This is a genomic window from Aeoliella sp. (genome assembly GCF_965227375.1).
Lineage (GTDB): Bacteria > Planctomycetota > Planctomycetia > Pirellulales > Lacipirellulaceae > Aeoliella.
On the sequence record NZ_CBDDFX010000002.1, the window covers coordinates 3,798,969 to 3,914,311 of the forward strand.

The following is a 115,343-nucleotide window of genomic DNA, read 5'->3' on the forward strand; positions in this document are numbered from 1 at the left end:
CCGCGCGCCAAAGCTGGCTTCAGCAGATTCGCCGCATCGCCGGAACCCTCGGCCGCTCCCGCGCCGACTACTGTATGCAACTCGTCGATGAACATGATCACGCTGCCGGCCGCGTCTTCCACTTCGCGGAGCACCGCCTTCAAGCGTTCTTCAAACTCACCACGGTACTTCGCGCCGGCCACCAGCGCGCCCATGTCGAGCGCCACGACGCGGCGGCCCTTCAAGCTCTCCGGTACGTCGCCCTGCACGATGCGCAGCGCGAGCCCTTCGGCGATGGCCGTCTTGCCGACGCCGGGATCGCCGATCAGCACCGGATTGTTCTTGCGACGCCGCGAAAGCACCTGAATCACGCGGCGGATCTCGTTGTCGCGGCCGATCACCGGATCGAGCTTGCCCGCTTGCGCCCGATCCACCAGGTCGATGCCGTATTTCTCCAGCGCCTGAAACTTGCCTTCGGGCTCCTGATCGGTCACGCGGGCCGAACCGCGAACCTGCTGCAGCGCGGCCATCAAATCCTTCTCGGCCACCGCACACAGTTCGAGCGTGTCCTTGGCCTTCGAGGGAGTTTTGGCCAGCGCCAACAACAAATGCTCGGTCGAGACGTACTCGTCGCGCATCGTCTCCGCTTCGCCGGCCGCCGCTTCCAGCACCTGACTCAAGTTCGCACCGATGCCCGGCGGCGAACCGCCCGAACTCTTCGGCAGTCGGCCAAGCTCCGAGTCGACCATCGACTGGATCTGCCCGACGTTGGCGTTCATCTTCGCCAACACAGGGCGCACGATGCCCTCGGTCTCGGCCAACAGCGACGAGAGCAGATGCAACGGCTCGATCTGCGGATTGCCAGCATCCGCTGCAAGCTCCTGCGCACGCTGCACCGCTTCTTGAGCCTTGAGGGTCAGTTTGTCGAATCGAAAAGCCATGTTGGTTGTTTAGTAAGTGAGTAGGTTAGTAAGTGAGTAAGTGAGCAGCGTGGGGTGGCGGTGGTCGAGTTGAGCTCGCCCACAGTGGTAACAACTGGGGGCTCGCTTCACTCGACCCCAGCCACCCGCCGCGAGCCCACAGCCACCCTTTAATCTTGAATGGGATCAGGACTTACTCCTTCAAATGTCATCTTCACAGTTTGGATCATTCCGTCGTCGTTGAACTCGAGTTTGTCTACACACGTAACGCGATGGTCGCGATCTTTGTTCGGTATCGGGCGGCGATGGTACACGATGTACCAGTTGCCGCTGGTTGGTGACCGTAGCACCGAGTGGTGTCCGGCGCCGGTCGCGATGTTTTTATCCGACTCGAGCACCGTGGCCACGCGCTTGAAAGGACCCGTCGGCGAGTCGCTCATCGCGTAAGCCACATGGTAGGTGCCATTTGTCCAACCACCTTGCGACCACATGAAATAGTACCGGCCGTCGCGCTTGAACATCACCGGTCCTTCCACGTACCCGCGGGGCGTGATTTCGTGGAACAGTTGTCCGTCGTCAAAAGGTTCAAAGCCCGTGAAGTCGTCGTTCAGTCGGCCGACATTGCAGTGGCCCCAGCCACCGTAGTACAGGTACCATGCGCCGTCGTCGTCCTGGAACACACACTGATCGATCGGTTGGGCGTCGTGGTGGAACTCGGCGATCAGCGGTTTGCCCAACAGGTCCTTGAAAGGACCTTCGGGCCGATCGGCCACCGCCACGCCGATGCCGCCGGTGTGGTTGTTGGGGTTATCTTTGTCGTACAGCGGTCCGCCCGGCCGCTGCAGATCATTGGCGGCGAAGAACAAGTAGTACTTGCCGTCGCGCTCCACACAGCACGGCGCCCACATCGCCCGGCGTGCCCAGGTAATGTCGTCGGCCGTGAGGATCCGCTTGTGCTTCGTCCAGTTCACCAGGTCCGGCGAGCTGAACGCGTCGAAGTAGACCTGCTCGTCGTATTTCGCGCTCGTCGTGGGGTAAATCCAGTAACGATCGCCAAACACGGCCACCTCCGGATCGGCATACCAACCCGGATCGATGGGATTCTTGGCCACGGCCGTTCCGAACGTGGCCACGAGCGACAGCGCTACGCAAGTTGTGATTCGTCGAAGCATGAATAGTTTTGAAAGCTTGAGGTCTCGATTTGAGATAGCCGACGAGCTACGCCTCGTCGGAATTTGCCCTTTATTCGTTTTGTCCCAGCGGAGTTTTGCCCCAACTGGTTTTGTCCCCTGAGTTTTGCCCCGCGGGGTTTTGTCCCCACATACGATCCATTGGCCCAAAACCCCCTGCGTGCTGCTCCCTCTCAATCGCATTTCTCACTGTTTTTAAAGGGTCTTCTCGCAATTCAGGGGATCCAATCCCCCAGGGTTTCGCCCACCGGTTTCCCGCATGGCCCAAAACCCCATCCGTTGGGGCAAAACCCCTTTTGGTCATTTGGGGTGCCTGTGGTCGAGCTCCGCGAGGTGCACAGCAACACCCCCCGTGCGGCGTTTCACTCTCCAGCACCCCGCATTTTATCAAACGGGTGTAAGATTCCAATCACGAGGATTCGCCACTCACTCCCCGTCGTTCTCCTCACTCTCCACCTGCTCATCCTCGGCCGCGACGTGATACTCGACCGAAGGCCGAGTCAGCCGATCCAGCTCCCACGCGGCTGCCTTCACGCCACCGCTCTTCGGTTGGTTGTTCCGATAGTAAATGTACCCCCGCACCTCGAGCCACAACGCCAGCCGATGCAGCAGGTACAGCCCCACGACAATCGCGACGGCTCGAATGCCGACGTACCATGCAAGTTGCTGGGGGGTCATGGGGATTGTTGAACATTCGGCAAGGATTCAGGATTTGAAGCCCTGTTAAGAGATTCCTCCTTCCAGGGCGTTTCATATGTATACCCCAACTCCTTGGCCCTTTGACGATGTTGATTCGCCAAGTCTTCGTCTCCTAGCGCAGAGCAAATCAGTGCGAATAGAAAATACTGAGGGCCTTGAAATCCAGGCTTGGATTCCAACTTTTCCGCCGCTTTGAACGCACGCTGGTAGCATTCCTCAGCTGCCGGCTTTCCTTCTTTCCTGAGTAAGAGTGCCGTGTGATAAAGCACCGCTGGATGGTCCTTTTTGAGTCTAAGGGCCTTCGCAAGTTCGATCTTCGCCTCGGATTCCCTTCCGCTCTTTAGGTACGCTTCAGCAAGCGGCGATAGCACCAGCACAGACTCCAAATCCTCCTCCGCTTTTCGCAGATTTTGAATTGCATCGTCGTACTCTGTTAAATGGAGTTCGCACTCTGCTAGAGCAATCAAATACAAGGCTCGACCATTTCGGAGTTCTTGAGTATCACTTCCTGAATCTTCATACTCGGAAAGGATTTTCTTCAATAGCGGGATAGCTTCTTGGTACCGTTGGGTGCGAACGTAGTTGTGCGATAACACTGGAATGACATATGGATCCTCTGGGCTCTTCTTAAACGACTCTTCGAGTACCTCGTTGGCCTTGAGCGTTTCCTTGGTGCGAATAAGTGCCTCAGCATAAAAGGGCGCTATCGTGGTGTGGTGCTTTGATTGCTTCCATGCTCGCTCCAAGAGTGCAACTGCTTCGTCATGATTTCCTTTGACGGAATGACATATCCCGCTTCCGAGGGCCACTACGGCGTTACCCTCGTAAACTTCTGCTGCAACATCGAGGTCAGATGCATGGTCCGTTGCAATAGAGTGCAGCTTTTTCCTGTCTCCATCGCGAGATGCCTCGATTAACTCGCCGGCGAGTTCCATCGCAGCCTGCTCTTCAAGTGCGGCGAGGCAGACTAGAGGCCAAGCCCAAGAAAATGCGAGCACGACCGGAATGATCCAATTGCAGTTACTCATGTAGCCCCCTCCAAGATTGATCCAAATTCGAATTCGAAATGATAGCTACCCAACCTGAGCAGCTACATTCTATCGAAGCGATAATTAAAGTTAGCAACATCTATTTCGGATTTAGCTTACAATGCGTATGACTCTCTACTCACAAACAATGCCACTGCCGAACGAAGTCGACAGTGGCACTTTGGACTTACTCACGGACCGCGTGGCGGTCCGGCTAATCAGAAGCTAATAGCTGATAGCTCTTAGTCCTCTTTCACCTCAAACTCGGCGTCCACCACGTCGTCGTCACCGCCTTGGCCGGCAGTGGCGCCGACTGTTTGGTCGTCGACGTTCGATCCGTCGGCGGCGGCCTGCTTGTACAGCGACTCGCTCATCGCGTGGCTGGCCGCTTCCAACTCGGCGATGGCCGACTTGATCTTCTCCGGATCGTCCTCCTTGGCCGCCTCGCGAACCTTGGTCACGGCCGCTTCGATCGGCGCCTTGTCCGCGTCGGAGATCTTGTCGCCCTGATCCTTGAGCGTCTTCTCCACCTGGTAGGCCAAGCTGTCGGCGCGGTTCCGCTGTTCCACCAGCTCGCGCTTCTTCTTGTCCTCCTCGGCGTGAGCCGCGGCGTCCTCTTGCATCTTCTTGATCTCGTCTTCCGAAAGACCCGAAGACTGCTCGATCTTCACCGTTTGCTCGGTGCCGGTGCCCAGGTCCTTGGCCGCCACGTTCAAAATGCCGTTGGCGTCCAGGTCGAATTTCACCTCGATCTGCGGCACCCCCCGCGGCGCGGGCGGAATGCCTTCGAGGTTAAACTCGCCGAGCAGTCGGTTGTCGGCACACATCTCGCGTTCGCCTTGGAACACGCGGACGGTCACCGCGGTCTGGTTGTCGTCGGCGGTGCTGAACACCTGCTTGCGTTCGACCGGAATGGTGGTGTTCTTCTCCACTAGCTTGGTCATCACACCGCCCAGGGTCTCAATGCCGAGCGACAGCGGAGTGACGTCCAACAGCAGAATGTCCTGCACGTCGCCCGCCAGCACACCACCTTGGATGGCAGCGCCCACGGCCACGACTTCGTCGGGATTCACGCCCTTGTGCGGATCCTTGCCGAAGATCTTCTTCACCAGTTCCTGCACCTTGGGGATACGCGTCGAACCACCCACGAGCACGACTTCGTCGATCTTCGAGGGGTCGAGCTTCGCGTCTTCCAGGGCCTGCAACACGGGACCACGCACACGCTCCACCAACCCGTCGACCAGCTCTTCGAACTTGGCGCGGGTGATGTTCATCTGCAAGTGCTTCGGACCGCTGGAATCGGCCGTGATGAACGGCAGGTTGATGTCGGTCGACTGCGCGGAGCTGAGTTCCTTCTTGGCCTTTTCGCAAGCTTCCTGCAGACGCTGCAGGGCCATCTGGTCCTTGCGGAGGTCGATGCCCTGATCCTTCTGGAACTCGCCGGCCACGTAGTTGATCAACTCTTCGTCGAAGTCGTCGCCACCCAGGTGGGTGTCGCCGTTGGTGCTGATGACGCGGAACACGCCATCGGCCACTTCGAGGATCGACACGTCGAACGTACCGCCACCGAGGTCGAACACGCAGATGGTCTCTTGCGTTTTCTTATCGAGACCATAAGCGAGCGACGCGGCGGTCGGCTCGTTGATGATACGCGCGACTTCCAACCCGGCGATCTGCCCGGCGTCTTTGGTGGCCTGACGCTGCGCGTCGTTAAAGTAAGCCGGCACGGTGATCACGGCCTTGTTCACCTTGTGACCAAGGTACGCCTCGGCCGACTCCTTGAGCTTCACCAACACCTTGGCGGAGATCTCGGGCGGAGTGAACTCCTTGTCGCCCACTTTCACTTTCACGTAGTCGTCGCTGCCGCCGATTACCTCGTACGGCACCATCTTCTCTTCGCTCGCCACTTCGCTGTGACGCCGGCCCATGAACCGCTTAATGGAGTACACGGTCTTAGCAGGGTTGGTGACCGCCTGACGGCGCGCGGGCTCGCCGACCAGGACTTCGCCCTTGTCGGTGAACGCCACAACGCTCGGCGTCAGCCGGTTGCCTTCGGGGTTGGGAATGACCTTGGCCTCTTTGCCTTCCATCACGGAAACCACCGAGTTGGTAGTGCCCAGGTCGATGCCAATGATTTTTTCGCCAGTTGCCATGAGAATCCTCTCTCTCTCGCGATGGACTCGCGGGTGTCAAATGCCGCCGAACGCGCCGGCGACCTGAATTTCGGATTGCGGAATATGTGGAATTGGGTTTTGTAAAATCGTATTCGCTCGGCCCGTACGGACCGGTACGCCGAAGGAAGAAAGCAAAGGGTGTGCCGGTCCCCCTGGCAAAAGCGGCGATTTGCTGTAAGATGCTTGAAAACAACAACTTACGGCACGCGAAAACCAGCATTTCGAAGCCCTGCAACCGCCCGAGGGCTGCCAAATTGACTGCCACCCCCGCGCCAGCACCCGCCGGCCCCACCAAACTGGCAGTCAACTTGGCAGTCGGCCGAAAGCAACTTGGCCGCCGATAAGGACTTAGAATTGCGTGGCAACCGCTCGCGGCTTAGCCCGCATGCCCGCAAAAAGACTCCCATGGCAAAGAAGAAAAAGACAACTCGAAGCACCGGACCCAAGCGGGAGATCGACAGCGTGGATCGCGAGATCCTCCAGTTGCTGGAGCGCCGCGCCGAGTTGGCTGCCGACTCGAAGCAGGTGATCGACGACGCGGCGACCAAGGCCGCCAAGCGCAATCGCGGGCCGCTGGCCGCGGAGGCCGTGTCCGCGGTGTTTCGCGAGATTGTCGCCGCGTGTCGCACGCTCACCACCAGCGAGCGCATCGCCTATCTCGGGCCCGAGCACACCTTCAGCCACATTGCGGCCATCGAGCACTTCGGCGCGGCGGCCGATTTGGTTCCCGTGGCCACCATCGCAGCGGTGTTCGAGGAAGTGGAGCAAGGCACCGCGGCGTTTGGCATCGTGCCGATGGAGAACTCCACCGATGGCCGCGTGACCGATACGCTCGAGTGCTTCGCCAAGGCGAACGTGAGCATTTGCGGCGAGCTGCCGCTGGTGATTCACCACTGCTTGTTAGGCAGTGGTACCAGGGCGCAGGTGCAGCGCGTCGAGAGCAAGCCGCAGGCGCTGTCGCAGTGCCGCAACTGGTTGGCCAGGCATTTGCCAAACGCCGAGTGTCACCCCATGGCCAGCACGGCCGAAGCTGCCCAGACTGCCGCGGCCGATCCCACCGTGGCCGCCATCGCCAGCGCCCAGGCGGCGGCCCAGTATGGCCTTTCGGTGCTGGTGGCGAACATTGAAGACAACAAGGACAACGTTACCCGCTTTGCCGTGATCGGCCGCGAGATGGCCGCCAAGACCGGCAACGACAAGACCGCCCTGATGCTCGAAATCAGCCACGAGCCCGGCGCGCTGGCCGACGCCATGGCCGTGTTCAAGCGCAACCGCCTGAACATGACCTGGATCGAGAGCTTCCCCGTAGCGGGCAGCCGCGGGCGGTATCTGTTCTTCATCGAGTTCGTCGGTCACTCGACCGAAGCCCGGGCCAAGAAGGCCATCGCGGCACTGGAGAAGAAGGCCCAGCAGTTGGTGGTGCTTGGGTCCTATGCGCATCGGGAGCCGATCGGCTAGGATTTGGGGGACATTTCGTAGCTGGATTCGCAAGAATTCAGACTCCTCCCAGGCCCGAATTCTTGCGAATCCGGCTACCGTCCCCAGCCCCCCGCTCCCAGCCCTATGATCATTATCCTGAAACACGGCGCGACCGACGAGCAAATCGACCACGTGGTCGAGCGGATCGAGGCGATGGGCCTCAAGCCCCACTTGAGCAAAGGCACCTATCGCACTGTGATCGGGGTGATTGGCGACGAGGAGAAGATCCAAACCGCCCCGCTGACCGCCATCCCAGGCGTGGAAGACGCCATGCCGGTGATGCCGGCCTACAAGCTGGCCAGTCGCGAGGCGCACCCGCAGCCTTCGGTAGTCGAAATCGGATCGGGCAAAGCAACAACCAAAATCGGCGGCGGCCACTTCGGCATGATCGCCGGGCCGTGTGCGATCGAGAGCGCCGAGCGGCTCGACGAGATCGCCGGCGAGATCAAAGCGGCCGGCGCCAACGTGCTGCGCGGCGGGGCATACAAGCCGCGGACCAGTCCTTACTCGTTCCAAGGGCTCGGCGAGGAGGGCCTGAAGATCCTGCGCGAGGTCGGCGACAAGCACGGCATGCCGGTCGTCACCGAAGCGATCGACCCCCGCCATGTAGAGCTGATCGCCGAGTACACCGACATGATTCAGCTCGGCGCGCGGAACATGCAGAACTTCGTTCTCTTGACTGAGGTCGGCATGACCAAGAAGCCGGTGCTCTTGAAGCGCGGCATGGCGGCCACGATCAAGGACCTGCTGATGAGCGCCGAGTACGTGATCGCCAACGGCACCACCGAAGTGGTGCTGTGCGAGCGCGGCGTAAAGGGCTTCGACAACTCGTGCCGGAACATGCTCGACATCGCCGCGGTGCCGCAAGTGCAGTTGATGTCGCACCTGCCGATCATCGTCGACCCCAGCCACGCAACCGGCCGCCCCGAGCTGATCCCCGCCTGCGCCTTGGCTGCTGCGGCCTGCGGCGCTGACGGAGTGCACATCGAGGTGCACAACTGCCCCGAAGATGCCATGAGCGATGGCCCCCAAGCCCTGTTGCCGGCACAATACAAAGAGGTCGCCGCGCAGATTAGGAAGGTGGCGGAGGCGGTGGGAAAGACGTTTTAGGGAATGACCAATGACGAATTAACAATGACCAGATCTAGCCGAGCATGTTGGTCATTGGTCATTCTCAATTGGTCGTTGGAATAACGATTCAACATTCAAACTGACACAGTATTAACATACCGAGGACCCAAACCATGCGTCGGACACTTATCGCTGGTAACTGGAAGATGAACACCGATCACGCTGCGGCCGTGGAGTTGGCCGAGGGCGTGGCGAAGGGCTCGGGCGACGTCGAGAACGCCGACCTGCTGGTCTGCCCGCCGTCGATTTACCTGGAGTCGGTCGGCAAGGCGCTCGACGGGTCGCCGGTCGCGTTGGGCGCTCAGAACATGTACGCCCAGCCGAACGGGGCGTTCACCGGCGAGATCAGCGCCGCGATGCTGACCGACATTGGTGCGGAGTACGTCATCCTGGGCCACAGCGAGCGACGGAATATCATGGGCGAGACCGACGCCATGGTGAACGAGAAGACTCTGGCCGCCCTGGAAGCTGGAATTGTGCCAATTGTCTGCGTGGGCGAGTTGCTTGAGCAGCGGGTGGCTGGCAAGACGGGCGAAGTGATCGCCGAGCAGTTTTCTGGCTCGCTGGCGGGGCTTTCGGCCGATCAGGTGGCCAAAATCGTGATCGCCTACGAGCCGGTGTGGGCCATTGGCACTGGAAAAGTGGCCACTCCCGAGCAGGCCGAGGAGGTGCATGCTGACCTTCGCAGATTGCTCACCGAAAGCTACAATGGCGAGATTGCCGACAAAGTCCGCATCCTGTACGGCGGTAGCGTCAAGCCGAGCAATGCCGCCGAGCTGATGGCGAATCCCAATGTGGATGGCGCCCTGGTGGGCGGAGCCAGCCTGAAGGCCGACGACTTCCTGGGCATCGCCAAGGCGGTTTGACACAGCACGTGATGCCTTAACCCAGACGAGATCGATGGAAATCCTATTTAAAATTCTGTTGTTCGTGATTGCCCTGTTCATGATCCTGCTGATCCTGGTTCAGCGGGGTCGTGGCGGCGGACTCGCCGGCGCGCTCGGCGGGCCCGGCGGCTCCAGCGCGTTTGGCGCCAAGGCAGGCGACGCGTTCACCAAGATCACCGCCTACACCGCCCTGCTGTGGATGTTCGTTTGCATCTGCGCAACGCTCTACTTCGCCAACGGGCGAGGCGGCGCTTCGGCCAGCAAGATGAGCGGACTGGACGACAAACGCTCGGCCACTGCTACCGACGAAGGGGGAGCAGGCGGCGCCGCGGAAGAGTCGGACACTGCAGGCGAGTCGGGTGACGCCGGCTCTGGCGAGTCTTCGGAAGCAGAGTAACCTCTTCGCTCCATCATCACGGAGGGTTACGTGCTCCTCAGCATGACTGGCTTCGGCGAAGCCCATAACCGGTTCGACTCGCTGTCGGTCGCAGTCGAACTGCGGACCATCAACAGCCGCCACTACAAACTGAGCCTCCGCACCAGCGAAGGCTACGGCGCGCTCGAACCACAGATCGACGCCCTGGTTCGCAAACGCGTGCGCCGCGGCACCGTGCAACTCAATCTGCACGTTCACCGCGATAGCAAACCGGACGACTACCGCATCAATGCCGAGGCGCTCAAGGCTTTTTACGAACAAGCCAAGGCTGTCGCGGTGAGCTGCGGCAGCGGCGAGCACCTCAACCTGGGGCACTTCCTGATGCTGCCCGGCGTGATCGACGACCGCCGCGCGCCGGAGCAGGACTCACAAGAGAGCTGGCCGCAGATCGAACCAACCTTGCGCGAAGCCCTCGCCGCGCTCACCAAGATGCGCGAAGCAGAAGGTCGGGCGCTGGCGACCGACTTGCTCGAGAACTGCAACGTGATCGATCAGCAGGTGGCGGCCATCGAGCACCGCGCGCCAAACGTGTCGGTCGGCTATCGCGAGCGACTCACCGAGCGCGTGAACCGCGCCCTGTCTGAGCTGAACGTCACGGTCGAGCCGGCGGATCTCTTGCGGGAAATGAGCCTGTTCGTCGACAAGAGCGACATCAGCGAAGAGTTGGTGCGGCTCAAGAGCCACCTCGCCCAGTTTGCCGAAACGGTGGACTCGAAGGAAAGCTCGGGCCGCAAGCTGGAGTTCATCTCACAAGAGATGGGCCGCGAAATCAATACCATCGGCTCGAAAGCCAACGACTGCGAGATCAGCCAGTACGTGGTGGATATGAAAGCCGCACTGGAACGCATCCGCGAACAAGTTCAGAACGTCGAATGACCAATGACGAATGGACAATGACCAAACCCCTCATTGGTCATTGCCAATTCGTCATTGGTCATTTTCGCTAAGCTTCCCCTGCCAAGGTCACTTTCCCCAACATGCCGACCGCGACCGACCAAGCAGGCCGCCTTGTCATCATTTCCGGCCCTTCGGGAGTCGGGAAGTCGACGATTGTGTCCGGCTTGATCGAGCGGCTGGCGCCGAAGATTCGGCTGAGCGTCTCGGCCACCACGCGGGACCCGCGGCCCGGGGAGGTCGACGGCCAGCAGTACCATTTCCTCTCGCCGCAGGATTTCGCGGCTCGCCGCGAGGCGGGGGATTTTCTGGAATGCATGGAGGTTTTCGGCCGCGGGCACTGGTACGGAACCCTTTTTGACGAGGTCAGGCCTAGCCTGGCTGCCGGGCAATGGGTTATTCTGGAAATCGACGTGGACGGTGCGCGCAAAGCCCGCGAGCAATTCCCCCAGGCGGTGACCATCTTTCTAACGGTCGGCGGCAACTCTGTTGAAGAGAGGGACCAGGAACTCGAGCGACGGCTCCGCTCCCGCAAGACCGACAGCGAAGAGGCCATCCTCCGCCGACTGGAAGTCGCCCGCCGCGAAATGGCCCAGGCACATACGTACAAGTACCAGGTGGTGAACGACCAGATCGAACCCACCATCCAGCAAATAGCCAACATCCTCACGCAAGAGGGACTCGAAGTATGATCGACGCGCTGAAAGAAGAAGAAATCGTCAACAAGGTGGGCGGCCGGTTCAAGCTCTCCACGCTGATCCAAAAGCGGCTGGTCGCCATCAACGGCGGCGCCCGCCCGCTGGTGGACGTGGAGACCGACGAGAAGATGGAAATCGTCGTGCAGGAAATCCTGCAAGACAAGATCTTCCTCGACTCCTCCGGCGAAGTCCGCCAGGTGGTCGGCGAGCCCAGCCCTATGGACGACGGCCCCGAAGTCGACCTGTCGGCACTCTAAGCGGTCGCGTTTGGCAGCCTTCTTTGGATTGCGCAATGACCAATGACGAATTAACAATGACCAACCCGCCCTTTGGTCATTGGTGATTCGTCATTGGTCATTTTCCGTTCCCAGTTGGCCCTTAGCAGAACTCACCCAGCTTTATGCCTTCCGAAATCCTCATCGGCGTCTCCGGCGGTGTGGCTGCCTACAAGACGGCCGCGCTGGTGAGCCAGCTCGTGCAGTCGGGCCACGGGGTGAGCGTGGTGATGACCGCCGCGGCCGAAGAGTTCGTCGGCCCGGCCACGTTCCGCGCGCTGACTGGCCGGGCAGTCGCAACACACTCCTTCCCGCCCAACAGCCACCCCCTGGGCCCCCACATCGAACTGGCCCGCCAGGCCGATCTCTTGTGCATCGCCCCGGCCACGGCCAACATCCTGGCCAAAGCGGCCCAAGGCATCGCCGACGACTTGCTCTCGACGCTGCTCCTGTCGTTCGAAGGCCCCGTGCTCATGGCGCCCGCGATGAACTGCGAAATGTGGTCGAAGCCGGCGGTCGAGCGGAACGTCGCGCAGCTTAAGGAAGACGGCGTGCATCTTGTAGGCCCCGACGAAGGCTGGCTCAGCTGCCGCGAGAAAGGCGCCGGGCGGATGAGCGAACCGGATGCGATTGCGGCGGAGATTGAGAAGCTGCTTGGTGGCTAGCGTTTTGAATTCGACGCGGATCTTCGCGTATCTAGGCAGCATTGGCGCGGATTGAACTAGAGGAACGAGCCCAGGCAAGTGAAGCGCAGGTTCAGCCGCGGAGCGGCGCCAGCGCATAGCCTGGGGCGCGAGCCCCAGGAGCACGTTAGCAGAAAACACTAGCCACGGAGTGGCGACAGTGCCCCTACCCCAATGCTCACTGCATCGTCAAACTCGAGGGCCGACGCGGTACAACTAACTTCACCTGACATGCCTTGGACTCCTACCACACTCTCAGAACTGCAGCGGATTGTCCGCCAAGAGCTACAGGAATGCAGTACAGAGGAACGTCAAGCCTATGTTGCAATAGAAACGGAGTTTGAGAAAGTCCCGATTGTACGATGCGAGAAGCTCGAATCAGTGTTCAGGGTCGCAAAGTATGCTGAGTGGCTCTTGGTTTTTGAAGACATCGAACAGGGATTTGAATGGTGCAAGCCTGACTCAGACGGTGTGATTCGCGAGTACAGCTGCGGGCAAGGTGGGCTTCAAGCGGCCCTGCAAGACTATGTCGAGCGCACGCAAGACTAAGGAAGTGCTGCTATGCTCCCAAACCAAGTCGCTGTCGCCGCTCCGCGGCTAGCGGTGGTGTTTAAACTCAGCCTTGGGGCTCGCGCCCCAGGCTATGCGCGATCGCCACTCCGTGGCTGTTCCATAGCTGCAAATGCCTGAAACACCTACACTATCTTCCGCTCCAACCCGCTAGATTCCGCGTTCCCACCCTACTCTGCCGTCTCCGCGACTCTGCGTGACATAAACCATGGCCAAAATCCTCATCACCTCCGGCCCCACTCGTCAGTACATCGATCCGGTGCGGTACCTCACCAACGCGTCGAGTGGACGTATGGGGGCGGCGCTCGCCGCGGCGGCGCTAGAGTTAGGGCATGAAGTAGTGATCGTCTCCGGGCCGGTGGAGGTGGAGTATCCGGAAGGTGCCACGGTGGTGCCGATCACTTCGACCGAGGAGTTGATGGAGGTCGCCCGGGAGCAGTTTGCCAGTTGCGATGGGCTCATCGGTGCGGCGGCGCCGTGTGACTATCGGCCGAAGCGGGTGGAGGATCACAAAATCCATAAGACCGGTGAACCTCTACTGCTGGAGCTTGTCGAAACAGACGATGTGGTGGCCACCCTGGGTGCCGAGAAAGACCTCGATCCTGAGGACAAGCGGCGGTGGGTGGTCGGATTTGCCCTGGAGACCGAGGACCATCGCCTGAGGGCGCTCGCGAAGCTGGAACGAAAGCACTGCGATCTGATGGTCTCCAACGGAGTGGAAGCAATGAACGCTCGGGAAAACACGGTCGAGATCCTTTGCCCCGAGGGCGATGTGCTGGCACAGTTCTCTGGCAGCAAAACCGATGTGGCTCGCGGTGTTCTCCGTCTGGTGGACGAGCGCTTGGTCCGCCGCAATCGCTAAACGAGGCGTCTTACCCCGTAGCGATTGCCCTTTTTTCCCGCTAAAATCAGCGGGTTGCTGCCCACTTCGTTCTCCCCTTCGTGCGTACCATGTCCAACCGTGTCGCCATCCTCGGAGCCTCCGGCTATACCGGTCTGGAACTCATTCGGCTGTTGCTCCGGCATCCTGAGGTCGTGCTCACCGCGCTGGGCACGCGGCAGGAGGAGAACCCTCACGTCGCCGAAGTCCATCCGCAGCTCACCGGGCAGTTGGACCTGCGGCTCGAACCGCTCACACCCAAACAACTGGCCCAGCGGGCCGATACGGTGTTCTGCTGCCTGCCGCACGCGGCCAGCGCCGAGGCGGTGGCGCAACTGCGCGAGCTTGATCTCGACGTGATCGACCTGAGCGCCGACTATCGGCTGCGAGACAAAGACGTTTACGAGCAGTGGTATGGCGTCACTCACCCCGACGCCGACCGATTGCCCGACGCGGTGTACGGCCTGCCGGAACTGTACCGCGCCCAAATCAAAGCGGCGCACCTGGTGGCCAATCCCGGTTGTTACCCGACGTCGGCCATCCTGGCCCTCTACCCGCTGCTGAAGGCTGGGCTCATTTCGCCCGCAGGCATTAACATCGACAGCAAGAGTGGTGTCTCCGGCGGCGGCCGCACGCCGAAGCCGGTGTTCCACTATCCCGAGTGCAACGAAAGCCTCATGGCGTACGGCGTCGGCACGCATCGCCACATGCCGGAGATCGATCAGTTCCTCACCGAGGCCGCCGGCGAGCCAGTCGAGGTGCTGTTCACGCCGCACCTGGTGCCGATGGACCGCGGCATTTTGAGCACCTGCTACGCAACGCCCATTGGCGACGCGACGACTGAAACGCTGATGGCCGCGCTGCGCGAAGCGTACGCCGACGAACCGTTCGTCGACGTGGTCGACGCCCCGCCCACCACGAAGCACGTCGCCTACACCAACCGCTGCCACGTGACCGCACGCGTGGTTCGCGGTCGGGCGCTAGTGATCAGCGCGATCGACAACCTGATCAAAGGCGCTAGCGGCGCGGCAGTGCAGAACTTCAACTTGATGAACGGATTCAAGGAAACCACGGCGCTCGTTTAGGAATCGACTCCCTCTCTCCTACCATTTCGCGACAACAACCTCCCAAACCCATGACACCACACTTTCCCGCCGGATTTTCAGGCAGCGCGGTACACGCGGGTATCAAGCAAACCGCAGGCAAGGAGGACGTTGCGCTCGTGCTGTCCGACCGCCCCGCGGTGGGCGTGGGGGTCTACACGCAGAACCTGGTGTGCGCCGCGCCGGTGACGTTCGATCGATTCATCACGCCCAGCGAGAACGTGCGCGCGGTGGTGATCAACTCGGGCGTGGCCAACGCCTGCACCGGCGATAGAGGGGACGAAGACTGCCAGAAGATGGCGCAGTTGGTGGCTGAAGCGTGCGACCTCGACGACAACCAGACGCTGGTGCTGTCGACCGGCGTGATCGGCGTGCACCTGCCGATGGAGAAGATCGCCAGCGGCATTCAGCAAGTCTCCAAGTCGCTCTCCTCGGACGACGAAGCCCTGGAGCGAACCGCCCGGGGCATGATGACCACCGACACGGTCACCAAAATTCGCGGTCGGCAGTTCGAGCTGGACGGAGTGAAGCTGACCGTCACGGGACTGGCCAAGGGCGCGGCGATGATTGGCCCCAATATGGCGACCATGCTGTCGGTGGTGATGACCGACGCCAACGTCACCCCGCGCGACGCCCATCAGGCGCTGCAGGACGCGGTGAGCGAAACGTTCAACTGCATCAGCGTCGACGGGCACACCAGCACCAACGACACGGTGCTGCTCTTGGCGAACGGCGCCGCCGGCGGACCCGTGCTCGCAGGTCGCCAACTCGACGCGTTTCGGGCGACGCTGTACGAAGTGTGCGAGGACCTTGCGCAATCGATCCCCGCCGATGGCGAAGGCGCCACGCACCTGGTAACGGTCGAAGTACACGGATGCCGCACCCGGGCCGAAGCGGTGAAGATCGGCAAGACGATCGCCGACAGCCCGCTGGTGAAAACGGCCATCCACGGTGCCGATCCCAACTGGGGTCGGGTGGTTTCGGCTGCGGGCTACGCGGGAGTTCCGTTCAATCCGCATCACGTGAGTTTGCACATCAACGGCTTGTTGGTTTACGAACGCGGCGCGCCGGTCGACTTCGACGAAGCGGCCGTGTCGAAGAGCATGGCCGAAGAGCGAGAGACCAGCTTGCTGCTTATCCTGGACGAAGGCTCGGCCGCGGCGCGATTCTGGACGACCGACCTCACGGCAGAGTACGTCCGCCTGAACGCCGACTACACCACTTAACCGGACATCGATGACAGCATTGGCGCGGATTCGCCAGGCCCTATTCGCCCTGGCCGTGGTCTTCCTAGTCGCGGTCACAGGCCATCGCTTGCTGACCGGTAGCAGTTGGCTCTCCAGCATTCACTACTTCGTGGTCACCGTGTCGGGCGTGGGCTATACCGAGCAAAGCGACTCGCCGCCCGAACTGAAACTCTTTTCGATCTTTGTTATCCTGATTGGCATGTTCGTGGTCGGTTACACGATCACCATGCTGTTGCAGTCGATGATCGAAGGCCAAGTCTACCGCGCGCTAGGAATCCGTCGCATGACTCAAGAAATCGAACAGCTCTCCGGTCACACCGTCATTTGTGGACTGGGCCGCATGGGTCAAACGTTGGCCGAAGAGTTTTCTAATCGCAACGTACCGTTCGTGGTGATCGACCAGGACTCCGACACCGCACTGACCGCCCGCGCCGATGGCATGCTGATCATTACCGGAGATGCCCTGGAAGAGGACTCGCTGATCGCCGCCGGCATCGAACGGGCGAAGGTATTCGTGGCGGCCCTGCATTCGGATGCCGACAACGTGTTTCTCACGCTCACCGCGCGGAATCTCAACCCCAAGCTGCGAATCATTTCCCGCGGCGAGCTACCCGCTACGGAGAAGAAACTCCGCCAGGCCGGGGCCGACGAGGTGGTGCTGCCGGCCGTGATCGGCGCGCGGCGGATGGCGGCCATGGTCACCCGGCCGCACGCGGCGGAGCTGATGGACCTGATGGTGAGCGACAAGTCGCTACGAGCCGATTTGGAGGAGTTCCACATCCCGCCAGAGAGTTTGCTGGTGGGTCAATCGATCCGCGAGGTGGCCCTGCAAACCCGGCACCACGTGCTGCTGCTCGGCCTCCGCCGCCAGGATGGCGATATGCTGTTTGCCCCCGCCGCCGACACCAAATTTACCCCGGGCGACACGCTGATCGTGATGGGGAAACAGGGCGATTTACGACTATTTCGCCAAGCCCACGGGCTTTGACGCCAGCAGTGCCGCCAGGGGCGATCCATCTTGCCAGCATCTGCGTAGTTCCCTAAAGAGACCCCCGCACGCCCCCCTGCAGTGCTGGTAAATGTGTGTATCTGCGCGATTAGGACACTCGCATCGACATTGGATTTGCCTTAAGTTGAGTCTTCCTGCCGACTCGGTGCATAGCGTAGTTGTAAACTGGAGCATACCTTTTCGCATGCCGGCCACTTCGGACAGGGTCGGAACATCTCTTCTGAGGAGGCCCGGGATGGAACGTTGTAGGATTGCTTGGTTGGTATCGTTTGCGCTGATTGTAGCGGTCGCTCTTGGTAGTTCGATCGCCGGCGCCGAAGAGACCAAGCCCAAGAAGGACAAGAGCGACGAACCGGCCGAGAAACTGGCTTCGTTCGCCGCCCCGCTCGCCAAGCCCAAGCAGCGCCATACCGATCACCCTCTCTACCCTGCCCTGGTGCTCGCTGAAGAGGCACTAGAGTCGATTGACAAGAACATCGACGACTACACCTGCAAGATCGTTCGCCGCGAACGCGTCGCCGGCAAGCTGGGCAAGTACGAGTTCATCAACGCCAAAGTCCGCCACGAGCAAGGCGAGGGCGAAGAGAAGATTCCATTCAGCGTCTACCTTCGTTTCGACAAACCCGCCGCCGTGGAAGGTCGCGAGGCCCTCTACATTAGCGGCACGCACGGCGACCGTGTGCTGGTGCGCCGCGGTGGGCAACGGATGGCCTACATGAGTACCTACTTGAAGCCGGACAGTCGACTTGCGATGCGGGAGAATCGCTATCCCATTACCGATCTGGGTTTCAAGCGCCTGGTCCAGCAGCTGGTTGGGGTGATTGAAAACGACATGCAACACGACGAGTGCAAAGTGACCTTCTTCAAGGGAGCAAAGGTCGACGAGCGGACCTGCACTCGCATCGAAGTGATTCATCCTGTCGAGCGCGATCACTTCACGTTCCACAAGGCGATGGTGTTCGTCGACGACAAGGACAAGATCCCCGTGGGCTACGCCTCGTTCTTCTGGCCTCGTGAGGAGGGTGGCAAACCTCTCCTGCTGGAAGAATACATTTACACCGACGTGAAACTGAACGTCGGCCTCTCCGACGACGATTTTGATCGCGAGAACCCGGAGTACCTGTTCAGCCAGGATCCGGAAGAGTCGGACGAAGAGTAAATTCAAGATTCGACGGGTGCCTGGGCACGAGTGCAACGAGCCCCCAGCCACCTACGGCGTCAATCCAGCGCAAGTTTCACCTGCTGCTCAAACAGCTCGCGCTGCGGGTCGTTCGTCTCTCGCATCCAGTGCCACAATCGTTTCGACATCGCGCTGGCCCGTGGTGAGTATTGGTCGTTCGGCTCGGCGATCAGGTTCACCAGGCAGTCGGGGTCGCTCTGCAGGTCGTACAGTTCTTCCGTGGTGCGGTAGAGGAAGTGCTTCACACGCTCGGCCACGGCCGGATCGTTCTCGGCCGCGGCGACCATCGCTCGCATGGTGCGGCCGCTTTGCGACTCGTTGCGGAATCGCGTCTCGCCATCGGCCCACCCGTTCCAGACGTACAGGTACCGCTCGTCCTGCACCGCCCGCATGGGATAGTTGTTCTTGCCCGCGGTAGTGTTGATCATCGTGAACACGCAATTCCGCTCCGGTTGCTGCTCGCCCCGCAACAGCGCGGCGATCGAACGGCCATCGCTGTCCGGCAGGTTCTCAAGGCCTGCCGCCTCCAAGAGAGTAGGGGCGAGGTCGACTCCACTGACAAAGTGCGTCTTGTCGCGACTGCCCGGCGTGGTCACGCCCGGCCAGCGAACGATCCACGGCGTGTGGTTCGATTGGTAGTAGCAGTTGGTCTTGGCAAAAGGCAGCGGCATGCCGTGATCGCTCATGAACAGCACGACCGTTTTGTCAGCTTGGCCCTCTTCGTCCAACTGCCGGAGGATCGCACCTACGATGTCGTCTGCGCGATGCACCGAGGTGTAGTATTCGGCAATCTCGCGCCGCACCAGAGGCAAGTCGGGCAGGAAACCCGGCACAGTGACTTCCTTGGGCTTGATGGTCCGTGTGACTGCGGGGCGGGGGCGGGACTTCTCCTGCCGGCTGCCAGCGAACGGGCGATGCGGATCGTGCAGATTGGCCATGATGAACCACGGCTTCTCCGCCTGCTGGGCCTCAGAGATGGCTTTGCCAACGGCCTCCACGTAGTGCGACTCGCTACGCCCGCGGCCCAGTTCGCCCTGGTCGATGATGAAATCGAATGCAGCAGCCCGCGTGGGAATCACGTGCTTTGCCTTGCCGATCAAGGCGTTGCAGTAACCCGCCTCGCGCAAGGCTTCGGGCAGGGTGGGTACGTCGGCATGGATCGGATCGAACCCCAGTGCGCCATTGCGATGCGGATACCGCCCCGTCATCCACACCGCCCGCGTGGGCTGGCAGATGGCGATGTTTACGAACCCGTGGTCGAAGGCCATGCCCTCGCTCGCCAATTGATCGATGTTCGGCGTGATGCCTTCCAACTTACAGCCAAACACACCGACCGAGTCGCAGTTCATGTCGTCCACGGTGATCAGCAAAAGATTCATCCGCTCCGCGGCAAGGCTCACGGGCGAAGTGAATAGCAGCGCTAAGCATAGCAGGGCGCCAAGGGGCTTCATCGTTTCATCTCCCAGTTGCGTTACTTGTCCAACCATCCCTCATCGCGATACCACTCGATCGTCTGCAGGTATCGCTCCGGCAGCGGCGCTCCGGGGGCAAAGTTCGTTTGGCTCACTAGTTTGGCAGGTGAGGCCACCCAGCCACTGGCGGTGCCTTCGCGCATTTTATCCCAATTCAGCGGCGACGGTTTGCCGCGCACCCGACCGCCGAGTTCGCCAAAGGTCGCCCCGATCGACAAGGCCCACTTGCGGACCTTCAGAATGCGAATGTGGCGGCCCAACGCTTCGCCGATCATGTGCCCCATCTCGGTGTACGACGACGGCGTCGGATCCGCCGCGTAGTAGACTCCCGTCGCCCGCGGGTCGGTGGGGTCGAGCCGCTTGCCGTACCGCGCGGTCAGTAGCAGCGCCTCGGCCAGATCGTCGGCATGCACCAACGACAGCGGTAACCCCGGCCGATGCACCACGTGGATGCCAGTCTTCATCAGGCTCCGCACTAGCACCAACCCCGCGCGGTCGCCCGGCCCGAACACAACCGGCGGACGTACGATGGTGGTCGGCACCTCGGCCGCCCACTCCCGCGCGGCCAACTCGCCCGCCAGCTTGCTGCGACCGTAGTTGGAGATCGGCTCGGGCGTATCCCGTTCGGTCAAAGCCCGCTCCGCCGGCGATGGACCGGCAGCGGCCAGCGAACTGACGACGATCAGCACGGGAGGATTTGACTCGGCGGCGCAGGCGGCCGCCAGATTCGCGCAGCCCGCTTCGTTCACCTGGGCGAACTCATCGTAGCTGGCGGCGAACGTCTTGCCGGCCAAATGGAAGACGAAGTCCATGCCAGCGATAGCCGCGGGCAGCGTTTCAGGCGTGGTCACGTCGCCCGAAGCTAGCTCGACGCCCAGGGCTTCGAGCCGCGACGTATCGGCCGTTGGACGCACCAGGCAGCGAACTTCGCCGCCCGCTGCTTGCAACACTTGCACCAGCCGGGGACCGATAAAGCCCGTGGCGCCGGTGACGAGACATCGAGGCATGGCAACTGGCGCTGGAGCTGGCGTTTCGCAAATCGCGCAGGGCGTCTACACTTCGCCCCATGTCCGAAGTACGCATCATACCCGTTTCCACGCGCCGTGAGCAGCGCGAGTTTGTCAATCTTCCCTGGAGTCTCTACAGGGGGGACAAAAACTGGATTCCCCCGCTCCGCCACGAGCAGCGGGGCCTATTAGGCTACCGCCGCCACCCGTTCTACGAAGCGGCCGAAGCCCAAACGTTCCTCGCCCAGCGAAATGGAGAGACCTGTGGACGGATTGCGGCCATCGTGAACCACGCCCACAACAAGTGGCACAAGGACCAACTAGGGTTTTTTGGGTTCTTCGAGTCGGTGGACGACGCGGAGGTATCGACACCGCTGTTCGAAGCGGCCGGCCAATGGCTCGCCGACCGAGGCATGACCGCCGTGCGGGGGCCAGCCAACCCGTCGATCAACTACGAGTGGAGCCTGCTGGTCGAAGGGTTCGACGAGCCGCCGATGTTCATGATGACCTACAATCGGCCGTACTACGGTCAGTTGATCGAGGCAGCCGGCTTACAGAAGGTGCAGGACCTGTATGCCTACTGGGGACACACCGATATGCTCTCGTCGATGGACGACAAGCATCGCGTCATCGACGAAGGCATCCGAGAGCGTTTTGGTGTGAAACTGCGGCCAATGAATCGGAAGCGGTTTCGCCAAGAAGTCGAAATGTTCCTCGATATCTACAACCAAGCGCTCTCAGCCACCTGGGGCTTTGTGCCGCTGTCGGAAGCCGAAGTATCGGCCACCGCCGGGCAGCTTCGCCACATGATTGTCCCCGAACTCACCTTGGTCGCAGAAGTTGAAGGGAAGCCCATCGGCGTGATCTTCGGCCTGCTGGACTACAACGGGCGGATTCGCGAAATCGACGGGCGGCTACTGCCGTTTGGTTTTTTGAAGCTGCTCACTCGGCGAAAGGAGATCACTCGCATGCGCGTGATCAGCGCCAACGTGCTGCCCGAATACCAGAACTGGGGCGTTGGCATCACGCTCGCTCGGGGACTGATCGAGCCGGTGCTGAACCACGGCGTGCAGGAAGCCGAGTTCTCCTGGGTGCTGGAGTCGAACAACCTCTCGCGCAAGACCCTGGAGAAGGGCGGCGCCAAGCGATACAAGACCTACCGCCTGTACGAGCGTGCGTTGGGATAACGTCGCCAGACGTTACCGACCACCGACTACCTCCACGGCCACCGGCTTGCAGAAGTGCTCGGGATACTCGATCACCATATTCACCAGCGTTTCGGGCAGGTTGCGAGTGAAGTTAGTCGAGGAGACCGATTGCAGGATGAGCCGCCGGTTGGCTTCGCGTGTGTAATCGCGGAACTCGCCCACCACGTTCCCTTCGTGCTCGGCGTCGATGTCCAGCACCTTCGCGGGGCTCGCCGGATCGAACTTGCACTCCGCCAGGTCGATGGTGCGATCCTCCGGCTGCCCCGGCGTGCGGAAGAACATCTTCTTGGCTTCCAGGTCGTACACGATCTGCCACCGCGTTGAACGGTGCTGAACGCGTCGAATGGTGTCGAAGGCCGCGAGGTGTGGCTCGCGGGTGTCGTCCTGTGCCTTCTTGGCCGCCGCGGCCAGTCGGGCGTACCGATGGATCGACTTGTGATTCTCGGGAATCTCCTGGTCGCCGCCGAATCCCTCAAACGCCGCGATATGCTCCTGGCTGTAGGCAGCCGTGCTGTTGGTGATCTGGCGGTACTTCAGCGTGTCGCCGTGATGCACGACCATCTTGCCTTCGATGAATTCGATCACCGCACAGTCGCCGCTGGCGTCGCTTACAAAGAAATGCACCTTCACGCCAACGATCGAGTTGATGCGAATCGCATTGTCGCTCTCGATCACTTCCTTCACCGTTGCAGCCGTGTCGAGCTGGTACTGCACCCACTGGGCGGAACTAAGCGAAGGGCGCTCGTCCACGGCCGGGTATTCGGTTTCGTTCAGCCACAAGACCGCAATCGCCAAGCCTGCCTGGTTGATGCCGTCGACGGGCAACTCGCGCCCGTACTGGTTCACGGTGACGCTGCCAAACTTGCTGGTCCACTCGGCCGGATTATCGAACGCCAGCGCTCGCTTGGCCATGCCGGGCTGATTGATCAATAGCAGCGCGTTGCCGATGTGCCAGTCGTAGCAGCGCGCCATCACCGGGCGATCGCCCAGTTCCATCAGCACCGCCGAACACGCTTTCGCCTCGGGCGCGACAGCACAACCGAGCAGCACAGCGGACAGAACGACAACAGTTCGATGCATCAGAGACGCTCCTGGCAAACCATCAGGGACAGATCGGTCGATTAACTATTGGCAATTCGGGCTCCGAAAGCAACGGTATTTGGTGCCGCCGGCCGCTCAATCGAGCGATTTCGGACTTTGTTGCTGCAAAACTGCCCCCGACTCTCTGGATGGGCGGCCTAGATGTACCACATCGGCTCGCAGCCTCCGCTGGCATATTCCAGCAGATTCGCCAGAGATATTCCGTCGAGCCGCTCCTGCTGCACCGCCTCCGCCTCGCGGCAAGCGCTGTACAGCGCGCCGCGGAGGCCGCCCGACTCAATTTCTTCGGTCGCGTCGTTGCCCTCGAGCACGGCAATCACTTCGCCCAAGCTGATCTCGTCCGGCGCCCGGGCCAACTGGTACCCGCCCGCTGCGCCCCGAGTGCTGGAAACCAATCCAGCCCGCTTGAGCTCCAGCAAGATCTGCACCAGGAACCGCGACGGAATGCCATGCTCTGCTGCCACCCGACGAATCTGCACCGGCTCGCCCAACGGATACTGCTCCGCCAGGTGCAAGATGGCCAGACAGCCGTATTCAATCTTGGCAGGAAGTTTCACTGGTGGTGAGTAAGTGGAGTAGGTGAATAGGTGAGTAGGGGAAGAAGCAAGTGAGCAACAGTACATACTCACTTACTAACCTACTCACCAGCCAAACCGCGACGCGCTGCAATCGGTGAAGCGCAAACATCCAAGGCGTCTAAATGCCACTACCCTGCTGCTCGACCGAGTGCAGGCCGCATTCGGTTTTGGCGGTGCCGCTCCAGCGCCCAGCGCGTTCGTCGGTTTCGCCGTCCGTCACCGCACGGGTGCAGGGCCAGCAGCCGATGCTGGGGTAGCCTTGGTCGTGCATCGGGTTGTACGGAACATCTTCCTTGACGATGCGCGTCCACACATCCTTCTTGGTCGAATTCGCCAGCGGGCTGATCTTCACCAGGTTGAACTTCTTGTCCCAACCGACGATGGCCGCTTGCGCCCGATCGGCGCTCTGGTCGCGACGAATGCCGCTCATCCAGGCCGACCTACCGGCCAGCCCGCGATGCAGCAGCTTGATCTTGCGATCGAAGCAGCACTGGTTGGGATTCGTGTTGTACAGCGGCCCGCCGTGCTGTGCTTCGTACTCGGGAACGGTCAGTTCGGGCTGCAGCATGTCGACTTCCAGGCCGTACTTCTCAGCAATGCGATCACGCAGATCGAGCGTCGCCTGGAACTGATAGCCCGTGTCGAGGTTGAACACGTAGGTCTTGGGCGCCACCTGGGCGAGGATCGAGAGAATCAAACATCCCTCGGGCCCAAACGCGGTGGCCATGGTCAGCCCGTTGCCAAACCGCTCCGCGCCCCAGGCGACAATCTCCTCGGGCGTGGCGGATTCCAGCCGCGCGCTTGCCTCGGCCAGCTCGGCCAGCAGTTCCGGGGAGGGCTCAACAGCAGGTGGCGAGGTGGTGGGCATAACGACGGAAGGTTGGCTCGAAACGGCGGTCATGTTGGGACCTCGGAGCAAAAAGTGCCGCAAAAAGCAGCCACGGAGGAATGTTATGTAAGTTTACAAACAAAGTCAAGTATCTATTGCTGGATATCGGCTTCCACCGGGCCGATACTGCAACTTGTAGCGGTTGTTCTCCGAATTACCGATGTTCCCGCTGGAGCCCATCATGCCCCATCCCGCCATTTGGACCCTCTTGCGACGTCATCTTGGGATGAAGAATCTTGCCGATTATGGGCAGTCACGGCAGAAGTTGCTGGGGCTGGCCGACCTGCCCATTCACACGGTGCTGGACATCGGAGCCAATCGCGGCCGCCACACCAGAATGTACCGCCGCAAGTTTCCGAACGCCAAGATCTGCGCCATTGAACCCGTACCCCATCTAGCCACGGGCATTCGCAAATGGGCTGAAAACCAGCAGGGCAAGGTCGAAGTGCTCAACTTAGCACTGGCGAACAGAACGGGCGAAACCGAGTTCTTCATCAATCGGCGTGCTAGCATCTGGTCGACACTCAGTGTCCCCGATGGGGAGAATGAGGCGGACTACGAGCGGATCCAAGTCAAAGTCGACACCCTTGACGCCCTATCTGAGAGACTCGATCTGCGGGAGGAAATCGTCATCAAAATTGATACCGAAGGAGCCGATCTCGAAGTGCTTCAGGGCGGAACCGCCACGCTTGCGCGCTCGGCAGCAGTCATCATCGAAGCGGTGTTTTACCCTACTCGCTATGGTGACGACGCTCCAGTGTTTGAGGAAATCGTCCAAGCAATGAGCGAGTACGGCTTTGCCTACCGAGGCAATGTACGATGCTGTTGGAGCGAGGGCGTGTGCAACGCGGCAGACGCCTTGTTCGTTAGACGCGACGTCGCTTGTCGCATGGCGGCTTAGTGCGTGCCGCGCGGGCGCGTAGCGTCTGTGGCGGCGAACTTCCTGCGGATCTTGCTCAAATACACGCTACATCTATCTGTAGTGCGATCTAGGCCGCAGCTTGCTAACTGCCGGCGAGCTGTGTGCGTTTCTGGGCGATCAAGTCGAGCAGCGCCTTCTGCGGCGCGGCAAACTTGGCGATGCCTTCGGACATGAGGGTGTCTTCCAGATGCTGCATTTCGACCTTCTGGTCGATGTCCTGTAGCACTTCGGCTGGCGGCAACTGATCCACGGTGCGACTGAACTGCAGCCCGCTCTCCTGCACCGCATCGTTGGTAGCCGGCGGATTGGTCTGGATGTCGCTACCGGCCAGAGCTTCCACGTACTTCCATGCGGGGTCCTCCGGTTTCTTGCTACCAGTGCTGGCAAACACCATCTCCTGGTCCAGCGGCAAGTCCTTGCCCGACCAGAAGGATTGGTTGTCAGTCCACATCCGCTTGGCGTTGACGATTCCCACTTGGCCCTGCGCAGCGGCGGTGAGTGTGGGCACGTGCTTCTCGGTGTACACATCCACGCGCGAGATAAAGATGCTGTAGACGCTCTTGAAGTGCTCCAGCGAATGGCGATGCTGAGCACCGCGCCAGATGGCGTCGCGAGCCTGCTGGTACTGCTGCTGAGAAAAGATAAGCGTCACATTCAGCGGCACGCCCGCGTTTGCCAAAGGTTCCAGCGACTCCAGTCCTGCTGGCGTTGCTGGCACTTTGATCATGCGATTGCGGTGCTCGCTGCTCCAACGCTTGCCCAGCTCGACGTACTGCTCCACTCGCTCGACGTGCGGCAGGTCGGCTTCCGGGTCTTCGAGCAATGGATCGAGTTCAAAACTCACATATCCATCGTTGCCGTTGGTGGCCTGCCAAACGGGGGCGAACACCCGTTCGGCGTCCGACACAATTTGGTCGGTCAACGCCCAGGCGACCTCGGCATCGGTGGCTTCACCATTAGCCATGAGCGTCGCCAGGTGCTGGTCGAATCGGCCAGTTTTCACCAGATCGGAAATGATGATGGGATTCGATGTGGCGCCGGTTGCTCCCAGTGCGCGGTTCTTCTCGACCAAGTCGGGATCCACCGAATCGAGCCACAGTTTGGTGCCGCATTGGATAAGCGATTCGAGGGGTGAGGACATCTTTGAACTCCTGGGTTGGGCAGTGTATTTCGAGTGGCTTGCGTTGGCGATGACGGCAAAATGCGCAAACGGGGCAATCGCTGCGCATTGTACGGCTGGTATCGTTTCGACGGATTCTAACAGTAATTCCTGTATTGAGGGCGACAATCGGACGATGAACCACCACAGGTGGACACACCGCGCGTCCCCAGGGGGGTGACGATCGCCCCACACAGCGAACCGGTTGGCTCGAAACTGAGCCAGCAAGTTCGCCAATCGGCGATCGATTGCCTATTTGAATTAGGGCACGGGACGACAGGAGAATCAATCCGTGACCAGGCATATCTACGCAGCTAATTGTTTTTGTTGGGCTATTGCCGCGCTCGTGGCAACTGGGGTGGCGTCCGCGCAGGACTTGACCATGCCGCCAATATCGCCGCCGGCCGAATCGGTCGAGGGGATGGAGGTATTACCGCCCGGCGCCGGTGAACCCGCACCAACGAGTGTACGGGATGAGATCGCTGGCGATCCCACCGCGATAACCATGGGCGAGTACGGCGACTACCATGCGCTCGACCAGGCCAATTGCGACGTCTGGGCCCACCGCCCGGCGCTCACCAGCAGCACTGGTACGTGGCTACGGCGCGGTTGGTGGTACACCGAAATCGAAGCGGTCGTGCTGAACCGCATGTGGAAACGCGACGACATGACGCTGGGGCAAGACAGCGCGTCTAACCGCAAGCTCATCCTCGCTCGCACCGATCCCGGAGCCTCCGGTTCCGTGCGATTCACGCTGGGCCGGTTCCTGTTCCGCGACATCAAGAATCGCGATCATACCATGGAGTTCACGGCCTTTGGCGGTGGCGAGTCGACACAAGACGACACCTTGACCAGCGCCAGCGACGGGCAGACGTTGTTCGTGCCGACCGGCATTTCCGACTTCAACCCAGCGTTCGACGGCGCCCAGACGATGAATGTCGACTACGACAGCCGTTTTAACAGCTTTGAAGTCAACTATCGCGTGAAAGAACGCTTGAGTCGCGATCGGATGCTGCTCACCCCCGGTGGTGAATGGGTCCGCACGGCCAACGAAGGAGTCACCAAGCAGTATTTGGTTGGGTTCCGATACTTCGATCTTGTCGACACCCTCGACTGGAACGCCACGAACATCTCCACCTTCGCGAACGAAGATGGCAATTATCACGTGGAAGCGGACAACGACATGTTCGGCCTGCAAATCGGCGGCAGCATGCTGTTCGAGCACGATCGCTGGAATATCGAGATCATGGGCAAAGGCGGCCCCTATATCACCGACGTGAAGTCCGAATCACGGCTCACCATCACCAACGATGCGGACAGCAGCTTTACGGTGAACAACCGCGACACGACGCTGAGCTACATCGGCGAGTTGCAGATCATCGGACGCTATCACTTGCGGCCCAACATCTCGCTGAAGGCGGGTTGGCAGATGATGTACGTCAGTGCGGTGGCTCTGGCGCCCGATCAACTGAATTTTTCGCCGGATGACGGTCGTTTTCCCTACACAGGCGACCCATTTTACAATGGTGGCATTTTCGGCATGGAATGTTACTGGTAGGCTGGTGCATTAAGTTTCCAGCCACCAGCCTCCTGAGCCCCTGTCCGCCGGCATGGACCGCCCCACCTTCCTTGATCGCCAGCCGTTTGGCATCCCCAACTACCTGGCGATTGCCTTGGTGGCGGTCTTGTTCATGGCGCTCATTCCACGGGGCGCCCGCAAGTCGCTCGAGACGAACACCAACAAGGTGGAGGACTGGCTGCCGGCCAGCTACACCGAGTCGGTCGACCTGGTGTGGTTCCGTCAGCAGTTTGGCAACGAGGCCTTCATCGTCCTCAGTTGGGACGGCTGCACCCTCGGCGACACCGAGAAACTCAGCCTGCTGGAGCATAAGCTGCTGACCGAGCCGCTCACGCCGGAAATGGCCAAGGCGGTGCACGTCTCCAGCCACAGCGATCGCCGCATCTGTGCGCGAGTGATCACTGGACCCGGCATGATCGAACAACTGTCGAGCCCGCCAGCCAGCCTCGATCGCCCGCAAGCCATCGAGCGACTTACCGGCGCTTTCTTGGGACCTCCGACGGTCGAAGGCGACGACTCCACGCGCACTACCTGTCTGCTCGCTTACCTCAGCCCGCACGCCACGCACAATAATCGGACGATGCGGATGGCCATCGAACGGGTGGTCGAGGTCGCCACCACCGACTGTGGCATCGATGCCGACACGCTCCACATGGGCGGCCCGCCAGTCGACAACGTCTCGATCGATATCGAGGGCGAGCGCACGCTCGCCAAACTGGCCGGCCTGTCGGGCCTGGTGGGATTGGTGTTGGCTTACGCCTGCTTCCGCAGCCTACGCTTGACCGGCATGGTGCTGTTCGTGGCCGTGGTATCGGCGGGAGCCAGCTTGGCGGTAGTTTTCTACTTTGGCGCCTTCGAGGTGCTCGTCTGGGGCGCACCGACGCCAAGACTAGGGAAGCTCGACGCCATTTTGATGTCCATGCCTGCGGTCGTGTACGTGCTCGGTCTGTCGGGCGCGATCCACCTGGTAAACTACTACCGCGACGCCGTGCAGGCGGGCGGGCGCCGTGGTGCTGTCGAACGCGCCGTTCGCATGGCGTTGTTACCGTGCGGTTTGGCTTCGTTCACCACAGCCATTGGCTTGGCTTCGCTAGCCAGCAGCGACATCCTGCCGATCGAAAAGTTCGGCGTGTTCTCAGCCATCGGCGTGCTGGTAGCGCTCGGCCTGTTGTTCTCGCTGTTGCCAGTCGCCTTGCATCGCTTTGCTCCGCCGGTCACCGCTACTAAGGGGCGCGAAACATCCACCTCGCTGCCCGGTTGGGCGCGCAGTATCGCTGAGGCCATTTGCCGACACCATGGCTGGGTAGCCACCGGGGCGTGTTTGTTGATGGTGCTATTCGCGCTCGGCCTGCCCCGCATGAAGTCGTCGGTCAAGCTTATCAAACTGCTCGACTCCCAATCCGACTTGGTGCAGGACTACGCCTGGCTGGAACAACATTTGGGCAACCTAGTTCCCATGGAAGTGGTGATCGCCGTGCCCGAAGAAATGCGGCGTGGCGTGAACGACCACCCCGAGGCCGACGGTGAGCATTACGCAATGTCCACCGTCGAGCGGCTGCGTCTCATCCGTCGCATCGGCCAGCATATCGAAGCCCTGCCCGCGGTGAGCCGTACGCTGAACGCCGCGACCTTTTCCCCCGGAGAACTCGACTCCCGCTCGTCGTCGAACCGCCGAACGCACGACTACGTCGTTAGCGAAGCCATCGACGAGAACCGCGACACGCTGCACGAGTTCCTCACTTGGGAGAAGCTCGATCCCCCCGACCTGGACTCGCAACGCGAACTATGGCGAGCCTCCGCCCGCGTGGCCGCCCTCGACGACATCGACTACGGCGAATTCGTACGCGATCTTCGTAATACCGTCGAGCCGGTGCTCGACGCCTACCGCGCGCGGAGCAAACTGGTCGAGCAACTCGGCCAACAGGAAAAACAGTTGGTAGGCGCGCGTGTCGTGCTCGTGGTGCCTAAGGAGTTCACCGCCGAGGACGTGTTACTGGCGGAACTGCTACGCGAGGCGGGCATCGAGACGGTCGCCAACGGCCGGCGCGGAAAACTGCACGAAGTGGCAGCCGAGTCGCTCGTCGACATCAGCGACAAGGCCCGGCAGCAACTCACCGGCATGGACGCGATCATCACCCGCGACCCGGCCATCGCCGATCAGCTTGCCCAACTGGATCTACCAGCCATCGACCTTTCCGCCGACAAGGTTGCCGACGAGGACGGCCTGGTCGCGATCTACACCGGCGTTATGCCGTTGGTTTACAAGACACAGCGACAACTGCTGGTGAGCCTGCAGGAAAGCCTGGTGATGGCTTCGGTGTTGATTTCCATCGTGCTGATGGTGCTGTTGCGCAGCATTGGCGGCGGACTGGCGGCCATGATCCCGAATCTGTTTCCGCTGGTCGTCGTGTTTGGCGGCCTCGGCTGGTTTGGCATCCCCGTCGATATTGGCATCATGATGACCGCCAGCGTCGCGCTGGGTGTTGCAGTCGACGACACGATTCACTTCGTCAGTTGGTTCCGCCGCGGTTTGAGTGTCGGCATGTCTCGATACGATGCGGCCGTCGAATCCTATGAGCGGTGCGCTAAGGCGATGGTCCAAACGACACTAGTCGCCGGACTGGGCTTGGCGGTGTTCGCCGTGAGTACGTTCACGCCCACCAAGCAATTCGGCTATTTGATGATGACCATCCTCGCCGCCGCGTTGGTAGGCGACCTGATCCTGCTGCCAGCGCTGCTGGTTGGCCCGGTTGGCCGACTGTTCCGCGCTACGCGCCGCGTATCGGACGACCTGTCCGAACTGATGCCAGAAACGCCCGACGACGATGGCGAGCCCGCAACACCCACGACTGCTCCCATCATCGCCGCCACTGCGCCCAACGCGCCGACACCCAAGCAACCCGCGGAGCCCAAACCGGAGCAACCTTCCGCGCCTCAAGTCTCGGCGATGACCGTCGAACAGCCAACCGAGCTCACCACCCCGCCGGCCACCATTCCGCAGCAGGACGGTTCGGCGAACCATCGGGCGCACCACGAAGAGCCCGTCGCTGGCCCCCACGGCGAACTGTCGCCCACCAACGCGGCATTGCACGAACGCCTCCGCCGCCTCCGCCGCGATCAATCGGCCAGCTAGCGTACTCTGGTAAAGCAGGAGAAACACGCACCGACACGCCTTCCACCGCCGCCAGGGCCACTGGCATCCGCCCGCTGTCGTGCTATATTAAAGGGCTCGGCAGCCACCCGCGTGGCCACCGACCCCCACCGAGGGCGCGTAGCTCAGTTGGTTAGAGCGCTTGCTTGACATGCAAGAGGTCACAGATTCGAGTTCTGTCGTGCCCACTTCTGTTAACCCCTTTGGCAGACGCGATTTAGCGTAACCGGCTCTTCGGGCCGTGCAGCCTGTAGTCATCCTCGTTTTGGTTGTAATCGTACAACCGAAGAAAGGAACCAGGCATGCCGCGCAAGCCCCGAGTGCCCTCTTACTGCCACCACAAGCCCAGCGATCGCGCCATCGTCAAGGTGAAGGGCAAGATCATCTATCTGGGCAAGTACGGATCCGACGAGAGCCGAGACGCCTACGCTCGCATCGTGGCGGACCTGCTGGCCGGTCGCCCGATCACGTCACCCGCATCGACTGGGAGCGGCCATTCACGGGCGCCATCGTTCGCGGTCGCGGACCTGGCGAAGCTCTACTTGGAACACGCGAAGGGCTACTATCGAAAAGACGGTAAGCCGACCAGCGAGATTCACACAGTCCGCCGCGCCCTCGAGTTTCTGACCACCCACCATGCCGAGCTGCAGGCCGTATCGTTCAGCATTGGCGACCTGAAGGTGGTTCGACAGTCGATCGTCGACTCGGGCGTCAGCCGTGGGGTGGCCAACAAGTACACGAATCGCATCGTCCGAGCGTTCAAGTGGGCGGCCACCGAAGAGCATGTTCCATCCTCGGTTGCCGCCTCCCTCGCTGTGCTACCTGGACTGAAGGCAGGGCGAACCGACGCCAAAGAAACCGAGCCAGTCGGACCAGTCGACGTGCGCGTGGTCGATGCTACGCTTCCCCATCTGCCCGAGGTCGTAGCGGATATGGTCCGGCTGCAGTTGCTCACAGGAATGCGGCCGGGGGAAGTTTGTCGCATTCGTCCCGCTGACGTCGACCGCCAAGCCAACGTTTGGGAGTACCGCCCGCAGTCGCACAAGACAGAGCACCACGGAAAACGGCGTGTTGTGGTGCTCGGCCCCAAGGCCCAAGCGATCCTCACACCCTACCTGTTTCGCGACGCGGAGGAACACTGCTTTCGACCGAAGCGGCATATTGCGGTGCCACGGAAATTCAAGCGTTACCGGACCGACTCGTACCGGCGAGCGATCGTGAGGGCCTGCGAGAAAGCGGAGGTCCCGGCGTGGTCGCCAAATCAGCTACGCCACACCGCCGGTACCGAGATCCGCAAACAGTACGGCCTGGAAGTCGCGCAAGTGATTCTCGGGCACAGTAAGGCGAACGTCACAGAAATCTACGCAGAACGGGACATTCGAAAGGGGCGTGAAGTTGCCACGCTGATTGGGTAAGATTCACACACTCAACAGATCAACCAGTCAGGTAGCTCCTGACGTCGACCCGCCGGACCGCGTGTACTATCCTCGCGCGGCCGGCGGGGCGGGTTGAGGAAAGGATAGATCATGCTGTCGGCCCCATACTTTTCCCGTGCTAGGCGCGCTGCTTTGGCAGCGATCGACGCTCTCAGCGAACTTCATTGGGCTCTGACCATTCAAGACGAAGTGGCAAGGCAGAGCGCGGTGATCAATCTGCAGTCCGCGATTACGGACCATCGCATTAAAACTGAGACGTTGATAACGGACGAAGTGCTAGAAGAAATCGAAGTTGCCATCGTCGGGAAGTTGCCGGAGTTGAGCATCGAGTTCGAGCCGCGAATTTTCTCCGATCCTTTCCGCATGGAATTGCCAATGACGACAGCACACCAAGCCGTGCTCTGGGCGGTCGTAGGGGCGGATCAGGTAGTCGGTATGGAGATCAATCCGGAACGGCATCGCAGCGGATTGGAGCGTTTGGCCTGGAAAGAGTTACGTCGGGCCTTTGAAAAAACGATCTGCCATATCGCGACCAAACTGGGGAGCCGCATTCGCACAGAAGCTGGGCTGGCAATTCAGCGCGCTGAAGTGGCACGCGACAATCAGGGGACCGAAGCCGTATTGCTCGGACTACCGCTGGCTCCGCAAGTCGAGGGGAACGAAGTGGTGTTCGACGGAACGAGGTACTCGGGGCTATCTCCCAGCCAAGTCGACATTCATCGCGTGCTTGCCGCTGGCGCTGGTGAGTGGGTGCCTATGAAGATCGAGGACCGGCCGATTTACCGCGCTGCAGCGCTAATCGACGGAATGCCTGCCCCTCTCCGTGAAGTCATCGAGCAAGAACCACCGCAGGGGCGACGCCGCTACAATCCCAAATTGGTGCGATTCGACAGCGCACAGCAGTAGTGCGAATGCGCTCTATCGCCGACACTCCGAGCCTCTGCGCTCGATATTTCTAGCGCACAATGCTGGGCGCATTTTGCTCTATAGTCGTGCGCTCGCTGCCAGACGTAGAACATTGCCTCCAGGTGCTAATCGTTGCGGCATGGCGTCGCACGAAACACTTTACTGCAAGGAGGAACCCTATGTCCGTCGCCGCTGTTTCGCATCGAGAACTCCCAGAGCTGGATATCACAGCAACCGACGAGCCGCTACGTCCAGTCGGTGCCATCGCCGAACAGGTGACCGGTTCGAGGCCACACCCAACCACAGTTAGCCGCTGGTGTGGAGGCCGTGGAGCTAGTGGAATCAAACTACCCAGCATCTTGCATGGAGGACGTCGCATGTCGAAGCGGTCGATCTTTTCGGTGCCCGCTCCTGGAAGAAAACTACCGATTCGCCTCAGCATTCCGCCGTTCGCGTTCATCGCTTACAGCTTGCAGCCAGGCACGGCCCAAACGAAGAAACCCTGGCCGATTACGTCGCCACGCTCGACCAGGGTTCGCAGAGGAAATGCAGGATGCATTGTACCAAACCCAAGAGCCGTGAAAAGGCATTGATTTTGATCCGTCACGAGCAGTCCGGGCGGCCCTACATCGAAGTGTACGGCGAGTCGACCCTCGATTGCCGCATCGTGACGGTACCGCATGTCGATACCACGCGCGGCGAGATCGTCGCCGAAGAGCTCGTGGAGCACTCGCTCCCCGTCATCTACCGTGACCTGCTCTGGCCCGGCAAGCTGCGGGCCCAGGGCGTGGTAGCGTTGCAGCGTCCAAGCGACGTGGTGGACCGATACCACCGGCTGCAAATTCTCCGCGCCCTCGACGCACTGGAGCGACGGCTGACGACTCCACGGAGACGGAGGCCCAGACGTGCAAGGTAACGGCCACCCACGCATCGCCGACACAACAGAGTACGTACCGCCACCGATTCGCAAGCACACGCTGCGCGAATTGCGGGAGCGTTTCCCGGAGCTGCAACCGCCGGTGATCGAAGGGCTGTTGCGAGAAGGCGAGACCTGCAACGTCATTGCCGCGCCCAAGGTAGGCAAGTCGTGGTTGGTCTACTACGTTTCGCTGTCCGTCATCATGGGTTGGAGTCTCTTTAGTCGGTTCTGCACCAGCCAAGGGAAGGTGCTGATTATCGACAACGAACTGCACCCGGAGACGCTCGCCAGTCGCGTGCCTGTAGTCGCGGAGGCGATGGGGGTTGATCCGTTCGGTGGGAATGACGGCTACCTGGACGAGCTGGAGCTGTGGCCGCTGCGGGGCGACCTACGAAGCCTTAACGAGTTGATGTACGAGTTCGAGACGATCGAGCGCGGCGACTTCAAGCTGATCATCTTCGACGCCAAGTACAGATTCGCCACTGAGGGGCAAAGCGAGAATGACAACGCGTCCGAAGCGCGGTTCTACAACCAGGTGGACCGCATCGCCGATCAGACCGGCGCGGCCATCATGCTTGTGCACCATTCGTCGAAAGGCAATCAGGCCGGCAAGAGCGTTACTGACGTCGGTGCTGGTGCTGGCGCCCAGTCCCGGGCCGCTGATTGCCACCTGGTTTTGCGCGAGCACGAAGAACCAGGCCACATCGTCCTGGACGCTGTGGTGAGATCTTTCGCACCGCCAAGCCCACTGGTACTTCGATGGGAGTGGCCGCTGTGGAATCCTGTCGATGGGATGGATCCTGAGAAGTTGGCGGGTAGCAAATCCAAACAGCAGGAGGAACTTGACCAACGCGACCACCAGGGCAAGCTCGACATCCTCACGGTTCTGCGGCGTGGGCCGCAGTCCGCGAGAAAGATTCGCAGCGAAGTCGGCATGGGGCCAGATCGTCTTGGCCGACTGCTTTTTCAACTAGTCGAAGAGGGTCACATCATCGAGTCCACCACCACGAAGAACGGCAAAGAATGCACCGTCTACACCATCCAAGAATAGGGGTTGGTCTGTTGCGGCAGACCACCCTGCAGACCATTAGCCCAAGGGTGGTCTGGACGGCCCTACTACGTACGGGCCGTCCAGACCACCCAGGACCAGCGAGGGAGGTTGGTCGGTTGAGCGACTGACAGACCATCCTCTCCCACCAAATTCTAGGCCACTGCGATGAGTCATGGACGAACAAGAGCCCGACACAATCGCCCCATCGGCCAAACCACTGATGCCGGCCGTGCTGCAGCGCGTCGCGGCCATGAAGTCAAGCGGCGCGGAGGTGCTGCTGCTCGATCACTTCCCCAAGTCGCAGGTGGTGAAGCTACTCGCCGGCGGGGCCGCAGAGAAGGCCGAAGCCCGACGAGTGCAGCAAGAGCAGGAGCGTCGACGCATCGAACGGTGGCGGCGAGAGCGGGAGGCCAGTCCACCATCGACCGCCTGAGGCGTCGCCTGCCACGTTGCTCGGCAGCGGGGGTCTCAACTATCGAGACTCCACGAGCCAACGGGAGACGCTGGCAGGCGGGCCCAGGATCGACGCCAGAGGGGCACCCCCCCACCCCCCCCCCCGGGGGTTTGGGGTCCTTTGGGCGGGGGCCGGTCACAGTGGGCTTCGCCCGCAATCGCCGTAGATTTATCCACGTTTTACTGCCAAAGCAAGTAACTCACTTTGCGCGGAGAAAACCCATTATGTCCCGAGAACCAGAGAAAAAAGCGCCCAACACGCCGCCAAAAACAGCGCCCAGCCGCGCGATTCAAGAGATTCTGCGTAAACAGCGAGCCGGCGCGGACCTTACCGTCCGCGAGCGCCGGGCGATCGAGCGATTTGAGCGTCAGCAGCAAGCGATTTACGGCCCGTTTTACGCGCGGAACTACCCGAAAGTGGAGCTGGTCGAGCGACTCGACACTCATCGGCGAGTTCTGATCGACCAAAGCAAGCGATTTGGTCTGGGCTACCATTCGTCGCGCAAAACCGTCGACCTGCTCGCGATGCTCGCGGCATGGCACCGCTGGGCTACTCGTCATTGGAAGGCGCTTGTCCAGGTGTTCGACAGTCGTGATGCCGACAACCAGTCGGACGAGAACGATACGCTTGAATTCTGGCAGCGTGAACTTACCAAAGAGAAGGCCCTCAAAGAACGCGACGGCCGGCTCGACCGAACCGGCGAAAGCGTGTCACGCGAAAGCGTTCACGCGATGCTGCAAGAATTCTACGTGGAACCCTATCTCAGTCGGCTCGACCAGTTGGCAAAGCGAGAGGAGCCAATCAGTCCCGAGGAAATCGCCAGTTGGCATCGTCAGGACCTGGCAGCGTTTCAGCAAGCCATGCAGGCGCTGGTCGATGATCCCAGCGAGAGGCGAGAGCGACTCGGACGGTCGACCACCGTCGCTTCCGACGATGGAGGTCGATGCGGCTAAACCAATCAGGTAGCACACGCTACAGAGAAAACGTGATCCTTCGCGACGTGAGTCGTGCACTTCGCGAGCAAACCAAAACGCTGGTGATATCGCTTCCTCATGCAGTCGAAGACAAGCAACATCCGATGCCTTTCCAAGATCTATTTTTCTGGTTAACAGAGCCGCATCTAGTTCCTGCGGAATGGTCGCGGTGCTGGCCACAATCGGCACGAAATCATCCTGTCCGGTTGCGGAATCTTCAGGGGTCGGGACAAACTGAGTGCCTAGCGGAAACTGCCATTGAACCATCGAACCATAGCGGCCTATCAGCTCGCCGCGTACATATCGCGAGAGGAACTCAATTAGTCGCTTATTGCGATCATGATAGAAGCTCCCCGCCACGACTTCCGAGTCAAACGCGGCGAGTCGGAAGAACTCATCACGCAAAAACTCTTCCCCCCGCCCGGATCGGCTATAGTCCTCGAACGTGTCGTAGTCACGAATCACCAACTGTGAAAGCGATCGCGCCGAAGTAGAACAGTTTCCAGGAGAAGGGCAACTCGAAACTCAGCGGTATGGGGTCACCACCGAAAGCCACCTCGACCGGACTCTTGATTGCCGAAAGGAACTTAGCCGCGATTGGCACCAGGATGATCCAAACGAAAGCCAGCTTGGCCCATGCGCCGAGGCCCAGGCTCTTGAGCCAGGACCATCGGAAGCTTGCTTGAGCCGCCGGGATTCGCAGCATGGGATGCAGTCCACGTTCCATCACCCCAGTCTAGCCGACGAAACTTGCCCGCACCATCGTCGCCACGAGCGTGGCTCGAGTACTCCCTCGCCCGTCACGTCGATGGTGGCCACGAGGCGGACACGACACTGGTGGCGGTCGCGGCCGCAGCTCCTCACGGCGCGACTGACGGTGCCGGATCCCAACCAGGCTACACCGGCGCGGTTACCGATGCCGCCGGCGGGGCGGACGTCGAGCCCGTTACCGATGGCGTGGGGCGATCGACAACCTGCACCGATGGGCAATAGCGCAGACGTCTGCGCTATTGGTTCGACGGTCGGCAGGTTCGCCTGCAGGACCGGCGCCCATGGCGGGGCGGGAGCCTATTTCGGTATTTCGAGGAACACGTGGACATCGTGCGAGATCATCTCGTCTTGCTCGCTGATGTTGATTTCGTGCCTAACTCCGGTGACTCTTCGCCATTCGTCTGGACCGTTTTTGTTGTGGATACGGACGTGCTCCCCGGCATGCATCGCAAACGTTGCAGCATCCAGACTCATCTGGGTGAAGTGCGCGGAATCGTTGCCATCGTCGAAGAAAAGTACTCTTAGCTTGGGCATGGGTAACGCTCCGAATGTGGAAGAGTTGATTCGACCAATCTCGGATTTTACCTCGCTGGCCTGCGACCACGCTAGCACCGGCGCGGGCGAAAGAAATCGGGTTGCAAACCGGGCGGTCGCGGGTAAGATCATAAGCGTCAAACCCGCCTTGGTCGCTCTGAACGACCAAGGCAAAAGAGGAAATCTGAAATGTCGAAACTTAATCTGAAATCAGAGCGCGGCCGCGCTCAGGTTTGGGGTATCCGTAAGGACCCCGGGCGGTATCAGATTCCGCCTGACAAAGCCTGTGCGCGGTCGCGCTTTTCTTTTGCCCTCGCCATGGTCACCCGGCATCTGAGGGCAGGAAAGGGAAAAGCCAGGTATGGCTACCGTCACGAAACTCCCGCGACGAAGTGGAACCCCCATCAAGTTCGAAACCACCGAGGAGCTGCTGAAGTGGAGCGACAACGTCGAACCACTCAGCGCCGACCAGTCCGACCGCTGGGCCGTCACTGAAACGGAAGGGGGTGAAGCTTGAGTACGACGATTCCCGAGCAAGAGCGCAAGATGCACCGCGTCCGCTACGGCGACCTCGAAGCGGTGATGAAGCGATCGAAGTACGACCACGAATGCGGCGACTTGTCTGCCGCGATCGGTGGCTACATCGAGGCGTTGGGCCAATGGCTCCGCCTGAAGTACGTCGAACGGGTTGGTATCTCGCCCTGCAGCGTGGTGAAGGACCCGATGGTTCTGGTCGACCGGCTACGCGCGGTCGACTTTCTGGAGCCCTACGAGAGTCGCTTGATTCGGGCGGCGCTCATGGTTGTGGGCGATCCGTCGTGGAGAGCGGCCGACGTCCTCCGCGCGTTGGTAACCACGTTGCTGCTCGACCGCATTAACATCGACGATCCCAACGTTGCAGAGTTGGTCCGGCGAGAGAAGCACGTGAAGCCGCTGTGCATCCACTGCGGCCAGCGACAGAACAAGTTGCCCTGCCGCCAGTGCGAACGCGACCGCAAGCGTGGTGTAGCTCACCGGGTCGCTGCGAATGGAGGTGCAACATGCTAACCCGATCCGAAGTTCAACGCATCGAGGAGCTGATCGCGGGCGGCGGTAGCATCCGGAAGGTTGCCCGCCAGGTTCGCGTGAGTCGCTCCAGTGTGCAGGCGATACGCCTCGGGCGACATCCATTGCAATTACGGCCGGAGGAGCCTGAAAAAGTTCCGGCGATTTCGCCGGAACCTATTCGCGAGGTGGAGCGGACGTCGAAAGTCGCACGCTCGCCCGCCACTTCCCGGCGATGCAAACCGAAGCCGAAGCCGTTCCGCCCCATGCGATTGCCCCCCAATTGTGATCGAGGGAACGAAACCCGCGGGGCAGCCTTTCTACGTGGGCACAGCCGGCGGAACCGGGGCGTATCTGCCGAGCCTGGAGGAAATCGCCGAGCATTGCGCCCGGTGTTGAGTCAGTTGTAACGCCTCCGCGGCGGCTGCTGGCGGGGCGGTTAGTTATTCACATCCCATCCCCGCAACCGCAGAACGATTCGATCGTCCGCCGCTTTTTTTGAAAGGTTGAACATGCCGCATCCCAAGAAACTCCAGGCCACGGCCCATCACGAATCGGGCCACGCCGTGGCGGCTTACCTGCAGGAACTCAAGTTTCGAAAGGTGACAATCGAGCCAGAGAAAGATTCCCTTGGCCACCTACTGCACCGCGCATTCGACAAGAGGTTCCGACCGGACCTATCTCTGACGGATGCTGTGTGTGCATCCATCGAACGGCGCGTGGTGAATTGCTTTGCCGGTCCGATTGCGGAGAAGAAATTCACCGGCCGATGGAATCTCCCCGGTGCTCGTTCTGACACTGAGAGCGCCCACAACCTGGCTGCCCTCGTTCACGCCCACCCCAAGGTGCTCAAAGCGTATGACCTTGAGACTCGGCAGCAGCCGAACTACGCGCCCACAAGTGGTCGTGATCTTGTCGCCTGGTTGCATTTGGTTCTACCTTTCAGGTTGGGCGATGGGGTCTATCGTTTCGCTTTCAAGCTGGCTGACAGTGGAGGAAGCCCCCAGGCTTTCTCGATGACCTCGATTGCCTCCACGCGGCTTAGTGTCGTGCGCTGCAGCAGCGCCTCCGCGACGGCCGTGATGGCGACCCAGTTCCGCTCCAGCTCCACCATCTGCACGGCGACTTCGTGGAGGTAAGCCAGGTATTCGGCTCTGGCAGTGCCCACGAAGAACCGCCCCAGTTTGTGTGGTCCAATCTCGAAGCCGAGCGACTTGTCCAGGCCAGATACCCCGAGGCCATCTTCGATGGAGAGCCACCGTTTCTACAGTGGCTTGCCTGGCGGGAAGAGGGAGGCGAGCTGGTGGAAGCTGAGCCCTTCGCAACAGTCTGTATTTCATTCTACCAAGACGAGGTTCACATGCTGAGAGTAACCATGCCACGAGTCGATGACGTATTCGGATCGAATGAACTGTTGAAGGCCACCGACCTGCCCCACGGTCGTAGTATCCCGGTCGTGATCGAAACCGCCATCGTGCGAGACTTCGATGACGGCGCGAAAGTCGAGTTGAGTTTCCGCGGGAAGCACCAGGTCGATTGCATTCGCGTCGATGAAAACCCCCCGGTCGGAACGGCAGCACAGTTGCCACCCACACCGCAAGAGCAGAGAGGCATGCAGGACTTCGAACGCGCCCGGCAACAGGAATCTGCTGATCGTGAAGCCTTCCCTAACTCCGGCGACGACATCCCGTTTCAGATGCTCCAGACGCAACCGCTTTCCCACCCAAATCCCAACCGGAGTTGAACCATGAAAACCCCAGACCTGAACCACGTCGAAGAGACCGCCGGAAGTCGTGTTCGAACAATTTGCGAGGACTTTCTTGCCCTCCGAGACGGGCTCGGTATTTCGGGCACCGCGGCATCCGTGCTGATCCTGACCGACATGCTGTGGGAAATCGGTCACGATGAGCATGGCAACAGTTTGGCCACGTGCGCTGGTGACCGGAGTTGATGACCACACGGCGACGCCGGCGGCCTCAACGGCCGGCAACCCGAACCTGATTTGAACGGAACTACCATCTGCGACTCTACGCCTACCTGCCGGGGAAATCGCTTGGCTCTGCGAAGTGGTCGACTGATTCAACAAACTACCGGCGGCCGTGGCGTTCGCGGCCGATCGTATATTTAACCTATCGGAGCACCAACTATGACACCCGACCGAATCTCCCGCGAGGAGGCCGAGAGTGCACTGGAGGCCGCGCGACAAGAGTAACGACCACGCGCCGGCCGTGACGTTCTCACTGGCGGACTTCCAACCCACGAAAGGTAGATACCATGGCGAAGGTTACTAAGCAGATCGTTGACGCTTCCAAAATCAACCTCCACACCCCGTTGCGACACGACAACGTGGACGACTATTTGCCGGTGCTGCGTTGGCAGTGGCGAAAGGCCGGTCATCTCATCGAGCACTGCAACGCGTTCGAAGATTGGGAACGTGGTTTTCTTCAGGACGCAAACCCAGACCGCGAGATCGTAATCTGGGTGCGGGCCATCTACTCCATCCTGGAGTACATGCACGTGAACCCGGGCGCGTCTGACAACGCCGTGTACATGTCCGCTCTGGATGCGATCAATGGCAATCCGAAGCCCCGCCACCCCGAATTGGTCGCGCAGCTAGTGCCGAGGATCGCGACCCCCCCCAACTGCTTGAAGGATCTTCGAAACTTCACCCCCGACGGTCACCTCAAGAGCGGCCCGAAGCATCTAAGGTAGCCAACACCCCGAGGACAAATTATGAATGCAGAGTTCAAGCAACACGTCGATAGTCACGCCATGGAGCCATTCACGGAGCTCACGGTTGAGCCGCACGGGTACTTCAGCGATCTGGCCGCGAGGCGAATCGTCCCCTATCTCGACGATCAGGACCACTCGGTTGATTGGCTGAATCACCTAGTGGGCCAATTGGAGCGATCGTGCGAGAGAACCACCGAAGCCTTGCAGATTATGAGCGAACTTTGGGAGCAACACCCCGAGTGTCGTCCGTTCATCGAGCGATTGGTCGCCGTCTTCGCCCTCGACATGGTGATGACCGGCGAGCAGGACGAAGACGAAACGCCCGATTGGTAACCCGCGACTTCGCGGCCGGCGGTTCTTCCAACCTGAAGGCAAGACCATGAAACCAATCACCATCAGCATCGAACCCGACGAACACGCCCGACTGAGACGCTTGGCAGCGCTGTCCGGATACACCAGCATCGAGAACCTGATCGACCGACTACTCGACCACGTCGACCAGGGCATCACCCGCCCCGGTGCGTGGGAGCGCGACTGGCTGGCGCAGATCGTCGGACCTGGTCCACTCGCCGCGTGCGACGAGCTCGTCAGCGACGCGGAGGCGAGCGCAAATCGATGAACGCGACTCTGAACACCTGCAGCAATCGGAGACGCTGAGAGAGCCCCTTACTGCGAAGGCATGAGGTCAAGCCAAACGGTTGTACGTTACAACCGTTTGCTTGATAACCTCTGCTAATCCTCAGAGATTCTTGCAAACGATTGGCCAGTCTGATACCTTTAGCAGCAGTAGTTAACCCGTATCGACTATAGGTGATGTTGGTCGTTTCTAAAGTGCTTGACATGCAAGAGGTCACAGATTCGAGTTCTGTCGTGCCCACTCTAGAATACTAGACTTTTCTTGGCTTGGTCCGAACGATTAAAACGTCACTTGCACGTTTTAATGCACGAAACGGATACCAAGCCATGCCACGACAGCCGAAGCCCTATCTTCGCAAACAGACCAACAGCTGGTACTGTTCCATTGGTGGACGCCAGATTTCCTTGGGTAAGGAACAGGAAGCAGCCTTCGAGAAGTTCTATGAACTTATGGGGGATAGGGAGCAGATCGCTAGCGAACTCTGCACACTCTACGAACTATCCCAGGCTTATTTGGACTGGTGCGAGTCGAACCGCAGCCCTGCCACTTACAATTTGCACCTTCACTATCTCAAGAGCTTCATCGGTGCCACCGGCCGCCGCATGCGACCATCACAACTCCGCGTTCACCATGTCGTCAAGTGGCATGAAGGGCTCGGTGTCGGATCCACGACTCAAGGAAACGCCGTCTCTATCGTACAGCGAATGTTGAATTGGGCTGTGGAGCAGGAGTACTTGAAGCGGAATCCTATCAAGGGGATGAGGAAGCCCAAACAGCTGCGCCGGGAAGTGTTCTATACGAGAGAGCAGTGGAAGGAGATACGCAAGCACGCCACGGGAGAATTTTGTGACCTGCTGGACTTTCTCTACCTGACGGGATGTCGTCCGCTGGAAGCACGCACTATCGAGGCTCGCCACCTGCACGATGATCTGGTAATTTTCCCCACGAACGAAGCGAAAGGAGAACGGGAAGCCAGGGTAATCTACCTAGTCCCACCGGCGAAAAGCATTCTGGATCGACTGGCTAAACAGCAGCCTGATGGCGTTTTGTTTCGCAATTCAAGAGGTCGTCCGTGGACGAAGGACGCGATCAAGTGTCGATTGACGCGGATCAGTAGCAAGGTAGGCTTCCGAGTCATCGCCTATGGAGCGAGGCACTCGTGGGCTACCCATGCCCTGTCAGAAGGAGGCGTGGATCCTATCTCGGTGGCCCATCTGATGGGTCATCGAGACACGACGATGGTTAGCCGAGTCTACTCACACCTCTCCAGAAACACACATTTTCTGCGGGAGCAAGCACGAAGAGCGGTGTCCCAAGCGCAGGATTTGGAAGCTGACACCTCCAACTCCTGACGCTAACCGAACAAAGTTAATAGGACATCCAAGTAGCGTCGTTTCATAGAGCGATAATTTCCTCTGCTACATTTGGCATTGGAGAGCTATGTCCATGTACATCTTTCGCAAACGGCGATTCTCCGACTCAAGTTGCTCGAGCTTGCTAGCAGCCATCCTCGTTGCGTCGAGATGACCAGCAATCTGGTTGTACGCGGCTTTGGCCTGGATGATGCCTGAGCCGGAGTGACGGTCCCAGCCCGGCGGACCGATGTCTTTGGCAGTAGATATCAGCAACCTTTTGGCCGCTTCTTGTGTGAGAGTGGGCCGCGCCTGCTTCAAAAGTGCCAGCACTCCTGCTACCGTTGCGCACGCCACCGACGTACCTGAGTCGCTACGAAAATATCCTTTGAAGTGGCTTATTCCGCAGAAATCGGGCTTGCGCTCGGCTAGGGCCGCAGGGCCCTGGCTGGAGTAGCCGATTAACTGCTCATCCTTGTTGACAGCCGCAACGGTCATCACACGGGGGTGACCATTGACCCCCCAAATGCTCTTACCGGGTCCAACGTCATCGCCACACAGCATAGCTGGGCAGCTCTGCCCGCCATTTCCCGCTGCAAAGACTACCAGTATCCCTTCGTCTAGAGCTTCGATAATCTTTTGTGTCAGTGGATGGCTTTCATCTCTCGCATAGATCTGATCGTGAGCCTCCTGGTAGATGCCCCATCCACAACACAGGATGTGTGGCGTTGCAGTAGCACGGTATTTCTCAATAGCCCACTGAATGCCGGCGATAACATCCGACATGTCTGCACCTTCGCTAGACCAGCTGCAAATGCGTATATCATAAAGCGATGCCCTCGGAGCGATGCCCAAGATGTCATGCGCCAACATGTTGCCGTGTCCCCGCCAGCTGGAGATTGTTCCCCAGTTCTCAAGAGGCCAACCATCGATGACCCGCGCTATCAGGCCAGGACAATCAGATTCTATTCGATTCTTAGCTAACAAACCTCCATCGACAATCCCCACAACGACACCATCACCATCGATGCCGTCTTGCCATATTTCGTTCGCCCCCAAGTACATGACAATGTCGGTGAGGCTTCCGTGTGGTTTGTTAGGTTGGCAATCGCAGGGGGGAATGGGGCATTCCGTGGGGGACTCACGATGCAAGGCGACAAGCCACTCAGGGCTTTGAGTTCGTGAAGTCGACCGACAATAGGGAAAGATCGCTAAGTCCATGGGGCACGAGTAATGGATGCGGGGCTGTTCAGGTTGACTAACTGCGGTACTTGAATGGGCCCATGAGCAGGAATAAGGCGCACTTGGTGCGCACGACAACATGAGATTGAAGAACGTCAGCAGATCGCGGAGGGCGATCTGCTGACGATTAGTGACTGGAACAGGGCCGACGACTACTTCGCCTCAACAACATATCCAAAATGGACTGGACCAGTTGCGTCACTTGGATCTTCGTCAATCCACACTTGATGGCCACCATAGACATCTGGCAGCTTTGTGATTACGAACAACCATTCATTTCCGTCGCGATCTATGGCCCAATACTTGATTGCTTTCGCATCCGACCCAAAGTAAATGAGCAAGACTGAGCGATGCCCTTTGTTGTGATAAAACCACCCCGCTTCGCCGTATAATCCGTGCAGATTGAATGCGGCGGAGTCATGACGATCTGTGGGATCTGAACCAACTCCTATCTCGGGCAGGAAGAGTCCATCCAAGAGTGCACCCTTCTCTTGAGAGGCTTTGATCGTTTCTTCAGCAGTTGCCTTCGATATTTGTGGTGCAGGCTGAGGCGTCCTTTCTTGGGCAGTTGCAGTACATGCGATGAGAGACGTCGCGATTACGAACAACAAAGCTTTCAATTGCATTTTTGTATCCTTTGGTTTACGAGAAGTATTGCAGATTCCGAATTCAGCAGATGGCGGTTTGTCCGGTAGCCTAGTCGGATGTGGCACCGTGATTCTTCGCATATTCCTTCACTTCAAGCTTGAATGGCGATGGGAAAGGCGAATTGACACAGCGACGATTGAAACAAGACTCTAAGACACTCGCATGGCATATACTCCTTTGATGTCAACGCGAACATATCTTTCGCCTGATGGTAACCTGCCACCATTGGGGAGATAGATCACGTGCAGTTTGGGAACAGAAAACACAGTTGGGTAGTCAGAGATCAATCGCGAAATGAAATCTGCGATCAGTAGCCACAGCTTCGATAGCAACTTGAATAGCAGGGCTGGCAATAAGAGTGGCATGGATAGTACGAATGATGCACACGCGGCTTATAGCACGGCCATGGACTAGGACTGGGTAGAGGGCACGGGCAGTCGTATTTCAGCATCAACTGATAGAACTTGAAGCCTGTGCCGGAAGTGCAGTCATAAAGGAACATGAAATGAATCTTGTACTGCGTGAAAGCCTGCTTGCTTATTGCAAAGCAGTAGGGAGTTCCGTAGGCAACGTAGTACCAATATGAGCTGTCTTCACCTGCAAACCGCATCTTTGTACTATGGCACTTCTTGCGAACCGTGAATTCACCTCGACCCCTGATGAGGCCAGCAAACGAGAATCCCCCGGTGTCGAGGTCCACTCCGAGTAATGTTCCCGTGCCAACAGCGCTTTGCAGGCAGAAGCATGGTAGGCAGTGAGTTGGAACACAATTCGGCCAAGGTTGCTGGCAGTACTTGGGATTGGGTACACCTAGGCCTTGACCCTGCGCTTCGGCAAAAAGCTGGCGAGGACTTTGTACCTTTAACTCGAACTGCTGATCGAGTCCGGTGGGGGGGTCTTGGGCAAAAGAGTGCTGGCTGCAGCAGATCGCTGCGGTGATCGCCAATATTAGTGCAGAACGTAGACAAGCCATGTTGATACCCTCCAATTCAATTTGGGTTAGCGTCCCCAGTCCTGGAACAGATGTCTTGCCAGGAGACCAGTGACGGAAAAATGACGTCCGTGACTGGACGTCTCTCAGGCTTAACCGTGCAGGCGGCGCTTTCCCCGACATCATCGACGAACAATACGCTACGTTTTTCGTAACAACGTTCGGAGACGGAAGCGGATATGGTTGCAGCACACCAAATAGGTGCTAAATTACGGTTCTTAGTCTTCTCGCTCACAATTACGCTTAGCGGTTTCTCGGGGGCCAGGTCTCAATGCCGAACGCACAGTCCGTCACGCAATGGATTGCATGCCTCAAGAACGGAGACGAACTCGCAGTTCAACGCTTGTGGGAGCGCTATGCCGTGCGTTTGGTCGAGCTCGCTCGGCAACGTATGAAAGATGCCCCAAAGCGGATCGCAGACGAGGAAGACGTGGCGGCAAGTGTGTTTCACAGCCTCTGTCGTGGGGCGGCGGCGGGAAGATTTGAGAATGTGAAGAACCGTGATGATCTCTGGTGGCTACTGCTGGCGATTACCAGGCAAAAGTCCGTGGACCACGTTCGCCGGGAAACGGCGCAAAAAAGAGGCGGCGGACGTATTCAACCAGAGTCGGCCGTGAAGGCGAAGTCCGACGATAGCAGAGGGTTTGCACTTGATCGACTTGTCGGCGAGGAGCCAACTCCCGAATTCGTCGTTATGCTCGCGGAAGAGCATGAACGGCTCCTTGGTGTGCTGCGTGATGACCAGTTGCGGCAGATTGCGGTGTGTCGAATTGAAGGATTTACCGTCCCCGAAATCGCGGAAGACCTGCAGGTAAGCACTCGTTCGATTGAACGAAAGCTGCAATTAATCCGCGGGGCGTGGAGTAAGGAACTGGAAACGTGAGCCACGAACCCAGGGATTTGACGCACGCAGATCAGATTGACTTGATTTGCGACCGTTTCGAAGAAGCGTGGCGCAATGGGGAGACTCCTCTCATCGAGGACTTTGTCAAGGAGTGCGACGAGCAGTGCCGAGAGGACTTGCTTATAGAGCTACTCTTAGTTGACCGGGAATTTCGTGTTCGAAGTGGGGAGTCAGCGCCGCGGGAGGAGTATCAACTGCGATTTCCAGAGTACGAGAGTATCATTGAGGATCTGGAATTCGCTACAATTGTTGAGCGATGCAGGACACGGCGTGGAGGTAGGACTCAACCCAATGCCGTTGCTGCCGGTGACAGAATCGCACAGTTTGAGCTCTTGGAGGTTCTCGGCGAGGGAGCATCCGGGACCGTATGGAAGGCTCATGACTTACGACTAAAGCGGATCGTCGCTATTAAGCTTCCGCGCCGTGAATTGTCTGTAGGAGAGGAACGAGAACGTTTTCGCCGGGAAAGCTTGGCGGCGGCTCAGCTGCAGCATCCGAACATTGTTACAGTATATGATGCATTTGCGGAAAGCGGCCACACGTTCATCGTTGCGGAGTTTGTCGCCGGAGTTGATTTGAAACAGTGGCTGACTGTTCACAGCCTGTCGGCGCACGAAGCAGCCAAGTTGGCATCTCAGCTAAGTGATGCCGTTCATCATGCGCATGAGCAGGGTATCATCCATCGCGACCTAAAACCCGCAAATGTGCTCATAGACGAGGATGGTAAGCCACACATTACCGATTTTGGTTTGGCGAAGTGGGTGTCAGATATTGTTGAGATGACCGTCGAAGGCAATATTCTGGGTACGCCGGCCTATATGGCTCCCGAGCAAGCCCGCGGTGATGTTAGCCTTATCGGCCGTCGAAGTGACGTTTACGGACTCGGCGCGCTTTTCTATGAATTGCTGACACGACAACCACCGTTTCAGGGTAACGTTGCCTCTATAGTGCATCAGGTAATCCACTGTGAGCCCCTACCTTTGCGAAAGATTGAGCCTCGAGTTCCCCGCGATTTGGAGACGATTTGCCTAAAGGCAATGAATAAGGATCCCGCTAGGCGATACTCTACCGCACAAGAAATGGCAATGGACCTGCGAAGGTATTTGCTGGGCGAGTCGATCCATGCGCGTCCAGCGAACATGTTTCAGGAAAGCTGGCGGTGGGTGAGTCGGCGAAAGGTATTGACAAGCATGGTTGCATCGGCCGTCGTAGCGGTGTCGTCATTGGCTGCGGTCAACGACTTGTCGCGAAGGAATCGCGAGTTGCTTGGACTGCGGACTGTAACCGTGTCTACCGATCCTCTAAATGCGAAGGTGGCGTTCATACCGCTGCATCCAGCAACTGGTGAACCGGTACAGACGGAGGTGACGTTTGCCTATCAAAAACGTGGAATGTCTCACCAGTTCAACCTGAAGCCGGGCGACTATTTGGTTGTTGCAGCTATGGGAGATGGTCGATTCCACGAAGTCTATCGACGTGTTCCGGAACCCACTGAGGGTCCAGTCCCTTCAACGAATTATGGATATTGGGAAGAGAAAGCTAGTGGGTACATCGAGGTTCGTCCGATTAAGATCCCGCCACTGGATGTAACGGAACACATGGTATATGTACCGGGTGACCCTAAGTTTGCAGTCGGGGGTTCCGAGGCAACACAGCATCTGATTCCCGTGCGACCTTTCTTTGTTGATCGGACAGAGTTTTCTAATGCAGATTACTGGAGTGCTAGTGAGATTCCTCCTGGCAAAAGACAAACACCTCCAGAATACGCCTGTATAGCGGACTTCGATGAGGCCACAACGTTCGCTGAAGACGCCGGAAAACGACTGCCGACGGAATTCGAGTATGAGTTCGTGACTACGGCCGGTGGCACTATTGCATCCGGCGATTGGCAGTCGTTGATCGAAGAGGAACTCCAATTTGGCAGTTGTAATGCAAGCACCTGGGACGCCATCGATACAGGCTATGGACAGACTGTTTGCAGGCTTCGCTCCAATGTTGCCGAGTGGACATCTTCCTGGCCTGCGAGCATGACAGGCAACTTGTCTGTTAACCAATTCCGGGTCGTGCGTGGCGGCAATCACAACACCATTGGTGGAGATCCTTCGGTGTCGGTGGGATCTCGCGACCCTCGCCAACGCATAATTGTGGTGCGCCAGACGAAAGAGTGCGGACTTGGGTTCCGGTGCTACCGCAGTGCCAAACCTATTCTTAGGTATGACCAGTTTGCTTGAATGAGCAACTGCCAATTCTATTGTGACGCATACACAACATGCGGCATTGAGTTGAGTTTGAATCGGTAGCAGTATTTCACTGCCGGATCTGTATCGATCGCCTCTCGAAAGTCGATGTTGACTACGTCCTGAATATCGTCGGCCAATGGTGGATCCCGCAATTCTACTCCTACGGCAATGAAATGAGCACTCGGGCCCGATTCTGCATTGGTAGGCGTCACGTAGACGTAGAATACTCTCGCGTAAAACTGGCTTTCACCCTGTCTCACCCTGATGATTTTGGGCTGTAACTCGGGAAGCGTAAAATCCACAGTGTTAACTTGATGACCGCTATTCGATGTGTACTCTTCCACTAGGTAATCCGATAGCTCAAAAGACTCATCAACCTGCGTTGGTAGTTCAGGGTGATTGGGCTTGGGGAATTGATCCCTCTGAATTAAGCGGACATTGGCGCATGGGGTACACACTTCTTGATCAGGTAAACCAACGTATACTACGTATACAAGATTAAAGACGTTGCATTCGCAGCAGTCAGGGTGGTCATGGGCAGCGTACAGGTACCATCCGCCGCCCAGATATGAAACTGGATACTGTGGAAATACACAGGGTTCTCGGCATTCACAAGAACCGTAGCATGGCAGACAAGAGCTTACAGCTGGACACCTCAGATCGGAGCTCGGCTGACAAGTCGAAACACATCGCCGGGGATAGCGGAATCGACACAACCTTCGCTCTCTCGCTGAAGTGCTTTCCAGTATAGATAAGCTAACGATCGAAGAAAGTATGATCAGCCCTACGATGCGAGCGTTTCTCGATTTCATCAGTAACTCCCGTGATTTTGAGATTCTCTTTCTGTCCGCGAAAGATTGCAGGAGGATTCACTTTGAATAGATTGCTGCGTATCCGGAGCCATCGTCACGCGTAGACATTCGCTTCAGAACCAGCATAGTCATGTTTTCATCAGCGAATACTACTGCACCGTCTGCGAGCAACATGTTAACACCTCGCGGATGTGGGGAGATCAGCGGGTTATTCGGTCCATTATCTGAATAGACCCCAAACGTATGATAGATCCTATGATTGATTGGGTGTCCGATGGTCGTGATATTCCAAGCCGGGAAACGGGAATGATAATCCGGGGGAGTGCCGACACCAGGAGTCCCCATAAGCCAACTTCGCTTGTACCCAGCATCGGTTCGATAGTCCAGGCCGTCCGTGCCGTACGAATAGTCAGATATCTCACTAGCCAGAAGAGTATTGGAGAGTCCATCAGTGATCGATCTCGACCTGATCGCTCGATTAATCGTAAGTACACCACCTGACCCGATGTGTCCATCTAGTTTGGGTATGCAACACTGGTTTACTCTGCCCTCGTCAAACTCCTCATCGGGTACGGCACCAGCGATTCCGACATAAGACGGCATCATGACGTGGAATTGACCTACTACTTCAAGCGGACTCCACGCAGCAGAAGGGCAAAAGAGACCGTCGACCTGAACACCGTCGATCGCATTTCCGTTGTTGGCATGCAGGAGTATTGAACCGCTCTGCACGCCGGTAAGCTCAATGTCATCAGCCAAACTGGAAAGTTCAAGGAACGGCAGCAGCCTGCTGAACCATGACACACCGTGTGTGCGATAGACCCCACCAGCCGCGCCGATTGGCAACTCTTGGTGCACGGCGTCGAAGTTGAGTACCCCGGTGCCGAGCATCCGCAGGTTGTTTTGGCATGCTGTGCGACGCGCTGTACCACGAACTGACCCCAAAGCAGGAAGCAATATTGCGAACAGAATCCCCAATACGGCTAATACCGCTAGCAGCTCTACCACCGTGAACCCGGACTCATTCGAAAGGCGTGTATCGGCTGTCTTGGCTAGGGACGCCGGGGACAATCCAATGCTAACGATGAGTAGAATCGTGAGGGTGGTAGTTCTGGGTTCGGGCACCTGTGAGGTAGCACCTCGAAAGGGTTCCGCTATACGGCCTAAACTGTTCCGCCACCGGACGTAGTCAGCGATCCCAACAACTCCATCGCGGTTACCGTCCGCCTCAAGTTCACATTGGGATCCAAAACTCTCTCTCCAAACTCGGTAGTCCATAGTGTCAACCATCCCGTCCCAGTTGTAATCTCCTGGAACTATGGCCAGAGGGACGACGGCGTCAATCAGGAAGACGAGGCCTAAGATTTCCTCGGGCTCACCCAACTCTCCAGAGTCACTGAGAACGCCCGTTCTGCTGAAAAGTTGTTCGAATTGGGGCGACGCTTGTAGCTGTGTACCGTCAAAAGCAGTCGGACTGCCACTAAAGCTAACATTGAGGACTCCCATTTCATTTGACTTGTCTATCATCAAAGATTGATGTGATTGTGGGATAAGCCCGCCGTCAAAACGAACAGCTATGGCATCTGTCATCCCGAAGATAGCGTCATCGACATTATCGAACATCGCTACGACGTAATCATCAGCGCGCACTGCAATCGCATTCTCAGCCTGGCGGAACGATATGGTGAATCCATTCGTAATCTGCTGGCGGTAACCGCAATCGTCGCATTCTGGAAACGAATGCGTTGCCGGACTGTCAACGTCATATATGAAGTGCCCTTCAACTGACGCTCCACTCGCGACGTTCATGCCAAAGGGAGCGGTCGGCGGCACCTGAAGGACCGTTCCAGTAAACCGAACACCTACCTCGATTGCGACTAGAGGTGTCGTGATCGACCCAAACAGCATGGCGAGATACAGGACTGTTGCAAGCCGGCGCATAGTGAAGTCCATTAGAAAGTGTGAAAGCACTATCGAAGGTCATTCGCTGGTTTAGCTCCGCGAGTGTGAATGTACCGTGTGCGGATAGAGTACGCCAGCCAAAATTCCGTCATTTCGAAGTAGTTTTGAGCAGTAGCCTCCACAATCTGTGACTGCGTGAGATCGCCGGCCCCTGACAACGACGACGTGATCGATTGGCAATGTCGTTCTCACGCCTCAGCCTCGGCGATCTTCACGCAGCCTTTACACCATCGCCGCGCAGCCTTCCAATAATAAACCGCAATTCCAGCCTGTTACCCGCCAGATGTTTCCGAAAAAACTTTGCAAAAGCCATACACAAGCCTGTTTGGGGCAGTGAAATCGCTTGTCGAAGATCAGCGGCAGCTAGTGTGTGGCGGCCTGGCGAGAGATGTACGATGTAGAAGGTCGATCTCGCCTGGATTAGGCAAACTTCTGGAGTCTCCTTAGGTAGCTGATTGGTCAAACGCTAATCCTGGACAAGGTAACTCCAGGATGAGTCTTTGGGGACGCTCCTAGAGTGAGAGTATTCGCCAGAGGCGAGCATGTTCGGGACGCCGAGGTCGGAGGTTCAAATCCTCTCAGCCCAACTCGATAATACTAGACCTTTCTAGGCTTGGCTCGAACGATTGAGACGTCAAATGCACGTTTCAATGCACGAAATGGAGCCCAAGCCATGCCACGGCAACCCAAGCCGTACCTCCACCAGCAAACCAAGAGCTGGTACTGCTCGTTCGGCGGACACCAGATATCGCTCGGCAAGGACAGCGATGCGGCCTTCGAGCAATTCTATGAATTGTTGGGCGATCGGGAAGAAGTGAAGAGCGAGATGAACTCGCTCTATGATGAATCGCAGGTGTACCTCGGTTGGTGTCAAGCACACCGGAAACCGGGTACGAATACTGGTTACGGATTCCCAATTCGCAACGCGAGCTGTTCGACATCGTCCCGGCGGAAAAAAACAGTAGTTTTTAACCGGACGACGGTACTCTGGAAGCTTATCGCCCAAGCTCGTATCGTGTTAGCTGAAACGCCAAGGAACCCTGCAGCTTCGTTTACGACTAGGAATTCGTCGGTCGTCATCAATCCTAACCTTGCGATGTGAAACAAGTCGAGCTCGGTGAAACTTAGGCAGTGTGGACCTAGCCGTCACTTTGGAGACTTGCACTATGCGGCCAAAGACGATGGGTCCTCGGAGTTGCGGAGGACGGTGAATAGCAAACGTCTGTTTTTCAGCGTTGTTACCGAATTGGGCTCTACCTTTTTCCCCAGAGTCTGTTGCTCTCCCCTCAGATATATGCACTATCTCCTACGTCGAACGGATGATCGCGTGCCATGGGTTCCAGGGACCCGCGTGATTCGGCCTCGGCTGCGATCAGCTATGGCGGCCACGGCCACAATTCTAGGCGGGCCTGGCAAGTCTGCAAACTTGGTGTCTGGCGGCGAAATCTATGATCGCGCCGCTGTCCTGACCGTCCCGGATTGAGAACAGGACCCAATGATTGTCGTGACTGCGCGTGGCGATTATTTTGGGGGCTATCGGGATGCCGCATCGCTGCACAATTGCGGCTGGTGGCCTTTAATTGAGGGCACATCCATGCCGCGGCATACTCGGAAAAGTTGATTCTTGCTTGAAAAGTTCGAGTTCATTGGCACGTGTGGGGCACTTTGTGATGACGCCACGTTTCTGGAATCATCTCAAACATTCCTAGGCTGTAACAGGAGCGGCGCAAAATGGCTAATACACCCCGTGAGTGGTACGTTTCAACCGATGGCGAGAATCGGCACGGTCCTCTGACGGATCAAGATTTGAAGCAGGCCATTCGGCAAGGCAAAATTACAAAAGACACGCTGGTCTGGACGCAGCAGCTTCCGGATTGGCGTGCCGCAGGGACGATCAAGGGGCTGATCCCGAAGGAAGAGGCTGCCCCTGCTACACGGACTGCGGTGCCGGTGAAGAATGAGACCGCAGTGGCTTCACTTCCGCCCATCCCACAGCCGTATAAGCTCAACCCCGGCCAGCCCCTTGGCACCGCGGAATGGGACGCGCCGGAATCAGTGGCACGCTACTACGCGTACAGGCACGGCACCTTCTGGCTGGGCCGAGCAGCCACGCGAGAGCTAGACGCCGCAGGCTATGTCGATGACCGGCATATCTGCCTAGTGGCGGGCAGTCGCTCTGGTAAGGGAACAACCACGATTATCAACAATCTTTGTCTGTGGCCAGGTTCGGTGGTTGTGGTTGATCCGAAAGGTGAAAACGCAACCATTACCGCCCCAGCTCGCGGGGGAGGATCAGAGTATTGCGAAGGCATGGGGCAGGAGGTCTTCGTGCTCGATCCGTTTTCGACTGCAAAGGTAGATGCTCAATACCGAAAGAGTTTCAATCCGCTGGATACCCTCGATCCGAATGATGAGGACGTGATCGACGAAGCCGCCGCAATCGCCGCGGCCCTGGTCGTTGGAGAGAACACGCAAGATCCGTTCTGGGAGAATGCAGCTCGGCGGCTGTTGCATGGCATCATACTCTACGTTCTCGTATCCCCGCGGCACAAAAATCGACGAAACATGCTGACCGTGCGGAAGCTCATTCTTCAGGGGGAGTGGGAGCTTGTTGAGATCGCCGAAAAGCAAAAGAAGGAGGGGAAGCGAAAAGACGTTCCTTCCGGTCATGACCTACTCTGGAGAGTCATGAAGGAAACCAAAGCCTTCGGCGGCGTTGTCTCAGGGATTGGAGGGCGGATGCAGTCGCAGTCGAAGGGGGCATCCAAGCAGTTCGAGGGGATTTTCGAGCACCTAAACGTGAACACGGCGTTTCTCGATAGCCCCGGTATGCGACGGTGTCTGGAGAAGTCTGATTTCGAGTTGTCCTCGCTGAAGTCCTCCACCAAGGGGGTTAGCTTGTATCTTTCCATTCCGCAGAGGCACATGAAGGAGCACTTTCGCTGGCTCCGCATGATGGTGACTTTGATCGCGAACGCGATGGAGAAAACGCCTGGCCAGCCTGCGACTGGTCACCGCGTCCTGATGTGCCTGGATGAGTTTGCAGGACTCAAGCGGATGGAATCCATCGAAGCCGCTGTAGCTCAGATTGCCGGGTTTGGTGTGAAGCTGTTCTTTGTTCTCCAGAGCTTAGAGCAATTGAAGTATGTGTACCAAGAGAATTGGGAGACGTTTCTGTCCAATGCCGGGCTGAAGGTCTTTTTCGGTATCGAGGACCACTTCACACGGGAGTATGTATCGAAACTGGTTGGCGAGACGGAGGTGAGTCGCGAGGTGCGAACCCAGAACGAATCGCGTGGCACCAACCGGACAGAGACTGATTCAACGGCGGCTTCCCACGCGGAGGGTACGTTCAGCAGCACATCAGAGAATCGAAGCCGGGGGCAACAGCGGAACAAGGGCAAGAGCCGCGTATTGAATCTTGGGCTTGGAAGAAACAAAGGGAAGAACAGAGAAGACGTTGGGATGTTTGAGCAGGAAACCGGCCGGCCGACCATTTCGGGGGGGGCTAACATGGGCATAGGGATGGCCTTCGGAGGCCAGTGGGGAAGCGGGGTGACGAATGCCCGCGGTACGGGATCGGCTCAAGGCACCAACACGACCGATACAACCACAACAACTCACTCACTGGCAACAGGAAGCAACGAGAGTTATGGCACGGGGTTGAACGAGACGTTACATCGACGGGCGCTAATTTGGCCTGATGAAATCGGTCGGTTGTTCGGGCGGATCGACGCTCCGGAGCACCCCAGTTATCCGGGCTATGCGTTGGTCTTGGTGGCTGGCCGCAATCCGTTTCCCGTGCGGCGAGTGAACTACTTTGAAGACCCTGTCTTCCGCCGCCGGTTCCATCCTCACCCGGACTACCCTTACGTGGAGCCTCCCACTGAGGAGGAGATGGCTTTGCGGGTTCCGAGCCAGCCGCCGAAGGACCTGCAATTTATACAGTCACCACCCTTAGAAGACCTGAGTTACCTCCTGCATACTCAAACAGCATGGGGAAAGACCTGCCGTGTGACAGTCGATGGAGAGCCTCTCACGACGCAACATGTTGGGCGAAAGGTTCGACAGGGCGATGTTAGCATCCAGTTGAATCACGACGCGATGCTGCACAAAGGGCTGCATAAAGGAAATAGCATGCCCCCGATCAAGAACTCGTATTCTGGAGTAATCTACTATGCGAATGATGAACTCGACCAGATCGAGTACGGAAACCATGACGAGGAAAGCGAGGCGTATTCTGCGGGTGAGCTAGTGCTCGCTGGACAAGCTATACTCGGAATTGAGATTGATCCAAGCGTCTACGAATCTGGTGGGAGCGACTTGGATGTGAACGAACAAGGTCTGCCATTCTGCAATCGGGAGTGGGTTGAGTTTTGTGAATCGATCAACCGCTACCGGAAGCGAGCTTTCTGGGTTCCTTTTGCGGTAACAGGTGGATTGGCCGTCGGGAGCTTTCTCCTGGCACCTACATTCGGATGGGCGTTTCTGGGTGTGCTGCTTGGAGGGGGAGGAGCATATGTTTGGTATAACGCTATGCGGGATTCGCCAGAATTGCGAGATCCTGTGTGTCCGTATGGTGTGAAGGACTGGGAATCCTTTGAGGACAACCCGTTCGACACCCCTTCCTATATCGGAGAGGAGAAGCGGCTCACCCGCCTCGCGGAGATAGAGCAAGAGAGAATGCAGTTGATAGAACGAAGTTGACTTCCACCTATATCCGGTTAGGATGGGGACGAACTTCAACTGAGAACCGTATGCCGTCAGTGCGTCGGATCAGCGGCGCCCGCGAGCATGGCATGGAACCTGAGGTGGTTTCTGAAGAGGGGCTGGGGGGTGACTACAACAGGTAGGTCGAGGACCAATGAAGCGGTTTCCATTGTTCTCAACGACCTCCTATTTGAATACATCGATGGCGTTCCGCCTCCCCCCATTTTCAAGGTGACTGACGAGACAATTGCGAATCTGGAATCCCTCAAGGGGGCAGTAGCTGTTCGTTTCGGCTGAAGGCGTCAATCGGCAGATCGATCCCGCCGACTTCAGTGGCTCATAGGTTAGTTGATGCTCAACGATCAGCTTCCCTCGGAGGGCACCAAGGCTATGCCAAGCTTCTTGGCGCGGCCCCTGGCGGAGAAGCCTTCGCGAATAACTTTGTCGATCTGCGGGTTATGGAAAGCGGGCTGAGACATCCGCACCGCCGTCTTGGATTCGACGCGGCGTCCCTTTTGGCGTCTGGCCTTCAGGAAGAGGTTGTTTTGACAGCTTCCCACCAAGACGGCTGCATTGTAGGCGTCGCATATGGAGCCAGCGAAGAGAAAGTAAAGATAGTCGTCAAAGGTGGCTCTCGACCTACCGTACCGTCGAACGAGGGCCCTAACCGAGGACTTTCCATTTTCTGAGAAGAACCGCTTGGCTCGCTTCATAGCGGCAATTTCAAAAGACGTTCGTCTCGACGCCCGCTCCATCAGGAGAAAGTCGTATTTTTCCCACAGGGCCTTGCGGAAGGTGATCTTCCGATAATTGCCATCGGGGAAATAGATGTTGCGCGTCTCGGCCTTCTTTGCCGTTTCACGCGTCGTTGAATCACCACCCCGAACGGGATTATGCACACCGCGAATCGTTACCATAGTGCCATGGTATCACAGCTTGAGCGGCGGATGCAAATTGTGCTTATCCCAATCCAGGTCCGCTTAGTCCAGGGTCATTACTCGGGCCAGAATCGTAGTCCTCGTCCAATACAGTTTCCTCCTCAGGGCTATGCTCTTCATTCCCTGTTCTCGCTTTCTCGAATTCTTCAGCCAAGCGGGAATTGTGTTGGTCGCGGGCCACGGCGTTGTAGATCTCTCCGTCTGGATGGGGCTCGGGGTCTATGCTCTCTTCTTCAACCATCGTGGTTTCGCCTTCAGTTTCATCCTCTGTGTCCTGCTCCTCATTGCTTTGCTCAAGGCTCTTATCGATCGCGGCCTCCTGCTCCGCGGACATCTCTTCTTGCTCAAGGCCTTTGTTCAAAGCGGCCTCGTCTTCTTCTGAGAGCCCCTCATCGTCCTCCAGCTCGTTGGAATTGTCCACTTCAAGAGAGGCTTGCTCTTGCCTCAGCTCATCATCAAGACTAGGGTCCAAGGCCGCATCTTCTTCCGGCGACATGGCCTCGTCAGAGCCGGGCGACTGTTGATCGGTACCCTGAGCTTGCTCTTGGGCCGCGGCAGCCTGGTTGAATTCAGGCGTGATATTCTCCGCCATGATAATCTGATTGGAGGTTGAAGGGCGTGAGCGAGAGGCGTCGCGTTTGCGGCCTTGATCGCAGGTCTTATCAGAATCCTGGCTGATTATACCACATCGCCGCCTTTTCAGCGTCTGAAAGAGTCATTCCCATTGGATACCCGTATCTTCCATCGGGTATGTGGGCATCTCGTGTCTCGGGTAGTGGCCTATGCGGTCCGCCACTCCTGGGCGACCAGGGCGTTGGCCGACGGCGGAGTCGATCCAATCTCTGTGGCTCACCTTATGGGGCAACGCGACACGAAGATGGTCAGCCGAGTCTACTCGCATCATTCCCAAAAGCCAGACTACTTGCGGCAACAGGCGGAACGGGCTGTCGCCACATCCGCTTCTTCCTGACTAAGCGTGAGGTAAGTAAATTGACTGCGAGACAAGGTTTTTTGCCTGCGGAAGAGATCATCGGAGTTCCTGACAGCAAAACCGAGAGCCTTGGTAGATCAAGAGGCCAACCACGCCGTCAGCGTACAGCGGTCTTGCCCAGCGGGAAGGGCGTGTTTCCTGAGTCTAATACAGCGTGGCTGGCTGACCGCTACTATACACAAGAATCCCTCTACCGAGGTACAGTGGCATCGCTATGACGGCGAGGATATATCCGTACATAATCTAGGCCACACCGGTCAAAGCTGTGCGAATGGAATTCAAGTCCTCCTCATTCAGGCGATCCCCTGGCATCGACAAACGCACCCGCCCTTGATCGTAACCTGTGAGGGCAATACCGTGCTGGTAAAATCGACTTCGTAGGCTTTCGGCCGGGAGCGAACGAATCCGTTCGCTACGGGACTGCAATAGCAGAATCCCGCATTGCAGCGGCTGACGGGGCATCTCTGAACTCCACCCCAACGATTCCGCCATCTCTGCAATTGCCCGGGCGTTTGCGAGTCGACTAGCGAACTGTCTTGCCTTGTCGGCAACCAGCATAGTGGCATCGCTCACGGCCCCCTGGCACGAAAACAGCCCGGCAAGGTTCACCGTTTCTTCGGGACAGCCAGATTCACTGGTATTGCCGCTATTCATGAATCGAAGCAGTGGATCGTCTAGATTTCCACAATCGAGGTTGTCTTGCAGCACAGTCTCGACCAAGTCTCGCGACCGCCGCTTTCCATAGAAAGCAAGCCCGAGAGGATGAAAACTGCCGAGCCACTTATGGGCACCGGCAAGATAGAGGTCGGCACAGTCCCCTTGTAGGTCCGAATCAACGTGGCAGAAGTCCTGTGCCCCGTCGACTACGACGAATCGTAGCTCAGCCGATTGTGCGATAGCTTGAACGATCTCTTGCACCGGCAGCCGGACTCCTAAATGACTCACGGCTGTGAGAAACAGGCCATCGCAATGATGCACAATATAGGCGGCACGAATCCTCTCAACAATCTCTTCTTGATCCAACTCACTTGTCGGCAATTCACGTTGGAGCTTGACCGTCGTACGTCGCCTGTTCATGCGGCGACTTTCGCCATCGAGGATCGTATGATAAGGTGGCCAGCCGAGGTCGGTGACCAGCACGTTTCGGCAAGGGCGGTACAGTAAGGTCGCCGCCATCTTCATCAGTTGTGCCGATCGCCCGGCGAGTAGGGCACGCGTACGCGTGGGAAGTGTCGTAAGGTTGCAGAGTTCCTGCTTGAGTGCTGTGACACCTTTCCAAGCCAGCAGGGCGGGAAATCGTTCAGCGAGTTCCGCAGGACATGCCTCTAGACCGTGCCACAAGAAATCGGTGAATAGAATCGATGCACCGACTTCGCCGACAAAGCGGGAGAAGTCACAGTGGACGTCTTGAGCACCGGGAGTCATTTTCCCGAGACGTGCTGTATCGAGGTAGATCGCGGGAACCAAGTAAATATTCCTTCTACGAAGGGCCGACTCTGATCTTACCCGTCCGTGTCGATTTGATCCAGTAGTTCACGATACGGTTTGGCAAACAACTTGAGACGTTGCCAGCGGTCTCGACTAAGTCGTATCTCGTCATCATTAAAATTGAGTGTGAAGCAAATTGTCCGGCAGCGTCCATCCAATTCTTGAAATCCGACTGCTCACTCCAGCCGCCATAAGCGCAAGTGCTTTTGATTCGCCCTCACTTTCCTGGATTGTATCGATTAGCCGCCCGACAACCCTGTCAGACATTGGCAAGTGGCCCCTACGCGCATTTGCTAGTGCGAGAATACTGTGCTCCTGTCGTTGTAGTGATCGAATAAGGGCATCGTCTTCACCTAAGCATGCCAAGCGTTCAATTGCCATATCTCGAATATGCTGAGATTTAGGCAGTCGGTCGCCATCGTGGTCGTCTCGATGACTGAGGGCGATATCTACCAATGACCTGCGGATCTCTGCGTCGGGAGCGTGGCATGACCATTGAATCCCTAAGAAACGCCTTGAATTGTCACTGCTCTGAAGCAGACGCGCAATCAATTGGGGAAAACCTTTCCCCTGAACACGCAATAAGACTGGCAGCAGTGTCTCTAAATCCGACGGTGGATAGACCTGTTCCTCGGCCCATTCGGTTCCAACCGCCACTAGTCCTGCTTCAACGTCCTGTCCACTCCACTCTGCAATGAGTTCACACAAATCGGGTTTCCGGATCTTCCGGATTAGATCAAGTAAAGTCGTAAACTGATTGCGTGTGTCAGAACCAGGGGAATTACGGTACGCTGCGAGTCCCTGTTCAAACGACTTCTGCAGCACACCGATTGACTCGGTGGACAATTCATCTAACCACTGTTCCAAGGAGCGTCCCAGCGCGATCGTGTGATCGATGTCGTCATCAAATGTCTCATCCAAGGTGCGCAGAGTTTCTTTACGTAGTTTGGTCAACAGACATGGAAACCACTGCATTTGCGTGAAGAACAGATCCAGCCACGGGTCGCATTGTGGTATAGCGTGCAGGAGTTCTTTAGGAGCCAGTGCTGAGAGAGTCGTAATGCAACTTCGTATGACAGGATGGTCTTCGCACTTCATCGCCTCTACGAGTTTGGGAACAAGGCTATCTTCGTGAAAGCGGTCTATGCAGGATATGAGCGTAGGTGAAGTACTTGGTAGATGTTTCAGAAGAGTGTGTTTCACCGCACACCACACGTCGACCACTTCGTTGCATTCACTTGAAGCAAGGATGTCCGCCAGACAGTCCAAGTCTTCGGGGACGTCGACTGAGTTGTCTATCGCCGTCTCGAGCCAGAAAGGCTGCATCCGAGTACAATTGGTAAGAGCTTCCACAATGTCGCTCTCAAGCATGGATGGGATGCTCTTCGTATCAGTAGGAGCTGATTCCTTCCATTCACGATGTCGCGCTCGGACTCTCCAAAGGCCGTCGAGGGCTTGGCAGGAGGGGAGTTGTTTGAGTATCAGAACGCCACAAGCAGCAATCCCTAGATTCTGATCTTCGATGAACTCATTTGCGTGTTCTATGACGGTTGTGCGATACCTTTTAGCGAGCCTTAGTAGCAGATCGGCTGTCTGGGTGATCTGGTAGGCGAATTGACTTGGGTTTCGGTTGCGGAACTCCTCGCATATAGGTGATATGACACGGTGACCCACGGTTGGAAGTAGTTCGCGAGTTACATCGCCCAGCTCAAAGCCATGACCAAGTAGCTCTTTAAGTACCGTATGAGCCACACCAGGATCGCCATATTCGTGATCGCATGCCAACCACATTAAGTCCATTGGGACGTATCCGAGCTCCATACCTTGAAAGGCCTCGCGTGAGCTCTCCGAACCACAAATCGACATGATCCGAGACAGCGCAGCCTCACCTCGCCTACGGAAGTCAGAAGCTAGCTCTACACTTATCGCCCAGCAGAGCAAGCGGAAATGCCAAATGCGTATACGTCCGTCCTGCTCACGAGAAAGCCAACCAACGGCTACTAGTCGCTCGATCGCTGGGCCATCGAGACCGTGGTCACGACACTCCTTAGTCGTCCAGGGATAAGCGCATGCACCATCAATGGACGCCCCAATAAGTTCTCTGAGATTTGCACAATCGTCCTGGAAGGAAGACTGCCTTAAGTCTGTAGACAATCGCTCCCAGTACTTCTGGAAAAGGCTGTATTCGCTTTCGGGCTGCCAGTCCTTGTCAAGCGAAATCTCGCAGTAGAGGCTAGCCAACAATGGCCAGGATACCATCCCTCGCACGTCCTGGGGTAAGTCTGCCCAACTGCGGCCTCTAAGCTCCAGGTACTTCCTGGCTTGAAGCGAAGTGAAGGTGCCAACTGTAAGTGTTACCGCTACGTCTCCGTACAGATTCACTAAGCTTTTTGCGAGTTGCGGTGGCACTGCACACGCAATGCGTACGCCAAGTGATTCCCATGGAACCTCCAAGAGCGATCTTGCTGCGGCGCTGTCGGTCAGCTCGTCGACGAGTACGGACATCCACCAATCGCCTAGGCCGTCGCAATGCTTGCGAAGCCTCGACGAAATGGATTCCAAAGGAGGAGTTGCTGACCTCCGAAACCCGGTTCCCCAGACAGCATTCACTATTGCGGCAATTATTTGGTCACTGGAGCCCTCAGCCCTCACGGCGACAACTGCATGCTCGATGGTAGCACTTTTCTGGGCCAGGCTACCTAGAGCAAATGTCTTACCGCACCCACTTTCTCCCGTTATTAGCAAGCACGGTTTCAATTCTGAAAAGGAAGGGCTTGGCCGTACGTCGAATTCTGCAGCAAAGCCCCATCGTTTTAGCCTCTCAAGCGAGGTGGTGTTGACTCGTTCGAAGGCGCTGCGCCAAGCATCGAGGGACGTCTGATCGAGTTCGGCCATTCGCAGAATCTCGATGGGCGATGTAACAGTGTCCTGATTGCTAGCGAGTTTGAGGAGTATCCCACACAGTTGATCTCGCTTGGGTGCAATTTCAGAATCCTGGTTGACTAGTTTAGCCAGATGACCGTCAATTCTATCTTCCAAGCTGTCTAAGCGGACTGGTCGAATCCTGAAGTTAGAGAGTAGTCGCCATGTCCGCCGAGCAGCGACAGGATCTAGCTTTGCTGGAATGCCGTCCGATGACTTGCTAGATACCTTATCAACTATCCAGCAAAAGAGCTCGTAGGCCGACAGAACAGGTTGTCGCTTTCCCCGATACCGCTTCTCAGGAAGAGATTGGAGTGTTTTCGCCACATCTTCAGGGAACTCTCGCCCCCTAAGCCAAGTGCAGAAGCTATCGAAGTCTGGGTTCGAGGAGCACTTTCCTTCGGTGACAAAGCAATATTGGGTTAGTGCATCGGTGTCGGTCGCACGGTAAAGATCTGGGAGGACCTTTTCAACGATCTCTCGTAAAGACCACGGTCGAGCAGTCGATCGCGATTTCCACTGCTCGACGACACGCACACCCCCTGCGCTTGTCTGGATGTCACCACCATCACTTGGCTCCAATATCAGGGTAGCTTCAGAAAGCCTTCCTCCCCTCACGGTTCCTTTGATATTGAGGCGGACGGCCCACTCAAGGCTACCTAAGATTTGATACAGCACTCCGTAGACTGTTGCTGCACCTCCCTGTCTTGTCATGCATTCACTCCGCTACAAAGCCACTGTTCGGGTAGTCTGCACCGAGGTTCACCGCAAGTTAGGCCGAAACAAGCTTGTTCTCCGGAGTACAGGCCAATCGAACACGTGTTTCTTAGGATAACGTGGGCGCGAGCAAATGAGTTGGCTGTGTTTCTACCTAGCATTCCATTTCCGTGCCAACTCGACGTACCGCTTGTCGTGAGAGGTATTGCTTTCGCCTAACATCGTTAACGCATCACCAACACCATATGGCCATGTAGTAACGTCTTGAGATAAGATGGCGACTAACACATCTAAGAAACTGTCTGGATGCTTCACGATGATGTCCTTCACCTTTTCATCGAAATATAAGCTGTAGCGCTCTTCTATCTTCGTCAAGTGTGGTCGCACGCCCTCTGCCAGCTTCGGAAACGCTTGGACATTTCGGAACAGGAACTCAACCAGACAGATTGACATAGCCTCGTTCTTTGCCGAACGTTGTCGAGGCCACACTTCGGTGAATAGCTCAGTTGACTTGGTTAACCACACATCCAAGTCCTCTTCCGTGGCATCTTCCATGGCCCTCTCAAACTGCCACACCACGTGCGACCGCAGTAGATCACCTCCGCCGAGTAGTGCTTCTCGAAATTCGTCGTTAGTGATGAGCCTAGATTCCTTGTCGGTAGCGGTATTGTTCCAACCCCAAACTAGCAGGTAGGCAATGGTCTGGACATGCCTGTCGCGCGATGCCCCCCGCTGCTTCGCCAATGATAGGAGACCGAGCTTTAGATGCGAGAACAGGTCAATGCTTGTGATCTTCGGATTCCAGAAAAAACCAGACCAAAAAGCCGATTTATCACCGTGATCATCGCCGGCAATGATCGTCAGCAGATGCTCCTCTGTCCATGCACTCGCAACGCGATGGAGCCAACCGAGGTGATGGGAATTGATCGCAATCGCATAGCGTCGCAGATCATCCCTGAGGTCCAAGAGACGCACAAGCTGTTGCAAGCAACACGAGGTTGAATCCAAGCTACCGTCAAGATGCTCAATTCGTGAATCCCGCAAAACGGCAATGCCAATATGACCAACCGCAGAATTTATCGCTGCCGTTGCCCAATCTCGCTCGTTCCCGCTGCTGAGTACGGCAGAGCGCGCCTCTGATGGATCGAGGTAGATAACATCAATTAGTTTCCTGACAATCTTCTCGTACGTCGGCGATGCCTCTTTTGATAACGTAGTGGACACTTCCTTCAACCAGTTGGTCGACCAGTATAGCGACTGCTGTAGAAAGGGATCAGGCAATCGACAGAGGCGCTCCGCAATTGTCACAGTGAAGTGTGGCGCATCTTCCTTCCGACGAGGGGATGACAGAAACGTCCTCCATGCCCAGCCAGGATAGTCGCCCTTTCTGGCCGCGCGAGAAAGGGCGAGATAGGCGCGACGCGGCTGAGCAACGCAAAGCCCGGCAAACGGGTCGTGCTCGGTTAAAAAGTCGTCTTTCGGGCTGTCTGCAGCCTGTCGCGCCCGCAACAATACCGTAGCAATTGGTCCATGCACGAGATTCTCATGTTCGGTGTTCGTTACTACAGACCCGCCACGAATCTCTCTCGAATCTGCTGCATGCTGTCCGGCCTCTGGCACCCATTGACGAGCAATTCGACGCAGCTGGCCAATTCTGGTTTGTACGTCGAAGCTGAATTCGCATCCGTTCTTCATTAGCCACTGCAATCTATTTAGTAGACGGTATGCGTGTCGTTCCTCATAAGCATCTGTATCTTCTCCTTCCCATCTCTCTGGCCCCTCAAGCAGTCGCCCTTCGAGCTGTTTGCGCTGTTCAAGTGACAACTCTTGCCACCGCGCTCTTAGCCCTAATAGCAGGTCTCGTTGGTGGTCGTGATTCCAGAACGCGCTGTTGCTGAGCCCCAGCACGACATTGCAAAAGCCCAATGGCGTCTCCAGTAGTGGCTGCGCGGCCGCCCAAACACGTAGCCTGCCGAAGACCGCCTCATCATCAACTCGCCAGCTGGAATACTCGCGCTGAGCTGCCAACATGTCACGGCGCGCCAGACGAGAAAACAGCGATACAAAGTACAGTACCAATCCTGATATGCCGTGATGGCGATCGTAGTTTCCCACACCTTCTCGATCGTCAGGTATGATGGGACTTAGGAGAGAAGTGCTCGGATCGCCAACCTCATCACACAACTCAGCAACTAGTTCAAGATTTCTGCGAAGCATGCGTGTCACAGGCTCTAGCCACGCATCTGGAACTTCAACATCAGTCCCTATGTCTGGACACTCGACTTCAACTTGCAGCAATTGCCATCTTTCAATTTCCCCGCAGTTGTTTGGCGGGGAACTTGTAGCTAACATTGCAGGACCGACTTTCAGTCGAGGGCGAGTCAATTCAGCAAATGTACGTGCAGCCTGAATGCTCCAACCTTCACGCTCAGTAACGGTGCGGAACTCGTACCAATGAATACTTCCAAACTGCGAACTTGCATTCCACGATTCGAGTAGGTACCGCCAGGCACTCACTATTTCAGCCGAGAACTGATCCTGTTCGTGTTTCAACTGCCACTCAATGGAATTGCGCAGGTAAGGATGTAGGGCGCTCTGTTGTGCAGCCCACCACACGATGGCTGGCTGATTCGCGACTTTCGCTATCCAATTGCACAGATAGGCAACCCGTTTTGGCAGACGAGGTATCTCGGCTGCGCATGGACCACGAAACGCGGCGAAGCCTTCGAGAGGAAGGCCTTGCCGGTCGAGTCTGTTCACAATAAACGCATCCCAAGCGGATGCTGGCACCTTAGGCTCAGCGTAGGGGTTTTCCTCATCACTGCGTTCTGGCGTGACATCGGAGTCAATCGAATACTGGACAAACGGGTCAATTCTCGGGCTGTTTGGATCTATCCGCTCCAATTTGTCGGGTCTGGCGTAGCGACAAGTTGGATCCATCACACAAAGCCAAGTTGCTGGCGGTGACTGCGCTGCAAATTCACGCGCACCCGCATCCGTAGAGATGATGTGTGCGATTTGGCCTCGTTGATGCGGTTTGAGGCACTCAGGTCCCTCCATTGCGGCGTCTAAGATGTTCCGCCGCCAAAGATCGGGATCATCAGCACGCTGGGCCCAGAGTTCAAGCGAATCCCACAAGGCTCTATGCTTGTCCGCCGACGAATACGGTATCGCCGTGACTTGTCTATGATTCCAGCGTGCAACCACCTCCATAGACTCATCGGATTGAAACGCATAGAGGCGGTGCGAAGGGGCAGTAGTTCTGCGCAGTCCTTCCAATAGGTAATTGATAGGAGGATCGTCCGCAGAGTAGCCTACGAATACAACGACATATCGTTCTACAACCTCCCGGAAGAATTCTGTTGCCCAGCCTTCGGATAGATATGCATATCCAAAGTCGGAACTCGACAGAACAAATCCACTTCCATCTGCGCCGGTATCGTCTTCGTTGACTCGACCATGCAAGTACACGATACCGTTTAAATCATCGTATCGGGAGAGATGGGGCAAGCGTGGAGGCTGATGAATCTTCGCCTTCGAATTACACGCTTCAAATAGCCTGTCGAAGTTGGTGGTCACCAGCAGTGTCTGCGAATCGCGCGTAGTGGATAGGCGTAGCAACGTATCATGAGCTGATACGTCAACATCGGGCTTGGTCAACGCTTTGGCCACCGCACGCTGGATATCCGCTACCGAAAAGTCCCGCTCCAGAAGACCGAATATGCGATCCGCCGAAATCAACCCCGTTACACTCAATTGCTCGCCAACTTCACGTGCCTTTTCTAGTACCTTCCGCGCGTCGCTCTCTTGGCCGACTCCGAGATCGCGTATCACATCTTCAGCAAGGCCGAAAAAGTCAGGCAAGCCAGCTCGTGCCCGCGAAACGCCTGCACCACAAAAGAAAACTACACGACCTTCGTCGCGTGCATTCAGCAGGTCGTCGGGGATGGCTGGCCCATCTTTGCCAAAACGCATGAAAAACTCAGCCCCGTCGAGAACCACCGTTGGGAATGGCCTATCAGACTTAGTGCTAGAAATTCTAACGTGAATCGAGAGTTGCTTACAGCCCGCGGAGGAGCTCGGGCGATACCTTGGACCGCGAAACATTCTCTCAGAACCGACGTATGCCCCATCCATTAAACCCGCGTCGGACGTAAACGCCTCGGCTGCTGCGACGTGTCGGCCCGGCGTAATTCGGTCGGCGTCCGCTAGCGCGCAAAGGACACGCCCTCATTATGCACTTGGAAGCAAGCAGAAAGCAGCTTTGATAGTGGAAGATTCGGTGTCCTCAAGTTGATCCTCAAGCTGCAGAGGTCATCCTCACCGCCGTCAATTTGAGCGGAGCCCTCGGGCCAGCGGGTGGTCCAACCGCCCGCTGGAAGACAAAACTCAAACTGCACGACGTCCTTTTGCCCGATAGAAGCGCTGAAGCTCGCGACTGGATTATAGAGCATTACATTCTCTAAAACAGATTCAGACCTCAGTGTTGCCTTCTGCGGGCTGCGTCGACTCAGTCTGATGTCACATCCGAATTGGCTTTCGACTAGGCTGCTCTGGATAACTCAAACTGATACCACCTCGTAGAGTAATGATCGCATGGTTGATGTTTCCAAAGGAGAAGGTGATCACCGATGCGCGCATGTCGAATCGCCCTGCAAGTAGCTGATAGTGAACACCGGCATAGTGAGACGCAAGATCTCCACGCCCTTCAGGGCATAAATAAGGGTAAGATTCATCCACTTCTTCCTCACGATCTTCATTCCATGGAGTCCACTCTTCGCCCACCCAGTAACTCTTCTCAATTGGAATGCACCCGATTGCTTGTACTATCCGCTCCGCTTTATCTTCATCGACTTACTCAGGACTCGATCGATTTCTTTGACCGGTATGACTCCTTCAATACGGCCGACAACATGCAGATTCTCTCGATTCGTGTTTAACACAACGAGAGTAGGATAGCGGACAACCTTGAAGGCGTCCGCAAGTTTTTTTCCTCCTTCGTCGACCTTTTCGTTAGTAACCGACACAATGAGGCGATTCGAGTACTTTGCCAGGAGTGGGGATTGGAGGCTGTTGACCATTTTCGGCGTGAAAAGGTCTTCACCGCCGGCATGGAACAATATTGCCGTGTGCTTGCCATCCTGGAGAGCCTGTTTGTAGGCCTCGAAGGAACGATTGCGAAAAACCTGCACATCGATTACAGCGGGGCCAAGCTCAAGAGGCCGTTGATCATACAGTTCGAATTCAGAATCATCCGAATGAGCACCTACTTCTTTATCTGCTGGATTCGGAGTTTGAAATACCTCCCTTTCGATCGGCTCTTTAGTTGCATTGCGAAACACTCGGTCGATTTCAGCAACAGGAACCTCACCCTCGATACGGCCAGCAATGTGGAGTTTATTGCTGTTGGTTTTCAGCACCACAAGCGTAGGGTATCTCACCACACCAAGCGCTTCAACAAGCTGCTCGGCACCCTTGTCAAAATCGGCATCCGTAAACGAAACAATAAGGCGACTACCATACTTGGCCAGTTCAGGAGCACGCAAGTTCTCCAAAAGTCTCTTAGAAAAGATATCAAGATTTCCCGAATTGAAGAGGATCGCCGTATACATGCCTTTGTCAAGTGCACTTGAATAGGCGCCGAATGAGTCGTTTTTGTAGGTCACAGTATCAAGAACATTGATCGTGCCGCTCTGCTTGGAACGCCTTTGGCTCTTCGACTCGGCAGAACTAATCTCATCTGCATCGCTTGTCATTGCGGAAAAAGCAAATGCTAGCAACAGGGCATTCTTTGTCACCAGGCGTTTCATAGTCGATCCTTTCCTAAAAAGGGAGCTGTATCTGGGAAGATGGAGTTCACATTACACTCAGTTAGCGAAAGCTATCGTTTCCGGGGGGAAGGAAATGGCAAAGATTCTTAAGAATTTCCCTGAAACCGAGGTCTTTGGGAAAGGTATCGTGGATCATGTGCTCAGCGAAAATGAATCGGTCTGCACGATGAACGACGACGAACGAGTGATTGCTTCTGGAAACCCAGTTAGCAAATGCATTGCATTCTGCGATCCAATTTGGCATGGTAGCTCGCTAGTCGCACAACAGGCTCTGCCGAGGTTCAAGGTCGAGTCGTTCGACATTGCTGCTGTTTGGCTGATGGCAAGAATAATCTTCGACTAGCAACGATCGCCCTGGTTCACTCCGTAGAAATGTTCCTGTACGGCCTATTCGAGCGCAACCCGGAACTCGGAGTATCCCTCTATCGCGACAAGGGCGATGAGACGCTTGGACCACGTGAGGCGCTTCGTTCGTTGCAGCACGCACTAATTGCGATCAATGTCATTGAGCCGTCTGCAACGCTATCCTATCGCGACCAACTCAGCCGCCTGATCCGCGAACGCGACAGCGTCATTCATCACGCGAGCAAAATCGGAAGGGAGGAAGTGGAGAACGGTCGCAACGTCGCCTCGCGTTTTATCGGCAAGTACGGGGTCGATTTGTGCGGCATTGACCTGCTCCAGTAATCCCAATGAAACATCGAAAGCTATTGGTCGCGCTTGCTCGGACCTAGGAGACCTTTTTGCAGGAGTACTCGTGCTTCACCGATGGTTGTCTCCGCTTGCTCGTAAAGAACCGGACTCCCCTCGGTGAGCACCGCCAGCAGCGATTCGCATTCTTCAAGAAACACCGGCGCAAAACCCGGCTTGATGCGCTGGAACTGCGATAGGTTGTCGATGATGTCGGCGAGTTTGACCGTCTTGGCGCGAGGATCGGCCTCGGCCGTATGCCGACGGTCGATCGCCTTGCGCGCCTTGCGGTTGCCGTCTTCTGGTTTGGCGATGTCGGTGAGGTCCGCAACGAGCCGAGCAACCTCCTTGCCGAACGCGGCTTGAACCTCGCCGATCCCGATCGGCGTGTCCTCTACCACGTCGTGGAGCCAGGCGGCGGCGATCGTCACTTCACAGTCGGTGACGCTCTCGACAAGCATCGCCACGTTGTGCGGGTGGACGATGTAAGGCTCGTTGGTGTACTTGCGTCGTTGATCGATGGACTCGTGCGCTCGCTCGGCGAACGACGTGGCCCTGCGTACCAAATCACTCATGCGTCTCAACTTTCCGCCCCCGTCGTGCGTTGAAGTCTCCTGTGGACAAGTCTAAAGCATCGATTGCTGTTGCGCAACCGCGCGTGCTACTACTCGTGAGTAGATACTCATCGGAGGCACATGCCACAGACCATCGCTATTCTCAATCAGAAGGGGTGGCAGCGGGAAGACAACCCTTGCCACAAACCTCGCTCACGCCCTCAAACTCTCTGGCCAACGCGTTGTGCTGGCCGACGCCGAGGGATCGGCTCAAGATGCAGGCGATCCGCGAAGGGGGCAATCGCACCGTGACCGCGATCTTGATCCAAGCCTCCGTAGAGTATTTGAGCCGACACTCCGAGGAGTAGGCGAGCGGCTGACGCCATGTTTCAAACGTCTCAACCGATTCCTTCTACGTTTCTTGCACCGGGACGTTGTTTCTCTCCTCTTTCTTGCAGATTAAAATCCGATGACCCTGGCGCCCGTCGCGTCCGCGTCAAGGGGCGCCTGCAGACGGCTGCGCCCTCTTCGGCGAGCCCGCTGCGCGTGGGAGTCTCCGACACATCTCGGGTACTTCAATAATAGTCTCCACACAATTATGCCCCCAAGTATTGTACGTTCCGTCTGAGAGACGCTTGAGATAAAGTCGATGTCGTTCTCCTGGGTAGAAGATCCCTCCCCCATGCTCACCAGGAGGTGGCTGGTAGTCTGACATTTCCCAGACCATACGATGGCAAACCCTCAGTTGCCCCTTGATGACTGTGCGCACGCGTAGGCAAACAGAGTAGACTAACTCGTCTTGTAGTCCTCGCTTGCCTGTGCATTTGAGGCTCAAAACGTCTACTTCTACGACCGCGTCCGAGTATTCATAGACTTTCTCGGGAGGAAGCGGGATGGGCTCAGCTTGGCAAGAGGATGCTGCCCTCGTCACAACGAAGAAGAACAGAAGATAAACTGAAGGTTTCATTTCTTTCTCCGAATAGGCTCAGTCGAAAGCAAAAGACTGGAATGCGTTGCTCCCCTCGGCTTCGTTTGTACTCTGAGCGAGAGAGACAAAGACCTTGGGGGGAGAATTCGTAGCAGAAACGCCACAAAGACTTAGATTGCGATACGCCCGATTGCACTATGCTACGATCGATTTCTAGCTATGGGGCTCAGAAGGCCCGGGCAGGCTAATAGCATCGCTGCATTGAGACCCCATGAGAGGGGAATGCCTGGCAATCAGCTGTAAACCGATTTCTCGACAGGCCTATCTTTAGCCAGATTGAGTCGACTTCGAACGAAGAAGGCTAGGGCAATGCAGAAGCAGATGCCGCCTCCCAAAATGATTGCATAGCGACCCGAGTCACGGAATTGCAACGCATAGGCCTGAGGTGAAACTGACATCAATGCCGTTTCCGCTTCTATTCGTACAGATTCGTCTTCTTCTTCCATGAGAGACAGCAGAGCCGGGACGGCCTCCTTCGCCTCTGGCCCAAGCTCAACCAGTAGGTCGATACTGCCAAGGGTGGTGGGTTGCGAGTCACCAAGTGCTGACTCAATTATGGTGGGGATGGCAGCAAGTCGTGCACGCCCAAGTTGATGAAACAGTAGCTTAGTTTCGTATGGATCGACTGCCTGTCCGCGAGTGAGCATTTCTGCCAGCGGAATCGCTACGTCTTCGGAATGCTCGGCTAAGGTGCGAAGCGCAATCCATCGTCTAGCGTATCTCGAATCAGGATCTTTGAGCAGCTGAAGTGCATCACTAGGTTCCATTGTTGCGCCGACAGTCCGCATTCTCTCGAGCGCCGCTTCACATGTGCGCATCAACTCTCTCGAAATTGTCTGCTCCCACGCGCGCTGAATCACCGCTGCTACTTGCTCCGAGTCTGGCGCGATCTTTGTCAGGGCATTGATTAAAAGGTCCTCCTCGTCTCGGTTTAGATTACGCTGTAATCGGTTGATCAGTGCTGGTACTGCTTCCTTTGCAGCGGGACCAATTTCTCCAAGGTACTGAGCCGCCTGCCCAGAGAGCGAAGGGCCCTGTAGGCCTGACGCCCCCATTTCCTCGGAATTAAGAGCTTCTACGAGGATCGGCACTGATTCCGTCGCTGATCCACCCAGTAGAAAAAGTGATCGCGCTGCTTCGACACGCACCAGATGTGAGGGATGGGACAGAGCGGTACGCAAGAGCTCGCGCGCCTCAGGAGTGCCAGGATCTAGCAGCGCTGCCGATCTCACCAACTTCCAAGCGGAGTCGTCTGTTTTCTCAATCGCGAAGTTGAGCTTGTCTAACTCGGGTTTTCTCAGTCTCATGAGTGCTTCTTCGCACCAGTCATTTGAGTAGAATCCCCGTGCGAATCTGGATGCAACTCGGGCCCGAATTGTTTCGATGAGAGGGATGGTTGCCTCCGGATTCGGATCGAGTTTCATCAACGCTTCGACAAGTTCGTCCAAATTTGCCGGATTCTCATGCGCCGCAGCATTCTTTAAAGCGGATTGAGCCTGTTGCTTCGATTCGTCAGATAGATCGACGTAAGATCCTAGCAAACCCAGAATCTCATAGACGTGCAATCGAACGCTACTACTGTCGACGGACTCAGAACTCTGCACATCGAGCCAATTTGAAAGTGGCTCCACTGCAGGTTCTCCGAGGAAGAACAAAGTCTGTTTAGCGTATTCCGAATTGTCGGAGTTCAATAACTCGATGAGCTCTTTGGCGATATCACGGGCCAGGTTCGAGTCCAGGTCTGAATTCAAAGCAGAGATTCCCATCTCAAGAACTGACGGAGACTTAAATCCACGGGGAAGCGTGCTGCTGGGATAGTTTGTGTTTTCGCCAAGACTGCCTATCCAGCGAATTGCTAATCTCCCTTCGCCTGAGAAGGGTTCGTGTTCTCCAGCGGTCAACTTTGTAAGGGGAAGCATAGCGGCAGCTTGAACATCGGCAGGCAGCATGGCGAAGGAACGTTGGGCAAGCCGACGGACCTCCTGGCTCTCGTGTACGCAGGCGAGTGCGAGATAGTCGATCGCTTCAGTTCCCATGGAGGTCGCGGCAAGCGTGTTTAGCCAAACGATATCTCCCTCGTCACCTTGCCTCAGACGCTCCTGCATTGCTGGCAAGCTTCCGATCCCGCATTCCTGGAGTTCGACAAGCCGCATGGCAGTCGCATATCTTACTCTGTAGTACTCATGAAAAAGAGATTTGTTAAGGTCTGGCACTAACTGGCCACCAGGCTTCCCCAGCAGTTGCACCAGCGCCGGGTAGCCTTCATCCCAAGTGAAGCGAAGCCAAGAAAGTGCCAGCAAAACGACGATAGTGCCGAAAATAGATCTCTTTACGACGCGTGATTTACCTTGCGATTTGTCTACCATCATCAAACTCTAGTTGGGAATCTGCTTAGTTTCGACCGGAGATCAGATACGTTTTAAGGAACTGCATCGGACTTCAAGTCCCACACATAGATCCGGGACAAATTACCCAATGTACCTGTAGTCATGAGTTCAGACTCAGAGAGAAACGCAACGACACCGGTCCGAAACAACCCCGTCTCGATCTTCCGCACTCGCTTACCATTCGAACAGTCCCAAACTGATACGTTATAGGAAGCTTCCGCACCTCCCGAATTCTCTAAGGGGTTTCTGCCTCTCGTTTCCTGACGCTGAAGATACACCGATTTGTCCAATACATCCGATGTCCATAGCTTCGTTCCGTCGGGGCTGAATCCCAGTCGATAAGCAAGATCGACGATCGAAAGCACTCGCTCGCCCGATTTGACATCCCAGACTGAAACCACTGACTTTGGTGTAGCATGAACAGCAAGGGCAAGTTGTTTCCCTGTAGGGCTGAAAGCAACTTGCTCGACATGCTGCCCCAAATCAATCGAGCGAATCACTCTTCCCGTTTCCACATCGCAGATCTTCACTGGCATCTCTTCAAACCAGTATGCGGCCAAGGAAACATCATCGCTGATGCACAGTTTGATGTCCTGGGTCGAAAGATTCGTTTTGTTCTCGAACCCAAGGTTTTCAAGGACCTGAGACTCGAAGTCGTTATGCGAGTCGGAAGATGAGAGTTGCGGTCCATCCACGGTGCGCAATAGTTCTCCTGTCTTCGAATCCCATGTCTTGAAGACGAGAGAATTCCTCTGAAACTCCGTAGACAATACAGTTTGGCCATCCTTCGAAAAAGCGATCTTCTCGTAACCGGATTGCGAAATACCTGCAATCCACCTCCAGTCTTTGCGCGATGTGTCATAGAGCCTTATATCGTAGGTGCCTTGTGGACCTTGAGGACTGGAAACTGATTGGGGTTGGAGCTTCGCTGCCATTTCCTCCGGTTTCGATTTCTTCTCGGCAAGTTGGGGAGTGAACATGGTCACGGCGACGAGGTCTTCGTGCATTTCAAACTGTTGGCAGTGGGTCAGATCCTCATCAATGCTACTGAGTAGCATCTGTGATTTCCGATCATAAATCGCGCCTGCAGTAGAAAGTCGATACCTATTACCGTCCTTGCCTTGTACTGTGACTCCAGCAGTGTCTCCATTGCCAACTATGATCCGCTTGCTAAATTCGACCAGGAGCCGCGTTCCGTCTCTGCCAAGCTGAATATTGCTGATGCCATCCAAGTCGCTGAGTATCTGTCGCGCGCCACTAGGGATGGCTGCTTCCTCAGGGAATAGCGAGTGAGAGCCCTCCACCCTCTGCTGAACAATTTCATCTCCCAGTGTGGTGGAGATTGGAACTGCCATTATCAGATGCAAAAGGATTCCAGCGTGAATGCACGGGTGTTGGGAGATTTTCATGAAATTCTCATTGAATGCGTTCGTTTGTCGTAGATCACCTGCGAAATCAATATCGTCGTAGATGTCACACCCTTGAAGCGGAGCTTTCCCTAAGGTGGGGGCGAGAAAATCTCTTGCAAATAACTCTCCCCCAGGTGAAAGGTACCTACGCTATATTATTGGTACCCATTCTGGGTGAGTCTACCATCGGAAAGACGATTGGATACCCTGCCATGCCAGAGTCTCAATCAGATCATTCGCCCAAGTCCGGGATCCTCTCCGAGAACGAGCTCCAGGCCTATTTGGCTCGTTGGGAAGAGGCATGGGAAAGTGATGGCCAGGAACTGTCCCCCATGGAACTCATGCCGGAAGGCTCCGAAGCTGCACGCCAATGCTTGGCTGAATCGATAGATTGCCTCAAAGCCTTTCCAAAGGTGACTGCGGGCGATTCGATTGTTGAAATTCCCAAGGAAGATGATGCCAAGTTTTTTAGTGCAGCGAATTTGGAGGGAATCGAATCCATCGGGGAAGGTGGCCAGGGACGTGTAATTCGTGCCCGCGACAAGACTCTTGATCGTGAGGTTGCGGTAAAATTCCTCAAACAACACTGGCTTTGGCGACCAGAATCTCAGGAGCGCCTAGCGCAAGAAGCCCACATCACCGGTAATCTGGAACATCCTGGTGTGATGCCTGTGTACGGTTTCGGGCGTGACGAGAAAGGACAACCTTACTATGCAATGCGTTATATTCGTGACGAGCGAACATTGGCAACTGACATAGAAATGTTGCATCAACTCGAAGACGATCAGAAACGGAATTCCGTTCTGCGCGAGCTTTTAAAGAAGTTTGTCACAGCGTGTCACACCATCGACTTTGCCCACAGTCGAAAGGTGATTCATCGAGACATCAAACCGCAGAACATCTTGCTGGGACACCACGAAGAAGTTTTCGTCGCTGACTGGGGGCTAGCAAGGTCACTCTCAAAGCAGAGTCCAGAGGATCTTTCTGCTTGCGGAAACAAAGTTGAAACACCCCAACGATTAGAAGCAGATTGGTCGCACGAAGGAAACCACCGTGGGACGCTAGACTATATGAGTCCAGAGCAGGCTACCGAGGGAGGGCGAATTGGCAAGGAATGCGATATCTTCAGTCTGGGCGCTACTCTCTATCATATCCTTACCGGAGCGCCGCCTTACGCAGGGGAATCTATCTCCCAAACTCTTGCCAAAGTCCGTGCTGCTCAGATCGACGATCCTTGCCAAGTTGCAACGAAAGTGCCCCCGGCACTAGCAGCCATTTGCCGAAAGGCCACAAGCAAGGAGCCTGCGGACCGCTATCCAAGTGCTCGGCATCTAGCTTTAGAGGTAAACTGCTGGCTGGATGGTGATCCCGTTGCGGCGTATAAGGAACCATGGCAAGACCGTGCCCACCGCTGGGTTAGCCGCCACCGGACTTTGGTAACCAATCTTGCTGGGGCGATTATCATCACCTTCATCTGCACCTCGATTGCTGCGGCGCTTCTTGACATGTCCCGACGTCGAGAAGTTGCGGCGAACCAAGAGCTGGCTGTTGCGACGGAACAGTTAAGAGCGCAGAATCTCGAACTACAGCGTCCGCGTTACACTTCTCAGATCGCACTTGCTGAGAAACTACGCCGAGAACTTGACATGGAAGGTGCAAATCGAGTTCTCGAATCGACACGTGAGAATCTTCGCGGCATCGAGTGGTATCGATTGAAGGCAGCTTGCAGACTCGCCGAATCGGTTAGCATCCCAACGGGTTCTTCCGTCTCGTATCCCTTATCCATGGCGATCACGGAGGATGGTTCGCGACTTGCAGCGGTAATGACGGATTTAGTCTCTGCCCCGAAAGCCAAGCTGCTCGTTTTCGATCTTGAAGACACACGACTGATTGCAAGTGAGCAGATCGAAGCATTCGAAGTCGATTCCCTTGCTTTTTCAGGGGAGTCGCGCGGACTGGATCTTGTCTATCTTCCGGGCAGCGTTTCCACACATTGGAAAGATTCCAGTCTCAAGCCGGCGTTAGACTCCCCTCAAAGGAACCAAGAAATCAGGAGATCATGGGAGCTGGATTCGTGGACAGAAGTGCAACCTGAAGAGGAGGACGGCACAAAGCCTGACGCGCCAAGACAGAGATTCCAGATTGGAAATCTATCTGCTGTCTCCGGCACGTTAGGTCCACAACTTCAATCAACAGGCGTTCTCACACGCATTCAGAACTATGGCATCACTTTCACTGGCCCCGAGCATAGGAAACTACCTACCGTTGTAATTTCTTCAGAGTCACCGATAGTTACTGCAGCGATCAGTGAAGATGGCTCGTTGATGGCGACGGCACACATTGATACAGGCATTCGCCTATGGTCAGTGCCTCATGGCCAGCCCTTAGGTATCTTCGCCAGTGAAGTATCGGAGCTTGAAAATCTTCAGTTCTTGCCGAATAGCAGAGGGCTTGTGTGGACCGGACGATCTCACGACCTGCCGCAAGAGTTGGCTGATAGCTTCGTTGCGGAACAAGGGATTCTGGTTGCGAAGAAATACATTCTTGACGAAGGCCCCGGCCTCATCTTGACTGAAGAAGAGTGGCCTTCTCTCGAAGACATCTCTTCTATAAAGAGGAATCGTGACGGGAAGATCCTGCTGCTTCAGCGGCGAGACGATACACTCGAAGTTTGGGATACCGATTCGGGCCACAAACTATTCGAGAATTTGGCTCCTAAATCGACTTTTCCAAAGAGTGAGCAGAGCGAAGTTCGAATCGCCCCATCCGATCTCGCCATCAACTCCGAAGGCAATTTAGCGGCAGTTGCCCTGACAAATACCGCATCACCTAGCTCTTCTGGCACAGGGCATCGAATCGAAGTCATCGATTTGCAATCCCGTGAGAGGTCAACTCACGAAGCTCTGGCAGGCCCCATAGCGTTTCACCCCATTTCAGGCCGACTCTTGGCTTGCCTTCCAAACGCTCACGGTATGGCACTACTCAATGTGAATGGCGACGATGCGGGAAGACCACAGAGCCAGCGTTCAGGATTAGCATTAGGGCAAAGCGAACACAGGACTGCAAAACTACTGTCGTATCCCCCGAATTCAAATCAACTCGTCATGGTTCCTCAAAGTCCCGCTAGCGACCAGCTGCATGTATGGCAACCAACAGGCACCGGCCAAGATGATCTAAGCATTGAACGGAATACGTGGAGGCGATACGGCGGAATTGAGAGGATTCACTATAGTCCCGACGGCTCGTTGGCTGCGCTGCTTTTTAAGACGAAAGAGGTTGCCCAAATAATCGAAACCGAAACGTGGACAGCAACTGCCCTGATTGGCATGCCAACTCATGTTATCACGGACATCGCATTTGCTGGAGATAACCATAGAGTCGCGACCGCCGGAGAATTCGGTCGCGTCATGCTTTGGGACGCAGAAACAGGAACCCACTATGCAACTCTACAGGACCGTGACAACCCCAGCACTCCCTATTGGTTTGTGCGATTTACTGACCGCGACAAGACTGTAGCCGCTGGTGCAGCGAGGGGAATTGTGTGCTGGGACTACTCACCCTAGGATGTGAATTGAAATAGGTGATATCAAGATGGCGAATACTCTATGTTGTGCGAAAGGAATTCAAATGCGTAAGCAGCAGCATGCAATCGTGCGCTGTACGCTTGCCTTAGTTCTGGCCATAACGATGCAGCCTTTTTTACGCTAGCGCAAAGTAAGTTCGATCAAGATGGCACAACTTCCCTACTTCAACTCTTGGAAGCTTGTGCAACTAGTGGGTGTAAGGTTCTTGCGCATCGAGGCGATCGGTCGCCCACTGATCTTCCCAGTGAAATCGGCGAGTTGACGCAGCTCAAGGAATTGGAGATCACCTATGCAGGGCTTGCGGTGATACCGAGCGAGATCGGCAATCTTGAGTCACTTGCTCGTCTCAACCTTCGCGGAAATCGTCTGAAGAGTTTGACACCCGAAATCGGTCAGCTGCAAGATCTCAAGGAGCTTTATCTGGCTGGCAACCAACTTGAGAAGTTGCCATCCGAAGTAGGTTCCCTTCGTAATCTACGAACACTTGACGTCGGTTCTATCTCACTTACTTCTCTGCCTGGTGAGGTCAAGCAGCTTACTTCGCTGAGGAATCTGACGCTGTTTGTAAATCCGCTTAAGACTCTGCCTGTCGGCGTCTTCGAACTCTCGAGTTTAGAGAGTCTTGCTTTCCCAAAGATTGGCTTCAAGAGCTTAAGCGGAGAGGCAGGCAAGCTATCGAAATTGAAAACCTTGTTCCTTCACGACAACTCGCTGTCAGCATTGCCATCCGAAATCGGAAACTCAAAGTCGATGGAGACACTAACGGCCCAGAACAATCAAATTAGCAGCCTACCAACGGAGACTAGTGGCCTCACCAGTCTGAGAGATCTGACGGTATCGAACAACCAGCTGACCAACCTGCCGCCCGCGATCGGAGAATTGACAGAACTCCGGCGTATTACTTTAGGCGACAACCAATTAGGCTCTCTGCCACCAGAGCTTGGGCAGCTGCGGAAGCTCAATCAGCTATATCTCAGCGGCAATAGGCTAACTGACTTGCCCGCCGAAATCGGCAAGCTCAGGCTATTGAAAAGGCTAAACTTGGAAAAAAATCTGATTTCCGACGCGGCCCTAGCGAAGCTGCACAGCCTCAAGCTACTGCGAAATCTTGACCTTCGGGGGACCAATGTCACCGCTGAAGGTGTTTCCAGGCTGGCCGAAGCACTCCCGAAGTGCAAGATTGTGAACGACTTCGATCAATGAATCCAGCAAGAGTGGCGACTTGCATGGCTGCAATAGCAACTTGGCTGCTTTCACATCGATTAGTACCACGGTAACTTCTACCTCCCCATTGATGTGAGATGTCTCCGCCACCTTTGTTGGCACACTAGGGAGGGCATCGCGCCGATATCGAGGGACATACTCGCCCGCTTTGATAACTCTTGGCTGTCGGACCCAACCACCGATGAGAACAAGAAACTCCAAACGTTTCAAAGCAGCAAGAGTACCTTCTAGCATACAGTGCTCCGGGAGGGAATCGAACCCTCGAAATCCGATTCAAGAACCGGAATGTCTTACCACTAAACGACCGGAGCGCAAGGGTGGTACCCAGACAGGGTTCGAACCTGCATAACCGGCATCTAAATGCGAGTTGTCATGCCAATTAGACGACTGGGACCAGCGGTTCAATCTAAAAAAACAGCCGAACAGGCTTTGGCCCCCAAAGGTCAGCCTGCGATCAACCTTCAATCAGCGTCGCAAGGCGACCGTTTGGGGAAGAAATCGAAGAGAATTCTCTGTAATTTCTTCTTGTCAAAATTGACGGCGCCGAGCATACACGCCACTCAAAGGTCTTGATCAAACAGCACCACTGCAAACCGTGTTCGTTCTTATTCTAGACCAGGGCCAAATGCTCTGCACTTCCTAGAAATCTTGATTCTGGCGTTGCGCCAAAGATCTTTGACTCTATCTCGACTAATGCCTAGAACCTCGGCAGCTTCATATTGGGTCATATTAGGAACTGCCGGGCCATTTTTTCCTTCAACCCAAGTCCATAGTAGATCCGCAACCTTCCGCTCTTCTTCAGGCAGTGCATCAAATGCCTCAAAAAAGCTCAGCCACATTTCGGCCTGATTCTCTTTCGCATTAGAAGTAGGGTCTTCAAGTTGCTCTGCCTGGTTTTTTCTTGTCGAGCGAAGCATATCCAAGACTTGAAATCGTATGTGCCTAGAAGCCAATCCCATGAATTCGCCAACAGTTCGAGGCTGAACATTCTCCTTTCTAAGAGCAGAACTCAATCGCAAATAAGCTTCTTGAAAAACATCACTAGCCCGCAGCCCACGATCTACCGAAACCATCTTGCCAACGATCGCTTCGGTGACTGACACAAGTCGCTCATAAGCACAATCAACGAGTTCAGTGATTGCAGCTTCATCTCCCTCGTCGACACGCCGTAGGCAGTCCTCTATATGTGCAGTAACGTTGCTAGAACGACTCATACAAAGACTTCCTGGGCTTCGCCACAATCCCGCATTTATGGAGCACCCAGCCGTATGTATTTGGCTGCGTACGCACGCCTATTCTGCAGAGCACAATACACCAGTCAGAAAGTGCCCAACTATACAAGCAGTTTCAGGTAAGTATACAACAATCCTCTGCAGCAATGTGATGGCCTGGGGGATTCCGAAAAGTTGCATTTTCCAGCGGAGGATTATTTCTCCTGCGCTGGATAGCGAACCGTAGAACGCCACGCTTGGCGACGCGATATCTAAGATGCAGGCCCAATCGAGGGGCATCAATTCGATCACACATTAGTAGCCGCAATACCGATTGTCATTGCCGCCGGGATATCTGACGACACAGCAATCTTCCGAATGCTAGGCCATCGTTACGTTGCTAGTGGATTGTGCCGGATTGCAGACTCTGTGAGTTGAAGTCGACGACCTCTGCAAGTTCGTTGGAATTCTTCCAGCGATCGGTTGCATCGACTTCGCGGAGATACAAGGATTCGTTCGCTGCAGCGCTCCTTTACACCGACCGCTCTCCGATTTGGGCAAAAACGTAGTCAATTTGGTAGCGCCAGCGGCATTTCAAGGTTTGAGATCGTGGCTCAGGACGAACCGACCGAAAGCGTCATGTGCAAATGGAGACAAATGCCACGCCCTCCTTGGCGCGCTTCGACGGTTCCGCAACCTGCTTCGCTCTGTCGGACCGAGGCGAGTTGTCGAACAATCGTGGCCGACTCAGCGTTGTCATCCACGGATCCTCTTGACAGGGTTCGGCTGCACCGACGCTTCGACGCTGACTAGCCAAGTCGGCTTCGCTCAGCGTATAAGAAGGTTTTGCCTCATGCGCTGGTGTCTTTGGCGATGGAGTGGGATGCGGCGGCGCGGCATCGCAAGACCCGCGATTCGGACGAGGACAAGCGGCGAACCTAGCGGGACTGGAGAGTGTCCATCAGCAACGGACCGTTGACTCCCAGGATGAGCGATGGCACTGAAAGAAAACCACCCGAAACGGCAACACTGCGTCCCGCAGTTCTTACTCAGACATTTCGCTGACGCGAAGGGGAAGTTCTACGTCTTGGACAAGGCGATAGAGTCCGTTTTCGAGTCGAAGCCCGGGGCTGTGATCGCGGAGTCGTGGTTCTACGACTTCGTCGATGGCAATGGCGAACCACACACATTCGAGTACATCCTTAGCGAGCACGAGTCGGTAATCGCCAACCTCATCGCGTCGATTATGAACCGGCAATCCATTGCCCATCTCACGAAAATGGACCGACTCAACATCGCCCAATTCGTCGCCGTGCTACAGTACCGGGTCCAGGCCGTGCGGCAGCGGCTGAAGAGTCTGCACGACGGCATCCAGCGCGTTCTTGAGGAGCGTGGGTTCGATGGCGGGGACGTTGCGCCGAACCTCACCGACCAGGAGCTCCAGCACGCATCGCTGGCCCAGATGCACCGTGCGATCAATAACGGAAGGGTTTTGGCCAAACGGTGGTGGATGCTCCAGCGTGCCCCGGATTTGACACCGTTCTACATCTCAGACAACCCGGTGGCCATGGTCAACTATTTGGAGCCGCGGGCGCGGATGATCGAACACCCCGGTGCCGAGATCTACCTGCCTATCAGCCGGCAGTATACTCTATACATCGTGAGCGACATGGTGGCTGCGGTCCTGTTCACCAGCATGGCCCCGGAGGCTCGGGACCAGGCCGAGGCCATGCGTACCGGCAGAGCCGACCAGCTCGCGCCGGAGAATGTCGAGCACCAGAACTCCCTGCAAGTGCAGTATGCATCTCGGTTCGTCATCTCCTCAAGGAACGACTTCAAAGTGGCCAGGGAAATGATCCAGGGGAACCCGGGCCTGAAAGAGCTACCGGGTTACACAGTGTCGTGATCGTGTGGAAAGCAAATCGACTTACGCGGGGCGCGGCCGAGCAAGGCAATAGAATTGGCGGAGACGCATTTGTCACACATTGACCAATATCAACAGGCAGGTCCCAACGCCCGTGGCTCGGCGTCCGATAGGTAGCTAACGCCGCCGTCTTTTTCGACGTTTCTGGTTCCCCTTCTTGGATGAGGTCGATTCCTCGAATTGACGCATCATGCGTTCCATGTCCTTTCGATGCCGCTCGTCGGCGTCGTCCGCAGGCTCGACAAGAGCAGGCAACTCATACGTCACGTCTCCGACCGTGATTGAGGAAAACTTCTCCGTGTACGCTCGGAGCTTGTCCATCCACTTCCGCTCCTTACACGCTCGCCAAAACTTCTGCGGTGAGGCGAAGTGATTGTCTCGTAGCCGCACAATAATTGTCTGCAGAGAAATGCCCGGATGCTCGCTGTGGTCGTATTTGTTATTTGGCTCTGCGTCCGCCGACACAACGACACTGTAGATCGTCCTTACCAACGACCAATTCACGAACTTGAAGAGCGCACCCTTTTCTCCGTCGCTCATCCTCGCCAAGATGCTCTTGATGTCTGCAAGCTGGCCTTGTCCTCCCTGCATCTCCGTTGTCGCAGCATCGACTTCATTGATTTCGTCAACTCCGAGTACAGCCTTCCCTTCGACGATCAGCAACTCGTCAGGAAACTTGCGGTTGTACGCCAGAAGGTCTACTTCACCCTTGTCGTCACCGTATGAAATGGATGTCGTGAGTTTGTATGCGGTTCTGCCCCGTCGAGACAATAGGTCGCCCAACTCCCAAAGCATTCGGCCTTCACGGCTACCGATAAGGGTTGCGGCGTGATTCTGAAGGTCTTTCGTGCGGCTCATCAACTTGAGCATGTTCCGCAACTGCTTTGAGTTCTGAATGACGGATGCACTCCAAGTAACCGTACTTCTGCCGCAGAAGAGAGGCTGCTGATACACGTCGGGCCACTTGGCACTGCGATTATACGTCAGTCGTTGAACAATCGCTTCCAGCACTACGTCCGGCAACTCGGTCAGTGATTGCATCGAGTGGAAGAATCTCGACCGCTCGACGCATTGGGTAGGTGCACATTCCCACTGCTGCTTCCCTCGCTCCGTGATCGATAGCAGAAAGCCGAAAGTGCAGCAAAAGCTCCACCGGCGAAGTGCGGCGAAGAATGTCTCGAAGTCGCCGACCGTGAACCCCACAAGTTCTTCAGCGTTGTCCAAAGGCAGCGGCTCCTTCGGCATCGCCCACTCGAACTGCTCTTTGATTCTCGGGTCGTTCACCACTGACACGTCACCCAATGCGATGTGACCGAATTCGTATCGAAATTCGATTCCGCTGAGAAGGCTGAATATCTCCCTTCCCAACTCAGCCTTCGACGCTGCGTCTGATACGACGGGCCACTTCCCAAGCCGAAACACTTGCTCAGCCATCCCGATCATTGAGGCTGCTGGAAGCCCTCCTTTTGGAGCGACAAATCGAACTCTTCGTGCGGCTGCATCTACCTCGAGCTCGACCTGACCTCTGCCGTACATTTTGTGGAAATCAGCGATGTCCACATATCTTCCGGCAAAGCGGCAAAACTCGCCTGCCTCTTCGATGATCATCCGATCATCCGTTGGCGTGAGGTCAATTTGCCGGTCGCCGCTGTGGAGCCAACGGAGCGCTTCAGCGAGTCCTTGCTCTGAATTCTTTAGGGTTTGCGTCGCTCCAACCCCGCTCATCCCCAGAGGCCCGAATAACGAAAGGATGGCGAAGCAATCGAATTGAGCAAGCGCTGCGTACACTGCGGTGCTACGATCTCGGCTCCAAAGCGCAAGGGTTTCGTAGTGCTTGTCGAGCACTTCTCGCTCGAATTCGCGAAAGACTTGTTCTGTTTCTTCGGCGGCGGGCACTTTTCTTGCCTTCGGGATAGGCCTTCCATTTGCTTCAAGATCATTCTACGCCAAGACGCCAGCGACTACAGGCACACCGAAGCTCTCGATTGTTCGGTGGTTTGAAACAATTGAGGAGCGAACGACCTTGAAAGCCTCCGCTTACACGCGTCGTTCACATCGTTCGACGGAGCTCAAAAACCTGCGTCAACTATAGATGCCGAAGGCAGTTGTGGTGAGACTTAAGTGCGCTCATGTCGAACCGACCGAGAACGTCATGTGCATATGACAGCACATGCCACGCCCTCCTGAGTGGGCTGGGCAGTCGCCATTTTGGTCGTTTGATTTATGATGGTCCGTCTGCCGAGCGACACAACGCGTTGGTCGATCCGAACGAGGTTGGTGCCAGAGCTGGTTGTTTCATTGATGACTGCTTCAATCTCAAGGACAAGCGGTTTCGCAACCATTAGTCTCCGGCAATCAACCTTTCCACGCCTCAAATCCAAGCGAATCGGCCATCCATAAGTACCGTGCCACACCAAGTTGCTGCATACCACCGAAAAGCCGATCTCGCCAATCGACGGCTTCTCCAATGGATAGCTTGGCCTGTTTGTGGAAGTCCGCTGTCGGCATGATTGCGTCCCTCATGTCGACAAGTAGCTGCATGCAAAGGCAGATGTTCGGCCTGCCTTCGATAACGGCATCGTCGACTTCAGGAAAGGCATCCAGAACCTCGGCACAATTGTCGAAAACTTCTTGCACAATCGGCTGCGCACGGGTTGTTTCGTGGTCGAGATATGACTGGAGTATTGACGAGCCCAATTCGTCTAGATTGTCCGGCAGCCGGTCAAAATCCGCCATGTGATCAACATGATGAAACAACAGGCCGTAGGCCGCCGCGAAACGGTCAAATTGTTCCCAACTTCGTTGCACATCCCAGCGCTCCAGTCCCAGCCGGGGCCAAACATCATCTGGGACGTTCTCTGGGAACAGCCGCCACGGACTCTCTTGAAGGTCAGGTGGTTCTGTGTAAGTCACAGCCTTGAAGTGTGGTATCACCTGACGCTCTAAGCTCTTTCCATCGACAAGAGGAACGAGAACAATCGCTGACCAAAGCAAATCGACTGCCTTCACCCTCACAATCTTGTCTCGATCTGGCTCAAACACGCTGACCAAATGATGCCACATCATCTCCACGGCTTTCAGCGTTGTGATGGGGTGATTTGTGTCACAAGAAATCCATAAAGCGGGCATACCATCCCACGGCGCGGTCTCGGACAAGATGCGTGCCTCAATCCCCTCTTTGCGGAGTGCTTGAAACGATTTCTTCAAGCGGTTTCTCGTTTGCACGAGCAAGTCGCCGACACCGGTTGGTTTCCGAGGTTTGCTCTTCCTTGGGCGTGATCCCTTGTTTGATCTCACGCCCCTGTCTGTCCGCAAACCGTCGATGAAGACGCACCAAGCCGTAATTGTTGTCATAATCGCCCTGCGTTCACGCTCGCAGAACACCGAATCTGCACCGGGGAGTTGGGCATCCCCAAAGACCGTTCGCGTTGCTCGTTGAAGTTGGTCCACGGCGGCACATGCGTCAACGCCATTGACTACGGAGAGACGAATCGAATGTTCGCTGATTCCCAATTTCGACGCGGTCGCCAGTAGACTGTTCTTGGCCGATTGCGATGCGGCGTTTCGTAGATGCGGAATAAGGACCATGCAGTCAAGCGCCTGGGACATGAAATTCCCAAATGTTCTTGTGTATTCGCCTACTGCTTTCCGCACCGGTGAGAATCGCTGTGATCCAGAAAAACGCTCACTTCGAGAATCGGTGGCGTTCCCTGATGAGGATTCGGTCACGAACCCCCATTCATCGACGGCCACCTTTGGGAGCAAGAACTGTGCATTGAGTTCCTTGCGGCATTCGTCCCATCTGGTGGGGTTTTGAAGCAGGACGCCGCCACCCGCTGGCGGTGGCTTCGCCAACGAAGGGATCGCTTTGCAGAGGTCATCTACTGCAGCGAGCACATTCTCTCGCATTTCTTGAAGTGATCCGAAGTAATCTGCCCAACTATCAGGCCGAAACCTGCGTTCGACATGGCCGCGTGCTAGGGCATTGAATCGCGGTGGCCATGTCGCGTGCAAATTCTCGGATAAAACGCCTGGTTTTTCTGCTTCGTCCCAAGACTGCGTAACAAGAGACATACGGTGCCCGTAACCAACTGCACCGTATCGCTTCTTTCCTGCAAAAAGATTGCTTAGCAATTCCACTCGCTCAATCGTCAAATCGTGAATGGTTGCTTCGGCGGCCCTTGACCGATTCCCACGAGTGCGAAGTGCCGTCGACTGTCGATCGAGGTCAATTGCGTAGTGGGCTACCACAGCATCGTCGGTTTCATCCAATTCGGCGAAGGCCGCTTCCGTCCGCAAGTGGGTGACCAAGTTATCGCGATGCGACGTGAGCCACTCGTCATACGCTTCAGGGTCGCAAGTGCGGATTCCACGGATGAACTCTCCAAGTAAGTACACCGGAAGTTCCTTAAGCGCCGTGTCGATAACATCTCCGGTGATCGCTTCGCAGAGTGAAGAGTCGATTTGCAAATGCCCAAGCCAAAACACAAGTTCCCCCATTGCGATGAGGTTTTGCATGTCTTCGGGAGTCGACGGTGGCTCGGTAAACGCACACACCCAGCTACGCAGACCGAAGAAGACACTCTCCTTGTCGGACTGCTTCGCCTTTACGGAGCGTGCATACTCAGCCGCCTTGCCAGCTTCGGCCGAAATGTGCTCAAGGCTATCGAACAACGAAAAACCCTCCTTGCCGAGTACCTGCCCCAAATCCCAGTCGAGGGTGGCGTACCAGCCGGAACTCACTTTCTGAACAACTTCATCGAGGAGTTCTGAGTTGTGCTCACTGTATTCCTTGATCCCATTCCACATGAGCGATGCTGCTACGCCATGAACTCCTACCCACGTCTTGGGCCGAAGACCATTCAAGGCAGCAGTCAGGGCTTTGGACGAGTCTGGATTTCGAGAGAACGCACAGAGCAGAAAGCTCTGCAAGTCGTCTTCAATGATCAGCGGCAAAGCCCGAGAAGCGGCTTCGGCCCAAGGGCATGCAACGGGGTCGGTCAGCTTGTTTGTGATAATCTCGCTACGAATCGAATGAAACCCCTCGACATGACATCCATCCTCCGAGACGCGAATCAAGTACTCGTCGTTAAACCGTTCGATCGTGCGCTGCGGCGAAACGAGTTCGCAGCACTTAAGAAGATTCGCGAGGTCCAAGCGTGCCTCATACGCCGAGGCGATGGCCACAAGCCGTAACAATTCCAGTTCGCCATCACCCCTTTCGCCACGGATTACCGCGTCTTGGAGTGATTCGATTTGCGAAGATATCCGGTCTGCAAGCGACTCTTCCTGCGTGATGTAGTACGCGAACTCGAATAGTGTCTTTCGCTTGCCGAACTGATTCCAAGCGTCGTCGAAATCAAGGTGCCGTGATTGGTCTGCCCATGCTGCCAGGCGACCGTAAATCGGCTCGGCTTCTGGCTTCTCAAAAGACAGAGGGACTTCGGCAAACGAAAAGTCGGCAGGACTTATCCGAGCACGGGTCCAGTCCTCCTCGCGGATTGTGACTAGAACTCGAATTCCGACGACAGACGCGAGTTCACGAACGACTTCGGACCAGTAGTTGTCGCCGGGCCTCACATCGAGATATACCAAGGTCGGGACTTCAACTGCTTCGACGTGGCCGATCAGTGCCAGAGCAAGCCGCCGTGCGTGTTTCAGATTCGATGAAGTCAGAACCTCTAGACGAAAGTCTGAGGGGGCGAATTCTTTTGCATATCGGTAGGCGAGCGTTGTCTTTCCTTGGCCGGATGCGCTATGGACAACGACGACGTTTTGACGAATGAAGGCAGTGTGAATCTCCTTTAAGAAGCGGTCACGCGGGACGTCGAGGCCCGAATGAATGTGGTCAAATCGAACGCGACCTCCCCGATAGTACTCGTTGGCGAGAGCGTCCTTTTCGCCGCCAGCGTATTCTGTGGGACCGATTGGAACGATGGAAGTGTGCCACTCATCGTGGTAAGCAGCACGCTGCGACAGGAACTTGCCGATACGTCCAACCTTGGCGATTGCCTTGGTTCTGTCGATTCTCAACTGTGTTTCAGATGAAGTGAGCAGCCACCACATCAAAAAATCGAATGCGTGTTGGGCATCGACTCCTGTGATGGTCTTTGACAGCGCACTGACAACTGCGTCTGTCAGCACATCTTCGGCGACCGGAGCAAGTTCGACATGGTTAATGATGTTCTTGGCGTCAGCTTCCGGTAGCCCTGGAATCGTATGCGTCTTCGTTGTTCCATCGACCAGCTTTTGCTCGCGCGTCCGAGTTTTAGTTAGAGTCTTCAAGACTCGTGTCTGTGCGGCGGCGTCTCCAGAAACAGCATTTTGGAGATCAGGACCAATCGGTCCGAAAGATGCGATACGAACGAGCGTAGGCGAGCCAGGGACGCAGTGAGGGGCGATCCGCTCGTAGAATGACGGCTTGAAGCTCGACACAGCGAGGTTGTCGCTGTGGTCTTTTACCTGAACGATCTCGACGAGCGACCCGGTGGCATCGTAAACTGCGAGATCTTCGTTCCCCTCCGGCTGAATCACAGACGCTTCGGGTAGACCATCATCGAACAAGCGAAACAGGGCGTATAGTGCCTGCCGCCGGTAGCCTCGATATGTTGCCGTAGGGTCGTCCTTGATCATGACTGACTATTGTATCTAATCGAACCCTCCACGCGAGGCTGGGGTGAAAGCAACTGTGGCTGTCAATCTCAGTGCGATTCGGTCCGACGCGCCGAAGTCCCAGCCCTTTTTTTGCGCTCAGGTCGAACCGACCTGGGGCGTCTATCGGGCCTTTGGTAACTGAGTCGGCCGTAAACGCCGAAGCTGTTTCCGTGGCCGAGCCAAGTTCGAAATGCTCTATCGAAGTGGGCGTCGAGAGTCCAACCAAATGTGCCAAGGCTGCCTGGATGCGTGGAATCAAACTCAGGCCGGGCCACTGCTCTCCGGCGCAGTCGACTGCTCCGCCTGCCGAAGCTCCCGCTCGGTGTTGTAGGCCTCCTGCATCAAATTGGCCGCCTTCAGGTAGTCGACGCCCGAGAGATACTCCGTGTCGTGCCACTTGCCTGCCGCGTCCTGATAGGAGCGGGTTAGTTTCCCAGAGAACCGCACGCGGTCCCCCTCCTCTTTTGGTTCGTTGCGGAAGATGGCGATTCGCATCAGACCGTCGCGAGTTCTGCTACAGGACGATTGGAGGCCGATTGATCATTGGACATATTGTGGGTGCTCCATGTTCTACGTTGTCGAGAACACCATCGCTACGTGATTCGCCCGTGGGTTGTCAACCAGAATGATGACGCTACCTATAGCGGAGTGGGCTGCGAGACAATCGATGATGAATTGAGTGTGTGCGGCGAATCCTGCGGGCTTCGTCCATCCTGTGCCGCTTCGTTGAAACTGACGCCCAGAATATAATCGGCAGCCGCCTGTCCTTTTGCTGCGGCGACGATCACGAGCTTCTTGTCACCTTTGATTTTCTGCCGCCAACCATCGATGTAAGCAGCCGTGTTCTCAATAGTCGGTGGACTAATTCCGGCGTGCGCACACAAGAACGCAGCTCCCATTTCTGCTACCAGCTCCTCCTTGCCATATTCGGGCGACCCAAAAACATGACCACCGATGCCACTCTCCGCTTCCCGATTGAGTCGCTTCTCGGAGCCTGTGGAATGGACACATTCGTGCCAGAGAGTAGCGTAGTAGTCTTCGGTCGATACGAAGCGTGCTGGCTCCGCAATCCTGATTTTATCTTCCCTTGGCAGATAGCAGGCAGCTCTGCCGCGATTTTCAATAGTAGGTGGATCCTGGTAGCCGGCGAGGACTAGGTCGCACTGCTCGATTGGCGTGAACTCGTTTAGTTGGTCCTCGGCAACTTGGTCCGGGGCAATGATCCCGTCACACTGTTCGGCGTTGAATACCGTGTAGTGTCGCAGCACTGGCAGTCGAACAACATCGCCTGACTCAGCGTTCTCTTTCTCGAACCACCGCCAGAAAATCACCCCGGTCCCCTTCTCGCCCTTTCTTACCGAGCCACCAAGCTCCGTAGCTTGCCTGTAGGTCAGCCAATGCGAAGACCCAAATCCTTCCATCCATGCGGTGAGTGCCAGAAGAAATACGTTGATGCCGCGGTAACGTTTGCCAGTTGTCATGCTGGTAGGATAGCCGGCGCCGCCACGGCCCATGATGGGATGGCGCCACGGGGGAACACCTTTGTCGAGGTATGCGAGGATTTTGTCCTGAACCTCTTGATAGATATCTCGCTTCGGTTTTCGCTTGGCCATCTCAGATCGAAGTGAAGCACGTCCGATACAACCATGGCAAGTGTTTTTGTGATCGACTGTTCGAGAGCCTCGCTAGGATTCTTACTCACTCCACCCGGCCGAACGCAGCGCCATGAAGCCGGGAGTTCCAATGGCCCCCGCAACAAATGCTTGCCTCCCTACTCCCAAGTGCGCTAACCTTTCAGTGCTCGGCACGGTTGTCGAGCCGGACTTAGAAATCCGTCTCGCATTCGGCTCCAGGGTCGGATGGCCGGTGAATAAGGCCTCTGGCCGAATAGCCGGCGGCTTCGCGAGAGGTTTTCTAACGTCCGATCACCAGTCCCACGAAGGAGCCGATATGATGTCAGAAAAGAAGACCACACCTCCCCACCCCGCTAAGGTCCTCCGCCGCCATCCTCAACTCGACCGCCTAGTCACCCGCCTGCTGGGAAGCCCCGAGGCAGACGAAGAATTCGCCAAGTTGGAAAGGATGGAGAGGAGCGAAGCAGGAAGGCGCTAGGCCGTGGCTTTTCTTTCTCCCGGTTCGTATCTCACCAGCCCCGCCCTCTTGGCGGCGTCTGCGAGTGCTTTGTCGTGAGTCGCAATGTCTGCTTCCAACTCGATGGCCAACGAAAGGTACGTCGCATCATAACTGGTGAGTCCATAGTCGTGGGCGATTCGAAGAACTTCAAGCCGACTACGGGGAGAAGTGGTGATGATCGGCAGCTTGAAACTGGCCTTCAGCAGAAAGGCTTCCGCCACTTTGAGATCGATCCGCCCTCTTCTAACTCCCAGAACTAGAACATTTAGCAATTCATCCCAGAAGATCGGTGGCACATAGGCCAGTTCATCCATGCCGATGCGACAGAGAACTGCATTGGAATAGGTGGCGTCCTCATTGGGAAGCGCGAGCGGTAGGATGGCAGAGGCATCGAGCACTAGCGGCACTACCGCAGTCCCCGGTGTCGATCTGCAACAATGTCCTCGATGGTCGTATCCCGCAGCTTGCCGCGAAACTCGCGGAAGATACCGATGAGCTCTTCTGCCGAGTGCTGGAACAAGGTCGGTGTACCGTATTGCCGTTGCAGTGCCGCATCCGCCAGTTCCTTTAGCGCAGTCTCGGGCATCCCCTGCCGAGCCGCAAACATTTGCATCATGCGAAGAGTATCCGCAGAGATTTCGATCCTTGTGGTCATAGTTCACGATACTACGATATCGCCCACAAAAGCAAGAAAAATCGACATCACGAGACTAGTGCGGTGAGTGCGTGACCATGTCACATATGGAGCCCCCTACTCTCAACCACCAAACCCTCCACCATCTCTTCATCCCTATCGCCCAATCACCAAGGGTGCAACCAGCTCACCTGCCAAGCAGATTACGGTAGTTCGATAGGGTTAAAGTAGTCTCGGATACTATGGCGAAGCCAACCCATAGGCAAACTCCCCAAACCAAGGCGGCTTTTTCGCACTCAAACCACTAAGTAATAGACTGTTAACCTTTGTAGGGGACACATCTGTCTCCACTCGATTTCTGCGTCTCCCGGCCAAGGAATACCACTTGTCCGCGTTATACTCGACACCACCCTGCTTCCAAAACGGCAGAACACTGTCCATGATCCAAACCCTCAGACCGATAAAAAACCCAGTCCGCCGACTCTTAATCGTCTGCGTCCGGATGTACCCAAACTTCACCAGCTCCTGAACGTAACGCTGAATGGACCGTGGACAGCGATTCATAATCACGCCCAGGGTTGTCTTCGTCGTATCAGTAGAGCGCCCCCTCCCCGTCCGCGCGACCAGCACCTGCAACAGTGCCTTCGACTGCGGCGTCAGTCGATCGTCCCTGGCCGCCTGCGTGGCCATCGCCTTGGCAAACTGCTTGCTGGGCCGCGGGGCGGCACGTTCGTGCCGAGCTGGTGGAGCAACCCTGTTGTACTTCGAATCGACCGCCCTCTTCCGCCTCGCCTCGAAATCGGCCAGGTCGGCTTGCTGCTCGTCGTGGGATATCCAGCCTCGGGCTGTATCCCGCCAGTACTGGGGCGTGTTGTAGGCTGGCCGCTCGTAGAACCGTGGTTTCGGGGATTTGTCGATGCCAGACCTCGCCTTTGCTCGGTCAAACAGCTTCTGCTGAACCGCGGCGGCCTGTGCCTCTGCCTCGCTATGCCGCTGTTCTGGGGACCTAATCGGAATGGTACTGAATGATTGAGTCGGTATAGAAATGTGGTTCATATCGACGTATAGCGTTCCCTCATCAGCTTGCCGCCACTTGGTAACAGCCAGTATTGCATTAGGCGTGCATAAGTGCTTGCCGAATCACTTTTGATTTGCATTGCAGGTCGAAGAGCGCTAGAGTGAAGGCATCAAGAGATGAGAGCCCCGCTCTTCTGAGATTTCAAAAAGCCACCGTTCCCGCGGTGGTTTTTTCATGGTTGGCAGCTTCTTTCGGGGTGACGCCCTCCTTGATGTGTGGTTAAGACAATGGGCTGGCCAGAATAGTCGGCCCGGTAAGAACACAATGGCCACGATTCGGCCATGCTGAAAACCACTGTACACGATTCTTGCACAGCTTTCGACAAGAAACTGTCCACAGGCTGTCTGGTCACTGCCCATCAGCCTGACCACCCTACTCACCACCCGGCAGTGAACACCCCTCCTCCGCGCCGCGATCTCCAGCCGTTTCCGCCGACACCTATGGTGTGCAGTTGGTGGTCATTGTCCACCACCGATGCACAGCCACTGCTGACCAGGGGAAGCTGAACCCTGACCACCCGTGGTGACCACCTGGTGCACACTCCACGACACCCCACCCGGGAGGAGGGCGGTCGTTTCTCCTTGCGCACCCCGCTGAACTCGTGCTACGGTGACCACAGATTCGATCCACTGATGAGCACTGACCACCCATGACCGCCACGAAATTCAACATCACCGAAGCCCACCGCATCACCGGCAAGAGCCGCACCACGATCAAGAAGCATATCAAGCAAGGCAAGCTCTCGGCCGAGCAGGACGACAACGGAAATCCCGTCGTCGACGCGTCCGAGCTCGCCCGCTGCTATAACGTCAGCACTGCAGACTTCGAACGGGCCTCAGCCAGCTCCAAATCCACAGCGGGTGTGCAGACCAGTGGTGGTCAGCCCGCTGGTCAGTTGACCAGCAATATGCAGCAACTGCTCGACTCCGAAGTCCGCCTCCGTCAGCGGCTGGAACAACAACTCGATGAACTACACGAGGTTCTCAAACGCACCCAGGAGGGCCACGAACGGGCCATGCGGCTGATCGAAGATCGCTCGCAAACGTCGAGTGAGTGGGAGAAACCTCTCAAAGCCCTGCAGGCGCAAGTCGCGAACCAGGAGAAGGCGCATCAGAAGTTCAGAGAACTCGCCCATAAACGGATCGCGAAGGTCCAGCAGGAACTGGAGCAAGAACGTTCCAAGTCCTGGCTCGTGAAACTCTTGAGTCGGGAGTAGGGCACTTGCGATTGGAACCCACAACTCTACATACCGGAATTCCGGAAAGATGCAACCTGTGGATGAATCTGTAGCCGCGGCTGCAAGTTGTTGCATCGGCGCCACCATCGTGGCAGCGTGAACCACACCTAAGCACTGCTTAGGAGACAAGCCTAACACAGTATTATTCACTTCCCTTACTTCATCCATCTACTACTATTACCCCATCAGTGCCTCGCCCTGCATCATCCAATGCCACTCCATTCCTCCATGCTGCATCCCACCATCACCGTCATTCAGTCCGTCGCCTAAATACTCCGTCATGCTGCTAGCCACTCAGTCCCAAAGCATCACCGGCACCCAGGAGTACTTTGAAAAAGTGCTCACGCAGGGGGACTACTACCTGGGCCAGGAGATATCGGGCCACTGGCACGGCAAGGGTGCTGACATCTTGGGAGTAGGGCAGGGATCAGCGGTAACAAAAGACGAGTTCTTCGCCCTGCTGGAAGGCAAACACCCGATCACCGGCGACCGCCTGACCCAACGCCTTCGCAAAGACCGCCGCCCCGGTATGGACCTCACCTTCAGTGTGCCCAAGAGCGTCTCGCTGGCCTGGGCCATCCTGGACGATGAGCGAGTACTCCAGATCCTCCGTGAAGCGGTTCATGAAACGATGCGGCACGATGTGGAACCGTTAATGCAGCGCCGCGTCCGCCAAGGCAAACATGCCAGCTCCAAACAGCGCACCGCGACCGGCAAACTGATCTACGCCGACTTTCTGCACAAGACGTCGCGACCGGTCGACGGCCAGCCCGATCCCCATTTACATGTTCACGCCTTCGTCATCAACTGGACTGAGGACAACGGCAAGCACTACGCCGCAGAACTCGAAGAGATCGTCCGACAACGTCCGAGCCTGCAGGCCAAGTTCGACGCCCGCCTGGCACGCAAGCTCCAACAATTGGGATACTCAGTCGAACATGTCCGCTATCTGCAGGGCGGCAGGCTCAAGCGTGGCTGGGAGATCAAAGGCGTGTGGCGATCGATCATCGAGAAGTTCAGCCGCCGCACTACCCAAATCGAAGAATACGCGGCCGAGCACGGTATCGTCGATCCCACCAAGAAAGGCCAGCTCGGCAAACTCACCCGCGATAAGAAGGATGATGGTCAGTCAGTCGCTGAGTTGCAATCCAGATGGCGCGAGCATCTGACGCCGGAAGAGCGGGAGGCATTTGCCAAGCTCCTTCGTGACAAGAGCCAGGGCGAAACCGAGGCGGCCCGAGCCCATGAGTCCGAACGGGCGATGAAGTCGGTCGAATACGCCCTGGAGCATCACCTGTACCGGCAATCGACCGTCGAACGCTACCAGGTCATCGCCACTGCCCTGGAACACGGGTTAACGCTCCATCCCAAGGACGTCGAACAAGCCCTTGATAAGATGGACGTTATTTGCCGTGAGGTCGATGTTCAAGGCCACAAGCGGCAATTGGTAACGACACGTAGCGTCCTGGATGCGGAACGCAATCTGATCCGCTTTGCCCGCGACGGTCGCGGTACGCGCAAGTCGATATCCCGCGCCGAGCACGAGTTCTCCCGGGATTGGCTCAACAAGCAGCAGCAGGCGGCGATCCGGTACGTGTTGCAATCTCGGGACACGGTGATGGCGATCATCGGCGGCGCAGGAACCGGCAAGACCGCCTTGATGAAGGAAGCCACCGAAGCCATTGAAAAGAATGGCAAAAACGTGTTCACGTTTGCCCCCAGCACCGGCGCGAAGGAAGTCCTGGAAGGCGAGGGATTCAAGAATGCCCAAACGGTGGAGCACCTGATCCGTAACACGAAACTCCACGCTAAGCTGAAGGACCAGTTGATCTGGGTTGATGAAGCGGGTCTGGTCGACGTCCGGTCGATGAACGCCGTGTTCACGATCGCTCGCGAGCAGAATGCCCGTGTGGTGCTTTCCGGCGACCCGCGGCAGCACGCATCTCCGCGGCGTGGCGAAGCCATGCGGCTGCTGGAGAAGGAAGCGGGCCTGGAAATTGCCCGCACGGAACTCATTCAGCGTCAACGCGGCAAGTACCGCCAGGCGGTGAACCTCATCAGCAAGGGCTATGAGATCGTCGACCAGCGCACGGGCAAGTCGGGCCTCCTCGCCGGGTTCGACCTCTTGGACTCGCTCGGCAAGATCAAGGAGATATCGTCCAACGATCGGCATGCGGAGCTTGCGAAGACATATTTGGGGGCGATAGAGAAGGGAAAGTCATCGCTGGTAGTGGCGCCTACGCACGCCGAGGCAGAGGCAGCGACATCAGAAATCCGCTCCCAGTTGCAGCAGCAAGGCAAACTCTCCCAGGATCAAAAGTGCTTCACGCAGTACCGGTCGCTGAACCTCACCGAAGCAGAGAAGGCCGACCCGCGAACTTATGACAAACACCAGCAACTCGTCATCCAGTTTCACCAAAACACTGCTGGTAAGATCAAGCGAGGCGATCGTTACCAAGTCATGGGCGTCAAGGACGGCAAAGTCGAACTGCGGGGGCTCCAGAACCAAGAGCACAAGTCACTCCCGTTGAATGCCACCGACCGGTTTGAAGTGTATTCGGAGAACACTCTACAGCTTGCCGTTGGTGACAAGGTCCGCTTCAGCCTGGGCGGGACCACCAAAGACAAAAAAAGCCGCATCAGCAACGGACGTCTCGACGAGATCAAGGGCTTTGATCGGCAAGGCAATCTGATTCTGAAAAACGACTGGGTTGTCGACAAGGACTACGCCCACGTGGATTTGGGGTATGTCATCACTAGCCACGCCAGCCAGGGCAAGGACCGCGACGTGGCGATAGCAGCCATGGGGTCGCAGTCCTTACCTGCGATCAATGCCCGCCAGTTTTACGTAACCGTATCACGTGGGCGCGAGGACGTGGTCCTGTTCGTGGATGACAAGGCCAAAGTCCGCAGCGCCATCCAGCGATCCGGCGAGCAGATGTCTGCCACGGAGATGGTCCGCTGCGTAGCACAGACTCGTGATGCGCGCACTAGACACACGGCATTGCAGCAGGAGAGGGCGCTTTCGTTCAGAGATCGAATAGTGCGGTGGTGGAACAATCTTCGCTCCCATGTCCAAACGCACGAGCCGGTCGGCCGACACCGGGCCGCCGCTGGGCGGGATATGGGACAGGGGATGGGGATGCAACCTAGTTTGAGTAGGAGTCGATAATCATGTCCAATGTGGCACGAGCTTTTGATCAGCACACCCACCGGGGAGTCATCCGCAGTATGCCTGGACCTGCGTCCAATGACCGGAACAACGACGCGGCTTGGGAGGTGCTCCCCATGGGGGCGATGCCGCCGATGATGTTTCAGTTGCGGCTGCACAACGGCAGTTCCCGGTCTTTTGCGTTTAGCGACCTGCGGGAGGTCTCGTGTCCCCACGCGGGCGTGGTGCAACTGCACCTGTTTGCCATGGCCAAGCTGGTTATCACGATTGAAGGCAGGCATCTGCGGGAATTGGCCGGTGGGCTCAGTTGCGCCGGTATCCGCTGGATACAGGAATCCGATCCCCGCAGCGCCGGTCGGCCTGAAACGGAGCCGGAAGTTACCCGGATCACGATCGAGCAGGTCGCAGATTAGGCCATTATTTAGCTGAATGGAGCTTGTCCTAAATTTAGGACAACGCAATTCGGCGGACGCCCGTGAGCGAGCGCCTGCCGCAAAGGTAGGCTGTTTTCAGTTGGTAAGATTGTGCAGTTTCGCGTCCCGCTCGAAGATTAGGCACGTGTCATGCAAACCGGGAATGAAGCTGCTGCGATAGCGTCTTCGCGACGACGTATTACCATGCTGCAGGCGGATGATCTCCGTGCACGCGGGCCAGAGTCCGAATTCCAAAGCCTTGCTGACCAGTAGCTGAGGCAATGGCTGGTAACGTCCACCGTCACAGTATCCACCGATCAGCACGGCAATCTTGCCACCAGGTGCCAGGACGTTCCGGCAATTCCGCAAGACCTGCTGCATCCGCGCGAGGAACGACTCCAGACTGTCGGCGTTGGATAGGCACCGAGCGTCCTTGTTGTAGCGAATCATCCGCCAGTAAGGTGGATGCATCCACACGAAGTCCACCGGACATAGATCGACATAGCTCATGGGATTCACCGCGTCCAGGCCGTGGCGGATGTCCATCGTGTCGCAGGGGAGACCCAATTCATTGCATACATCGGCACAAGTACCGCTGCCCGCCATGACGTCGAGCACTCGGCCTGGACGATAGTACTGGAGCAGATCGAGAATGAAGTACCCTCCGCAGTTGCCCCGATAGCAGGACGAACCGTAGGGACCGCGTGGGACCATGCTGTGGATACTGGTCAGATGCGGGACCGGGCTGCTGTTCATGGGCGCCATCGGCAACTCGATCAGCTGCCGACGGTCGGCCGGGGCATTGCGCTCCCGGCCTTCCGCTTGGGCGAAACAAAAGATCATTGATCTCCACCACGATTGGCTTTGGCCTCAGCCTTCAGCTCTCGCTCGCGATTGTACGCCTGGACCAGCAGGTTGGCGGCCCGAAGGTACTCGCTGCCTGAGAGGGCCTGCGTTTCGTGCCATTGCCCCTCGGCATCCCGGTAGCTACGAGTGAGCTTGCCGGAGAACCGGACGCCATCGCCTTCCTTCCTGGGATTCTCGAAAATCGCGATCTTCAGAGAGCCATCGGCGAATTCAGCGACTGGCCGGTTTTTGGGTTGAGTGTTGTTAGACATTGTTTTTCTCCTTTGTGGTTAGGGTTGAAGATGCCATCCGTCCGGGGGACGCCTAGAACCGCTAAGTCAAGGGTTTGCCGCACAGCGGCTCGTCCAAAAATCTCCAAGCGCAGCGGCCTGGGGAGATTTTTTGCGACCCTTGAAAGAGCGAGTTCGCGGACGCCAGGATTGGCAATCTGAGAACCTCACCCACAAACGGAAAGAAAAAACTGTCAATGTCGGTCAGCACGAGACCATTTAGCCAGTGCTTCGCCGGTGGCGTATGTGATTTTGGAGCCCGGAAGAGAGTAGGGGAGGCCGGTACGGCAACGGCAAACCGTGATAGGGTGCCGGAGAATGGCATGAATTGCGGGACGCTTGCAGGCGATTCGTGGGCCTCCAATCTGCTGGTCACTGTGTCGCGGGGCAGTAGAAGTAGAGGGCGCGCCGGGGTGGTGGCTTGCAATTCTGAATTCGACAACGCGGGAGGGCGGCTCGCTGGCCCCATCAGCCATAGCGAAGCCGCCGATTGGTTCATTCACAGCGTTGGTGCGGCAGTTCTCATCTGACTGGTCGGCGAGCGGCAGAGGACATCGTTCCAGTCTTCGCCTTCGCGGGGCGGGAGATGTTGCGTCACCTGCTTTCCGTTGACCTCGGAGAGGGCGTCGGCAATTGCCTCGGCCAGTTTATGGCCTCCGGGGTCATTGTCCATGGCCAGGATGATCGTGCTGCCTCGGGGCATCTTTTGTGCTGCGGATTGGAGGAGGGATCGTTGCAGGGGGCTTATTTGTCCCGCGGTGCTGACAAAGCGTTTCCCATTTGTCCCAAACAGCGTGGCAAAGCTCAGGGCGTCGATCGCTGTTTCACAGATGACGAGCTCACTGTCGTCAAGTCCGGGACGCGAGCAGAAGAGACCCTTCACGCCACCGGTTGAAAACCCAGTGAATCCGCGATTCTTGATCTCAAAGCCACACAGGCCGTCCGTGTTGAAGTGGGCGAACAAGGCGTTGCGACGTTGGTCGGTGCGGATGCGGTCGGAGAAGATCGGGTCGGCCAAGACGTTGGTGATTTGACGTTCGCTCTCTAGGTACTCGTGATGACTATGGATCGGGTTCGCGTTTTCCCATGCTGCACCGACCTTGGCAGCGTCGTGTTGGCTCGGAACAAGTTCTGGGAACTGGGGCAGTGGAGACGCCGCAGAGAGGCCCGACTGGCCAAGCCACGGACGAAGTTCTTTTCGGACTTCGCCAATGGAAACACGATCGCGCAATTGAACAAAGTCCACGATGGTTCCGCTGTCTCGCGAGTCGTGCGCGTTGGCATAGATCCAGTGCCGGTTCGCTTTGCGGGTAACGATACACTTGTCGCCATTGGGGTGGCGCATGACCGAATAATGGCGGGAGCTGGTCTTAGGGTCGAGTGCAAATCCCCGCGAAGCCATGTACTCGCTGAGGTTGATTTGAGTCTTGAGAGCTTCGAGTTCGTCGTTGCGTGTTGCCCTGTTCATACGACACCTTAGCGCGGGCAAGTTTCTTAATCAAAGGTCTTCTCCGTTGAGGTACACGAGTGGGGTGGACACATGGGATAGCTTGCCAAACTAAGCGATCGGTGCTAAACAAGGTTGCATCTCCATTCAACTATTTATTTGCCGGTGTTTCCATGAGAAGCCGGTGCGAAAGTCGATACCCGATCAAGACGATCAATAGAAGCCGTTTACAGCCCTATTTCCTGAAGACTTGCGGAGAAACTCCATGTCAAAGTCGATTCTCGAAGACGCGGTCGGATTCGTAGCAGGAATGCTTGGCGGTAGCATCAAGTCTCAGCATGAGTTCTTGCAGACTGTGCGACGAGCGGAAAGCAGTCTCAAAACGGGAGATATGAATGAGGCACGCATCGCCTATGAAGAAGCAATTCGACTATTCGAACAGTTGCCGGAACACTGCAAGAAACGAAACCCTGGGGCGTATAGCCATCTGATCGGTACACTCGCAGCAGTGTTGGATGAATTGGAGGAGTTTCCGACCGCGAAACATTACCATGAGCGATCGATAGACCTAGTCCGACAGGAGGTCGCCGATGGTACTGAGGACGACTTGGACACTCTGGCACTTAGGTTGCGCAACTACGGGAACACTCTTGCGGACTTGAAAGACTACGCCACAGCACTTGCTGCCTATGAAGAGTCCTTGGCCATCCGCAGAAAGCTAGCCGCACAGTACGGTGAGTTATTCGACGAAAAGGTTGCCAAGAGCTTGCATGTATACGGCAGGCTGCTTCAGATCATTGGAGATTCTGAACGCGCGAAGGCGATTTTGCTCGAAGGGTTGGAGGTGCTCGCTGGGCACGAGGTGGAATTCGCACCGACATTTGCCAATACGCTATCTTCACTGAGTGTTGTATTCGCTGACCTCGGTGATTACGAGGCGGCAAGGTCCAATGCGATGCAGGAATTGTCGGTACGCCGGTCATTGAGAGACGCCAAAGACATAGCAGATTGCTTGACGAATCTGGCCGACTTCGAGCACAAGCTGGGTGACTTCTCGCCAGCCGAAGACCACCTGAACGAGGCAATTGCCATTCTGGAAACTTCAACTCAACCTGGCATGGCGACGTACGACGCCTCGCTTTCTGCCTGCTTTAACAACCTGGGTAATCTTCTGAATTGCCAAGCCAGATCCAGTGAGGCTGAAGACGCCTTTGAGAAAGCGATCAAGATCCGAGAGGCATTGGCAGACTGCTTACCTGCTGTCTATTCGCTGCGGTTGGTTAATACGCTCAGCAACCTTATGTGCGTTAAGAATGCCTTGGGCAAGTTTGAAGAAGGGCGGGCTCTGGGAGATAGAATCTTGCAGCTGCTCGAACGTCTCCCGGAAACGACCGACGAAGAATCTCGCGAGATAACAGCCAGATCATGGTTCAACCTAGCTAATACGTGCGCCCAAATGAGTGATTTCGAGGGAGCAAGGTATGCCTTCACGAAAGCTATCGAGATACAGAAGACTCTGGTAGCTGACCACCCACATCGGTACAGAACCAAACTGGCCAAATCTCTCTGCGGCTTGGCCACGGTATTGAACTCCATGGGAGACAATGTGGCCGCTCGCTCGACCTTTGCCCACTCGGTGACCATGCAAAGAGAACTGGCACTTTCGGGCTTGCTGGAACATCTCGAGCAATTGGCCGTTGTCCTGTCCAACTACAGCTATGCATTGATGCAAATGGGGGACGATGATGAGAGCATCGAGATCATGGAAGAAGTCGTTGGGTTGGAGGAACGGATCGCGGAGCTGCATCAGCGAGAAGTCCACAGAGGTTTAGGTGATGCGCTACACGATTTGGGTTGCTCGCTCCTCCACCGCGGAAAAAATGAGGATATTCGCAGGGGTGGGGAGGTCCTACGCCAGGCCGTTGAGATCCGTCGTGCACTTGCAGGATCAAATTCACTGAAGTCGATTGCAGAATTGGCGCTGTCGAGGCAAGGCTTGGGCAAACTGTTGCTGGTGTTTGGTGATTTACAGCACGGCAAGGAGATGCTGCGAACGGCAGCGGAAGGATTCCGAGAGGTTGGAAAAAGGGAGCCGGAAGCCTACTTGCAACAACGAGTAAGTGCTTATGTTGAGTATGCGGAGATTGGACTGACAAGCGCCATCGAAACCTCTGATTCAGCAGGCCTCCAGGAGATTTATGGGTGGTTGGAAGAGGCCTCCCAAATTGGCGAAAAACTGCGGTATCGCTTCTTGCATCCAGGGCAACGGCGACTCAGCTCTGAACGCAACATTCCACACGTGCTGCAACTTTTGGTGATTTGTAGTTTTGAGATGTGGAATCATGACAAGGACGATGAGGCCAAGCTGGAGGCCGCCGTTCTGTATAGCGAACGAGGCAGAGTTCGTGATCTGCTGGATGCGCTGCAAGAGCAACCCGAACCGATTAACACGCCATCGAAGCTGGTAGAGCGGCTCCGGGTGTCCCGGAAGAACTTGAGTATTTTGGCTGATCGGATGCAGGAACTGGAATCTCCTCGTGCTCAATTCCTACCGGCGGAGGGGGGACCAGGGAGCTTCGAGCTAAGCAACCGTGCATTTGAAGAAAGCCTTGAAGAAATCAAGCGAAGCTACTACGCCGAGTGCGACATTTACCAAGAGACCATCAATGAGATTCGCAAAAACTACGATCCGCTGTTCGATCCCGAAGGAACCTCTAACGACGTAACTGTCGACCAACTCCGCGCCGCACTCCCCGACCGGGGAACTGTTGCCATCCAGTATACGATGACAGACTGGGGGACGGTGGCTATTACTTTGACCTCATCTGGCTTAGAAGGCGTGCTCCTGCCGGAAACGCGGCGGGACATTTTGCGAACCATCGCCGAGAGATGGTTGGTGAGCATTGGGCAGGTAGGTGAAAACCGAAGCCTGCACTCTCAGGACGAGAACATCGACAGTGTTGTTCGGGAAGTATCCGATTTATTCACATTGCCGCTGGCGAAGCGATTGCCGGCGGGCACGCGGCGCGTCCTCATCGTTCCCCATCGAGAATTGCATTTGATTCCGTGGAACGCCTGCTGGATCGATGACAACAATCGCTTGGCCGATCGATACGAGGTATGGATAGAGCCTAGCTTAGCCGTCTACTGCGCGACAGCATCACGCACTTATGCACCGCGTAATCAGGTGTTCTGGCTCGACATCTCAGACCAAAAGCTGGAGTACCACGAGCTGGGCTTTGCTCGTGTAAAATCGCACTTTGACGAAAGGGTAGACCGTCACACAGTTGAAACGGTTGACCCATCCGAGTTGCGATCTGTGTCCGCGGAAGTTGATATTTGGCACTATGGCGGCAATTGTCACTTCAACAAGGAGAGTCCGCTTGATTCACTGTTCGGTCAGGAAAGACGTTCTCATACACTGACATTGCGCGATGCATTCGTGAGTCTGCGACTTCCCGGGACACGCTTGGCATTTCTTGCAGCTTGTCAGACGGGTCTGGTCAATGCTGATGACCTCGACGACCATGTGGGTTTTCCGCAAGCGTTCTTGCGCGCGGGAGCACGGTGCGTCATAAGCAGCTTGTGGAAGGTTCATGACTTGGCCACGACGCTACTGGTTGACCGCTTCTACTGGCACCTGAGCCAGGGTCTGGAGGCGGGACAATCGCTACGAGAGTCACAGAACTGGCTGCGCGGAGTCCCTGATAGCACCGGAGATTGCCTTGCAAACGGCCAGGCTGTGCTGGACTACTTGGATAGCATCCGATTTCTTGATAGCATCGAGTTGAGCAAAGCGATGCTATTAAGTCTTCGCGATTGGATGGACGATTTCAAGCAGTCGTCGCCTTTTTCTTTCACCTATTATTGGGCGGGATTCCAACTGTCGGGTTATCCAGACTAGTCACAGGTTGAATCTGCCTCCTCTTGCTCATGCCAAACTCACCGGGAAAGCGAGACGAAGCACAGGATGGGACCGGTGAGCATCGTGGTGAATCAGTCCAACCGGATGTGTACGACACGCATGCCTTTCGGGAGATTCTCGATAGCGAGTATCGCGACTACCTGCCGAACTATCTTAAGGAGCTCTTGACGATCTGGAGTGGTGGCAGGGAGGTCTCCATGTTGTCGGATGTGGAGTTGCTGCAGAAATTGCAAGAGATTAGTTCTCAGCTGGCTGGACTTGATTCTAACTCACCTGGGGCTGTATCGAGTATTGAGCATCTTGAGCAAGAGCTAGCAGAAGCACTCTTCTTGGCTGCCAGGGGTGAAGAGTGCATAAGAGCAAAGAATGTCCTCAGGGATAGGCTTCAAGGTGAACATCTCGGCCCAATGGACTGGTTGCCCGCAGGCGTTTCAGAAGGGATCTCCCGTGTTGGGTCGATGCTGCTCAAGGTTGTCACTGGCATATCAATTTCAGTACATGGCTATACTGGATCAGGGAAAGCAGATGCTACCGTTGATGTTTCTTATGAGCCTGCCGGTGTTCATCAACCAATAGATAAAGATGACAAGCCTGCAAAAACTGTTGACTCTCCGCCGCTAGAGGTAGAGGATGGTGACTCAGAGGCAGGGGGGCCTCCAGTCACGGAACCGAAGGATGAAATCTATAGGCTTGACATCAATTTGATCAAGCACTGGTATGAGCAAGCGGATCCAACTGAGATTGGGCAGCTCCTTGCTTCATTGCCCGAACAACCTCTCATAGTAACTGCTGAAATCGCGGGGCGAGAAGAGACCTACCGAAGGTGTGAAAAGGTACTAATGGGCATTAGACTTAGAGGCAGTTCTCCGTCTGTCGCCATGAAGAAAGTCAATCAGTGGATTTCCCAAGCTTCGCACAAGAAGGCGTTCGCCGAAGCATCCAACGATACTCGGGAGTCCGTGGTTGACTGCCTGCGAGCGGTTGGGGCTGCGCTGAATGGTCAGTACTACTATGTTCCCGAGGGGGATTCTCAGAAAGTCCCAGTTTCCATTCGATGCGGTACAAACCAAAGAGGGAAACGACGGTTTACCGTAAGTGAAAGTGGCGGTAAACGCAGCACGCTATCTCAAACACTGGGAATTCCGGAATTAATTCTTGAGGCCCCTTGACGGTACCTACGGTAGGTACTATCGTTAACCTAAGCAGTGACCCCGTTTTTTTCGAGTGAGTGTACCTACGGTAGGTACCTCGATCCGGGAGCTGTTTCCAAGGGAGAAAGCCATGAATTCACCCACTAGGGAATTTGACCCAGAAGCGCTTGCAGGCGAAACGGATCTACCCATTACGAGGGCAGCGCTCGCCCTACTGATTGCCGCAAATTGGTACCGCGATCTGGCCGACCAGATTCTCCGCATCGATCCAAGCCTTCTTCGAAAGGCTGGCTTCACGTCGGAGGACGTACCGATGCTCCGCCTCCATCATGCAGAGCTGCAGCGGTGGCACAAGTTTCTCGATGGCATGGACTCCCAAGCTAGCAATCGTCGGATGAGGTCGTTGGACCCTCGCTCCAACTCTTCGTCATCCACGGACTAACCGAATCACCACACGGCACCGCCGGACCGCTCGAACCCAGCCCAGCCGTTTCCTACCCGTATTCGAGAGAAAGGAGAAAACCATGAATACAATTTTTTTGGTTGCCCAAGCCGCTGAAGGTGGCTTCCCCTGGGGCGCCGTGATCCTCGTGGTCGGCCTGATCTGGATGGTCGCCGCGTTCTGTGAGGCCTTTAAGCCCAAGGGCTACACGGTCAACCACAAATCGCGAACCGACGTTACTCCCAAGTAGTAGTCGGTCGCCTCCGTGCCTTGGTTTGGTGTCCGGCGCAACGGTGACCCGCCGCCGGACGCCGCCATCGCCCATGTAGTCCTTACCACTAGCACGGGATGTTCGGCGGCTCTCCCCGCGGGACCGCCGACTCCCGATCTTTCCCTGTTACCCAAAACGAAAACGGACCTGAATCTCATGTCCCATCTAATTGAATTAATTGAAGCCAAGGTGCCGGTAAGAGATATCGTCCTCGCCATCAACAGCATGAACAGGGTCGAGCTCGAAGCCGCCGCCAAGAATCTGAATGACAACCACGTTACCTTGCTGGGCAGCTGGACTGTCAAGTCCCTCCGGTCGGCTGGAGTCGAAACCCGGCTGCACCAAGGAGGACTGCTCCTGTTTTACAAACTGGCTACCAAGCAGGACGGTCGAACCGGAATGTTCGAGAAAGTCTGCGAAGAGTTGGACATCGCGACCAACCGGGCCTACGACCATATCAAGGTCTTCGAATGCTGGTCGAAGGATCTGCTGGCAGAACCGGAGCTGATGCAGTGGTTCCGTACGGTATCGCTGCGGTTACTGGCGATGGACCGCGTCCCGCAATCGCCGCGTGACAAAGCCATCGAAATCGCGAGAAGCGGAGAGCTCGTCGACGAGAAGCGCGCCCGGGAACTGATTGGCAAGTATGTCGACGACGCCGAGCAGGAGCCGGTTCCTGTCACTCCCCGCAAGAAGGCCGCTGCCAAGAACGTCCGCGCACAGGGCCGCAAGCGTCGCGGCCCACCTGCCAAGGAGGTGTTTCGACACACCGAGAAGGACACCCGCGTGATCATTGAATCGGCGAACCCGAAAGCGAAGACCAATCCGGCGCTGTACATCCCCATCCTGGAACGAGCGCTGGCCGCCTATCGCAACCTCTGCAACGTGGCGGGACCAGACTTGGAAGATCTCAACCTAGTTTAGGAGCCCCAACCATGACTGAAGATCTCGGACAATTCGACGAGGTGTTCCCGCAATCGCCCACCGGCGACGCACGACCGCCCAACTCCAAACCACTCCGCCGCCGCAAGCCAGCTAAGCAACAACTCAGCTTCTGGTGCGCCAACGCCTTTGTGACGCCAGTGGCGGCCATCTGTTGTCTGGTCATCAGTGGCGAGGGCTGGCGAACGCTCCTGGGAATCACCAGCATGCGTTTGTACTCCCTGCCAATCCCAGGCGCAGATTTGCTGCGCAACTACAGTGGTTTCAGCAAGCTCGACTTAGCAGTTCTGTGCTCGCTCGTGCTGCTAGTTGCAGTAGAAATGGTATACGTGCGGTTTTTCATGCTCCTGATGGAAAACGGCAACCTGACCGAGCAGCGCAACAAGAACCCAATCCTCTTTTTTCTATTGTCCGCCATCGCCCTGGTGATCGTCGGCGGCGACGCAGGGATCTTCTATCTCGGACTGGCCAGCAAGGCCGCCAACAGCTGGACCGAGACACCCGCCTATGTACCCGCTGTGGCCACGGCGGTCTGGCTGGCCTGCCTGGGAGCCTACGCCGCCTGGGTGGCCGACTACAAGTGCTCCGGCACAGTCTGAATTGAGTCGTTGAACATACCGCGCTACCGGTGCGCGGCCACTATCACCGCGGTTCGTACCGCACAACCCGAGGATTTCAGAAAATGACTATCCGCTATGGAAACCGTTGTGTGGGTTGCCCCCCTCGTTGTCCGCATGACGACGGGGATGGGTGCCTACTGGTAATTATCATCTTTCTGCTGGGCCTGCTGGTCATCTCGAGCGGCTGCATCGAGAACCCACCGATCGACCAGCAAAAACCGTTTGAAGTCCAAGAGCTGGACGCAACCTTGTCGATCGTGGTCGATCAATCCGGATCCTTCTCCGGCGAGTGGGACAATCGGGCGTACGATCTTTTTCTCGAATTGATGGACCAGTTTTTCACTACCAGCATGGGAGATGAGACCCGAGTGGTGATCGCCCAGCTGAGTGGCAACGAGAACACGATCCTATTCGAAGGCCGCCCGGGGGAACTCCGAAGCCGCTTCCACTCGCCCGCTGAGCTGAGCGCGTTCCTGCACGAACACGCCGATGGCGGCGGCTCCCATGTCTATCAAGCCACTGCCGACACGCTCAACTACGTCGCTTCCCTTCAAGGTGTCACCGAGAACACTCGGCTGTTGACTGTCATCTTGAGTGACATGCAGGACAACCAACTCGATCGCCAGGCTCGCCAACAGTCCGGCAGTGAGCTGTTGGAAGCCTTGAAGCGCTATCAGCAACGTGGCGGTGCGATCGCACTTTACTTCGTTGCCGACGATCAAATCGCTCTTTGGCATCGCGTGCTCAAGACGGCCGGATTCGAGCCGGGCATGTACCTGATCGAGAACGACATCGTCGAGAACCCCCAGCTACCTCGATTTGATTGATGGGACCTAGCGCGGTTCGGACGCACACACGCGGGGGCAATAGAAGAAAGATGGTTGTATCTAGCGAACAAGCGGCTGCGGTCGACTCCCTCGAGGATTTGCTGAGCGATATTCCCCGGGGCAGGAGCGCGGACTATGTCGGCATGCCCTCCAATGCTTACTTCGAGCATCCCCGGAACCTGCTGGCGACCGAGTCGCTACGGTTCGATCCGGAGAAGAACAAGGAATCGAAGTATTTCTTGGGCTTGGTGGGTGGCTCGGTGGTCACCGGCACCCGGCTTCCCGACGGGCGTCCCAACCGTTGGATCGAAGGGGGCACACCCCTGGGAGTGGGCACCGACCAACATCTGATGACCCTCTCGTACAGCCGAGGCGGTAAGGGCCGCGCAGGATTGGTGCCAAACATGATTTTACTGCCGCGGGAAACCTCCGTTGTCTGTGTCGACCCCAAAGGAGATCTCGCGCGATACACCGCCCGATGGAGAGCGGACGGGCTGGGGCAGGATTGGGTGGGAGTGCTTGATCCGTTTCGTTGCTCCGGCAGTCGCACCGAGCGTTTCCACTGCGTCTACAACCCTATTGAAACGTTGCTGCAGTCCGACTGGCGGACGTTCGTCGCCAACGCCCGGATGATCGCCGATTCATTGATCGTGACCAGCAATCCACACGAAGAGCACTGGAGTGAAACAGCGAAACAGATGTGCGGTGGGCTCTGCGCTCATGTAGCAACCCACGTGAACTATGAGGGCAGGAGGGACTTGGTAACGGTCTGGCAGCTGGCTTCGGAGCTTGCCACACCCGATCCCCACAACCCGCAACGGTACTGGCTCGAAGAGGAAATGCTGGCCAATGACGCCGCCGGAGGCATGATCCGTGCCGCTGCCCGTCAGTTTTACGACCGGACGGGCGGTGAGTTCAGCAGTGTGCTGTCCAATTTAAGAAAGCACCTCGACTGGATCTCCTACGAGTGTATGGCAGACGTGTTACGCGGTGACTCGATCGATCTGCGGGACCTCAAACGAAAATTCGTGACGCTGTACGTCACACTTCCTGCGTTGCGAATGGATGCGCTGCGTGGCTGGATGCGACTGCTCGTGCAAATGGCCTTGGTGGCGTGCGAAGAGGAGCGAACACTCGTGGGAAATCAATGCGTCTTCGTCCTCGATGAATTCCACGCCCTATCCAAACTGAGCGCGGTGGAGACCGCCATAGCGCAAGTGGCGGGCATGGGGGCCAAGCTCCATTTAGTGCTGCAGAATCTAAGTCAATTGAACGCTTACGGGAAGAACTGCGAAATTTTTATTGCTAATGCCGGACTGGTACAAATTCTCGGCTGTAGCGGAGACACGCTGGAGTACATCTCCAAACAGCTTGGACAGGCACTGACACTGACCCGGTCTACGAACTCTCCCACGTTCGAACAAGCGGCCAAGCAAGCGGCCACAGGCGAGTCGTGGTCCCTTGCCAATCATCCCCTGATGACGGCCGAAGAGATCGGTCGCTACTTCGCCCGGGACGACAAGAAGTTGCGGCAACTGATTCTGCGGCCCGGATACCGCCCGATGATCCTGCAGCGGGCGTTCTACGACAAGCATGAACTGTTCCAGGGGAAATACGATGAAGAGTGACCGTAAGGTGCGCATCGTGGCTCCCGGCCTGCCGTCGCATCCCCCACTGATGTTCGATCCGAGGGAGCGTTCCGCCAAAGTCACTTTGCGCCATTCAACCTGGAAGAGTGTGGAGTGGGCCATTTATACGACCGAGCTGTCGACGTGGGTGACGCTCGGACTGTTGGTCTGGCTGCTGTGGGTCAAACTGCCGATTTCCGATCCGATGTTCCGGGCGCTGGTGCTTTTGTATGCGATGGTCTTGCCGTTTTACTTTGTCCGCTTCACGTTTCCATTGACGCTGCAACCCTTCCTGGCGCGGCAGGTATTCTGCACTAGAACCACGCTCCGGTTTACGCCGCATCTGGTGGTCATTCGTAGTCATCTCTTCGCCAGGCCGGTGGTGATTTGGCGAGAGTGGAAAACTGCCTACGTCAAAATCCGCTTTGTGGTGCAGCCCGATCGGGAGGCGATCGCGTACGCCGGAGGTCTGGGACCTAAGCGTAGATTCCCCACCGACCACTTGAGGGATTCACGGATGCTGGAAGTCGTGCTGACAACCGTATATCGCAACCGGAGTATCGACTTTGACCGACAAGGTTCCCTGCTTCGATCCATTCCGATCACCGAGGCCGACAGTCGGTTGGCGATGCAAATGACGATGGTCTACGCGGCGGCAGTCATTCTGACCGCGCCGGATCAAAAACCCAGTTCCAGTCAACCAACTGGCGGCACTGACATCGATGCTCTTTAGTCCAATAACCACGCTCGACCAAACCCACCGGAAACTACCGATGAAGTCAAATATGAGTAGAACGAAAGCTCGACCGATGACCGCCGTACAGCTAGCTCGCGCCTGTAGCGTTCTATTTGGACAACATTGGAAGACGGCGTTGGCCTCCCGCCTTGGCATGCCTCTGATGACGATCCATCGTTGGTCGAGTGGCAAACACAAAATACCGACTCCCGTGCAGCAATTGATCACGCGCTGGGTCCGCTCCAAGGGAACGGTGCTAAGCCTCTGTGACCGAACTGGGAACATGGTTCGGCCGTGGGCGGACGCCGGGTTTGAATGCCTTTGCGTCGATCTTCAGCACAAAGGATCACGTCAGCTAGGGAACATTACCTACATTGGTGCCGACCTGCTGTCTTGGCTTCCTCCTCCAGAGCGGTACGCCATCGTGTTTGCTTTTCCCGAATGCACAAACGTTGCTGTTAGTGGGGCACGATGGTTTCGCAAGAAGGGGATTGGCGGCTTGTCGAGAGCTATCGATTTGCTGGAAACCTGTCGACGAATCTGCGAGTGGTCGAAGGCTCCTTGGATGATCGAGAATCCTGTGTCGGTCTATTCCAGTTACTGGCGAAAACCGGACCACGCTTTTGACCCTTGTGAGTATGGTGGTTGGCTTGATCCACCTGGCGACGCCTACACCAAGAAAACATGTCTGTGGACAGGAAACAACTTTATCATGCCGGAGCGAAAGCCGGTGGAACCTGCAGAAGGCTCCAAGATGCACCGGATGCCACCCTCCAAGGACAGAGCCAATCGACGTAGTGCAACACCTCGGGGATTTGCGGTGGCAGTATTCGAAGCAAATGCACAGGTTGTTTAGAAGGAATGCGTCCACGGCCATCTAAAGTGAGCATGAAACCATCCCCATCACTAAGGCCGAAGTTGGCTGTCCAACAACTGACCATGGTCTGCGCAGCTGGCTTGATGCTGACGGCTCCGAAACAGAAACCAACGGCCAAGAGCCAAGGTCCCGGCACCAACATTGACTCCGCCTGAGGAGAAACCGTTATGCTGCTAACCATCAAGGAAGTCGCTGCTCGACTTCGCATTAGCATCAGCCTCGCTTACCGGCTGGTCGCTCGGGGCGAGATTCCGTGTTACGAAATCGCCTCCTGCAAGCGCGTGGCCGAGAGTGACTTAGACAAGTATTTGGAACTGCAAAGAATCGAGTCCAACAGGCTACCCCAAAACACCCGCAAGCATTTCTAGCCTCTCCCGAGCTTTGAAGCCTATCCGGGAGAGCTATTCCCATTTCGCATGAGTGCGGAGCGAGCTTCAATTGGCAAGGGGAAGACAGCGAATGTTAGTTCCACCCATCCCGCTTCCGCCCGCGCTTCCTCTTCTCCGCTGGCGTTAGCTTCTCATTCAACTTACAGATACGGTGCTTGATGGCCATGCGAGTGAGCAGGGCCATATTGCCCACCCCCAACTTCTCCATGGCATTACCACGGTGGGTGTCGATCGTAGAGACAGCCAAGCCGACTATCTTGCTAATCTCTTTGACGGTGCAGCCGAGGCTGATGAGGCGGACGATTTCGACTTCGCGTGGTGTTAAGTCGTGGGACATGGTACCTGTGAAATTGTTATGCCTCGCGGTCGCGAGATCCGGAGTCTGATTCGTCAAGGGCTCCAAAGGGAGGCAGACCTGAAAGGTCGTTCCAACTCCCTCTACGGTTAGAGAGGTCAATCGCCCGCCGTACATATTAAGTACAACGCTGCGACAAATCGACAACCCGTCCCTTGCCAGCCATTTAGGGTAGTGAAGCTCTGGCCCAACACTCTATTACGAATTGGCTCTGGGATTCCACCTCCATTGTCGTCTATCTCCATTGAGACTTTGCCAGCGGCCTGAGGGTTCTTCTGGGCGAGTGGCCGAGCAGGACATGGTCAAACTCCCCCCTGCCATGTCGGCAAACATCTAACACTGCTGCTTCATCTTCCTATCGCCCCAAGTCGCCGCATTGTCAGTTCCCCTCTGTCCAGTGAAGCGTGTCACTGTGCTCCCAGGTCTCGCGGGATATTGTGAGTGGATCATCAGCCCAGCACCAATGAGGATCGGGCGTTCGCCAGTCTCCATACATCGAAGTAAGGCTCCGATCAATCTCCTTTGGCGCAAGCCAGCTAGCATCGAGGAATTCCAGGTTGGACCAAGGCA

General features: G+C 56.6%; 97 protein-coding genes and 2 tRNA genes (2 of these 99 cut by a window edge). 59 read left to right on the top strand and 40 right to left on the bottom strand.

Annotated elements, in window-relative coordinates:
• From clpB to dnaK, 5 genes are all read right to left on the bottom strand, one after another.
• A protein-coding gene (clpB, locus tag ACQK2L_RS27910) for an ATP-dependent chaperone ClpB (protein ID WP_425400332.1) crosses the window boundary here: on the bottom strand, positions 1–920 show its 5' end (the start). It extends 1,726 nt beyond the left edge of the window; only the first 920 of its 2,646 coding nucleotides appear in the window; its start codon is at positions 918–920; its stop codon lies off the left edge, out of view.
• Positions 921–1,069: 149 nt separating this feature from the next.
• The gene (locus ACQK2L_RS27915; protein WP_425400333.1) at positions 1,070–2,071 is read right to left on the bottom strand and encodes a glycoside hydrolase family 43 protein; all 1,002 of its coding nucleotides are present in this window, start codon (positions 2,069–2,071) and stop codon (positions 1,070–1,072) included.
• 444 nt (positions 2,072–2,515) lie between these two features.
• A complete protein-coding gene (locus tag ACQK2L_RS27920; RefSeq protein ID WP_425400334.1) occupies positions 2,516–2,767 on the bottom strand; it encodes a hypothetical protein in 252 nt (83 codons plus the stop codon).
• Positions 2,764–3,816, bottom strand: a complete 1,053-nt coding sequence (locus ACQK2L_RS27925; RefSeq protein WP_425400335.1) for a tetratricopeptide repeat protein — start codon at positions 3,814–3,816, stop codon at positions 2,764–2,766. The genes ACQK2L_RS27920 and ACQK2L_RS27925 overlap by 4 nt, the downstream gene beginning before the upstream one ends.
• Before the next feature lie 242 nt (positions 3,817–4,058).
• The gene (dnaK, locus tag ACQK2L_RS27930) at positions 4,059–5,969 is read right to left on the bottom strand and encodes a molecular chaperone DnaK (protein ID WP_425400336.1); all 1,911 of its coding nucleotides are present in this window, start codon (positions 5,967–5,969) and stop codon (positions 4,059–4,061) included.
• Between the two features lie 426 nt (positions 5,970–6,395).
• On the opposite strand from dnaK, the gene pheA reads away from it, so the two are divergent.
• The 13 genes from pheA (at position 6,396) to ACQK2L_RS27995 (ending at position 18,441) form a co-directional block, all read left to right on the top strand.
• Entirely contained in the window at positions 6,396–7,448 is a 1,053-nt protein-coding gene (gene pheA / locus ACQK2L_RS27935) for a prephenate dehydratase (RefSeq protein WP_425400337.1), read from the top strand.
• Positions 7,449–7,553: 105 nt separating this feature from the next.
• Positions 7,554–8,579 carry a 3-deoxy-7-phosphoheptulonate synthase gene (aroF, locus tag ACQK2L_RS27940; protein WP_425400338.1) on the top strand — a complete coding sequence of 342 codons (1,026 nt, stop codon included), beginning with the start codon at positions 7,554–7,556 and terminating at the stop codon, positions 8,577–8,579.
• 134 nt (positions 8,580–8,713) lie between these two features.
• Positions 8,714–9,466: a triose-phosphate isomerase gene (gene tpiA, locus ACQK2L_RS27945; RefSeq protein WP_425400339.1), complete on the top strand. Its 753-nt coding sequence runs from the start codon at positions 8,714–8,716 to the stop codon at positions 9,464–9,466.
• Positions 9,467–9,500: 34 nt separating this feature from the next.
• Positions 9,501–9,884 (top strand): preprotein translocase subunit SecG, encoded by a 384-nt coding sequence (gene secG, locus ACQK2L_RS27950; RefSeq protein WP_425400340.1) that lies wholly within the window; start codon positions 9,501–9,503, stop codon positions 9,882–9,884.
• A 30-nt stretch (positions 9,885–9,914) separates the two neighbouring features.
• The gene (locus tag ACQK2L_RS27955) at positions 9,915–10,799 is read left to right on the top strand and encodes a YicC/YloC family endoribonuclease (protein ID WP_425400341.1); all 885 of its coding nucleotides are present in this window, start codon (positions 9,915–9,917) and stop codon (positions 10,797–10,799) included.
• A 101-nt stretch (positions 10,800–10,900) separates the two neighbouring features.
• Positions 10,901–11,509 (top strand): guanylate kinase, encoded by a 609-nt coding sequence (gene gmk / locus ACQK2L_RS27960; protein WP_425400342.1) that lies wholly within the window; start codon positions 10,901–10,903, stop codon positions 11,507–11,509.
• Positions 11,506–11,772: a DNA-directed RNA polymerase subunit omega gene (locus ACQK2L_RS27965; protein ID WP_425400343.1), complete on the top strand. Its 267-nt coding sequence runs from the start codon at positions 11,506–11,508 to the stop codon at positions 11,770–11,772. The genes gmk and ACQK2L_RS27965 overlap by 4 nt, the downstream gene beginning before the upstream one ends.
• Positions 11,773–11,915: 143 nt before the next feature.
• Complete coding sequence (locus ACQK2L_RS27970; protein WP_425400344.1) at positions 11,916–12,455, top strand: flavoprotein; 540 nt, start codon at positions 11,916–11,918, stop codon at positions 12,453–12,455.
• A gap of 796 nt (positions 12,456–13,251) precedes the next feature.
• Positions 13,252–13,905, top strand: a complete 654-nt coding sequence (locus ACQK2L_RS27975) for a phosphopantothenoylcysteine decarboxylase (RefSeq protein ID WP_425400345.1) — start codon at positions 13,252–13,254, stop codon at positions 13,903–13,905.
• 80 nt (positions 13,906–13,985) lie between these two features.
• A complete protein-coding gene (gene argC / locus ACQK2L_RS27980; protein ID WP_425400346.1) occupies positions 13,986–15,008 on the top strand; it encodes an N-acetyl-gamma-glutamyl-phosphate reductase in 1,023 nt (340 codons plus the stop codon).
• A gap of 50 nt (positions 15,009–15,058) precedes the next feature.
• A complete protein-coding gene (argJ, locus tag ACQK2L_RS27985; protein ID WP_425400347.1) occupies positions 15,059–16,252 on the top strand; it encodes a bifunctional glutamate N-acetyltransferase/amino-acid acetyltransferase ArgJ in 1,194 nt (397 codons plus the stop codon).
• A gap of 10 nt (positions 16,253–16,262) precedes the next feature.
• A complete protein-coding gene (locus tag ACQK2L_RS27990) occupies positions 16,263–17,261 on the top strand; it encodes a potassium channel family protein (RefSeq protein ID WP_425400348.1) in 999 nt (332 codons plus the stop codon).
• A 256-nt stretch (positions 17,262–17,517) separates the two neighbouring features.
• Positions 17,518–18,441 carry a DUF1571 domain-containing protein gene (locus tag ACQK2L_RS27995; protein WP_425400349.1) on the top strand — a complete coding sequence of 308 codons (924 nt, stop codon included), beginning with the start codon at positions 17,518–17,520 and terminating at the stop codon, positions 18,439–18,441.
• A gap of 59 nt (positions 18,442–18,500) precedes the next feature.
• On the opposite strand, the gene ACQK2L_RS28000 is transcribed toward ACQK2L_RS27995, so the two are convergent.
• Positions 18,501–19,913, bottom strand: coding sequence for a sulfatase family protein (locus ACQK2L_RS28000; protein WP_425400350.1), 1,413 nt, complete (start codon positions 19,911–19,913; stop codon positions 18,501–18,503).
• 20 nt (positions 19,914–19,933) lie between these two features.
• Positions 19,934–20,941, bottom strand: a complete 1,008-nt coding sequence (locus ACQK2L_RS28005; protein ID WP_425400351.1) for an NAD-dependent epimerase/dehydratase family protein — start codon at positions 20,939–20,941, stop codon at positions 19,934–19,936.
• 59 nt (positions 20,942–21,000) lie between these two features.
• On the opposite strand from ACQK2L_RS28005, the gene ACQK2L_RS28010 reads away from it, so the two are divergent.
• Complete coding sequence (locus tag ACQK2L_RS28010) at positions 21,001–22,128, top strand: N-acetyltransferase (RefSeq protein ID WP_425400352.1); 1,128 nt, start codon at positions 21,001–21,003, stop codon at positions 22,126–22,128.
• A gap of 12 nt (positions 22,129–22,140) precedes the next feature.
• On the opposite strand, the gene ACQK2L_RS28015 is transcribed toward ACQK2L_RS28010, so the two are convergent.
• The 3 genes from ACQK2L_RS28015 to ACQK2L_RS28025 all read right to left on the bottom strand — a co-directional run bounded on the left by ACQK2L_RS28015 (position 22,141) and on the right by ACQK2L_RS28025 (position 24,729).
• Positions 22,141–23,229: a linear amide C-N hydrolase gene (locus ACQK2L_RS28015; RefSeq protein WP_425400353.1), complete on the bottom strand. Its 1,089-nt coding sequence runs from the start codon at positions 23,227–23,229 to the stop codon at positions 22,141–22,143.
• A 158-nt stretch (positions 23,230–23,387) separates the two neighbouring features.
• Positions 23,388–23,807, bottom strand: coding sequence for an RrF2 family transcriptional regulator (locus tag ACQK2L_RS28020; RefSeq protein WP_425400354.1), 420 nt, complete (start codon positions 23,805–23,807; stop codon positions 23,388–23,390).
• Positions 23,808–23,946: 139 nt separating this feature from the next.
• Positions 23,947–24,729: a phosphoadenylyl-sulfate reductase gene (locus ACQK2L_RS28025; RefSeq protein WP_425400355.1), complete on the bottom strand. Its 783-nt coding sequence runs from the start codon at positions 24,727–24,729 to the stop codon at positions 23,947–23,949.
• A 169-nt stretch (positions 24,730–24,898) separates the two neighbouring features.
• Between ACQK2L_RS28025 and ACQK2L_RS28030 the strand changes: the two genes are divergently transcribed.
• Positions 24,899–25,618, top strand: a complete 720-nt coding sequence (locus ACQK2L_RS28030; protein ID WP_425400356.1) for an FkbM family methyltransferase — start codon at positions 24,899–24,901, stop codon at positions 25,616–25,618.
• Positions 25,619–25,721: 103 nt separating this feature from the next.
• Here the strand turns inward: ACQK2L_RS28030 and ACQK2L_RS28035 are convergent, their stop codons facing one another.
• The gene (locus ACQK2L_RS28035) at positions 25,722–26,780 is read right to left on the bottom strand and encodes a transaldolase family protein (protein WP_425400357.1); all 1,059 of its coding nucleotides are present in this window, start codon (positions 26,778–26,780) and stop codon (positions 25,722–25,724) included.
• A gap of 400 nt (positions 26,781–27,180) precedes the next feature.
• Here ACQK2L_RS28035 and ACQK2L_RS28040 point away from each other — a divergent pair, with 400 nt between their 5' ends.
• The 10 genes from ACQK2L_RS28040 to ACQK2L_RS28085 all read left to right on the top strand — a co-directional run bounded on the left by ACQK2L_RS28040 (position 27,181) and on the right by ACQK2L_RS28085 (position 37,247).
• Entirely contained in the window at positions 27,181–28,356 is a 1,176-nt protein-coding gene (locus ACQK2L_RS28040; RefSeq protein ID WP_425400358.1) for a BBP7 family outer membrane beta-barrel protein, read from the top strand.
• Between the two features lie 52 nt (positions 28,357–28,408).
• The gene (locus ACQK2L_RS28045) at positions 28,409–31,510 is read left to right on the top strand and encodes an MMPL family transporter (protein ID WP_425400359.1); all 3,102 of its coding nucleotides are present in this window, start codon (positions 28,409–28,411) and stop codon (positions 31,508–31,510) included.
• A gap of 132 nt (positions 31,511–31,642) precedes the next feature.
• A tRNA-Val gene (locus tag ACQK2L_RS28050) sits at positions 31,643–31,716 on the top strand.
• Between the two features lie 114 nt (positions 31,717–31,830).
• Entirely contained in the window at positions 31,831–32,943 is a 1,113-nt protein-coding gene (locus tag ACQK2L_RS28055) for a tyrosine-type recombinase/integrase (RefSeq protein ID WP_425400360.1), read from the top strand.
• 153 nt (positions 32,944–33,096) lie between these two features.
• Positions 33,097–33,870, top strand: coding sequence for a hypothetical protein (locus ACQK2L_RS28060; RefSeq protein WP_425400361.1), 774 nt, complete (start codon positions 33,097–33,099; stop codon positions 33,868–33,870).
• A gap of 179 nt (positions 33,871–34,049) precedes the next feature.
• Positions 34,050–34,463: a DUF1580 domain-containing protein gene (locus ACQK2L_RS28065; protein ID WP_425400362.1), complete on the top strand. Its 414-nt coding sequence runs from the start codon at positions 34,050–34,052 to the stop codon at positions 34,461–34,463.
• On the top strand, positions 34,424–34,786 hold the full coding sequence (locus ACQK2L_RS28070) for a hypothetical protein (RefSeq protein WP_425400363.1): 363 nt from the start codon (positions 34,424–34,426) through the stop codon (positions 34,784–34,786). Before ACQK2L_RS28065 ends, ACQK2L_RS28070 begins: the two co-directional genes overlap by 40 nt.
• Positions 34,776–35,840, top strand: a complete 1,065-nt coding sequence (locus ACQK2L_RS28075; RefSeq protein ID WP_425400364.1) for an AAA family ATPase — start codon at positions 34,776–34,778, stop codon at positions 35,838–35,840. The genes ACQK2L_RS28070 and ACQK2L_RS28075 overlap by 11 nt, the downstream gene beginning before the upstream one ends.
• Before the next feature lie 172 nt (positions 35,841–36,012).
• Entirely contained in the window at positions 36,013–36,273 is a 261-nt protein-coding gene (locus ACQK2L_RS28080; protein WP_425400365.1) for a hypothetical protein, read from the top strand.
• 245 nt (positions 36,274–36,518) lie between these two features.
• The gene (locus ACQK2L_RS28085) at positions 36,519–37,247 is read left to right on the top strand and encodes a hypothetical protein (protein WP_425400366.1); all 729 of its coding nucleotides are present in this window, start codon (positions 36,519–36,521) and stop codon (positions 37,245–37,247) included.
• Between the two features lie 475 nt (positions 37,248–37,722).
• Here ACQK2L_RS28085 and ACQK2L_RS28090 read toward each other — a convergent pair whose 3' ends face one another.
• Entirely contained in the window at positions 37,723–37,974 is a 252-nt protein-coding gene (locus tag ACQK2L_RS28090; RefSeq protein WP_425400367.1) for a hypothetical protein, read from the bottom strand.
• Positions 37,975–38,018: 44 nt separating this feature from the next.
• Between ACQK2L_RS28090 and ACQK2L_RS28095 the strand changes: the two genes are divergently transcribed.
• Entirely contained in the window at positions 38,019–38,261 is a 243-nt protein-coding gene (locus tag ACQK2L_RS28095; protein ID WP_425400368.1) for a hypothetical protein, read from the top strand.
• Positions 38,262–38,336: 75 nt separating this feature from the next.
• Here the strand turns inward: ACQK2L_RS28095 and ACQK2L_RS28100 are convergent, their stop codons facing one another.
• Complete coding sequence (locus tag ACQK2L_RS28100) at positions 38,337–38,573, bottom strand: hypothetical protein (RefSeq protein WP_425400369.1); 237 nt, start codon at positions 38,571–38,573, stop codon at positions 38,337–38,339.
• A 361-nt stretch (positions 38,574–38,934) separates the two neighbouring features.
• Between ACQK2L_RS28100 and ACQK2L_RS28105 the strand changes: the two genes are divergently transcribed.
• Positions 38,935–39,090 carry a hypothetical protein gene (locus tag ACQK2L_RS28105; RefSeq protein WP_425400370.1) on the top strand — a complete coding sequence of 52 codons (156 nt, stop codon included), beginning with the start codon at positions 38,935–38,937 and terminating at the stop codon, positions 39,088–39,090.
• Entirely contained in the window at positions 39,087–39,620 is a 534-nt protein-coding gene (locus tag ACQK2L_RS28110) for a hypothetical protein (protein ID WP_425400371.1), read from the top strand. Before ACQK2L_RS28105 ends, ACQK2L_RS28110 begins: the two co-directional genes overlap by 4 nt.
• A gap of 958 nt (positions 39,621–40,578) precedes the next feature.
• Here ACQK2L_RS28110 and ACQK2L_RS28115 read toward each other — a convergent pair.
• The gene (locus ACQK2L_RS28115) at positions 40,579–40,785 is read right to left on the bottom strand and encodes a hypothetical protein (RefSeq protein WP_425400372.1); all 207 of its coding nucleotides are present in this window, start codon (positions 40,783–40,785) and stop codon (positions 40,579–40,581) included.
• A 207-nt stretch (positions 40,786–40,992) separates the two neighbouring features.
• Between ACQK2L_RS28115 and ACQK2L_RS28120 the strand changes: the two genes are divergently transcribed.
• The 6 genes from ACQK2L_RS28120 to ACQK2L_RS28145 all read left to right on the top strand — a co-directional run bounded on the left by ACQK2L_RS28120 (position 40,993) and on the right by ACQK2L_RS28145 (position 44,339).
• Positions 40,993–41,361 carry a hypothetical protein gene (locus ACQK2L_RS28120; protein WP_425400373.1) on the top strand — a complete coding sequence of 123 codons (369 nt, stop codon included), beginning with the start codon at positions 40,993–40,995 and terminating at the stop codon, positions 41,359–41,361.
• Positions 41,362–41,364: 3 nt separating this feature from the next.
• A complete protein-coding gene (locus ACQK2L_RS28125; protein WP_425400374.1) occupies positions 41,365–41,568 on the top strand; it encodes a hypothetical protein in 204 nt (67 codons plus the stop codon).
• 323 nt (positions 41,569–41,891) lie between these two features.
• Positions 41,892–42,329, top strand: a complete 438-nt coding sequence (locus tag ACQK2L_RS28130) for a hypothetical protein (RefSeq protein ID WP_425400375.1) — start codon at positions 41,892–41,894, stop codon at positions 42,327–42,329.
• Positions 42,330–42,350: 21 nt separating this feature from the next.
• Positions 42,351–42,683, top strand: a complete 333-nt coding sequence (locus ACQK2L_RS28135; protein ID WP_425400376.1) for a hypothetical protein — start codon at positions 42,351–42,353, stop codon at positions 42,681–42,683.
• 46 nt (positions 42,684–42,729) lie between these two features.
• The gene (locus ACQK2L_RS28140; protein WP_425400377.1) at positions 42,730–42,969 is read left to right on the top strand and encodes a hypothetical protein; all 240 of its coding nucleotides are present in this window, start codon (positions 42,730–42,732) and stop codon (positions 42,967–42,969) included.
• A 344-nt stretch (positions 42,970–43,313) separates the two neighbouring features.
• A complete protein-coding gene (locus ACQK2L_RS28145) occupies positions 43,314–44,339 on the top strand; it encodes a tyrosine-type recombinase/integrase (protein ID WP_425400378.1) in 1,026 nt (341 codons plus the stop codon).
• Positions 44,340–44,405: 66 nt separating this feature from the next.
• Here the strand turns inward: ACQK2L_RS28145 and ACQK2L_RS28150 are convergent, their stop codons facing one another.
• Both ACQK2L_RS28150 and ACQK2L_RS28155 read right to left on the bottom strand, forming a co-directional pair.
• Positions 44,406–45,404, bottom strand: coding sequence for a S8 family peptidase (locus tag ACQK2L_RS28150; RefSeq protein WP_425400379.1), 999 nt, complete (start codon positions 45,402–45,404; stop codon positions 44,406–44,408).
• A gap of 329 nt (positions 45,405–45,733) precedes the next feature.
• Positions 45,734–46,207 carry a hypothetical protein gene (locus tag ACQK2L_RS28155; RefSeq protein WP_425400380.1) on the bottom strand — a complete coding sequence of 158 codons (474 nt, stop codon included), beginning with the start codon at positions 46,205–46,207 and terminating at the stop codon, positions 45,734–45,736.
• Between the two features lie 1,284 nt (positions 46,208–47,491).
• Between ACQK2L_RS28155 and ACQK2L_RS28160 the strand changes: the two genes are divergently transcribed.
• Entirely contained in the window at positions 47,492–48,103 is a 612-nt protein-coding gene (locus tag ACQK2L_RS28160) for an ECF-type sigma factor (RefSeq protein WP_425400381.1), read from the top strand.
• Positions 48,100–50,355 (top strand): protein kinase domain-containing protein, encoded by a 2,256-nt coding sequence (locus tag ACQK2L_RS28165; RefSeq protein WP_425400382.1) that lies wholly within the window; start codon positions 48,100–48,102, stop codon positions 50,353–50,355. Before ACQK2L_RS28160 ends, ACQK2L_RS28165 begins: the two co-directional genes overlap by 4 nt.
• Before the next feature lie 878 nt (positions 50,356–51,233).
• Here ACQK2L_RS28165 and ACQK2L_RS28170 read toward each other — a convergent pair.
• A complete protein-coding gene (locus tag ACQK2L_RS28170) occupies positions 51,234–53,129 on the bottom strand; it encodes a DUF1559 domain-containing protein (RefSeq protein ID WP_425400383.1) in 1,896 nt (631 codons plus the stop codon).
• Positions 53,130–53,811: 682 nt separating this feature from the next.
• Between ACQK2L_RS28170 and ACQK2L_RS28175 the strand changes: the two genes are divergently transcribed.
• Entirely contained in the window at positions 53,812–54,240 is a 429-nt protein-coding gene (locus ACQK2L_RS28175; RefSeq protein ID WP_425400384.1) for a hypothetical protein, read from the top strand.
• 629 nt (positions 54,241–54,869) lie between these two features.
• Entirely contained in the window at positions 54,870–57,845 is a 2,976-nt protein-coding gene (locus tag ACQK2L_RS28180) for a type IV secretory system conjugative DNA transfer family protein (RefSeq protein WP_425400385.1), read from the top strand.
• Between the two features lie 365 nt (positions 57,846–58,210).
• Here ACQK2L_RS28180 and ACQK2L_RS28185 read toward each other — a convergent pair whose 3' ends face one another.
• The 6 genes from ACQK2L_RS28185 to ACQK2L_RS28210 all read right to left on the bottom strand — a co-directional run bounded on the left by ACQK2L_RS28185 (position 58,211) and on the right by ACQK2L_RS28210 (position 70,714).
• Entirely contained in the window at positions 58,211–58,765 is a 555-nt protein-coding gene (locus tag ACQK2L_RS28185; RefSeq protein ID WP_425400386.1) for a hypothetical protein, read from the bottom strand.
• A 43-nt stretch (positions 58,766–58,808) separates the two neighbouring features.
• Positions 58,809–59,378 (bottom strand): hypothetical protein, encoded by a 570-nt coding sequence (locus tag ACQK2L_RS28190; RefSeq protein ID WP_425400387.1) that lies wholly within the window; start codon positions 59,376–59,378, stop codon positions 58,809–58,811.
• 642 nt (positions 59,379–60,020) lie between these two features.
• A complete protein-coding gene (locus ACQK2L_RS28195; protein WP_425400388.1) occupies positions 60,021–61,202 on the bottom strand; it encodes an aminotransferase class V-fold PLP-dependent enzyme in 1,182 nt (393 codons plus the stop codon).
• 177 nt (positions 61,203–61,379) lie between these two features.
• Positions 61,380–64,160, bottom strand: a complete 2,781-nt coding sequence (locus ACQK2L_RS28200) for a hypothetical protein (protein ID WP_425400389.1) — start codon at positions 64,158–64,160, stop codon at positions 61,380–61,382.
• Between the two features lie 894 nt (positions 64,161–65,054).
• Positions 65,055–68,879, bottom strand: a complete 3,825-nt coding sequence (locus ACQK2L_RS28205; protein WP_425400390.1) for an SIR2 family protein — start codon at positions 68,877–68,879, stop codon at positions 65,055–65,057.
• Between the two features lie 851 nt (positions 68,880–69,730).
• A complete protein-coding gene (locus tag ACQK2L_RS28210; protein ID WP_425400391.1) occupies positions 69,731–70,714 on the bottom strand; it encodes a hypothetical protein in 984 nt (327 codons plus the stop codon).
• 94 nt (positions 70,715–70,808) lie between these two features.
• Here ACQK2L_RS28210 and ACQK2L_RS28215 point away from each other — a divergent pair, with 94 nt between their 5' ends.
• Together ACQK2L_RS28215 and ACQK2L_RS28220 are read left to right on the top strand one after the other, a co-directional pair.
• Positions 70,809–71,078: a hypothetical protein gene (locus ACQK2L_RS28215; RefSeq protein WP_425400392.1), complete on the top strand. Its 270-nt coding sequence runs from the start codon at positions 70,809–70,811 to the stop codon at positions 71,076–71,078.
• Between the two features lie 29 nt (positions 71,079–71,107).
• Positions 71,108–71,422: a hypothetical protein gene (locus ACQK2L_RS28220; protein WP_425400393.1), complete on the top strand. Its 315-nt coding sequence runs from the start codon at positions 71,108–71,110 to the stop codon at positions 71,420–71,422.
• A 20-nt stretch (positions 71,423–71,442) separates the two neighbouring features.
• On the opposite strand, the gene ACQK2L_RS28225 is transcribed toward ACQK2L_RS28220, so the two are convergent.
• Entirely contained in the window at positions 71,443–72,000 is a 558-nt protein-coding gene (locus tag ACQK2L_RS28225) for an HD domain-containing protein (protein WP_425400394.1), read from the bottom strand.
• 145 nt (positions 72,001–72,145) lie between these two features.
• Here ACQK2L_RS28225 and ACQK2L_RS28230 point away from each other — a divergent pair, with 145 nt between their 5' ends.
• The gene (locus ACQK2L_RS28230) at positions 72,146–72,442 is read left to right on the top strand and encodes a cellulose synthase operon protein YhjQ/BcsQ (protein ID WP_425401133.1); all 297 of its coding nucleotides are present in this window, start codon (positions 72,146–72,148) and stop codon (positions 72,440–72,442) included.
• Between the two features lie 758 nt (positions 72,443–73,200).
• Here the strand turns inward: ACQK2L_RS28230 and ACQK2L_RS28235 are convergent.
• Positions 73,201–75,336, bottom strand: a complete 2,136-nt coding sequence (locus tag ACQK2L_RS28235) for a HEAT repeat domain-containing protein (protein ID WP_425400395.1) — start codon at positions 75,334–75,336, stop codon at positions 73,201–73,203.
• Between the two features lie 50 nt (positions 75,337–75,386).
• The gene (locus ACQK2L_RS28240) at positions 75,387–76,763 is read right to left on the bottom strand and encodes a WD40 repeat domain-containing protein (protein WP_425400396.1); all 1,377 of its coding nucleotides are present in this window, start codon (positions 76,761–76,763) and stop codon (positions 75,387–75,389) included.
• 212 nt (positions 76,764–76,975) lie between these two features.
• Here ACQK2L_RS28240 and ACQK2L_RS28245 point away from each other — a divergent pair, with 212 nt between their 5' ends.
• Together ACQK2L_RS28245 and ACQK2L_RS28250 are read left to right on the top strand one after the other, a co-directional pair.
• A complete protein-coding gene (locus tag ACQK2L_RS28245; protein WP_425400397.1) occupies positions 76,976–80,326 on the top strand; it encodes a protein kinase domain-containing protein in 3,351 nt (1,116 codons plus the stop codon).
• Positions 80,327–80,605: 279 nt separating this feature from the next.
• Positions 80,606–81,550 (top strand): leucine-rich repeat domain-containing protein, encoded by a 945-nt coding sequence (locus tag ACQK2L_RS28250; protein ID WP_425400398.1) that lies wholly within the window; start codon positions 80,606–80,608, stop codon positions 81,548–81,550.
• A gap of 259 nt (positions 81,551–81,809) precedes the next feature.
• Here ACQK2L_RS28250 and ACQK2L_RS28255 read toward each other — a convergent pair.
• Together ACQK2L_RS28255 and ACQK2L_RS28260 are read right to left on the bottom strand one after the other, a co-directional pair.
• A tRNA-Lys gene (locus ACQK2L_RS28255) sits at positions 81,810–81,882 on the bottom strand.
• Between the two features lie 294 nt (positions 81,883–82,176).
• Positions 82,177–82,785 carry a sigma-70 family RNA polymerase sigma factor gene (locus ACQK2L_RS28260; RefSeq protein ID WP_425400399.1) on the bottom strand — a complete coding sequence of 203 codons (609 nt, stop codon included), beginning with the start codon at positions 82,783–82,785 and terminating at the stop codon, positions 82,177–82,179.
• A gap of 991 nt (positions 82,786–83,776) precedes the next feature.
• Here ACQK2L_RS28260 and ACQK2L_RS28265 point away from each other — a divergent pair.
• Positions 83,777–84,688 (top strand): DUF4238 domain-containing protein, encoded by a 912-nt coding sequence (locus ACQK2L_RS28265; protein WP_425400400.1) that lies wholly within the window; start codon positions 83,777–83,779, stop codon positions 84,686–84,688.
• A gap of 135 nt (positions 84,689–84,823) precedes the next feature.
• Here ACQK2L_RS28265 and ACQK2L_RS28270 read toward each other — a convergent pair whose 3' ends face one another.
• From ACQK2L_RS28270 to ACQK2L_RS28285, 4 genes are all read right to left on the bottom strand, one after another.
• Positions 84,824–86,008, bottom strand: coding sequence for a hypothetical protein (locus ACQK2L_RS28270; protein WP_425400401.1), 1,185 nt, complete (start codon positions 86,006–86,008; stop codon positions 84,824–84,826).
• Positions 86,009–87,061: 1,053 nt separating this feature from the next.
• Positions 87,062–91,339 (bottom strand): hypothetical protein, encoded by a 4,278-nt coding sequence (locus ACQK2L_RS28275; RefSeq protein ID WP_425400402.1) that lies wholly within the window; start codon positions 91,337–91,339, stop codon positions 87,062–87,064.
• Between the two features lie 282 nt (positions 91,340–91,621).
• Positions 91,622–91,855, bottom strand: a complete 234-nt coding sequence (locus tag ACQK2L_RS28280; RefSeq protein WP_425400403.1) for a hypothetical protein — start codon at positions 91,853–91,855, stop codon at positions 91,622–91,624.
• 143 nt (positions 91,856–91,998) lie between these two features.
• On the bottom strand, positions 91,999–92,973 hold the full coding sequence (locus ACQK2L_RS28285; protein WP_425400404.1) for an ArdC family protein: 975 nt from the start codon (positions 92,971–92,973) through the stop codon (positions 91,999–92,001).
• Positions 92,974–93,310: 337 nt separating this feature from the next.
• Between ACQK2L_RS28285 and ACQK2L_RS28290 the strand changes: the two genes are divergently transcribed.
• A complete protein-coding gene (locus tag ACQK2L_RS28290) occupies positions 93,311–93,472 on the top strand; it encodes a hypothetical protein (RefSeq protein ID WP_425400405.1) in 162 nt (53 codons plus the stop codon).
• Here ACQK2L_RS28290 and ACQK2L_RS28295 read toward each other — a convergent pair.
• The 3 genes from ACQK2L_RS28295 to ACQK2L_RS28305 form a co-directional block, all read right to left on the bottom strand.
• A complete protein-coding gene (locus tag ACQK2L_RS28295) occupies positions 93,469–93,891 on the bottom strand; it encodes a type II toxin-antitoxin system VapC family toxin (protein WP_425400406.1) in 423 nt (140 codons plus the stop codon). The two genes, ACQK2L_RS28290 and ACQK2L_RS28295, sit on opposite strands and share 4 nt — an antisense overlap.
• 8 nt (positions 93,892–93,899) lie before the next feature.
• Complete coding sequence (locus ACQK2L_RS28300; protein ID WP_425400407.1) at positions 93,900–94,109, bottom strand: hypothetical protein; 210 nt, start codon at positions 94,107–94,109, stop codon at positions 93,900–93,902.
• 258 nt (positions 94,110–94,367) lie between these two features.
• Entirely contained in the window at positions 94,368–95,183 is an 816-nt protein-coding gene (locus ACQK2L_RS28305) for a hypothetical protein (RefSeq protein ID WP_425400408.1), read from the bottom strand.
• Positions 95,184–95,854: 671 nt separating this feature from the next.
• Here ACQK2L_RS28305 and ACQK2L_RS28310 point away from each other — a divergent pair.
• The 3 genes from ACQK2L_RS28310 (at position 95,855) to ACQK2L_RS28320 (ending at position 100,027) form a co-directional block, all read left to right on the top strand.
• Complete coding sequence (locus ACQK2L_RS28310) at positions 95,855–96,421, top strand: hypothetical protein (RefSeq protein ID WP_425400409.1); 567 nt, start codon at positions 95,855–95,857, stop codon at positions 96,419–96,421.
• Between the two features lie 301 nt (positions 96,422–96,722).
• Positions 96,723–99,614, top strand: a complete 2,892-nt coding sequence (gene mobF / locus ACQK2L_RS28315) for a MobF family relaxase (RefSeq protein WP_425400410.1) — start codon at positions 96,723–96,725, stop codon at positions 99,612–99,614.
• A gap of 2 nt (positions 99,615–99,616) precedes the next feature.
• A complete protein-coding gene (locus ACQK2L_RS28320) occupies positions 99,617–100,027 on the top strand; it encodes a hypothetical protein (RefSeq protein WP_425400411.1) in 411 nt (136 codons plus the stop codon).
• A 96-nt stretch (positions 100,028–100,123) separates the two neighbouring features.
• Here ACQK2L_RS28320 and ACQK2L_RS28325 read toward each other — a convergent pair whose 3' ends face one another.
• The 3 genes from ACQK2L_RS28325 to ACQK2L_RS28335 form a co-directional block, all read right to left on the bottom strand.
• The gene (locus ACQK2L_RS28325; RefSeq protein ID WP_425400412.1) at positions 100,124–100,870 is read right to left on the bottom strand and encodes a hypothetical protein; all 747 of its coding nucleotides are present in this window, start codon (positions 100,868–100,870) and stop codon (positions 100,124–100,126) included.
• Positions 100,867–101,145: a hypothetical protein gene (locus tag ACQK2L_RS28330; RefSeq protein WP_425395027.1), complete on the bottom strand. Its 279-nt coding sequence runs from the start codon at positions 101,143–101,145 to the stop codon at positions 100,867–100,869. The genes ACQK2L_RS28325 and ACQK2L_RS28330 overlap by 4 nt, the downstream gene beginning before the upstream one ends.
• A gap of 517 nt (positions 101,146–101,662) precedes the next feature.
• The gene (locus ACQK2L_RS28335) at positions 101,663–102,631 is read right to left on the bottom strand and encodes a toprim domain-containing protein (RefSeq protein ID WP_425400413.1); all 969 of its coding nucleotides are present in this window, start codon (positions 102,629–102,631) and stop codon (positions 101,663–101,665) included.
• Positions 102,632–102,875: 244 nt separating this feature from the next.
• Between ACQK2L_RS28335 and ACQK2L_RS28340 the strand changes: the two genes are divergently transcribed.
• From ACQK2L_RS28340 to ACQK2L_RS28390, 11 genes are all read left to right on the top strand, one after another.
• Positions 102,876–106,514: a CHAT domain-containing tetratricopeptide repeat protein gene (locus tag ACQK2L_RS28340; protein WP_425400414.1), complete on the top strand. Its 3,639-nt coding sequence runs from the start codon at positions 102,876–102,878 to the stop codon at positions 106,512–106,514.
• Positions 106,515–106,543: 29 nt separating this feature from the next.
• The gene (locus ACQK2L_RS28345) at positions 106,544–107,704 is read left to right on the top strand and encodes a hypothetical protein (RefSeq protein WP_425400415.1); all 1,161 of its coding nucleotides are present in this window, start codon (positions 106,544–106,546) and stop codon (positions 107,702–107,704) included.
• Between the two features lie 112 nt (positions 107,705–107,816).
• The gene (locus ACQK2L_RS28350; RefSeq protein WP_425400416.1) at positions 107,817–108,128 is read left to right on the top strand and encodes a hypothetical protein; all 312 of its coding nucleotides are present in this window, start codon (positions 107,817–107,819) and stop codon (positions 108,126–108,128) included.
• Positions 108,129–108,210: 82 nt separating this feature from the next.
• Positions 108,211–108,378, top strand: coding sequence for a hypothetical protein (locus ACQK2L_RS28355; RefSeq protein ID WP_425400417.1), 168 nt, complete (start codon positions 108,211–108,213; stop codon positions 108,376–108,378).
• Positions 108,379–108,393: 15 nt separating this feature from the next.
• On the top strand, positions 108,394–109,323 hold the full coding sequence (locus ACQK2L_RS28360; RefSeq protein ID WP_425400418.1) for a hypothetical protein: 930 nt from the start codon (positions 108,394–108,396) through the stop codon (positions 109,321–109,323).
• Between the two features lie 11 nt (positions 109,324–109,334).
• Positions 109,335–109,940 (top strand): hypothetical protein, encoded by a 606-nt coding sequence (locus ACQK2L_RS28365; RefSeq protein ID WP_425400419.1) that lies wholly within the window; start codon positions 109,335–109,337, stop codon positions 109,938–109,940.
• Between the two features lie 83 nt (positions 109,941–110,023).
• Positions 110,024–110,788 carry a hypothetical protein gene (locus ACQK2L_RS28370; protein ID WP_425400420.1) on the top strand — a complete coding sequence of 255 codons (765 nt, stop codon included), beginning with the start codon at positions 110,024–110,026 and terminating at the stop codon, positions 110,786–110,788.
• Positions 110,789–110,838: 50 nt separating this feature from the next.
• Complete coding sequence (locus tag ACQK2L_RS28375) at positions 110,839–112,416, top strand: type IV secretory system conjugative DNA transfer family protein (RefSeq protein WP_425400421.1); 1,578 nt, start codon at positions 110,839–110,841, stop codon at positions 112,414–112,416.
• Positions 112,406–113,149, top strand: coding sequence for a hypothetical protein (locus ACQK2L_RS28380; protein WP_425400422.1), 744 nt, complete (start codon positions 112,406–112,408; stop codon positions 113,147–113,149). The genes ACQK2L_RS28375 and ACQK2L_RS28380 overlap by 11 nt, the downstream gene beginning before the upstream one ends.
• A 76-nt stretch (positions 113,150–113,225) precedes the next feature.
• Positions 113,226–114,008 carry a hypothetical protein gene (locus tag ACQK2L_RS28385; RefSeq protein WP_425400423.1) on the top strand — a complete coding sequence of 261 codons (783 nt, stop codon included), beginning with the start codon at positions 113,226–113,228 and terminating at the stop codon, positions 114,006–114,008.
• Positions 114,009–114,196: 188 nt separating this feature from the next.
• Positions 114,197–114,397 carry a helix-turn-helix domain-containing protein gene (locus tag ACQK2L_RS28390; RefSeq protein ID WP_425400424.1) on the top strand — a complete coding sequence of 67 codons (201 nt, stop codon included), beginning with the start codon at positions 114,197–114,199 and terminating at the stop codon, positions 114,395–114,397.
• 94 nt (positions 114,398–114,491) lie between these two features.
• Here ACQK2L_RS28390 and ACQK2L_RS28395 read toward each other — a convergent pair whose 3' ends face one another.
• On the bottom strand, positions 114,492–114,755 hold the full coding sequence (locus ACQK2L_RS28395) for a response regulator transcription factor (RefSeq protein WP_425400425.1): 264 nt from the start codon (positions 114,753–114,755) through the stop codon (positions 114,492–114,494).
• Between the two features lie 397 nt (positions 114,756–115,152).
• Positions 115,153–115,343, bottom strand: partial view of a hypothetical protein gene (locus ACQK2L_RS28400; protein ID WP_425400426.1) — the final stretch only. Its footprint extends 268 nt past the window's final position; the window shows 191 of its 459 coding nt (coding positions 269–459); its start codon lies off the right edge, out of view; the stop codon is at positions 115,153–115,155.

Excerpts from the sequence above, each read along its gene's own strand:
- ACQK2L_RS27915 (WP_425400333.1), bottom strand. The coding sequence starts at position 2,071 with ATGCTTCGACGAATCACAACTTGCGTAGCGCTGTCGCTCGTGGCCACG.
- ACQK2L_RS27920 (WP_425400334.1), bottom strand. The coding sequence starts at position 2,767 with ATGACCCCCCAGCAACTTGCATGGTACGTCGGCATTCGAGCCGTCGCG.
- ACQK2L_RS27925 (WP_425400335.1), bottom strand. The coding sequence starts at position 3,816 with ATGAGTAACTGCAATTGGATCATTCCGGTCGTGCTCGCATTTTCTTGG.
- dnaK (WP_425400336.1), bottom strand. The coding sequence starts at position 5,969 with ATGGCAACTGGCGAAAAAATCATTGGCATCGACCTGGGCACTACCAAC.
- pheA (WP_425400337.1), top strand. The coding sequence starts at position 6,396 with ATGGCAAAGAAGAAAAAGACAACTCGAAGCACCGGACCCAAGCGGGAG.
- aroF (WP_425400338.1), top strand. The coding sequence starts at position 7,554 with ATGATCATTATCCTGAAACACGGCGCGACCGACGAGCAAATCGACCAC.
- tpiA (WP_425400339.1), top strand. The coding sequence starts at position 8,714 with ATGCGTCGGACACTTATCGCTGGTAACTGGAAGATGAACACCGATCAC.
- secG (WP_425400340.1), top strand. The coding sequence starts at position 9,501 with ATGGAAATCCTATTTAAAATTCTGTTGTTCGTGATTGCCCTGTTCATG.
- gmk (WP_425400342.1), top strand. The coding sequence starts at position 10,901 with ATGCCGACCGCGACCGACCAAGCAGGCCGCCTTGTCATCATTTCCGGC.
- ACQK2L_RS27965 (WP_425400343.1), top strand. The coding sequence starts at position 11,506 with ATGATCGACGCGCTGAAAGAAGAAGAAATCGTCAACAAGGTGGGCGGC.
- ACQK2L_RS27970 (WP_425400344.1), top strand. The coding sequence starts at position 11,916 with ATGCCTTCCGAAATCCTCATCGGCGTCTCCGGCGGTGTGGCTGCCTAC.
- ACQK2L_RS27975 (WP_425400345.1), top strand. The coding sequence starts at position 13,252 with ATGGCCAAAATCCTCATCACCTCCGGCCCCACTCGTCAGTACATCGAT.
- argJ (WP_425400347.1), top strand. The coding sequence starts at position 15,059 with ATGACACCACACTTTCCCGCCGGATTTTCAGGCAGCGCGGTACACGCG.
- ACQK2L_RS27990 (WP_425400348.1), top strand. The coding sequence starts at position 16,263 with ATGACAGCATTGGCGCGGATTCGCCAGGCCCTATTCGCCCTGGCCGTG.
- ACQK2L_RS27995 (WP_425400349.1), top strand. The coding sequence starts at position 17,518 with ATGGAACGTTGTAGGATTGCTTGGTTGGTATCGTTTGCGCTGATTGTA.
- ACQK2L_RS28000 (WP_425400350.1), bottom strand. The coding sequence starts at position 19,913 with ATGAAGCCCCTTGGCGCCCTGCTATGCTTAGCGCTGCTATTCACTTCG.
- ACQK2L_RS28005 (WP_425400351.1), bottom strand. The coding sequence starts at position 20,941 with ATGCCTCGATGTCTCGTCACCGGCGCCACGGGCTTTATCGGTCCCCGG.
- ACQK2L_RS28010 (WP_425400352.1), top strand. The coding sequence starts at position 21,001 with ATGTCCGAAGTACGCATCATACCCGTTTCCACGCGCCGTGAGCAGCGC.
- ACQK2L_RS28015 (WP_425400353.1), bottom strand. The coding sequence starts at position 23,229 with ATGCATCGAACTGTTGTCGTTCTGTCCGCTGTGCTGCTCGGTTGTGCT.
- ACQK2L_RS28025 (WP_425400355.1), bottom strand. The coding sequence starts at position 24,729 with ATGACCGCCGTTTCGAGCCAACCTTCCGTCGTTATGCCCACCACCTCG.
- ACQK2L_RS28030 (WP_425400356.1), top strand. The coding sequence starts at position 24,899 with ATGCCCCATCCCGCCATTTGGACCCTCTTGCGACGTCATCTTGGGATG.
- ACQK2L_RS28035 (WP_425400357.1), bottom strand. The coding sequence starts at position 26,780 with ATGTCCTCACCCCTCGAATCGCTTATCCAATGCGGCACCAAACTGTGG.
- ACQK2L_RS28040 (WP_425400358.1), top strand. The coding sequence starts at position 27,181 with ATGCCGCCAATATCGCCGCCGGCCGAATCGGTCGAGGGGATGGAGGTA.
- ACQK2L_RS28045 (WP_425400359.1), top strand. The coding sequence starts at position 28,409 with ATGGACCGCCCCACCTTCCTTGATCGCCAGCCGTTTGGCATCCCCAAC.
- ACQK2L_RS28055 (WP_425400360.1), top strand. The coding sequence starts at position 31,831 with ATGCCGCGCAAGCCCCGAGTGCCCTCTTACTGCCACCACAAGCCCAGC.
- ACQK2L_RS28065 (WP_425400362.1), top strand. The coding sequence starts at position 34,050 with ATGTCCGTCGCCGCTGTTTCGCATCGAGAACTCCCAGAGCTGGATATC.
- ACQK2L_RS28070 (WP_425400363.1), top strand. The coding sequence starts at position 34,424 with ATGCATTGTACCAAACCCAAGAGCCGTGAAAAGGCATTGATTTTGATC.
- ACQK2L_RS28080 (WP_425400365.1), top strand. The coding sequence starts at position 36,013 with ATGGACGAACAAGAGCCCGACACAATCGCCCCATCGGCCAAACCACTG.
- ACQK2L_RS28085 (WP_425400366.1), top strand. The coding sequence starts at position 36,519 with ATGTCCCGAGAACCAGAGAAAAAAGCGCCCAACACGCCGCCAAAAACA.
- ACQK2L_RS28090 (WP_425400367.1), bottom strand. The coding sequence starts at position 37,974 with ATGCTGCGAATCCCGGCGGCTCAAGCAAGCTTCCGATGGTCCTGGCTC.
- ACQK2L_RS28100 (WP_425400369.1), bottom strand. The coding sequence starts at position 38,573 with ATGCCCAAGCTAAGAGTACTTTTCTTCGACGATGGCAACGATTCCGCG.
- ACQK2L_RS28105 (WP_425400370.1), top strand. The coding sequence starts at position 38,935 with ATGGCTACCGTCACGAAACTCCCGCGACGAAGTGGAACCCCCATCAAG.
- ACQK2L_RS28120 (WP_425400373.1), top strand. The coding sequence starts at position 40,993 with ATGCCACGAGTCGATGACGTATTCGGATCGAATGAACTGTTGAAGGCC.
- ACQK2L_RS28125 (WP_425400374.1), top strand. The coding sequence starts at position 41,365 with ATGAAAACCCCAGACCTGAACCACGTCGAAGAGACCGCCGGAAGTCGT.
- ACQK2L_RS28130 (WP_425400375.1), top strand. The coding sequence starts at position 41,892 with ATGGCGAAGGTTACTAAGCAGATCGTTGACGCTTCCAAAATCAACCTC.
- ACQK2L_RS28135 (WP_425400376.1), top strand. The coding sequence starts at position 42,351 with ATGAATGCAGAGTTCAAGCAACACGTCGATAGTCACGCCATGGAGCCA.
- ACQK2L_RS28140 (WP_425400377.1), top strand. The coding sequence starts at position 42,730 with ATGAAACCAATCACCATCAGCATCGAACCCGACGAACACGCCCGACTG.
- ACQK2L_RS28145 (WP_425400378.1), top strand. The coding sequence starts at position 43,314 with ATGCCACGACAGCCGAAGCCCTATCTTCGCAAACAGACCAACAGCTGG.
- ACQK2L_RS28150 (WP_425400379.1), bottom strand. The coding sequence starts at position 45,404 with ATGTACTTGGGGGCGAACGAAATATGGCAAGACGGCATCGATGGTGAT.
- ACQK2L_RS28155 (WP_425400380.1), bottom strand. The coding sequence starts at position 46,207 with ATGCAATTGAAAGCTTTGTTGTTCGTAATCGCGACGTCTCTCATCGCA.
- ACQK2L_RS28160 (WP_425400381.1), top strand. The coding sequence starts at position 47,492 with ATGCCGAACGCACAGTCCGTCACGCAATGGATTGCATGCCTCAAGAAC.
- ACQK2L_RS28170 (WP_425400383.1), bottom strand. The coding sequence starts at position 53,129 with ATGGACTTCACTATGCGCCGGCTTGCAACAGTCCTGTATCTCGCCATG.
- ACQK2L_RS28175 (WP_425400384.1), top strand. The coding sequence starts at position 53,812 with ATGCCACGGCAACCCAAGCCGTACCTCCACCAGCAAACCAAGAGCTGG.
- ACQK2L_RS28180 (WP_425400385.1), top strand. The coding sequence starts at position 54,870 with ATGGCTAATACACCCCGTGAGTGGTACGTTTCAACCGATGGCGAGAAT.
- ACQK2L_RS28185 (WP_425400386.1), bottom strand. The coding sequence starts at position 58,765 with ATGGTAACGATTCGCGGTGTGCATAATCCCGTTCGGGGTGGTGATTCA.
- ACQK2L_RS28190 (WP_425400387.1), bottom strand. The coding sequence starts at position 59,378 with ATGGCGGAGAATATCACGCCTGAATTCAACCAGGCTGCCGCGGCCCAA.
- ACQK2L_RS28195 (WP_425400388.1), bottom strand. The coding sequence starts at position 61,202 with ATGACTCCCGGTGCTCAAGACGTCCACTGTGACTTCTCCCGCTTTGTC.
- ACQK2L_RS28200 (WP_425400389.1), bottom strand. The coding sequence starts at position 64,160 with ATGGCCGAACTCGATCAGACGTCCCTCGATGCTTGGCGCAGCGCCTTC.
- ACQK2L_RS28205 (WP_425400390.1), bottom strand. The coding sequence starts at position 68,879 with ATGCGTTTTGGCAAAGATGGGCCAGCCATCCCCGACGACCTGCTGAAT.
- ACQK2L_RS28210 (WP_425400391.1), bottom strand. The coding sequence starts at position 70,714 with ATGAAACGCCTGGTGACAAAGAATGCCCTGTTGCTAGCATTTGCTTTT.
- ACQK2L_RS28215 (WP_425400392.1), top strand. The coding sequence starts at position 70,809 with ATGGCAAAGATTCTTAAGAATTTCCCTGAAACCGAGGTCTTTGGGAAA.
- ACQK2L_RS28220 (WP_425400393.1), top strand. The coding sequence starts at position 71,108 with ATGTTCCTGTACGGCCTATTCGAGCGCAACCCGGAACTCGGAGTATCC.
- ACQK2L_RS28225 (WP_425400394.1), bottom strand. The coding sequence starts at position 72,000 with ATGAGTGATTTGGTACGCAGGGCCACGTCGTTCGCCGAGCGAGCGCAC.
- ACQK2L_RS28235 (WP_425400395.1), bottom strand. The coding sequence starts at position 75,336 with ATGATGGTAGACAAATCGCAAGGTAAATCACGCGTCGTAAAGAGATCT.
- ACQK2L_RS28240 (WP_425400396.1), bottom strand. The coding sequence starts at position 76,763 with ATGAAAATCTCCCAACACCCGTGCATTCACGCTGGAATCCTTTTGCAT.
- ACQK2L_RS28245 (WP_425400397.1), top strand. The coding sequence starts at position 76,976 with ATGCCAGAGTCTCAATCAGATCATTCGCCCAAGTCCGGGATCCTCTCC.
- ACQK2L_RS28260 (WP_425400399.1), bottom strand. The coding sequence starts at position 82,785 with ATGAGTCGTTCTAGCAACGTTACTGCACATATAGAGGACTGCCTACGG.
- ACQK2L_RS28265 (WP_425400400.1), top strand. The coding sequence starts at position 83,777 with ATGGCACTGAAAGAAAACCACCCGAAACGGCAACACTGCGTCCCGCAG.
- ACQK2L_RS28275 (WP_425400402.1), bottom strand. The coding sequence starts at position 91,339 with ATGATCAAGGACGACCCTACGGCAACATATCGAGGCTACCGGCGGCAG.
- ACQK2L_RS28280 (WP_425400403.1), bottom strand. The coding sequence starts at position 91,855 with ATGCGAATCGCCATCTTCCGCAACGAACCAAAAGAGGAGGGGGACCGC.
- ACQK2L_RS28285 (WP_425400404.1), bottom strand. The coding sequence starts at position 92,973 with ATGGCCAAGCGAAAACCGAAGCGAGATATCTATCAAGAGGTTCAGGAC.
- ACQK2L_RS28290 (WP_425400405.1), top strand. The coding sequence starts at position 93,311 with ATGATGTCAGAAAAGAAGACCACACCTCCCCACCCCGCTAAGGTCCTC.
- ACQK2L_RS28300 (WP_425400407.1), bottom strand. The coding sequence starts at position 94,109 with ATGATGCAAATGTTTGCGGCTCGGCAGGGGATGCCCGAGACTGCGCTA.
- ACQK2L_RS28305 (WP_425400408.1), bottom strand. The coding sequence starts at position 95,183 with ATGAACCACATTTCTATACCGACTCAATCATTCAGTACCATTCCGATT.
- ACQK2L_RS28310 (WP_425400409.1), top strand. The coding sequence starts at position 95,855 with ATGACCGCCACGAAATTCAACATCACCGAAGCCCACCGCATCACCGGC.
- mobF (WP_425400410.1), top strand. The coding sequence starts at position 96,723 with ATGCTGCTAGCCACTCAGTCCCAAAGCATCACCGGCACCCAGGAGTAC.
- ACQK2L_RS28320 (WP_425400411.1), top strand. The coding sequence starts at position 99,617 with ATGTCCAATGTGGCACGAGCTTTTGATCAGCACACCCACCGGGGAGTC.
- ACQK2L_RS28325 (WP_425400412.1), bottom strand. The coding sequence starts at position 100,870 with ATGATCTTTTGTTTCGCCCAAGCGGAAGGCCGGGAGCGCAATGCCCCG.
- ACQK2L_RS28330 (WP_425395027.1), bottom strand. The coding sequence starts at position 101,145 with ATGTCTAACAACACTCAACCCAAAAACCGGCCAGTCGCTGAATTCGCC.
- ACQK2L_RS28335 (WP_425400413.1), bottom strand. The coding sequence starts at position 102,631 with ATGAACAGGGCAACACGCAACGACGAACTCGAAGCTCTCAAGACTCAA.
- ACQK2L_RS28340 (WP_425400414.1), top strand. The coding sequence starts at position 102,876 with ATGTCAAAGTCGATTCTCGAAGACGCGGTCGGATTCGTAGCAGGAATG.
- ACQK2L_RS28345 (WP_425400415.1), top strand. The coding sequence starts at position 106,544 with ATGCCAAACTCACCGGGAAAGCGAGACGAAGCACAGGATGGGACCGGT.
- ACQK2L_RS28350 (WP_425400416.1), top strand. The coding sequence starts at position 107,817 with ATGAATTCACCCACTAGGGAATTTGACCCAGAAGCGCTTGCAGGCGAA.
- ACQK2L_RS28355 (WP_425400417.1), top strand. The coding sequence starts at position 108,211 with ATGAATACAATTTTTTTGGTTGCCCAAGCCGCTGAAGGTGGCTTCCCC.
- ACQK2L_RS28365 (WP_425400419.1), top strand. The coding sequence starts at position 109,335 with ATGACTGAAGATCTCGGACAATTCGACGAGGTGTTCCCGCAATCGCCC.
- ACQK2L_RS28370 (WP_425400420.1), top strand. The coding sequence starts at position 110,024 with ATGACTATCCGCTATGGAAACCGTTGTGTGGGTTGCCCCCCTCGTTGT.
- ACQK2L_RS28375 (WP_425400421.1), top strand. The coding sequence starts at position 110,839 with ATGGTTGTATCTAGCGAACAAGCGGCTGCGGTCGACTCCCTCGAGGAT.
- ACQK2L_RS28380 (WP_425400422.1), top strand. The coding sequence starts at position 112,406 with ATGAAGAGTGACCGTAAGGTGCGCATCGTGGCTCCCGGCCTGCCGTCG.
- ACQK2L_RS28385 (WP_425400423.1), top strand. The coding sequence starts at position 113,226 with ATGACCGCCGTACAGCTAGCTCGCGCCTGTAGCGTTCTATTTGGACAA.
- ACQK2L_RS28390 (WP_425400424.1), top strand. The coding sequence starts at position 114,197 with ATGCTGCTAACCATCAAGGAAGTCGCTGCTCGACTTCGCATTAGCATC.
- ACQK2L_RS28395 (WP_425400425.1), bottom strand. The coding sequence starts at position 114,755 with ATGTCCCACGACTTAACACCACGCGAAGTCGAAATCGTCCGCCTCATC.